The organism is Lentzea sp. NBRC 102530 (assembly GCF_030269365.1).
GTDB lineage: Bacteria > Actinomycetota > Actinomycetes > Mycobacteriales > Pseudonocardiaceae > Lentzea.
This window is the reverse complement of sequence record NZ_BSTF01000026.1, coordinates 1-97,095: the sequence shown is the minus strand read 5'-3', so window position 1 is coordinate 97,095 and position 97,095 is coordinate 1. Positions and strand designations below refer to the sequence as shown.

Genomic DNA, 97,095 nt, shown 5'->3' with positions numbered 1-97,095 from the left:
ACCCGGCCTCGAACAACGCGGCAGCGGTCTCCCGCTGCCGCTCAGACAACGAACTTCGTGGATGCACCCAACCGCTCCCCGGAAAGTCGGAACTGGATTCCCAGTCCAAGTTCCGGGGAGCGGTTCACGCCTGGGCAGCCCCCTTCTTCGCGTCTTCCCGGGTTTACAGGCCCGACTCCGAGGTGCGGACCAGGATCGCGCCGCACTCCTCACAGCGCACGACCTCGTCCGCGGCCGCGTCCTTGACCTTCGCCACGGCGCTGCGGTCCAGCTCGATCCGGCACGCGCCGCAGCGGCGGGACTGGATGAGGGCCGCGCCGATGCCGCGCTGCTCGCGCTGGCGGTCGTACGCCTTCAGCAGGTCGTCCGGGAAGCCCTTGGCCATGACCGCGCGGTCGGCGGTGCGGCGGGTCTCGACGGCCTCGAGGTCGGCCAGTGCCTCGTCGCGGCGGCTGGTGGCGGCCGCCAGGGTCTCCCCCGCCTTGTCGAGCTCGACGCGGGCGAACGAGACGTCGGCCTCGACGGCCTCACGGCGTTCCATCAGCTCCAGCAGGTCGTCCTCGAGGATGCCCTGACGGCGCTGCAGCGTCGCCAGTTCGTGCTCGAGGTCGGTGAGCTGCTTCGCGCCGACGGAACCCGACTGCATCAGCTTGCGGTCGCGCTCCCCGCGGGCGCGGACCTGGTCGATCTCGGTCTCCTGGCGCTTCACGTCGCGGTCGAGGTCACCCAGCGTCGTCTCGACGGCCACCAGCGCGTCCTGCTTGGTGCGCGTCAGCTGCTCGGCCTCGGCGATCTCGGCGATCTCCGGCAGCGTGCGGCGACGGTGGGTGACACGCGCCAGTTCGGCGTCGACCGCGGCGAGGTCGAGCAGCCTGCGCTGCACTGCTGGGTCGGCTTTCACGCATGTCCTCCTGCTGATGGGCTCGTGGCACCGACGGTCCACGGATCGGTCCGGCGAGTGGAGACGAGTACGTCGACCCTACCGCCGAACGCCTGCCGCAGGATCTCCGCCGCCTGCTCGCACCACGGCCACTCGCTGGCCCAGTGCGCGACGTCCACCAGAGCGGGGCCGCCGGACTCGAGGTGCTCCGACGCCGGGTGGTGCCTCAGGTCGGCCGTGACGTAGGCGTCGACGCCGAGGTCCCTGACGGCGCCGAGGTAGCCGTCGCCCGCGCCGCCGCACACCGCGACCCTGCTGACCAGGCGTTCCGGGTCGCCCGCCGCGCGCACGCCCTGGACCGTCGCGGGCAGGGCGTTCGCGACGCGCTGGGCGAAGACCCTCAGCGGCTCGGGCTCGGGCAGCACGCCGACGCGGCCGATGCCGGTGGCCGCTCCCGGTTCGGCGGGGTCGAGCGGGCCGGTGACGGTGAGGCCGATGGCCCGCGCGAGGGCGTCCGAGACGCCCGGCAGTGCCGAGTCGGCGTTGGTGTGCGCGCAGTACAGCGCTCCGCCGTTGCGGATCAGCTTGTGCACCAGCGAGCCCTTGGGGTCGTCGGCCGGCACGCCGTTGACGCCGCGCAGGAGCAGCGGGTGGTGGGCGAGGAGGAGCTGCGCGCCCGTCTCGACCGCCTCGTCCACAGTGGACGCCGTGGGGTCGACGCAGACCAGGATCCTGCTGACCTCCTCGCCGGGATCACCGCAGACCAGGCCCACCGCGTCCCACTTCTCCGCGGTCTTCGGCGGATACGCGGACTCCAGGACCGCGATCACGTCGGCGAGCTTCACGCCAGTTCCTCCATCACTACCCGCAGCGCGTCCACGAACACCGCGAACTCCTTCGGCGGCCGGATCGCGACGCGCACGTACGTGTCGTCCAGTCCGGGGAACGTGTCGCAGCGGCGGACCGCGATCCCCTTGTCCCGCAACGCCTGTCGTGTGCCTCTGGGCGCCCTGATCAGCAGGAACGGCCCGTTCGGGGCAACGACGACGAAGTCTTGGAGCTGCTCCAAGGCGTGCTCCGCGTACCGCTGCTGCTGCTTCGCGAACTCCGCCGACTGCGCGAGCGCCTCCGGTTCGCAGCACGCGGTGATCGCTTCGAGGGTGAGACTGCCCACCGGCCAGTGCGGCCTGCCGTGCGCGAGCCGGGCGAGGGTCTCCGGGTCGCCCAGGAGGTAGCCGGCGCGCAGGCCCGCGAGCCCCCAGGTCTTGGTGAGGCTGCGCAGCACCAGCACGTCCGGGTCGTGCGCGAGCGACTCGGGTTCGCCGGGGACGGCGTCCATGAACGCCTCGTCGACGACCAGCCGTCCGGGCAGCGCCTTGATCCGGCGCGCCTCGTGGAGCACGGACGTGGGGTTCGTGGGGTTGCCGATGACGGTCAGGTCGGCGTCGGACCGGACGCGCTCCGGCAGCGTGAAGTCGCCGTCGAGCAGCACGTGGTCCACCGGAATTCCGGCATCGCGGAACGCCACCTCCGGCTCGGTGAAGCCGGGGTGGACGATCGCGGCCCGGCGCGGCGCGAGCTTCGGCAGCAGCGCGAAGCCCTCGGCGGCACCGTTGAGGAGCAGGACCTCGTCCGGCGAGCGCCCGTGACGGCGTGCGACGGCCTCACGAGCGCGCAGTTCAGCCAGGTGCGAGGGGTAACGCCCGAGCTCGTCGAGCGCCGCGGCCAGCCGTTCGCGCAGCCAAGCGGGCGGGTGCGGCACCCGCACGTTGACGGCGAAGTCGGCCAGGCCGGGTGCGGCGTCGACGTCACCGTGGTGGCGCAGGTCTGGGCTGGTCATCGCCCGGAATGGTAGGCGATGGGCTCAGACCGGCGCGTCACTGCATGTAGCGGCGGAGCTCGGTGAGGTGGCTGATCAGCTCGTCCAGCTGGAAGGCGTCGAGCTGCGCGGACTCACCGGGCGGGGTGCGGAAGCAGACGCGACCCTTCTCGTTGAGGTACACCTCGAACGCACGACGGCGCCCGAGGGCGTCGGTGCACCCGATGATCTCCCGTTGCGGGGGCACGTCGGTACCTGTCTGCATGGGCGGCCTCCATGTCGTTTGTCCGTACATCTTGCGACAACGGTTGAGCGTTACCGTGCGGCGGTGCTCACTCGCCGATCTTCTCGGCCGGCGGCCAGGCTCTGCGCCGTCGTCTCCCAGTAGAGGCCGGCTTGCCTGCATCGTGATCCTGAGCCTACTGGTGCACCGCGCCCGCGACGTCGGGAACGGTGCAGCTCTTGGCCGCAGCAGTGGCGCCGTCGTCACTGTGGATGACGGCGCCTCGGAAGGTGCGGATGCTTTGGCCGGACTGGAACCCGTACCTGACAGCGGCCGCACGCGCCGATGGCGGACAACGCGAAGGCCGCTCTCACCGCGAGTGACCAGTTCTTCTTCTGTTTGTGCGGCATCACCTTCAGCACTTCATCGACCCGTGGCAGCGGTCCGGCCTTTCCTCCAAACCACGCTGTGCGCCTGTTACCCGCTGTGCGCAACCAAATCCCATAGGCTGCGCGACATGCACGTGTCGTTCGTCTGCACCGGCAACATCTGTCGGTCACCTGTCGCCGCCCTCGTCTTCCGGGAATGGCTGGCCCGCGAAGGCCTTTCCGACCACGTCGAGGTGTCGAGCGCCGGCACCGGCGGGTGGCACGTCGGCGACCCGGCCGATCCGCGCGCGCTGAAGACGTTGGCCGCCAACGGCTATTCGACCGACCACGTGGCCGCGCAGGTCGGCCCGGCCCACCTCGGTGCGGACCTGCTGGTGGCCCTGGACTCCGGGCACGCCCGCGCGTTGCGCCAGATGGTCGAGCCGGACCGCGTGCGACTGCTCCGTTCGTTCGACCCGGACGCCGACGGGGTGGACGTGCCGGACCCGTACTACGGCGACGCGGCCGGGTTCGACGAGGTGCTGAGGATGACCGAGGCGGCGATGCCGGGGTTGGTCGCGTGGGTGCGCGAGCGGCTCTGAGGACCAAGGTCCAGTCGCCTTCGGCCACCGCTGCCGAGGCGGCCGGGCTGCGGTGGCTGCGCGTCGACGGCGGACCGCCGGTGCCGGTCGTGCACAGCGCGGACGGCGGCCGGCTGGTGATGGACCAGATCCCGCACGGCCCGCCGAATCTTCAGGCGGCCGTGACCTTCGGGCGCCGTCTTGCCGTGATGCACCTCGCCGGGGCGGACGCTTTCGGGTCGCCGCCTCCCGGCGGGCGGCGGCAGGCGACCATCGGGATGGCGGCGATGGTGAACGAGCCTGCTGCTGAGTGGCCGTCGTGGTTCGCGTCACATCGCATCTCCCCGTACGCGCGCATGGCGGGTATCGACGTGAGCGAGGTGTGCGCGCACATCGACTCGTTGGCCGGGCCTGCGGAACCGCCTTCCCGGCTGCACGGCGACCTGTGGGGCGGCAACTTGGTGTGGGGTGCTGACGGGCAGGTGTGGCTGATCGACCCCGCGGCGCACGGCGGGCACCGGGAGACCGACCTCGCGATGCTCCAGCTCTTCGGGTGCCCGTTCCTCGACCACGTGCTGGGGGCGTACCGGGAGGTGGCACCGCTGGCCGACGGGTGGGAGGCGCGGGTGCCGTTGCACCAGCTGTTCCCGCTGCTCGTGCACGCCGTGCTGTTCGGTGGCGGGTACCGGGGGCAGGCTGAGGCCGCAGCTCGTGCGGCACTGCGGTCGTGACCCGGTTCCACGAAGTCCGGCTCACCCGATCGCGCGTTGCGTTTGTTTCGAATACTGCGGATACTTCGATTGGAGGGAAGGAGGAAGCCGATGAGTTCCGCAGCATTGCGAGCTGTGCAACCTGACGACGAAGACGTCGTCACCGCTCACGCCGCGTTGAACAGGGTCAAGGCGTACCTGCACGACCACCCCGACGAGGAGGGCGACGTCCGCGTCCGGGTCGAGGAGAACGACGACGTCCTGGTCCTGCCGCGCGCCGCCGTCGAGCTCTTCGCCCAGATCCTCGCCTACATGGCCGCTGGTCACGGTGTGTCCGTCGTACCCGCCGACGCCGAGTTGACCACCCAACAGGCGGCAGACCTGTTGAACGTGTCACGCCCGTACCTGATCGGCCTGCTGGAAGCCGGCGAGATCGAGTACCGCAAGGTCGGCAAGCACCGCCGCATCAAGGCCGCGTCGCTGGTGGAGTACATGCGCAACGACGACCAGCGCCGGCGCCGGGCCGCCGACGAGTTGTCCGCGCTCACGCAAGAGATGGGCATGGCCTGAGTGAGTTTCGTCGTCGTCTACGACGCCAACGTGCTGTACCCGAGCACTTTGCGGGACCTGCTGATCCGGATCGCCGCAGCAGGTCTCGTCCAGGCGAAGTGAACCGATCAGATCCTTGACGAGGTCTTCCGGAACATCCGGAAGAACCGGCCGGACCTCCCCGAGCAGCAACTCCAGCGCACCCGATCCCTGATGCTCACCTCGTTGAGGGATTGCCTGGTCACTGGCTATGAGCGACTGGTTCCCGCGCTGGAACTGCCGGATCCGGACGATCGCCACGTGCTGGCGGCGGCGATCAGGGCACGCGCGCAGGTGATCGTCACCGACAACCTGAAGGACTTTCCCGCGGAGTCGCTCGGCGAATGGGACGTCGAAGCCAAGGACTCGGACGACTTCGTCAGTGACCAGGTCGGACTCGACGCCAAAGTCGTGTGGAGTTGCGTTCAGCAGATCGCGAACTCGTGGCGCAATCCGCCCGGCACGGTCGAGGACGTGCTCGCCTCGCTCGAGCGCTGCGGACTGGTGCAGTCAGTGGCCGCACTCAGGGCGCTCTGACCGGTCAACTACCGTGAGGTCGTGCGGTTCAAGTTCCTCCTCAAGCCGGGCTGGCTGGCGCTGACCCTGGCCGTCTGGGTGTTCGCGGGTGCCTGCATCTACTTCCTGTCGCCGTGGCAGTTCGGCCGCAACGACGAACGGCAACAGCAGAACTCCGCCATCACCAAGTCGCTGAAGAGCGACCCCGCGCAGTTCGGCGCCCGGCACGACGAGTGGCAGAAGGTCGAGATCAAGGGCCGCTACCTGCCGGAACTGGAAGCGCTCGCCCGGCTGAGGACCGTCCAGGGCGAGGCGGCGTTCGAGGTCATCACGCCGTTCGAGACCACCACGGGCCACAAGGTCCTGATCGACCGCGGGTACGTGCGGCCGATCAACGGCATCAAGCCGCCGACCTTCGAAGCACCGCCGACGGACGAGGTCACGCTCATCGGGCTGGCGCGGCCCAACGAGTCGAACGACCAGCCCGCGTTCGAGCAGGACGGGCGCCGGCAGATCTACTCGATCAACAACAACGCGGTCGGCGCGGGCATCGAGCCCGGCTACTACCAGCTGATCGAGGGCCAGCCGGGTGCGCTCGACACCCTGCCGCTGCCGCGGCTCGAGTCCGGGCCATTCTTCTCCTACGCGCTGCAGTGGATCGCGTTCGGCGTGATGGCGGTCGGCGGGTGGCTGTACTTCACGATCCGCGAGGCACGGCCGGGTGGCGTGCTGTACGAGGGCCGGACGAAGAAGAAGTCGATCGCCGAGCTACTTGCGGAAGAGGGCGATGAAGGCGCTGACGAACCCCGCGCCGAAGCCGACGACGCGGGACAGCTCCACGGCTCGCGTCACGTGACCTGAGTCCGGGTTGCGGCCGTGGCCGAGCACCGGGCGTTCCTCGACGCCGTGCGCGTAGACCGTGCGGCCGCCGAGCCTGATCTCCAACGCTCCGGCGAACGCCGCCTCCACCTGGCCCGCGTTGGGCGACGGGTGGGCCGACGCGTCGCGGCGCCAGGTCTCCAGGGCCTGCGAGGCCGAGCCGCCGACGACCGGGGCGCCGCCCACGGTCAGCAGTGCCGCGAGTCGCGACGGCAGCAGGTTCAAAACATCGTCCAAGCGTGCTGACGCCCAGCCGAACCGCAGGTAGCGCGGCGACTTGTGGCCCACCATCGCGTCCAGCGTGTTGGCCGCGCGGTAGCCAAGGAGGCCGGGGACGCCCGCGACGGCTCCCCAGAACAGCGGCGCCACGACGGCGTCCGAGGTGTTCTCGGCGACGGACTCGACGGTCGCGCGGGCGAGGCCCAGCGTGTCGAGCCGTTCGGGGTCGCGGCCGCAGAGGGAAGGCAGTCGTGAGCGGGCCGCGTCGAGGTCGCCGTCGGCCAGTTCGCGGCCCATCGACGTGCCCTCGGTGGCGAGCGAGTTGCCGCCGAGCACGACCCAGGTGGCGAGGCCGGTCGTCAACGCCTGGGCGAGCCAGTGGCGGCGCGCGGCCCGTTCCACGGCCACGCCGAGCGCCACGGTGCCGCCCACGAGAACCGCGGAGTGCACGACGCCGGCGGCCTCCGAGTCGCCGTAGAGCTTCTTCTCCACCGCCGCGGCGGTGGACCCGAATGCCGCTACCGGGTGAAATCGGCGTGGATCACCGAAGACCGCGTCCGCCGCCACGCCCAGCAACAACCCCAACGCGCGACCCGCGCCCACGGCATCCTCCCCAGCTCGTCGAAGGCACGGTAGCGCCGCGTCACACCTGCGCGCGCATTAGGGTGGCCGGTCGTGGAGCACAAGCGGCTGAAGTTGTACGCCTACCTGGACGCGCGCGATCACCAGCGCACGTACCTGGCGATCATGCGGCTGTTCACCTCCACGCTGCTCGCCGACCTCTCAGCCGGAGAGGTCGCCGGAGCACTGGCCGGGCAGGAGCGCGAGGGCCGCGTCGAGCAGGGCGAAAGCCGCATCGAGAACGTCATCAACCGCCTCAAGCAGCTGGTCGAGTGGGGCAACCTCGTCCAGGGCCGGCGCGAGGTCGTCGCGGCCAGCATCGCCGAGTTCCAGCACGGCAGCGTCCGCTACCAGGTCTCCAAGCTCGCGGTCCGCGTCCAGCGCGACGTCGACGAGCTGCTGCGCGTCCCCGAGGGCGCCCGCGAGGTCTCCCGCGAACTCCTCCCCGCGATCGAACGCGGCCTCAACGAGCTGGGCGGAAGCCTGAGCGTCGCCCTGCTCAACGAGGGCGACAAGACCAAGGAGCTGCTGGCCGAACGCGTCACCACGCTGTTCCTCCAGCACGCCGAACTCGCGGCGACGGTCCGCGACTTCTACGCCTACCTCGGCCAGGTCGTCACGAGGAACCACCTGGCGCCCGAGGAGATCGCGGGCTTCCGCAACCTGCTGGTCGAGTACATCCAGCGGGTGGTCGAGGACGTCCTCAAGTACACGCCCCCGATCGCGGCGGCCCTGGCCGGACTCACCAGGGCGCGCTCCGAACTCGTCCGCCTGCTGGGCACCGACCTCGGCCACAACGTGGAACGCGCCCGCGGCCGCACCCCGGAGGACTGGCAGGAGCTGACGGACTGGTTCGTCGACCGCCCTGGCCGTCCGAGCCAGGTCACGGCGCTTCGGGAGGCGACGGCCCGTGCCATCGGCAGCCTGCTGGCCAGCGTGAAGCGCGCGACGTCCGGTGGTGGTCTGCTGCCGGGCCGCCGGGCCGAGCTGCTCAAGCTCGCGGGCTGGTTCCAGAACTCGACCCGCGAGGAAGCGCACGAGATCTACGCCTCGGCGTTCGGGCTTTACAGCGCGCGGCACCTCTCCCCCGCCCCCGAGCACGACTCGGACAACGAGCGCACGCCGTGGCGCGACGGCCCGGTCTGCGACGTGACGGTGTCGGTCAGGACCCGGGGTGACCGGGGCGGGCGCGGCAGGCCGTCCAGGATCCTCGACGACCCGATGACCGAGCAGTCGCTGCTGGCCGAGGCGCGGGAGGCCGACGAGATCCGCGCCCGGCACGTCGCCGAGCTCACGCAGGCCGCCGGGAACCTGGAGAACACCACGCTCACGCACGGCGCGCTGGAGGTGTTCTGCGAGCTGCTGACGCTCGCGATGGCCCAGCGCGACTCGCCGAACGACAGCGGGTCGGCCAGCGACCCGGTGCGCGGCCTCAGACTCGAGATCGCCCACGGCACCACGACGCAGATCCGCTCCGCCGCCGGGACGCTCACCCTCCACGACGCCACGGTGGCCCTGAAACGATGAACCACTTCGACAACCTCTCCGACATCGACGCCGCCAACGTCGTGCGCTGCGCCCGCACGTTGCTGCGCCGCCCGTTGCTGCGCAGCGACGGCCCCGACGGCGAACTGCTCAGCCTCGTCTACCGGCACCGCGCGGTGCTGCAGGACCTGTTCGCGGGCCTGCTCGGGTACCGGCTGGTCGTGGAACGCCGGTTCGCGCGCCTCTACAAGTCCGGGCCCGGCGACGACGACACGCGCGGCGTGCTCAGCATGTCCCCGCGCGGCTACGCCTACCTGGCGCTCACGCTCGCGGTGCTGACCGGCATCGGCCGGCAGACGCTGCTGTCCAGGCTCGTGGCCGACATCCGTTCCGCCGCAGCGGAAGCAGGCATCGACGCACCGGACGACGTCGGCGAACGCCGGGCGCTCACCGCCGCGCTGCGCCACCTCGTCTCGCTCGGCGTGCTGCACGAGACCGAGGGCTCGGTCGCGCAGGACCTGCTGCCGCAGGAAGCGCTGATCACGATCGACACCGACCTGCTGGGCCAGCTCGTCACCGGCCCGGTCGGCGAGGCGACGTCCCCGGCGCACCTGGTCGAACTCGCGGCACGCCCCGGCCCGCGCGGCGTCGAGCACGCCGTGCGGCGCAGGCTCGTCGAGACGCCGCTGGTGCTGTACGCGGACCTGCCGGACGAGCAGGCGGAGTGGTTGCGGCGCAACCAGCGCAAGGAGACGGCGTTGCTGGAGCAGGCTTTCGGCCTGCACACCGAGTGCCGCGTCGAGGGCGTGCTGGCCGCCGACCCCGAGGACTTCCTCACCGACCTGTCGTTCCCCGGCGTCTCGACGGTCGCGCGCATCACGCTGCTGGCGTTGCCCGACCTGGTCGACGGCGAGGACGAGGACGCGCCCGCCCGGTACGTCGTCACGGCCGAACGGCTGCGCGAGGTCTGCGCCGGGCTGGTCGAGGACTACCCCGCGGCGTGGTCGAAGCAGTTCACCGACGACCTCGACCGGCTGGTCGCCGAGGTGACGGAACTCCTTCGGCGCATGGGCTTGGCCGTGCGGCTGGACGACGGCTCGTGGTCGGTCAGCGCGGCGGCGCACCGCTGGCTGCCCTCGCCCGACGGCGACCCGGAACGCGAACGTGAACAACCCGAACCCGTTGTGGTGCGCGAAGTACCGAGCTGGTCCCTGTTCGACGAGGAGAACGTTTCATGAGCAGGTGGCGGCTGCACCGCGGCGGCGTGGTCAACATCTGGCAGTACACCGAGCAGACGTTCGACTTCTCCGGTGGCCGCGCGATCTTCCAGGGCACCAACGGTTCCGGCAAGTCCCGCACGCTGGAGCTGCTGCTCCCGCTGTGCCTCGACGGCGACCTGCGCCAGCTCGGCTCGAAGGGCTTCGACACCGTCAGCCTGCGCCGCCTGATGCTGGACGACTACGACGGCGGCCCGAACCGCATCGGCTACGCGTGGGTCGAGCTGATCCGCGAGGCCGCCGACCACAGCGGCAACGAGTACCTGACGTGTGGTCTGGGCGTGAAGGCGTCCAAGACCTCGCAGGCCATCACGGACTCGTGGCGGTTCGTCACGCCCATGCGCGTCGGCACGGAACTCCAGTTGGCAGGCCCGGAACGCGTCCCGCACGGCCCGGCGCAACTGCGTGATCTCATCGGCGCGGACTGCATGTTCGAGGAACCGGCGTTCCGCGCGAAGATCGCCGATGCCGTCTACGGCGTGCCGGCCGCGCGGTACGGCGACCTGCTGCACCTGCAGCGAACGCTGCGCAACCCGGACGTCGGCCTGAAGGTGCTGGAGGGCCAGCTCGAGCAGATCCTGTCCGACGCCCTGCCGCCGCTGGACCAGGCGATGGTCGAGCAGCTCGCGACGTCGTTCGACGACCTGGAGTCGATCCGCGAGAACATCGTGCGACTGTCCTCCGCGGACAGTGCGCTGACGACGTTCCTCAAGACCTACAGCGATTACGCGTTCGGCGGGTTGCGGTCGGCGTCGGAACGGCTGGAGGCCGCCGAGAAGTCGGTGACGAAGCTGCGGCGCGAGCAGGCGAAGCTCAGCCAGGAGCTCGACCTCACGCGGATGGAGCGCTCGGCGTCCGAGCAGGCGCTCACCGACATGGAGACCGGGGAGCAGCAGGCCGAGGAGACCATCGCGGCGCTGAAGGAGCTGCCCGCGTTCCGCGACCTCCAGGACCTCAAGACGCGCGAGAACCTGGTGGCGGAGAAGCGTTCTTCGGCCGTCGCCGCGCTGGAGACCGCGCACCGCCAGCGCGCGCAGGAGGACGCGGCCGTCGACAACGTGCTGCGGCTGCTGCGCCGCCTCGCCGAGGACCTCCAGGCAGCGGACGCGTTGAGCGAGCCGTTGCGGGAGAACCTGCGGCTGGCGGGCATGGACGCCGACCTCGCACCGCAGGTGCCGCAGGTGCCGGCCGCCGAGGCCACGGTGACCACGGACTCGGTGCGCGCCAAGCCCGATCCCGAGGCCGGGCCGCTGCCGATCGAACGCCGGGTGCCGCCCGCCGCCGCGACCGAGGACGTGCTGGCCTCGCTGTCGTCGGTGATCGACCAGACCTCCGGCATCGCTTCCCTGGCCCGCCAACGAGGTGCGCTGGCGCTGGCGTTGCACGAGCAGGCCCTCGCCCTGGACGCGCAGCACCGCGAGGTGGAGTCGTTGCGGCAGAAGGCCCGCGACGCCCAGCTCGGCGCGACCGAGGCGACGTCGTTGCGCAACCAGGAGATGCAGGAACTGGCCGAGGTCGTGCAGGCCTGGCTGGAGCAGGTCGAGGTGTGGACGACGAGCGGCCCGCTGCGGGACGACCGTCCCGCCGACGCCCTGGTGCTGCCGCAGACCGCCGATCCGGCCGCCGCCAAGGCGTTGAGCACCGCCGCCCGCGAGTGGGCCGGTCCGCTCGTGCAGGCGGCCCGCGACGCCGCGCACGCGTTCACCCAGCAGCGCGCGGAACTCCGCGCCCGCCTCGACACGCTGGACGAGGAACTCGTCGGCCTGCGCTCGGGCGACGAACGCGTGCCGGTGCCGGGCCAGTACACGTCCGCGGACCGCAACGCCGCCACGGGTGCTCCGTTCTACCGGCTGGTCGACTTCGTGCCGGCGCTGACCGACGACGAACGCGCCGGGCTCGAAGCGGCGTTGCAGGCGAGCGGCCTGCTGGACGCCTGGGTGAGCACGGCCGACGCCTCGCTGGAGGACGTGCTGGCCGTGCCGCGCCCGGCCGTGGACGGGCGCTCGCTCGCCGACTACCTGGTGCCCGCGGTGGAGGGCTCGCCGGTGCCGGAGGCGTTCGTCGCGGACCTGCTGCGCGCGGTGTCGCTGGACGACATGACGACGACCGGTGACTGGCGCACGGGAGTGCTGACCGGCCGCTGGACCAAGCCGGAGGCCGAGTTCATCGGCGCGGGTGCCCGGCAGGCCGCGCGCGACCGCCGCATCGTCGCCCTGGAGGAGGAACTGGCCGATCTGCGCGGCCAGCTCGGCACCGCCGAGGACGAACTCGCCCGCGCCCACGAGCACGTCGCCACCTGGGAGGCGCACCTCGCGGCGTTCCCCGCCGACGGCGAGCTGATCGCGAAGCACAGCCGCGTCCAGGCCGCCGACGAGTCGGCCGCGCGCTCGCAGCAGCGCACGTTCGAGCTGCGGGAAGCGTTGGAGGACGCCCAGTCCCGGCTCGAAGCCGCGCGGTCGGAGCTGACCCGGCAGGCCGGTGACGCCGACCTGTCGTCCGACACGGAGGCGTTGCGCGCCGCCCAGGCCGCGGCCGCCGAGGCCCAGCGGACCGCCGACCTGCTCGGTGACGCGGTCAAGAGGCGGTGCCAGGGCACGATCTCCGACCTCACCGACGCCTCGCACCGCTACCACGAGGCCGTCGCCGACCGGCAGACCGCCGAGGCCGACGCCGACAGCCGGTGCGTCGACCACTCGGCCCAGGCCGGGACGCTCGCCGAGCTGACCGACGCGGTCGGCGGCGAGGCCAGGGAGATCAGCGAGCAGCTGACGTCGTTGGAGAAGTCGCGCAAGAAGATGCGCGAGGACCTCAAGGGCGTGCGCGAGAGCATCACGACCGCGCGGGAGCAGGCGGCGAAGCTCGCGGCGTTGCTGGAGACCAACTCCACGCAGGTCGCCGAGTCGGAGGACGCGCTGAGCCGCGCGACCGCGAACTTCACGGCCACCGTGCGCGCGCCAGGCCTGGTGGCGGCGGCCTTCCCGCAGATGACCGACTCCACCGGCGACGGCGCGCAGCCCACCGGTACCACCCTCGAAGCCGTCGTCCGGCAGACCGTCGCCGACACCCCCGACCGGCGCGGCGGCACCGAGGCCACCGTCATCGCGAAGCTGCAGGCGTTGCAGACCTCACTGGCCGGCAGCCACGACATCGCCGCCGAACAGCACGCGGGCCTGCTCACCGTCACGGTGACCGGCGAGGAGGGCGCGAAGCCCGTCGCCGTCGCCGCCCGCCAGGTGACGACGAAGCTGACCGAGCAGCGCGGGTTCCTCGACGAGCAGTACCAGGGGATCTTCGCCGACTACCTGATCCGCGACCTGGCCGAGTGGCTGCGCGGCCAGATCACCGTCGCCGAGGACCTCACCAAGAGGATGAACGAGGTGCTCGGCCAGGCCCGCTCCAGCCAGGGCGTGCACGTGAAACTCGCCTGGAAGTCGTCGAGCGCCCTGGACGACGCGACCCGGCAAGCGCTTGCGCTGGTGCGGCTGCCGTTCGGCGAACGCACGCCCGAGCAGGACGCCACGCTGCGCCGTGTCTTCACCGAGCGGATCGAGAACGAACGCGACGCGCACTCCGGCGGCTACGCCGAGATCCTGTCGCGTGCCCTCGACTACCGGACGTGGCACCAGTTCACCGTCACCGTCGCCGACACCGGCCCCGACGGAGGCCCGCGCGAACGACGGCTCAAGCAGCTGTCGTCCGGCGAGACCCGCCTCATCTCGTACGTGACGCTGTTCGCGGCGGCGGCGAGCTTCTACGACGCGGTCAGCGACGAGTTCGACCCGTTGCGCCTGGTGCTGCTGGACGAGGCCTTCGAACGGCTCGACGACCCGACGATCGCGCGCATGCTGGGATTGCTGGTCGACCTCGACATGGACTGGGTGATCACCTGGCCGAGCGGCTGGGGAGTGTCGGACAAGATCCCGCGGATGCACATCTACGACGTGCTGCGGCCCAAGAACGGGCGGGGCGTCGCGTGCACGCAGACGACGTGGGACGGCGCGGCGCTGGACCGCATCGACCCGTAGTCGGGGTTCAGAACGGCACCTCGGTGCCGAACGGGGCGCTGCCGCGGCCACCGATGGCGCGGCAGAACTCGACGGCGTCGAACTCGAGCTCCGGCCCGTCGCCCCACCGGCCGCCCGCCGGCCCGGTCAGCGTCAGCGCGACCGGGCGGCCGTGCCGGGCGAGCCACTCGCGCACGACGTCGTCGACCAGCACCCCGTCGTGCCCGGCGGTGAGGTCGAGGGGCTTCCCGGTGGCGAGGGCGATGTCCGTGCGGTGCATCCACGGGTCGCGGGTCATGATCACGTCGGACAGGAACCCGAGCGTCCAGGCCTCGTCGGCGCCGTTGACGCGCTGGGTGCCGGGCATGCGGCGGCCGCGCAGCAACCACGGCATGCGGCGGCGGGCCCGTGCCGCCTTCGGGGCCACCTCGGTGAGCCTGGCGACGATCTCGGCCGGGGTGAGGTCCGCGCGTTCCTCGACCTGCAGCGCCGTCAGCTCGTCGATGAACACGCCGGCGCGGGCCTGGGCGGCCCTGACCTGGCGCAGGTTCTCGCGCATCGACGCCGACATCTCGGCCATGCCGAGCACGTGCGTGGCCATCGCGCGCACGTCCCAGCCGGGACAGCAGGTGGGTTTCGCCCAGTCGTCCGGCTCGAGGCCGGAGAGCAGCGCGATCGCCCGGTCGTACTCGGTCGCCGCGAGCCGCATCGCGGTGTCGCGCTCCAGCGCGGAGGTTCTGGGTCTGGCGGCCAGTGCGGTGGTCATCTCGAACTCCTGAGGGTGGGTCCCGGTAGGCCGATCTCGTCGGCGAACATGTCGATCACGCGCGGCAGCTGCCTGAGCCAGCGGTCGCCGCCCGGTTCGTTGGCGAGCTGGCGGTCGAGCAGGCCGCCGCAGAGCGCGAGGAACAGGTCGATGTCGGCGGGCTCGGTGACGCCGAGACCGCGCATGGTCTCGTGCAGCAGGCCGATGACCTCGACCGACGGGGCGTAGGCGGCCTCCGACGGGGTGAAGCCGGGGATCGCGTGCTGGTTCAGCAGCTGGTAGCGGGCGGGGTCGGCGAGGGAGAACGCGAAGAAGTGCTCGGCGATGGCGAGCACCGCCTCCCTCGGCCGCTCGGGCAACGGCCGTTCGCGCATCTCGGCGAGGTAGCGGGTCCAGCCCTGCCCGAACATGGCGTCGTAGATGGCGTTCTTCGAGTCGAAGTGCGAGTACAGCGACGGTGATCGCATCCCGATCATGGCCGCGACCTCGCGCAACGTGACGGCGGCCAGGCCGTCGCGGCGCGCGATCTCCCACGCGGCGTCGACGATCTCGCGCCTGGTCGCCTCACGCCGTTCGGCTTGCCTATCACGATTAGGCAGAACGCTCATGGTTAGGGAGAGTCCCCTCACCGGGGCCTTCTGTCAAGGCTTAGGTTGAGCGCGTGAACCTGGACTCCCCCGAACTCGCCGAGTTCTGGCGCCTCGCCCGCGAGACCGTGGAGGGCGGCGGCCGGTCGGCGTTCAGCTTCCGCGTGGAGGACGCCCGCACCGCCATCGTCCTCGGCGAACTGCTGCGCAAGCCCGTCGCGCACCCGGCTCGCCGGCAGATCTCGCTGGCACGCCTGGACGAACACGTCCGCGCGCACGGCAGCACGTTGCCCGAGGTCCTGGAATCCGTGCACGGCAGGCCGATCGCGCTGTCCAGCACCGAGGAATCGTCCACAGCGGACGCCGTGCTGAAGTTCGCGCTGCGGGAACACGGCCTGTTGCAGGAACCCTGGGCCGCCGCGTGGATCGAGCACGTCCGCCGCTACGGCAAGATCCCGCAGCCCGTGCTGCCGATGATCGCGAACCAGGCCGCGGCGATCCTGGCGAAGCTCCGGCCGCAGCCGCGCCGGTTCACGACCCGCTTCGCCCTGGCGGGCAACGACCTCGACGAGGGGCGCCCGCTCACCCGCGTGCTCACCAAGGCGTTGCAGCTGGCCGGCACCGACTGGGAACGTTCCGGCGTGCTGCCCGACGCCTACACGGACCCGGTGCTGACGTCACAGGGCTATCTGACGCTCGACGACACGCTCGAGACCGACGAGATCACCGTCGTGCGCAGCCCGCGCCTGCTGGAGTCGGGCGTGCCCGGCCCGTTGATGGTCCTCCCGCACGGCCTGACCCCGCAGGCCAAGCATCACCTCGACGGCAAGACCGTGTTGTGCCACAACGACTTCACGCCCGACGGACTGCGCGTCACCAACGAGGTCCTCGCCTGGACCGGCGGCACGGCGTGGCGCATGTCCGCGGCCGACTACCGCGAGGCCGTGGCGACGTCGATCGCGCGCGGCGTCGAACTGCCCACGCTGAACACGCATCCGGAACCCGCGAGCTGGGACCCGGACCTCGCGGGCACGATGGCGACGACGGGTCTCGTGGTCACCGAGGAACACCTGCTGCCGTCACTCCTCTGACGGCGCGAACCGCTGCACGTCCCAGCGGCCGTGACCCTCCAGCAGCTTGCGGCCGATCCGCCGCAGGTCGGCGAGGTCGCGGTCGTTCAGCAGCGCGGTGAACTCCTCGGCGAGCGACGCCCGGTACACCGGCGCCGTCGTCCCCAGGCACATCTCCTCGCCCTCGGGCGTGAGCACGGCGATGACCAGCCGCCGGTTGTCCGCGGGCTGCTCCCTCGCGACCCAGCCGCGCTCGACCAGCCGCTCGACGAGCCGGGTGACACCGGACGGGCTGACCTCCAGCAGCTCGGCCAGCTCGGACATCCGCAGCCGCCCGCCGCTGTGGTGCAGCCGGAAGAGCGCCGCGTGCTCCAGCAGCGAACACCCTGCTTCGGCTTCCATCCGCCGCCCGATCGCGGCCGTCACGGCGTCCACGCCCTGCTGCGCGTACAGCCACGAGTAGATCGGCTCCGTCACCGCCTCATCCTAAAACAGGTTTGACGGCGCGATATTTTCATCCTCAAATGTTGAGCATGAAACCTTTGACGATCGTCGTCACCGGCGCCACCGGCACGCAGGGCGGCGCGGTCGCCCGCCTGCTGACCGGACGCGGCCACGACGTCCGCCGCATGACCCGCAACCCGGCCGGCCCGGGGGACGTCCACGGCGACTTCGACGAGCCCGCCTCCCTGCACGCCGCCTTCGCCGACGCGGACGGCGTCTTCCTGATGACCCCGCTGAGCAGCCAGGACGAGGTGGCCAGGGGCGAAGCCGCGGTGGACGCGGCCAGGCACGTCCCCCACGTCGTCTTCACCTCGGCCACCAACGCCGACCGCGGCACCGGCATCCCGCACTTCGACACCAAGGCGGAGGTCGAACGGCACCTGACCGCCCGCCACCCGCACTGGACGATCCTCGGCCCCGCCGCGTTCATGGCCGCGGAGGGCCCTGTCACCCTGCCGATCCCACCGGAGCTGAAGCTGCACGTCGTGGCACCGGAGGACATCGCCGCGATGGCCGCCCTGTCGTTCGAGCAGCCGGCCCGCCTGCACCGCCGCCGCGTCGACCTGGCGAGCGACCTGGTGACCGGCCCGGAGATGGCCGCGTTGCGCGGCACCGAGTTCGTGCAGGTCGCCGACGACCAGGCGGAGCGGTACTCCCCCGACCTGGCCGCGATGTTCCGCTACTTCACCGGGACCGGCCTCGACCTGGACCTGCCGGCGCTGCACGCCGAGTTCCCCGAGGTCGGCTGGCACTCCTACGCGGGCTGGCTCACCCGCGTGCGGAACGAACGCTCGCGGCCGGCGCGGACGTGACGCCGGACGCGAGCGTTCGCCCAGGGCCCGACACCGGCCCTAAGCCCGGGACCAGCTCTGCAACATCCGGAACGCGATCGACGCGCCCCCGGCGAGCCCGAGCCCCGGCACGCTGCCCGGCTCGTCGATCGCCTTGCGCACGTCCGCGCGGGACACCCACTTGGCCTCGGCGATCTCGCCCTCGGCGAGCCGCAGCGGTTCGGCGGGGTCGGCCACGGCCTCGAACCCGATCATCAACGACCGGGGGAACGGCCACGGCTGCGAGCCGAGGTAGCGGATGTCGCGCACGGTGACCCCGACCTCCTCGCAGATCTCGCGGGCCACGCAGGCCTCCAGCGACTCGCCGGCCTCGACGAAGCCGGCCAGCACGGAGAACCTGCCCTCCGGCCACTCCGGGCCGCGCGCGACGAGCACCTGGTCGGCGCCGTCGTGCACGAGGCAGATCACGGCGGCGTCGGTGCGCGGGTACTCCTCGCGCCCGCACCCCGAGCAGACCGACGTCCAGCCCGACTTCTCCAGCACGGTGCGCGCACCGCACTTGGCGCAGTACTTGCCGAGGCGGTGCCACTGGAACAGCGCGGCGGCCGTCGTGAAGAGACCGGCCCACATGTCTTCCAGCGTCGCGCCGGCCTGCCGCAGGTCGAGCCACTGCGGTTCGTCGGTGAGCTCCACCGGCCCCCAGGCACGGCTCGGTGGCGTCGCTTCGCCGTCCTCGGCGGGCATCAGCACGGCGAAGTACGCCACGCCGTCCTGCTCACCCAGCAGGACGGCGTTCACCGGCGGCAGGTCGCCGAACTCGGTCGCGGGACGGTCCGCGAGCCGCGTGCCGCGGTCCGCGACCAGGGTGCGGCCGCGGGTGTCCACGACGATCATCCTGGCCTTGGGCCACAGCGCGGCGAGCTTCTCCTCGTCGCCGCGCAACGGCTCCGCCCGGTCGATCGCTGACCGCGAGAGCGCGGGCAGACCGATCAGTTCGAAACTCACTGGAACGAAACCCCGCCCAGGGCCGCGAGCTTCGGCTTGAGCTGCTCGGCGTCACCGACGAGCACGCCCGTGAAGTTGGCCGGGGCGAAGAAGTCCAGCGCCGCCTGCGCCACCTGCTCCACCGTGACGGCCTGCAGCCGCTGCGGGTGCTCCACCAGCCAGTCGAGGCCCAGACCCAGGCCGACGAGGTTCACCAGGAACGACGCCAGGCCGCCCTGCGACGACGTGCTGGTGAGCAGCGTGCCGACGGCGTAGCTGCGCGCGGTGTCCACTTCGGACTGCGACGGCGGCACGAGGCCGAGTCGGGCGAGTTCGTAGCGGGTCTCGAGCAGTGCGGCCGCCGTGACGTCCGACGCCGTGTCGGCGTCGATCAGCAGCGTCGCGCCGTGCACCGTGAACTCGGGGTGCGACCGGGCGCTGTAGGTGTAGCCCTTGTCCTCGCGGATGTTCTCGACCAGCCGCGAGGAGAAGAACCCTCCGTAGACCAGGTTCGCGAGCTGCAACGCCGGGTAGCGCTCGTCGGTGCGCGGGATCGACTGCGCGGCGAGGCGGATCTGCGACTGCACGGCACCGGCGCGGTGCACCAGCACCACGTCACCACCCTTGACCTCGGGCAGCGGCGGCAGCTGGACGGCCTCGCCGTCGCCCTGCCACGTGCCCAGGGCCGCGCCGACCTGCTCGACGGCCTGCGCCGGGTCGACGTCGCCGACGACCACGAACACCGAGCCGCGCGGCAGCAAAGCCTTGCCGTGCAACGCGGCGACGTCCTCGCGGGAGACGGCGGCGACCTCGTCGGCCTCCGGCATCTCCTTGGCGAACGGGTGGTCGCCGTACAGGACCTTCTGCAGCGCCTCGCGGGCGATGACGCTCGGCTGCGAGCGGGCGATCGTGATCCGCTCGACGAGCCTGCCGCGTTCGCGCTCGACCTCGTCGGCCGGGTACGACGCGTTCGTCAGCACGTCGCTCAGCACGTCGAGGACGGTGCCGAAGCCGGACGCGAGGGCGTTGCCGGTGAAGCTGAGGCGCTCCGGGTCGACCACGGAGTCGAGTTCACCGCCGACCAGCGCCAGCTCGGTGTCGATCTGCACGCGCGAGCGCGTCCCGGTGCCCGTGAGGACCGTGTTCGCGAGGATCTCGGCGATCGCGGAGTGCTGCGAGCCGACGCTCGTGCCGGACGGGTCGGCGAACGGCACGCGCAGCCGGACCTCGACCATCGGCACGTTCGGGCGGTGCACCGCGATGACGCGCAGGCCGTTCGGCAGCGTCGAGTCCACAGAGGACAGCTTGGCGGGCGGCTTCTGGCTGCCCAGCTCGGGAAGCGGGCGCGGGCCGATCTCGGTGCGTCCGATCTCCTCGGCGGACCGGTGGGTCTTGTTCCCCGGAGAGGAAATCGAGGCGGTCACTGGGCTCCTCCGGTGGGCTTGACGAAGAGAAGGGCGCGGGAGTCGGGACGCAGCGCCTTGGCCGCGGCGGACACCTCGTCGACGGTCACCGACGCGATCCGCTCGGGCAGTTCGTAGATCAGCTCGGCGCGGCCGAACAGCAGCTCCGCCGAGCCGAGGCCCAGCGTGCGGTTCGTGAGCCGGTCGTGCTCCTTGTGCATGGTCGAGGCCCAGCGGGCGGTGACCTTCGCGAGCTCCTCGGCCGACGGCGGCTCCTGCGCGAGCTTCTGCAGTTCCTCGTCGATGGCCGCGATGACCTGGTCCGGCGAGACCTCGTTGGTGTGGATCGCGGTGATGCTGAACGTGTCCGGGTCGCGCGCCTCGAGCGGGCCGAACAGGCCGCAGCCGGCGTTCAGGTCGATCACGATGCCCTCGCGGTGCACCAGGCGCTGCTGCAGGCGCGAGCTGTCGCCGTCGGTCAGCACGCCGGCGAGCACCAGGTACGCGAGGTAGCCGTCGATGTCGGTGACCGGGTCCGGCACGCGGTAGCCGATCGCGATCGCGGGCAGCGGGGCCAGCGCGTCGCCGTGCTCGTGGCGGACCTCGCCCTGCGGGGCGGGCTCGGCGAACGAGGGGCGCTCCGGGCGCGGCCGGGCGGGCACGTCGCCGAAGTGCTTCTCCACCAACGTCTTCGTGGCCTCGACGTCGAGGTCGCCCGCCACCGTCAGCACGGCGTTGGCCGGGCTGTAGTACGTGTCGAAGAACTCCGCGCAGTCGTCGACCGTGGCGCTCTCCAGGTCGACGAAGTCTCCGTAGCCGTTGTGGGCGTTGGCGAACGTCTTGAACAGCACCGCCGGCAGCAGGATCCAGGGGAACCCGCCGTACGGGCGGTTGAGCACGTTGAGCCGGATCTCCTCCTTCACCACGTCGATCTGGTTGCGGAGGTTCTCCTCGGTGATCTTCGGCGCGCGCATGCGGTCCGCTTCGAGGAACAGCGCGCGCTCCAGGGCCGCGCTCGGCAGCACCTGGTAGTAGTCGGTGTAGTCCGGGTGCGTGGACCCGTTGAACGTGCCGCCCGACGACTGCACGTGCCGGAAGTGGGCCAGCTTCTCCAGGCTCTCGCTGCCCTGGAACATGAGGTGCTCGAAGAGGTGCGCGAAACCCGTGCGCCCCTCCGGCTCGGAGCGGAAGCCGACGTCGTAGTGCACGCTGACGCCGACGACCGGTGCGCCGGCGTCGGGGGCGAGCACCACCCGCAGGCCGTTGGGCAACGTGAACCTGTGCAGTTCGGGTGAGGCCATGCGGCAAGCCTACGGGTTCGGCGCCCGGAGCGATCGCAGGTGGCCCGCCTGGGCGAGCACGCCGTCGAGCGCCCCGAGGAACGCGGGGAAGCTGCGGCGGAAGTCGGTCGCATTGCCGTACCAGTAGAGGTCCTGCTGGTTCTGGCCCTGCCCGAACGTCGTCAGCCAGCGCTCGGTCTCGCCGAGCACCACCGCGTACGGCAGCGAACGGGAGAAGACGAGCTCGCGGTCGGCCTCGGGCACGTCGTCCGGCGTCACGCCGTGGAGGTACCCGCGCAGGCCGCGGACGTGTTCGAGGAGTTCGCTGCCGCGTTTGGTGCGGGCGGGCATGGACCGCGCGCCGAGCGCGAGCGCCACCCCGCCGACGGCGACGGCGAGTCCGAAGAGGGCGTTGCCGACCGTGAGCGCGAGCACGACCGTGGCGACGACGCCCGTTGCGGCCAGCGCGATTCCGGCCCACCAGAACTTGGTGCGCTCGGCGTCCGGGCGGCGCACGAACCAGCGCTTCTCGACGACGTCCTCGTACAACTTGTCGCGCACGGCGGCGAGGTCGATCTGCCGGCCGCGCAGCTCCGCGACGCTGACCGCCTCCACGTGCGGCGGCAGCAACGCCTCGGCCACCGCCCGTTCGTAGCCGGACAGCGAGGCGTCGAGGGGATTGCGGCGCACGATCTGCCAGTCGTGGCCGTCGGTCTCGGTGATCCACAGGTAGTTGCGGACGGCGAGGTCGATCACCGTGGCGGTCACGTCGACGACGTCCACGTGCTCGTCGACGACCGTGCCGACCTGCCCGGGCAGCACGCCGTCCGGCGACGCGAAGGCGACCCGGTTCTGCTCGTCGCGAACGAGGACGCTCACCGCGCCGACCTCACCGGCGAGCGCGGCGGCGTCCCGGCCGCGCAGGTACCAGAGCAACGCCACGCCGCCGAGCAGGAGGACCAGCAGCGCGCCCAGTGCCACGGCGCTGATCGGTGTGAGCGCGAAGGCGGCGAGGAGCCCCGACTGCTCGACCACGACCGCGTTCGGCGGCACGACCCCGGCCGTCAGCCCGATCGCGATGTCGATGCGTTCCTGGGGCGCGAGCTTGATCTCCTGCGCGCGCACGCCCTTGCCGTCCGCGAGGTCCGCGCTCGTGCACGGCTGCGACGACCCGACGGGCCCGGCGAGGCAGTTGACCGAGGTCGGCGAGTCCGGCGCCGAGAACGACACGGCGACCCGGTCGAGTTCGGCGTCCCAGCCACCCGCGACCTGCCAGCGGACCTCCAGCGTGTCCCCGACCGGCGCGACCGCCCCGACGACCGTGTAGGTCAGCGTGGAGGTGCCTTCCAGCGTGACGCTGAACGTGTCGTCACCGGTGCCGGCACTGCCCTTGCCGTCGACCTTGGCGTCGGTGACCTGGTACTGGCGCTCGAGGTCGTTGCCGACGGCCAGTCGCAAGGGGACGGTCCTGCGCACCGTCCTGCCCTCGGGCACCTGGACCGTCTCGGTGACGGACAGCCGGGCGTCCCGCTCCAGCTTCATCCGCACCTCGGTGCTGACCGTCCCGGGAAGCGGCTGCGCGAGCGCGCCACCCGCCGTCACGACGGACCCGACGGACGTCAGCGCGGCGGCGACGAGGACCGCCGCACCCCAGTTCTTCAACACGGCTGCGGACAATAGCGGAGTCCTCATATGCTCCGGCGGACTTTCGAACAGACGCCATCTGGGGGATCTTCGGCGATGACGCAACCACCGCCGCCGGGCAACCGACCGCCACCACGCCCGGTGGGCCCGCCGCCCATGTCCTCGCCCAGGCCCGGCCACCCGTTGCCCTCTCGTCCAGCCCAGGGACCGACGCCGGGAGCGCGCCCGCCGATGGGGCCGCCTCCTCCTCATGGCACGCCATCTCCCGTGGGAGCGCCTCCTCCGTACGCCCCACCACCGGCCCTGGGCGCCCCACCTCCATACGGCACGCCAACCGGCGTGGGCGCGCCACCTGCCTACGCCCCACCACCGGCCGTTCCCAGGTACGCCCCACCTCCCGGCCGTGCCCCGCTTCCACCACCGCGCCCCGTCATGCCGCCACCCCGGGCGGCCGTCCCCCCGCACCACCAGAACTGGGGCCACCCCGGCGCGTTCGCCCCGCCGCCCTACCCGATGGCCCCACCGCGCCGCAGCGGCAGCGGCCCGATCATCGCCCTCGTCCTGGGCGGCGTGGTGGTCCTCGGCCTGGGCGCGATCGGCGTCTTCGCGGCCACCCTGAACAGCAAGGTCAAGGACACCGGCTACTCGAGCTACACGACCTACAGCCCCACCTACACGTCCGCGGCGGCCACGACCACCACCACGACGACCACCCGCCCCACCACTCCGACACGGCAGACGAGCACGCAGCAGACGCCGGTGGGACCGAAGGCCGTCTACAAGCTCGCCGACCACCCGATCTTCAGCACGAACATCGGCGCCAACGACTTCGACTCGTGTCCGTTGCCGCAGATGGAATACAGCCCCGCCGGGGAGAAGCGGTTCCTCGAAGCGGCCCTGCCGTGCATCGAGAAGGCGTGGCAGCCGGCGCTCAAGGCCGCGAACCTGCCGTACCAGCCGGCCGAGTTGCAGGTGTTCACCGGCACGACGCAGACGCCGTGCGGGTCGCGGCAGAACAACGCCACGGCCATGTTCTGCCGGGGCGTCATCTACTGGCCCGGCAACTACTACGCCAACGAGGGTGGCACCACGGTGCGGCATCCCGGCGTGTACCTCGGGCAGCTCAGCCACGAGTACGGGCACCACGTGCAGTGGCTGACGGGCATGATGCGGGCGGCCGACCAGGCGCAGTACGACGTCGGCGGGTTCGACACGCCCAAGGGGCTCGAGCTCAACCGGAGGCTGGAGCTGCAGGCGACGTGTCTCGGCGGGATGACGCTGGCGCCGTTCTCGCACAAGAACGTCGTGCCGATGGAGGTCGTGAACACCGGCCTGAGCGACGCGGGCAAGCGCGGCGACTACGACCGCAGGCCCGACCACGGCAGTGCACCCAACAACGACAGGTGGGTCATGCACGGCCACAAGCAGAACAACATCAAGGCGTGCAACACGTGGGCGGCGAGCGCGGGGGACGTCTCGTGAACCGAACCTCCGGCCCGCGCGTCTCATCGACGTGGGCGGGACGCGTTAGCCCGGTCGGGGGACACGCGATCTCCGTCCGCCTATGCTCGTACCCGACCCAGGACGATCAATGGGGGGACCTCAGGCGATGACGCAACCACCGCCGCCGGGCACTTGGCCGCCGCCGCGCCCGGTCGGCCCGCCACCGATGCCCGCACCGCTCGGGCAGCGTCCGCCACAAGGCCCGTACGGCGCGCCACCGCCGCAGGGACCGCCGCAGGGTCCTCCGCCGCAGGGCCCGCCACCCCCGTACAACGCGCCGCAGGGCCCGCCCACGCAGGGCATGCCGCAGGGTCCACCGCCGGGCTATTACGGCCCGCCTCCTCCCGGCCCCGTGATGCCCCCGCCGCACCCGCAGTGGGGTCCGCAGGGCTACGGCCAGTTCCCGCCGCCGCGCCGCAAGAGCAGCGGACCGATCGTCGCCCTCGTCCTGGGCGGTGTCGTGGTCCTCGGCCTCGGCGCCGTCGGCCTGTTCGCGGCGACGCTGAACAGCAAGGTCAAGGACACGGGCTACTCGAACTACACGACGTACAGCCCGACCTTCACGCTCCCCACGACCACCGAGCCGGCGCAACCGTCGACCAGCGCCCCGCGCGCCCCGTCGTCGCGGACGCCCTCCGCCCCGCAGACGCCCGCGGGACCGAAGGCCGTGTACGCGCTGGCCGACCACCCGTTCCTCAAGCCGGGTTTCGGCGCGAACACGATCTCGGGCTGCGCGCTGCCGCCGATGGACTACTCGCCCGCGGGCCAGGACAACTTCCTGCGCGCCGCGCTGCCGTGCATCGAGAACATGTGGAAGCCCGCGCTGCAGGCGGCGAACCTGCCGTACCAGCCCGTTGAGCTGCACATCATCACCGAGCAGGCGCAGTACCCGTGCGGCACGGTGCGCCCGGACCAGACGGCCCGGTACTGCCAGGGCGGCATCTACTGGACGGCCAACGCCTACGCCGCCGAGCGCAACCCGAACAACCCGAACCACCCCGGCAAGTACCTCGGACAGCTCGCCCACGAGTACGGCCACCACATCCAGTGGCTGACCGGGATGCTCAAAGCGTCGGACCGCGCGCAGTACGACGCGGGCGGGTGGGATACTCCGAAGGGCCTCGACCTGAACCGCCGGATGGAGCTGCAGGCGACCTGCTTCGGAGGCATGTCGCTGGCCCCGCTGTCGCACGGAGCGATCCCGCTCGACGTGATCAGGGTGGCGCTGACGGACGCGGGCAACCGCGGCGACTACGACATCTATCCGACGAAGGACCACGGCACGCCGCAGAACAACGCGGCGTGGGTGGACCGGGGCTACAAGTCGAACAAGGCGTCCGAGTGCAACACCTGGGCCGCCGACGCAGGAGCCGTCTCCTAGGAAGGGGAGAGCGTGACCCCACCGGCCAAGAACAACCCTGTCCTGCTCGCGGGAGTGTTCGTGCTGGTGGTCGCGTTCGTCCTCGGAATCGGTCAACTGAGTCGCCCGAGAGTGGTGACGGGGCACGCGCTGGCGGGGTCGAAGCCCGCGTCGACGCCGCCGACCGAGCCGTCGACGCCGATCCGCCCCCGTGCGGTCTACCGGCTGGCCGACCACCCGTTGCTGGTCAAGCCGGCGACGATCGCGCCGGCGACGTGCGCGCTGCCGCAGTTCGGCGTCGCGGACGAGCAGCTGGCGGCGTACTACGCGGCGGGCGTCGACTGCCTGGACGCGGCGTGGGGCCCGGTGCTGCAGGCCGCGAACCTGCCGTTCGACAAGCCCGTCCTGGACGCCTCGCCGACGCTGAAGGACGGCCCGTGCGGCGCCGCCCCGGAATCGGACCACGCGGTGGCGTACTACTGCGGCCGCAACCGCACGATCTACATGCCCACGGCCCGGCTGCGCGACAACGGCGGCGGTGAGGCCCCGGCGACCCACCTCGCCACGCTCGCGCACGAGTACGGCCACCACGTGCAGGCGCTCACCGGCCTGCTGCGGGCGGCGGACCTGAAGATCACCGACGCGGGCGAGAAGACCCCGGCGGGCCTCGAGATGTCCCGGCGGATCGAGCTGCAGGCGAACTGCTTCGCCGGCATGTTCCTCGCCGCGGCGGCCGGGCGCGGTTCGGTGACGGCGGGCCTCGCGCGCTCCGCCCAGGAGGACTTCCAGTACGCCATCGAGGAAGACCCCGAGAACAACGCGCACGGGTCGGCGAAGAACCAGGCGCAGTGGGCGGGCGCGGGCTTCAAGGCCAACTCGACGGACGCCTGCAACACCTTCGCGGCGACGCCCGCGGCGGTCGGCTGATCTAGCTGAGGTGGATCCGCTCGTCCACGCGCCGGGTGGGCGTGCCGAGGAAGACCTTCGCGTCCGTCGGCGTGCCGTACGCCAGGTTCAACGTGGTCAGCCGGTACGTCCACGCGCCGTCGTACATCCGCCCGAACCGGTGGTTGATCTGCCAGCGCACCCACTCACCGCGAGCCAGCCGGACCGGCGCCGGCCGGGTCCACCGCCGGGGCCTGTTCCACACGGTCTCCTGGAGCTGCACGGACAGCACGCCGTCGTCTTCACGCAGTTGCACCGTCCACCGGTCGAGCTCGTCGCTCTCATCCGACCACAACGGCTTGAAGTCGTACCGCTCGTACAGGCAGGCCTCGTGCACAGCGGGCGACACGTGCGGCAGCACGAACCCGACCGGCGCGGCGTTGCGCAGAGCCGCACCGGGCATGCCGCGAGACTTCTTGGTCCACTCGGTCTTCACCCACTGCGCCACCACGTCGACGTCCACGCTGACGATGCAACCAAAGAGCACTGCGGTGGAGCGACTGGATTAACGCAGGTGGGTCTGCTCGTCGACGTGCCGCGTCGGCGTGCCGAGGAACAGCTTCACGTCCGAGGGCGTGCCGTAGACCAGGTTCAGCGTGGTCAACAGGTAGTTCCAGCCGCCGTCGCGAGGCCTCGCCCACCGGTGGTTGAGCTGCCAGCGCACCCACTCGCCGCGCGCCAGCCGGACCGGTGACGGCCGGTTCCACCGCCGGGGCGTGGCGATCATGGTGTCCTGCAGCTGCACGGACAGCACGTCGTCCTCCTCACGCAGGGTGAGCGTGATCCGGTCGATCTGATCGCGCTCCTTCTCCCACACGGGCGTGAAGTCGGGCTCGCTCAACCGGATCTCGTGCACGGCGGGCCTCAGGTGCGGCAGCGCGAACCCGACCGGCGCGGCGGTGCGGCGGGTCGCCTCGGCGCCGCCCCGGGAGTCCTTCGTCCACTCCGTCTTGACCAGTTGCACCACCACGTCGACGTCCACGCCGTCGATGGAATCAGAGAACGACTGGTGTGGCGACCGGATTGACGGCAGGCAGCCGCACCCGGAAGACCGCGCCGGACGCCGACGGCTCGCAGGTCAGGTCACCACCGTGCGCCCGGACCACGCCCCGCGCGATGGCGAGCCCGAGCCCGGAGCCGCCCGAACGCCGGTCGCGGGCGTCGTCGAGCCGCACCAGCCGGTCGAAGATCCGCTCCCGCTCGGCGTCCGGCACGCCGGGGCCGTTGTCGGACACGGTGAACCCGGTCAGGTCGACCCTGATGCGGACCGTCCCGGTAGGACCGGTCGCCTGCCGCGCGTTGTCCACGAGGTTCGCCAGCACCTGCGCGAGGCGCTGCCCGTCCCCGACGACCGCGACCGGGACGCCCTCGGCGGCGATGTCGAAGTCCGGGGCCACGAACCGGGTCCGCGCCACCTCGGCCTCGGCCAGGCCGAGCAGGTCGACGGACTCGCGCTGCATCTCGTACCCGGCGTCGAGCTGCGCCAGCGCCAGCAGGTCGTCGACCAGCCGCCCGGCCCGGCGCGCCTCCCGCACCAGCAGGAACGACATCTGGTCGCGGTCCGGCGAGTCGACGGGAGCCTGCACCAACGCCTCGGCCACGGCCTGCACGCCGGTGATCGGTGTGCGCAGCTCGTGCGCGGCGTCGGCGACGAACCGCCGCGTCCGCTGCTCGGAGCCTTCCAGCGAGTCGAGCATCCCGTCGAACGCGGCCGCGGTCCTGCCCAGCTCGGTGTCGGTCCGCGACGGGTTCAGCCGCCCGCCGCGATGCCCGGCGGCGATCGACTGCGCCAGCGACGTCATGGCGTCCAGCGGCGCCAACGCCTTGCGCACCGCCACGACGATCAGCAGGCCGGTGACCCCGATCGCCACGAGGCCCAGGATCAGCAGCAGCTTGCGCAACCGGTGCTGCGCGTTCGAGATCGCCTCGGTGTCGGCGTAGAAGGTGATCTTGTTGCGGCCGACGACGCGGTTGCGGGCCTCGAACTGCCCGTCGGGTTTGACGCCGATCGTGGTGCCGTTGGGCTGCTCGATGGTGACGTGCACGTTCCGCTTGGTCAGCAGGCCGACGACCTCGGCCGGGCGGCGACCGTTCTTCAGCATCTCGACCGCGCGGTTCTCGGTGTTGACCAGCACCCCGTCGACGTCGCGGGAGGACTGCGTGGCGAACGTCCGGTCGACCGAGATGACCAGCGCCACCAGCACGAGGAACAGCACCAGCAGCACGGACACCACGACGCGGCGGCGCAACGAGACCGTGCGGAGGTTCATTCTTCGGCCCGCAGCACGTACCCAAGGCCGCGAACGGTGTGCACGAGCCGTGTGCCGTGTTCCTCGATCTTGCGACGCACGGCGCTGACGTGGACCTCGACCAGGTTCGGGTCGTAGTCCTCGTAGCCCCACACGGCCGTGAGGATCTGCGTCTTCGACACGACGCGCCCGCGCTGCGCGGCCAGGTAGACGAGCAGCCGCAGTTCGGTCGCGGTCAGTTCGATCGGCTGGTCTGCGCGCATCACGACCCCGGCGTCGGCGTCCACGACCAGGTCGCCGACCTGCACGGTCGACGGCGTGCGGCCGAGCCTGCGCAGCACCGCGGACACCCGCGCGACCAGTTCGGCGAGCACGAACGGCTTGCCCACGTAGTCGTCGGCACCACCCGCGAGCCCGCGCAACCGGTCCGGCACGCCGTCGCGCGCGGTCAGCATCACGACCCCCGCGCCGGAGGACCGGCGGATGACCTCGAGCAGCTGGAACCCGTCGCGGCCGGGCAGCATCACGTCGAGCACGACCAGGTCCGGGCGGAAGCGGCCGAGGTCGGTCTCCAGCTGGCGCCCGTCCAGGCGGTGCTGCACCTCGTACCCGGACTCGCGCAACGCGGACGACACCGCGGCGCCGATCGCCTCGGCGTCCTCGATCACCAACACCCTGGCGGACACCCCTCCATTCTGCTGATCATCCCGGCTTCGGGCGACTCGCCTTCAGCTGGCCCTCAGATTGCGCGCGCACCCTGGGGCGCATGTCGAAGAAATCAGCGTGGGCCGGCGCCATCGTCGCGGCCGTCGGACTCACCGTGGGCGGCATCGCCGTCGCGACTGCGGCCGAGGGTCACGACGGCCCGCCCGCGGCGTTCGCCGAACGCCACCCCGGCGGTCCCGGCAAGGGCGGCCCCGGCAAGGCCGAGCTCAAGGACAGCACGCTCGTCGTCGGCCGGGTGAACAGCGTCGAGACGGGCAAGCTCGTGATCACCAAGGACGACGGCGGCGAGGTGTCGTTGACCACTGACGGCGCCACGAAGCTGCGCGGCGGTGACCTCGCGGGCCTCAAGGCCGACCAGCGCGTGACCGTGCGCGTCAAGGACGGCAAGGCGCTCAACGTGGCGCTGGCGAAGGCGCAGGCCCGCGGCACGGTCAAGGACGTCAACGGCAACAACGCGACGTTGGTGCAGGTCGACGGCCTGCAGACGCCGCTCGACCTGTCTTCGGTGACCGAGAAGCCGCGCAACGGTGACCTCGTCGCGGTGACCGGCACGGTGTCCGACGGCAAGACCGTCAAGGTCGAGAAGCTCCGTCAGCTGCCGAAGTAAAACCTGGGCTCCACGCGGGCCGCCGCGTCTGCGAACATCGCAGTGTGGCGGTTCCGCGAAGCCCGGACAGATGGGTGTTCATCCTGCTGGTCGTCGGACTGGTCGGGATAGGTGTCGCGGTCGCGCTTCTGGTGCCCGCCAAGGTTCTCGGTGCCGAAGAACCCCCTCCGCCGGTCATGGCGACCGTCGTCGAGAGCGGGTCGTGCGGCTCCGGGATGGACACCGTCGAGTGGGACGCGAACGGCGAGAAGAAGAAGGCCAAACTGGACGGTTGTGGCCACTCCAAGGGCGAGACGGTCGAGATCGTCAACACCGGCGGTGAGATGGTGTCCTCCGCCGCGTCCGTCCCGGTCGGACTCCCGGTCGGCCGCCGCCTCACCGCGCTCCTGCTCTGCATGGCCGCTCTGGCAGGCGGTTTCTACGCGTTCCTCTTCCGCTACGCCCCCCTGCGCGCGCCGGCCGTGCTGCCCGCGCCGAAACAGGGCTGACCTGCGTCGGGATTGTCACAGCGGCTGATCCGGCCGGTCTCTTCCGCGCGGCGGCGCCTCCGCCTACCGTGGTGCCCGGATCTGAGCTGGGGGCTTCGCGATCCGTCGGCCTGACGCGGCGATGACCCCTGGCTCCCGACAGCCTGGGGGACACCTTGAAGCGTGTGACGAACAGACTCGCGGCCGCGCTCTTCGCCGCCGCGCTCGCCCTGACCGGCGCCGTGCAGACCGCGAACGCCGCCGACGCCGGCGTCCGGATCAAGAACCTGAACAGCGGCAGGTGCGCCCTGGCCCAGGGCGGGGCCGACAACCAGCCCGTCGTCCAGTACCAGTGCCTGGACTTCGTCGACCAGAAGTGGGTCATCGTCGACAAGGGCAACCGGCAGTTCCAGATCCGCAACGAGAACAGCGGCAAGTGCATGCTCGTCCGCGGCACCGACAACAACGCGCCCGTCGTCCAGTTCACCTGCCTGGACTTCGCGGACCAGTACTGGACGGCCGAGAGCTACCCGGACAGCCCCTCCGGGATCTACCTGCGCAACGTCAACAGCCAGAAGTGCCTGCTGGTGCGCGGGACCGCGGACCTGCAGCCGTTCGAGCAGTTCGAGTGCGCCCGGTTCCCGGACCAGGCCTGGATCCGCTCGACCTTCTGAGTCGTCCCGCGGGCCGGGTGCTCGTGCGAGCACCCGGCCCGTCCGGTCACTCCTCGCCGGGCGGCGTCACCTTCTTGACGTACAGCAGCCGGTCCCCCGGTTCGATCGCGTCGGCCTCCGGCGCGTCCACCCGGTACAGGGTCCCGCCGCGCACCACGCCCAGCACGATGTCGGGCAGGTGCCGCGGCGAACCACCGATCTCGCCCGGCTCGACGTCGCGTTCGGAGATCGCGAGCCCCTGGTCGGGCGTGAGCAGGTCCTCGACCATCGCCACGACCGACGGCGTCGCGGTGGCCATGCCCAGCAGCCGCCCCGCCGTCTCGGACGAGACCACCACCGAGTCGGCACCGGACTGGCGCAGCAGGTGTTCGTTCTCGCGTTCACGGACGGACGCGACGATCTGGGCCTTGGGCGCGAGTTCGCGGGCGGTCAGCGTCACCAGCACGGCCGTGTCGTCCCGGTTCGGGGCGACGACGATCGCGCGGGCCCGTGCCGCTCCGGCCACCCGCAGCACGTCGTTGCGCGTGCCCGAGCCGTGCACGACGACGAGGCCCTTGGCCGTGGCCGCGTCGAGCGACTCCTGCACGGTGTCGACCACGACGATGGAGCCCGGGTCGACGCCGTCGCCGAGCAGTGCGGCTACCGCGGACCGTCCCTTCGTGCCGTACCCGACGACCACCACGTGGTCCCGCACAACCCGCCTCCACTTTTGAATGCGCAACGCCTGACGGGAGCGCTCGGTGAGAACTTCTAGTGTCGTGCCGACCAGCACGATCAGGAACAGGACGCGCAACGGCGTGATGACCAGAACGTTGACCAGGCGTGCCGACGACGACGCGGGCGTGATGTCGCCGTAGCCGGTCGTCGAGAGGGAGACGGTCGCGTAGTAGAAGGCGTCGAGCAGCGAGACGCCGTCCTCGTTCACGTCGCGGTAGCCGTCGCGGTCCAGGTACACGATCATCACCGCGAGCAGCAGTGCCGCCATCGCGCCGACGACGCGTTTCAGGATCGCGCGGACAGGGCTCTCGACCTTGTCCGGCATCCTGATCACGCCGACGAGCGAGTGCGACGCTTCCTCGGACAGGCTCATCGGGACAACCTCTTCGCGATCTCCGCTCGGGCGAGCGTCCGCCACAGGTGGGCAGCCGCCTCCGCGCCTTTGAGGAGCAACGGCACCACTACGCGCTCGTTCGGCGCGTGGACGCGATCATCCGGCAACGTCGCGCCGAGGTACACGAGGGGCACCCCCAGGAACTGCTGGAGCACCGCCGCCGGGCCCGAGCCGCCTGCCCGCGCGAAGCGAACGGGCTGGTCGAAGGCCAGGTTCATGGCCTCGCGGACGGCCTCGTTGGCCGGGTCGTCCGGGCTGATGGCGTACGGCGGCACGCCCTCACCCCGGAAACTCACCTCGGCGCGGATGCCGGGCGGGGTGTGCCGCTCGACGAACGCGCTGAGCTGCTCGCGCACCCGGTCCGGGTGCTGGTCGGGCACGAGCCGGAAGCTGATCTTCGCGGTGGCGGAGGCCGGGATGATCGTCTTCAGGCCGGGGCCGGTGTAGCCGCTGCTGATGCCGTTGATCTCGGCGGTCGGCCGCACCCAGATCCGTTCCAGGGTGCTGTAACCGGTCTCGCCGTGCGTGGCCTGGGCGCCGCCGCCGTTGTACCGCAACCACTTCTGCTCGTCGAACGGCAGCGAGGCGTAGTCGGCGCGTTCCGCCGTGGACGGTTCGCGGACGTCGTCGTAGAAACCGTCGAGCTGGATCCGGTTGTCGTCGTCGTGCAGCGCGGCGATCAGTTTCGCGAGCGCCGTCGCCGGGTTCGGAACGGCACCGCCCGCGCGTCCGGAATGGACGTCGTCGGTACCGCCGGAGAAAGTGATCTCGCCGCCGAGAACACCGCGCTGTCCGGTGTTGACGGTCGGCGCGTCGCGATCGTGCAATGCGGTGTCGGTGAACACGACGAGATCGCACGCGAGCGATTCCCGGTGATCTTCGAGGAGCTTTCGCAGATGCGGCGAACCCGATTCTTCCTCGCCCTCGACGAAGAGCTTCAGCGTGACGCTCGGCGCTTTCTGCCCGGTGGCCGCCAGATGTGCCAGAACGCCGAGCAGGTGCATCGCGACCTGCCCCTTGTCGTCGCTCGCGCCCCGGCCGCGGATCTCGTCGCCGCTGATCACGGGCTCGAACGGAGGATGCTCCCAGCGCTGCACCGGATCGACGGGCTGCACGTCGTGGTGGCCGTAGACCAGCACGGTCGGGGCCTGCGGGTCCTCGGCGGGCCAGCACGCGAACACGGCCGGGAGCGCCGGCCCGTCACCCCAGACCGCGACCTCCGGCCAGCCGTCCGCGGTCAGCCGGTCCGCGAGCCAGTCGGCGGATCTCCGCACGTCGGCGTGGTGCGCGGGGTCGACGCCGATACCGGGAATCTTGATCCACTCGCACAGCCCGGCCACGAACGAGTCGGCCAGGGCGGCGACAGCCGCGCGTTCACGAGGTTCGGAATGACGAGAATCACCTGCCACGCCCGTGGACAATAGGCCAGCCCCACCTCGCCTACGCGGCGTAGGCATGACATGGTGACGCCATGGAACCAACCCGTTCCCGAACGAGGTCGGCGCTGGCCCTGGCCGCGCTGCTGAGCCTGGCAGGAGTCACCCACTTCGCCCGGCCGAAGTTCTACGACGCGATCGTTCCCCGCTCGCTGCCCGGCACCCCGCGGCAGTGGACCTACGTGTCCGGAGCAGCGGAACTCGCGGTCGCCGCGGCCGTCGCCACCCCGCGCACCCGCCGCCTGGGCGCGTTCGCCGCCGTCGCGTTGTTCGTCGCGGTCTTCCCGGCGAATGTGAAAATGGCTCTGGATTTCCGGGACAAATCCCCCAAAGCCCGCGCCATCGCCTACGGCCGTCTGCCTCTTCAGATCCCGCTCGTCGCATGGGCCTGGAAAGTCGCCAAAGCGTCTCCATGACCACCCTGGGTAATCCTTGACCAAGTCCCCCGCAAACGCTGTCATTTTCCGCGCGAGGAACCCTAGGATGCGCCCTGTGCACACGCTTCTCCAGCGCGCCGCCACCGCGCTCGACTGGGACGGAGTCGTCGTACCCGACGTCGCCGTCCTGGGTCAGCAGGTGTCCGCCGTCGTGCGCCTCCTCCCCGAAGTGCACGAGTGGAGAACCGCGAACGGCTGGCCGCCCAGATCGGACCCGTCGTGGTTCCGCTCCTGGTTCGAGCCGGAGGCCCACGACCGCCTCCCGGTGGCCGCCGTCGAACTCGTGGGCGTGCTGGTGAGCGAGTCCACGACGGACCGCGCGCTCCAGTCGTGCGGCACCCTGCTGACCCTGGCCCCGTGCGCGGTGATGCTCCCCCGCACCGACGAGTCCCAGGCCTGGTCGTTCATCGAACTCGACTACTACGGCATCGGCGTCGTGGTCGCCGACGACAGCTCGGCCGACCTGATGGTGCCGCCGGAGGACCGTTCACCGGAGTTCGGGCCGTCGCTCTTCGGGCGCTGGCTGCTCGAGGTCCTCTACGAACGCGTGCTGAAGGAAGCGCACGCGCCGGCGAACTCCAGCCCCCAGTCCTGACCCAGCCGGTCCTGACTCACCCCACGGACCGGATGAGGTCCTTCAGGCCCTGCTCGTCCAGCAGGTCGGCCGGTCGTTCCGTGTGGTCGTGCCGCACGTAGTGGAACGCCGCCCGCACCTGCTCCAGCGGCGCTCCCACCAGCGCCGCCCACGCCAGCCGGTACGCCGCGAGCTGCACCGACAGCGCCGGCAACGCCTCGGCGTCCGGCACCGCGCCGGTCTTCCAGTCGACGACCGTCCAGCCGTCCGGGTCGCGGTAGACGGCGTCCATCCGGCCGCGCACCGAGATGCCGTCGAACTCCGCCTCGAACGGCACCTCCACGTCGTGCGGGGTCCGCTCGGCCCAGTCGCTCGCGAGGAACGACTCCTTCAGGCGTTCGAGGTCGGCGTCCGGTGAGGCGTCGGCGTCGCCGGCTCCGGGCAGTTCGTCGAGGTCCAGCAGCCGGGTCGCGCCGAAGCGGTTCTCCAGCCAGGTGTGGAAGGCCGTGCCGCGGCGGGCCAGCGGGTTCGGCGGGAACGGCAGCGGGCGGCGCAGCCTGCGGGCCAGCAGGTCCGGATCCTTGGCCAGTTCCACGAGCTGCGACACCGACAGGTGCTCGGGCAGCAGCACCTGCTCGCGGCGGTTCTGCGACGCGGCGCGTTCGGCCAGCAGCACGTCCACGTCGGCCGCCCAGCCCTCCGGGTCCGCGTCCTCCGGCATCTCCGGGTCGTCGGGCACCACGTCGTCGGGCAGCGGTTCGGGCTCCGGCGGGAAGTCGTCGTCCGGGGGCTCGTCGGTGGGCGGCGGGTAGTCCTCGTCGACGACCTCCGCCTGCGGTTCCTCCTCGTCGAAGATCAACGCCAGCGGCTCCGGCGGGGCGTTGCGCAACCGGTCGAGGGCGGCCAGCACCATCTCGGCGCCCTCGACGACGGCGTCGCGGCGCTTGCCCAGCGGGTCGGCTGGCCAGACGGACGACTTCACGTCCTCGGCCAGCGGGTTCGGGGTGTCCGGCTCGGGTTCGTCGGCCCACGCGCTGATGTCGCCCGGTGGGTTCTCCCGCTGCAGCACCTCGTGCATCTCGCGCAGGAAGACCGACGGGCCCTTCGGCTTGTCGCCTGCCTCCGACCACCAGTGCCCCGACATCAGCAGGCTGTGCTCGGCCCTGGTCACGCCCACGTAGAACAGCCGCCGCTCCTCGACGAGCCGGCGTTCCTCGAACTCCTCCGTGTGGATCGCGAGGGCCTCGTCGACCTCCTTGCGGTTGTAGCCGGCGGACAGCTTCAGCACCGGGAGGTCGGCCGAGTCGCCACGCAGCGAGGCGGGCAGCTCCGTCACGTTCTTGAGCCAGCACGAGGACTTCTTGCGGCCCGGGAACACGTCGCGGACCAGGTGCGGCAACGCGACGATGTGCCACTCCAGGCCCTTCGCCGAGTGGACCGTGACGATCTGCACGCGGTCCTCGGAGACCTCGACCTCGCCGGGTTCCAGGCCGTCCTCGGCGTGCTCGGCGGTGTAGAGGTAGTCGAGCAGCGACGACAGCGTCGCCGACGGCGAGGCTGCGGCGAAGTCCGCGACGACGTCGGAGAACGCGTCGAGGTGGGCGCGGCCGACCATGCCCGGCCGCGACATCGACTCGATGTCCAGCAGCAACGTGCGTTCGACGTCCGCGACGAGTTCGGGCAGCGGCTGGTCGAGCCTGCGCCGCAACGCCGCGAGCTCACCGCCGAGCCGGCGGACGCGCCGGTACCCGTCGGGCGAGTACGCGTCCGGGTCGCCGGGGTCGTCCAGCGCGTCGGCCAGGCCCGCCTGCTCCGCGTGCTCACCGGGCAGGGCGTCGGCGAGCACCATGAGCGGATCGTCCACAACGGACTGTCGAGGTGCGACACCGGCGAGTTCGCGCGCCCGCTTCCACAGCGCGGCCAGGTCGACGGCCGCGAGGCGCCAGCGCGAGCCGGTCAGCAGCCGGGCGGCGGCCGTGCCGGCCAGCGGGTCGACCAGCACCCGCAGTGCCGACACCAGGTCGCGCACCTCGGGTTCGTCGAGCAGGCCGCCGAGACCGACGACCTCGACGGGCAGGCCGCGTTCGCGCAGCGCGGCGGCGATGGCGGCCATGTCCGAACGGCGGCGCACCAGCACGGCCGCGGTCGGCGGCTCTCCCTCGGCGTCGAGGTGCGCCTCCCACTGCGCGGCCAGGTTGTCCGCCATCCAGTCGAGCTCCTGGCGGATGTTCTCGTGCAGCGCGAGCCGGACGTCACCCGGACCGGCGCCCGGCCGCGCGCGCAGTTCCTCGACGTCCAGACCGGCCTCGCGCAACGGCAGCGAGACGGCGTTCGCGAGCTCGAGGACCTCCGGCGGGTTGCGGAAACTGGTCAGCAGCCCGAACTTCCTCGTCGGCGGGAAGTCGTCGGCGAAGCGCGGCAGGTTCGCCGCGGACGCGCCGCGCCAGCCGTAGATGGCCTGCGCCGGGTCGCCCACCGACGTCACCGGCATCGGCCTGCCGTCGCCGAACAACGACCGCAGCAGCACGCGTTGCGCGTGACCGGTGTCCTGGTACTCGTCCAGCAGCACCGCGCCGTACCGCTCGCGTTCGCCCGAGGCCACCTCCTCGAACTGGGCGAGCTGCGCGGCCAGCGACATCTGGTCGGCGAAGTCGAGCGCGGCTTCCTTGCGCTTGCGTTGCTGGTAGGCGTCGAGCAACGGCAGCAGCGCGACCCGCAACCGTTGCGCCGCAACCACTTCCTTGAGCTTCTCGGGCAGCGCCTCGCGTTGCCTCGGCGCGCGCGGGGCGTTCTCGATCAACGCCGTCAGCTCGGCGGCGTGCCGTTCCAGCTGCTCGGGCGTCACGAGGTGCTCGCCGAGTTCGCCCGCGAGCGACAGCAGGTAGCCCGTGATCGTCGCGGGCACCTTGTCCGTGTCGAGGTCCTTCGCCCACGTCGACACGACCCGGTGCGCGAGCTGCCAGGACGCCGTCTCGGTGAGCAGCCGCACGCCGGGTTCCACCGGCAGCCGGAGTCCGTGCTCGGTCACCAGACGGCCCGCGTAGGCGTGGTAGGTCAGCACGACGGGTTCGCCGGTCAGCACGGCCATCTTGCGTTCGCCGCTCGGGTCGAGTTCGTCCAGCAGGGACGATCCCGCGAGCCTGCGCAGCCTCGCCCGCACGCGGTCCGCCAGCTGGCGCGCGGCCTTGCGCGTGAACGTCAGGCCGAGCACGCGGTCGGGCTGCACGAGCCCGTTCGCCACCAGCCACACGACCCGCGCGGCCATGGTCTCGGTCTTGCCGGCGCCGGCGCCCGCCACGACCAGCGCGGGTTGCGCGGGTGCGGCGATCACCTCGGCCTGCTCGGGAGTCGGCTTGTTCAGCCCGAGCGCCTCAGCGATCTCAAACGGGCTGACGGTCACCGGTACATCTTCCTACCCGGCCCGTGCGCGTCCGCACCACCCGGGACGGTGTGTTCGCCGACCGTTCTGGTTCAGGAAACATGCAGGTCAACGACGCTTACTCACTCACCTGACGCCCGGAGGGGTGCACCGGGCACGTCGTGCGCGCCGGGCAGCGGTCGCAGTCCGCGTTCTCCCGCGCCGTGTACTCGGGCCCGAGCACGGACTCCGCCGCGCCCTGCACGACCTCGAGCCACGCCTGCACGCCCTGCTCGTCGAGCGGGGCCTGGGTGCGTTCGACGGCTCCTGTCTTCTTGTCCTCCTTCGCCACGTAGAGCAGGCGCGCGCCGCCCGGCTCCGTGCCGAGTCCGATGTGGGTGAAGCCGCCCAGCGACGACGCGAGCTGGTACACCGCGAGCTGCGGGTGTTCCTGCGACGCCTCCTTCGACACCGGGCTCTTGCCGGTCTTGAGGTCGATCACGACCGGGCGGCCGTTCTCGTCCTTTTCCAGCCGGTCGACGCGGCCCCTGACCTGCAACCACGGCCCGCCGTCGCGCTTGGGGACCTCGACGACCATCTCCTCCTCGACCGCGACCTGGGTGAGCTGGTTGCGGCTCATGGTCAGCCACGCGAGGAACGTGTCGAGCATCTTCTCCACGCGCAGGCGTTCGCGGCGGGAGAACCAGGGCGCGCCCGCGTCCACCGCGGCCCACGCCTCGTCGAGCTTCTCCCGCAGCTGCTTCGAGTCCGCGCCGCTGGAGGCGGCCTGCGCCAGGGCGTGCACCAGCGTGCCGGTGACCGAGGCGAGCTCGGCCGGGTCCTGGCCGCCGTGCCGTTCGACGACCCAGCGCAGCGGGCACTTCGTGATCACCTCGATGGTCGAGGGCGTCACGCTGACCTTCTGGTCTTCCGTCCACAGTGGAGCGTCGATGGACACCTCGGCCAGGCCGTACCAGGACTCCGGGTGCGCACCGGGCACGCCCGCCTCGGCCAGCCTGGCGAGCTGGGTGGCGGCCCGTTCGCGCCGCTCGGGCGGTTCGGTGTCCGAGCAGACCACCCTCCTGAGCTCGCCGACGAGTTCGCCGAGCACCAGACCTCGTTGCGGGCGGTGCAGCTTGCGTTCGTCCTCAGCGGACGACTCGATCTCGTCGAGGAACCGCGACGGCTGCTCGTCCTCGCCGCGGACCGCGCTGATCAGCAGCTTGGACCGCGCTCGCGACGCCGCGACCAGCAGCAGCCTCCGTTCCTCGGCGAGGATCGGGGCGACCGCGCTGACGGAGGGCTCCAGGCCCGCCAGCACGTCCACCATGCGTTCGACGCCCAGGACCGTGCCGCGCAGCCTCAGGTCGGGCCAGCTGCCCTCCTGAACCCCGGGCACCGCGACGACCTCCCACTCGCGTCCGGCCGCCGAGTGCGCCGTCAGCACCGTCACCGCCTCGCCGGTGGGCGCCGAGGCGGCCAGCGTGTCGCCGACGATCCGTTGCGACTCCAGGTAGTCCGCGAACCCGGCCACCCCGGACCCCGGCAACCGGTCGACGTACTTGGCCGCCGCCTCGAACAACGCCACGATCGCGTCCAGGTCGCGGTCGGCCTGCATGCCGGGCATCCCGCGCCGCGCCGACTGCGCCACCCACCGCTCCTGCAGCCCGGTCGCCGTCCACAGGTCCCACAGCACGACCTCGACGGACTTGCCTTCTTGAACAGCCTTGCGCGCCAACGAGAGCAGGTGCCCGATCCGGCGCGCGGGCATCGACTCGACGTCCTCCAGCGCCGCCAGCCGGTCCGCGGTCTCCACGACCTCGACCAGCAGCTCACCGCTGGGCCTGTCCCCGCCCGCCGCCATCTCGAGCCTGCGCAGGCCGCGCCGCAACCTGCGCAACGCCAACGGGTCCGCGCCGCCGTAGCTCGACGACAGCAGCATCGACGCCGTGTCCTCGTCCATCGACCCCGGCGCCGCCGCGGCCCTGATCAACGCGAGCAACGGCCGCACCGAGGGCTGTTGCGCCAGCGGCAGCTCGTCCGACGACACCGACACCGGCACGCCCGCCGCGAGCAACGCCCGTTGCAACACCGGCAACGACAACGTCGCCGACCGCACCACCACGGCCATCTGCGACCACGGCACCTCGTCCGCGAGGTGCGAGCGCCGCAGCTGGTCCGCCACCCACGCCGCCTCCTGCGCGGACGACGCGAGCAGCCGCACCTGCACCGACCCCTCACCGTCCACGGGGTCGACCACCCGCGCCGGCGAAGCACCCGGCAGCCGTGCCGCGAGCCGCGCCACCGCGTCCCTGACCTCGGGCATCATCCGGTGCGACTGCCTGAGCACCACCGTCTCGCCGTCCGCGTCCCGCAGGATCTCCGGATCGGCCCCGCGGAACGTGAAGATCGCCTGGTCCGGATCGCCCGCCAGCACGAACCGCGCGGCCTGCGACCCGAGCGACCGGATCAGCGAGTACTGCATGGGGTCGAGGTGTTGCGCGTCGTCCACCAGCAGGTACCTGATCCGCCGCCGCTCCGCGAACAACAGGTCCTCGTCGTTCACGAACGCCGCGTAGGCCGACGACACCAGTTCGGCCGCGTCGTAAGCGGGCGCGTACGCCGTGGCGGAGTCCATGCCGGACAACAGGTTCACGGCCTCGTACTGAGCCCCGAACCGCCCGGCCGCCACCCACACGTCCCGCCCGTGCTCCTCACCGAGCGCGATCAGGTCCTCGGGCCCCAGCCCGCGTTCCGCCGCCCTGAGCAACAGATCCCTGAGCTCGTGCGCGAACCCGGGCAACTCCAGCGCGGGCCGCAACCGCTCCGGCCACTGCAACGCCCCCAGCTCGACGTCACCGGCGAGCAGCTCCCGCACCATCGCGTCCTGGTCGGGCCCTGACAACAACCGCGGCGACGGCTCCCCCATGAGCACGGCCTGGTTCCGCAGCACCGCGAACGCGTACGAGTGCACCGTCCGCACCAACGGCTCCCGGATCGCCTGCAGCCGCCCCGTCAACAGCTGCGTGATCCGCGCCCGCAACGCGACCGAGGCACGCCGGTTCGCCGTGAGCACCAGCACGTTCTCGGGATCGGCCCCCTGCTCCAGCACGACGTGGGCGGCCAGCTCGGCGAGCAACGTCGTCTTGCCGGTGCCGGGCCCGCCGAGCACGCGGACGAAGCCCTCGGTGTCGAAGACCCGCTGGGCAGCGGCGTCCCACCGGGGACGCGGGCGCGTCTCCGGCTTCCGGCGGACCAGCTGGGGTGCGAGTGCCACACACCGATTGCACCACGCGCCACCGACAAGATCGTCGAGGCGGGGTCGGCGAGGCACGAAAGCCCCGGTGAGAGGTGGGGTCGGCGACCGAAGACGGGCAGGTGGGACGGGCTCGGCGGACGCGGCAACGCGGAGGCAGAGGCGGAGGCGTAGCGGAGCGGAGTGCGGGACCGGTGGCGGAGGCCGTGGCGGAGGCGGAGGCGGAGGCGATGGCGGAGGCGGAGGCGGTGGCGGAGGCGATGGCAGAGCAATGGGCGGGGCCGGTGGCGGCGGTCGTGGCGGTGGCGGTGGCGGTGCAGGCGTGCGCAGGCAGCGGATGCGGGCGCGGGCAGCAGCGGGCGCGGACAATCAGCGCGGGCTGCGGCGGCGGAGCGCGGACCGCAGGCGTGGGCAGGGCGAGTGAGGCCGCTGGTTGCTGGAGCCGGTGGCCGATGGCCGTGGTGGCATCACCTCCGACGGCACCCGCACCCGGGAACTGCGCAGTTCAGAGGGATGAAGCGCCCCTCAGCCCCCAGTTCGTCCAACCTCGACCCGGCCTGGAACCACCCGAGCCACCGATTTCGTCTACCTTCTTGACAGATAGCAACCCCGGCGTGAAGACCGTCATCACCATGCCGACGGACCGGACCGGCCCCAACTCGTGGGGCAAGCGGCTCGTCACGCGGTCGAAGGAGCTCAACGCCCCGGTCGACACGTGGGCCGTCATGCCCTTCGACTGGGGCAGCGGCGGCGACATGCTCGCCTACACCAAGTCCGCGGTCGACGGCCTCAAGAACCACGTCAAGTCGACGTTCGGGCTGACCGACGACGCGGCGTACCGGCGCAGCGGCCTGTCGTCCACGAACGGCAGGACCGACACCGGCGAGACCGTCACGCCGCAGAACTTCCGCGACATCGTCACCTGGGCGAACTCGAAGCACCTGGCGCGGGTGAGCTTCTGGGCCGTGAATCGGGACCGCGGTAACTGCGGGGCAATGAGCTCCTCATGCAGCGGCATCAGCCAGCAGACCTACGAATTCACCAAGGCGCTGGCGAAGTTCACTGGTTGAACAGACTCCTCCGGTGGCCGGACGTGACCCCGACCCCGTCCGGTCACCGGAGATCCAGCAGGAACTCGCCCGCCTCACGCGCCACCCCGAAGTGGTCGCCGGTCGCGAAGTCCGCGCCGGCGTCCCGCCACCACGCCGCCTGCTCCGCGTCCTCGATCCCCTCGACGGCGATCCGCACTCCGCGTTCGCGCAGCAACGGCAACAACGCCGCCACGTAAGGAGATCGCGACGCCACCAGGTCGCGCGCGATCCGCACGGCGCGCACCGGCACGTCGGACGCGAGCAGGCCGAAGTCCAGCGGTCCCATGCCGAAGTCGTCGATCGCGGTCAGCACGTTCATCCGGGTCAGCACCGCGAGGTTGTCGACCGCGTCGGGCAGCACCAGAACCCCGCCGGGCACGCTGACCATCAGCATCTCCGGCGGCACGCCGATCCCGTCGAGCACCTCGACGACCCGGGAGACCAGGTCCGCGTCGGACGCCTGGTGCGCGGTGAGCCGGACCGCCAGCGGCAGGTCGAACTGCTCGCGCTGCCGCCACCACGCCGCCTGGCCGCCGGCGACCTTCAGCAGCCAGCCGCCCAGCGGCAGGATCAGACCGGTCTGCTCGGCGAGGCCCGCGCACCGGTCGTGGTCCAGCTGACCGGAAGGCGCGTCCCAGAACAGCTCTGCCTCGACGCCCGCGACGGTTCCGGTGGCCAGCCGCACGACCGGCCGGTACCGCACGGTGATCTCGCCGTCCTCCCACGCGGCCGGCATCGCCACGGCCAGCGCGTCGTCGCGCCGTTCCTCGGCGTCCTGGCCGGCGTGGAACAGCTCCCACTGCCCGCGCCTGCCCTTCTTGGCGCGGCGCAACGAACGTTCCGCCGACCGCAGCACGTCGAGCGGTTCGGTGTCGCTCGACGGCCGGTGCACGACGCCCGCGCTCATCGACGCCGACAGGCCGTGGCCGTCGACGAACGTCGGCTCGGACATCAGGTCGGCGTTGATGCTCTTCATGATCGTGTCGATGCGGGGCGTCGAGGCCGTGTTCTCCAGCAGGATGCCGAACTCGTCGCCGCCGAACCGCGCGATCATGACCTTCTCGCCCGCCAGCAACGCCTTCAGCCGTCCGGACACGTGCTGGAGGTAGCGCTCGACGACGCGGCCGCCGAAGCTGTCGCGCAGCATGCCGAACGCGTCGAGGTCGAGGTGGAAGACCGTGATGCCGTGCTCGGGATCGGCCTTGCGCAGCGCCGTTTCCAGCTGCGTGGTGAAGAACTGGCGGTTCGGCAGGCCGGTCAGCGGGTCGTGCAACGACTGCCGCTTCAGCTCGCTCTGCAGCAGTTCGAGCTCCGTGCCGTCCTCGACCACCACGACGAAGTGGTTCGGCTTGCCGTCGGCGCCGCGCAGCATCGACGCCGTCAGCGTCACCCGCGCGGACTCGCCGTCCTCGCGCAGCAAGCGCTGCGACTGCTGGACGCGGTCGGTCACACCGGCGGCGAGGTCGGTCATCGCGTCGCGCAGCATCTCGGTGAACGCGGGCTCGATCAGGTCCAGCAACGGCGTGCCGACGAGCTCGTCCGGCGTGCGGCCGAGGATCTCGCCGATCGCCTCGTTCACGGTGTTCAGCCCGCCGTCGAGGTCGACGATCAGCACGCCGTTGGTGGACGACGTGACGACCTCGTTGAAGCGGGCCTCGCTCTCCTTGAGGTTCCAGTTGGCGTCGCGGACGGCCTTGAGCAACGACCGCTGCATGCTCTCCTGCTGCGCCAGCACGGATTCCGCGTTGGCCGCGGTGAAACCGGCGCCCAGCGCACCCATCGCGAGCGCGATCCGTTCCGCGTACTGCGAGACGGGCTGGAACTCGGGCAGCGCGAGCAGGCCCTTGCCGAGCACCTCGGCGGTGCAGCGCAGGCCGTGCTTGCCGAGGTGACCGAGCGTGGCCAGATCCGCGCCCGCACCCTCGATCGGGGTCGTGGCGAACGGCTCCGCGTGCAGCATCGAGCACAGCGCGTCCAGGCGGAGCGCCAGCTCCTGGTCGAGGTCGTCGCGTCCCAGCGGAATCGCGACGGAACCGAGCAGCTTGTACGACCATTTCCGGGCAAGCGTCATCCGCGCCCGCGCATTGTCCTGCGGCGAGGGCGTTACACGAGTTATTCGACTCGGGTTGGACATTGGGAGCTGCCTCGCAATGGGCTCTTGAGGTACGGCAGTTTACCCACGCACTGTCGATCCCACCTCAACCGGCAGCGTGAATCGACTTCACTCTATCGATATCTTCTATGGCTTGCGACCGACGCCAGCGAACGCGATCCGGTTCACCGCGGGGTCGTCGGAGATGTCGCCGGGGCCACCGGGTCGCCATTCGGCGAATTTGACCAGACCCGGTTCGACCAGCTCGAAATCACCGAAGAAGCCCTCGATCTCGGCACGATCTCGGTAGGTCACGTCACCGCCGCCCGACTTCGCCATCCGGTCCGTCACGGACCTGGCCTCGTCGTTCACGTGGTCACCGGCCATGTGCGAGATCGCGAGGTAGCTGCCGGGCGCCAGCGCCTCGCGGTACCGCTTGAGCAGTCCCTGCGGGTCCGCGTCGTTCGGCACCCAGTGCACCATGAACAGCATCAGCACCCCGATCGGCTGGTCGAAGTCGAGCAGCCGGTTCGCCTCCGCGCTCGTGAGGATGCTCTCGGGATCACGCATGTCGGCCTGCAGCACGGCGACCCTGTCGTTGCCGGCGACGATCAGCTCGCCGTGCGCCACCGCCACGGGATCGCGGTCCACGTACAGGACTCGGCACTCCGGGGCCTTTTCCTGCGCGACCTCGTGCACGTTGGCCACGGTCGGGATGCCCGAACCGATGTCGAGGAACTGCCGCACGCCCTGGTCGGTCATGAACCGCACCGCGCGGCGCAGGAAGGCCCGGTTCAGCCGGGCCGCGCTGCGCGAGTTCGGCATCATCTCCTCGGCCTTGTCGCCCATCAGGCGGTCGACCGCGAAGTTGTGCGCGCCTCCGAGGAGGTAGTCGTACACGCGTGCCGCACTCGGCACCGAAACGTCGACGCTCTGCGGAATCCAGTTCTGCCCGTCGGACACGACGACCCACCTCTTCAGGTTGCGGACGCACTAGCTTAGTCACGCACAAACCGGACACCGTTAGGCCGCTAGTGTGAACACAAGCCACCCGATCGGGCACTGTCTCTCTCCACCGAACGACTCATAGGGTGACTCGATCTCTTTCCGCCTCGCGTAGGAGCGATGATGTCCGTCCCGGTGGCACCCGGAAGGCTGCCGTTCCTCGGGCACACGTTGCCGATGCTCAGGAAAAGATTCGCCTTCACCGGGAATTTGCGTGACCAGGGAGAACTCGTCGAAGTCCACCTGGGACCGTTACGCGCGTTATTCGTGGCCAGTCCGCGGTTGACGCACCAGGTGCTGGTCACCGACGCGTCGAAGTTCCACAAAGGCCGGATGTACGACAAGTTCCGCCCGTTCGTCGGCAACGGCCTCGCGGTGTCGAACGGCTCGTTCCACCTGCGCCAGCGCCGCATGATGCAGCCGGCGTTCCACCGCGACCGGATCGCCGGGTACGCGGAGGTCATGCGCCGCGCGGCCACCGAGGTCGTGGACGGCTGGCAGCCCGGCGAGGTCCGGCAACTCGAGGCCGACATGCAGGGCCTCGCGGTCACCATCGTCGGCGAGGCGCTGTTCTCCACCGAGATCGGCGGGAAGGCCATCGACGAGGCCCGCCGCTCGGTCTTCGTGATCATCCGCAACGGCATCATGCGCGCGCTCTCACCGGGGTTCGTCGAGAAGCTGCCGATCCCGGCGAACCGCGAGTTCGACGAGGCCATCGCGAGGATGCGCGCGATCGTCTCCGAGGTGATCGACAGCCGCCGCGGCGACGACACCGACCACGGCGACCTGCTGTCCACGTTGCTGATGGCCCGTGACCCCGAGACCGGCGAACCGATGACCGACGACGAGGTCTTCGACGAGGTCATCACCCTGTTGACGGCGGGCATCGAGACCACCGCGCTCGCGCTCGCCTGGATCTTCCACGAGATCGCCGCCAACCCCGAGGTGGAGCGGCGGGTCCTCGCGGAACTCGAAGAAGTGCTGGGAGACCGCGAGATCACCATCGACGACGTGCCGAGGCTGACCTACGTCGGCCGCGTCGCCCAGGAAGTCCTGCGGAAGTACCCGCTGTGGCTCGTGATGCGCCGCACGGCCGTCGAGGTCGAACTCGGCGGCGCCGTGCTGCCGCCGGGCACCGAGGTGATCCTCAGCCCGCACACCATGCACCACGACCCCGTCCACTTCCCGGACCCCGAGCGGTTCGACCCCGAGCGCTGGACCCCCGAACGCGCCGGGGAACTGCCGAAGGGCGCGTTCGTGCCGTTCGGCGGCGGCATCCACCAGTGCATCGGCAACCACTTCGCCCTGACCGAGATCGCCATCGTGGTGGCGACGGTCTGCCGGCGCTTCCGGCTCGTCCCGGACCGGCCGGTGCGCACCAAGTTCACCAACGCGGCATACCCCAACGACCTGATGATGAGGGTCGTCCCCCGCTAGCTGGAAGGTTGTCCCCCCATGCGTTTCCGTCGGCTTTGTGCCGCCGTGCTGCTGGCTGCGTTCATACCGGTCTCCACGCCGGCGAACGCCGCCCAGACGACCTGTGAGGACGTCTACACACCCGTTCAGTTCGGACTCGTCAAGCAGACGATGTACGGCCGTCTGTGCGTGCCCCAGGGCGCGAAGACCCTGCAGGTGCTCGTTCCCGGCGGCACGTACACGAGCGGCTACTGGGACATCCCGGTCGACGGCGACAAGCGGTCGGTCGTGCGCGCGATGAACAGCGCGGGCGTCGCCACGATGGCCGTCGACCGCATCGGGTCCGGCAAGTCCACGAAGCCGTTGAGCATCCTGGTCGACGTGCCGAACCAGGCCCAGGCCGTGCACCAGGTCATCGAGAAGCTGCGGCCCCGGTTCACCAAGGTCCTCGTCGGCGGCCACTCCATCGGCTCGGCCATCGCGATGGCGGAGGCGGGCACCTACAAGGACGTCGACGGCGTCCTGATCACCGGCATGACGCACCAGTGGGACTACGTCCGCGCCGTTCCCGCGCTGACGAACCTCGTTCCCGCACTGCTCGACGCGAAGCTCTCGCTGCGCGGTCTCGACGTCGGCTACCTGACGACGGTCGCCGGTAGCCGGTACCGCATGTTCCACGCGCCCGGCCCGGAGAACACCGCCGTGAACGCCTGGGACGAGGCGAACAAGGACGTCGTGTCGGCCGGCGAGTTCGTCACCACCGCGCTGATGTCGAACCTGGTGCTGCCGGTCAGCGCGCTCATCGACGTGCCGGTCATGACCATGCAGACCTCTGACGACTACTTCTGCGGCACGCCGCCGCTCGGCGCCGACTGCTCGTCGGCCTCCGCGCTGGTGCGTTCGGAGAAGCCCTTCTACCCCAGGGCTCCGCGCGTCGACGGGTTCGTCGTCAGCGGGTACGGGCACGTCTTCAACTTCGACACGAAGGTCGCCGACGAGTACCACGCGGCGCTCGTCGCCTGGCAGCGCGGCATCTAGCGGGACGGCTGGGAACGTTGCGGCGCAACGTTCCCAGCTCCTAGTCCCGCAGCGTGCGCAGGAACTCGCCCGCGTCCTTGGGCGAGCCGAAGTGGGGGCCGATCGCGAGGTCGGCCCCTTCTGCCTGCCACCACTCGGCCTGCTCGGCGTTCTCGATGCCGTCGACGCACAGGTTCACGCCGACGTCGTGCACGGCCTGGATCAACGCCGTGGAGCGCGGGTCCTGGCGGCGCACCAGGTCCTTCGGCACGAGCACGGACACGATCGGCAGGTCCGTGAGCCACACCAGGTCGCGCGGCCCGAGCCCGAAGTCGTCGAGCGCGATCCGCACGCCCATGTCCGCGAGGGTGCCGAGGTTGTCTGCCGCGTCGGCCACGCCCAGCACGCCGACGGGCATGGTGAGCGTGAGGCGTTCGCCGGGCATCCCGGTCTCCTCCAGCACCTTCGCCACCCGTGACACCAGGTCGGCGTCGGTGGCCTGGTGGTGCGTGAGCCGCACGCCGAACTGCTGGTCGAGTTCGCCGCGCTGACGCCACCACTGGGCCTGGCCCGCGGCGATGCGGATCAGCCACTCGCCCATCGGCAGGATGAGGCCGCTCTCGTCGGCGAGCGCCGCGCACCGGTCGCTGAGATCCCAGTGCAGCAACGCTTCCACACCGGCCAGCGCGCCCGTCGCCAGTTCGCGGACGGGCTGGTAGACGACGCCGATGTCGCCCTGCTCCCAGGCGCCCGGCATGACGACGGCCAGGGCGGCGTCCCGGCGTCCGGCCGAGTCCTCGTTGGTGTGGAACAACTCCCACTGGCCGCGCCGGTCTCGCTTGGCCTGCCGCAGCGCCAGGTCGGCGGTGCGCAGCAGTTCGACCGGGTCGACCTCGGGTGACGGCTTGTGCACGACGCCCGCGCTCACCGACACCGCCAGGCCGTGGTCGTCCACATAGGTCGGTTCGCCGAGGTCGGCGTTGATGGCGGCCATCGTGGTCGCGATGTCCGGCGTCTGCGGGGTGTTCTCCACGAGGATGCCGAACTCGTCGCCGTCGAACCGCGCGACCATGGACTTCTCGGTGGACATCACCGCGCGCAGCCGGCGGGCGACGTGCTGGAGCAGGTGTTCGCCGACCCGTGCGCCGAGGCTGTTGCACACCAGGCCGAACGCGTCGAGGTCGAGGTGGAAGATCGTCACGCCGAGCGCGGGGTCGGCGCGGCGCAGCGCGGTTTCCAGGTGGGTCGTGAAGAACTGCCTGTTCGGCAGGCCCGTCAGCACGTCGTGCAGCGACTGCCGGCGCAGTTCCCCTTGCAGCAGCGCGAGTTCCGTGTCGTCGTCGGCCATGACGAGGACGTGGCTGGGCTTGCCCTCGTCGTCGCGCAGCAACGACGCCGTGAGCGTGACCTTGGCGAATTCGCCGTCGCCGCGCACGAGTTGCATCGGTTCGCGTTCGAACTCGCCGCGCTCGCCGAGGACGCGTTCCATCATCTCGCGGAACACGACGATGGAGGTCGGCGCGATGAGTTCGACGAGACGGGTGCCCGGTTCGGGCTGACGTCCGATGATCACGCCGAAGGACTCGTTGCCCCAGGCCAGCCTGCCGTCGAGGCCGACGATCAGGACTCCGTTGGTGGACGAGGACGCGATGCCCTCGAACTTCGCCTCGCTCTGGCGCCGGTCCCGTTGCGCGTCGTGGGCGGCCTTGAGCAGCGAGCGTTGCATGCTCTCCTGCTGGTCCAGGATCGACCGTGCCCTCGCCGCGGTGAACCCGCACGTCAGCGCTCCGACGCCGCCGACGACGCGGACCGTGTGCTGGTCGCTCGCCTGGAACTCCGGCAACGCCAGCAATCCCTTGCCGAGCACGTCGACCGTGCGTTTCAGCCCGGGCTCGTTGACGTAGCCGAGAGCGACGAGCCGCTCGCCCACCTCCTCGAACGGAGCAGGGTCGAACGGTTCGCGGTGCAGCGCCGCGCACAGTGCATCGAGCTGAGCGCCCAGTGCGGCGTCCAGCTCATCTCTGCTCAGCGCGACCACAACGACGCTGCTGAGCAGGTAGCTCCACTTGCGCGACAAGGCTTCTCGCGCGCGGACGGCGGCGGTGTCCGTGGGTGGAGCGGCATCGGGTCTTCGGCTTGGTTTCGTCATTCCCGTTGCCCTGTATGGGTTGGAGAGTGTCCGGGAGTTTACCTACCGGCAGTCGGCGCCCATTGCGCCAACCGTGTGATCCTCCGACACTACAGCGTGGTTTCAGTCCTTACGACCGACCCCAGCGTACAAGAACATGTTCATCGACGCCTCGTCAGCGAAGTCGCCAGGCCCGTCGGGACGCCACTCGCCGCAGCCGACGAGACCGGGCTCCACCAGGGAAAACCCGTCGAACAACATGCTGACCTGCGCGTGCGTCCGCATGTGCATCCGGTCGGCCGACCTGCTCTGGTTCACGACCGCGGCGGCCTGGTCGACGTTCTCGTCGATCTGGTCCTTGGCGACGTGCGTCATCACGACGAAGCTGCCGGCGGGCAGGGCGTCGCGGTAGTGGGCGACGAGCTTCTCGGGGCCGTCCTCGTCGGGCACCCAGTGCAGCATGAGCAGCAGCAACAGCCCGACCGGTTCGTCGAGGCGGAGCAGCCTGCCCACCTCGGGACTGCCCAGCACGGCCTCCGGATCGCGCATGTCGGCCTGCACGACTGCAGCGTTTTCGTTGTCAGCCAACAACAACTGGCTGTGCGCGTAGGCGACCGGGTCCTTGTCGACGTAGACGACGCGCGCGTCCGGGTCCCGGTTCTGCGCGACCTCGTGCACGTTCGCGACGGTCGGGATGCCCGAGCCGATGTCGAGGAACTGCCGAATCCCTTGGTCCATCAGGAAGTTCACCGCCCGGCCGAGGAACCGGCGGTTGAGCCTGGCGACGTTCTGCAGTCCGGGGACCAGCTTCTCGATCTGGGACCCGACCTGCCGGTCGGCGGCGAAGTTGTGGGCGCCGCCGAGGATGTAGTCGTAGACGCGGGCCATGCTCGGGACGGTCGTGTCGATGCCTTGCGGAACCCAGTTCTGGGCCTCTGCCACGGGGAACACCTCTTCGGTTTCGTGGCTGTCCGGGGAAGACGCACGACTGTAGCCACCCGCGCGGCCCGTGCACTGAACCATCCGAGTGATGGTGGAACCACCCGATCAGGCACTGTCGTCCTCGTCCAAACGGCTCCTAGGGTGGTCCGTCCCCATTCGGCCCAACTCCGCAGGAGTCCGGATGCCAGTCCCGGTGGCTCCCCACCGCTGGCCGTTGCTCGGACACACCCCGGCGATGCTCGCCCGGCGCGCCAAGTTCACCGACGCGCTGCACGAACACGGTGACGTGGTGCGTCTCGACCTCGGCCCACTGCGCGCGCACTTCGTGACCAGCCCTGCGCTGACCCACGAAGTGCTTGTGTCGCAAGGATCGAAGTTTCGAAAAGGCGCCATGTTCGACAAGTTCCAGCCGTACCTGGGAACGGGTCTGCTGCTGTCGAACGGCGAACACCACCTGCGCCAGCGCCGGATGATGCAGCCGGCGTTCCATCGCGAACGGATTGAAGCGTATGCCTCGACAATGGCTCGTGCTGCTACTTCGCTGGCTGCGCGGTGGGAACCGGGCGAGATCCGCGTCATCGAGGACGACATGCAGGAGCTCGCGGTCACCGTCGTCGGCGAAACCCTCTTCTCCTCGGCGATCGGGCGCCACGCCGTCGAGGAGGTCCGCCGGTCCGTCTTCACGATCATCCAGCAGGGCATGATCAGGGCGCTGACCCCGACGTTCGTCGAGAAGCTCCCGCTCCCGGGCAACCGCGAGTTCGACGCGGCCATCGCCCGGATGAGATCCGTTGTGCTGCAGGTGATCGAGAGCTGGCGCGCCGACGCGACCGACCACGGCGACGTCCTCTCGATGATCCTGCTCGCCGAGGACGACGGCGCCCGCATGACGGACGACCAGGCCTACGACGAGGTCCTGACCCTGTTGACCGCGGGCATCGAGACCACGGCGATAGCCCTGGCCTGGGCGCTCTACGAGGTGTCGGTCAACCCGGACGTGGAACGCCGCCTGCACGCCGAACTCGACGAGGTGCTGGGCACCCGCCAGCCGACGTACGCAGACCTGACCTCCTTGCCCTACACCACTTCGGTGGTCCACGAAACGCTGCGCAAGTACCCGATCTGGTTCGTCATGCGCCGCACCCTCACCGAGGTGCGGCTGGGTGACGTCACCCTCCCCGAGGGCGCCGAGGTGATCATCAGCCCGCACGCCCTGCACCACGACGAGCGCTACTTCCCGCGCCCGGCCCTCTTCGACCCGGACCGCTGGACCCCGGCCTTCACCTCGTCGCTCCCCCGAGGCGCCTACGTCCCGTTCGGCGGCGGCACCCGCCAGTGCCTGGGCAACACCTTCGCCCGGACAGAACTGATCATCACCCTGGCCACCATCGCCTCGAGGTGGCGCCTGCTCCCCACCCGCCAGGCGAAGGTCAGGTTCACCTCGGCCCCGTACCCCACCGGCCTCCTGATGAAGGTCGTCCCCCGCACCAGACCGGCCTCGTGACGAAGGCCGTCCCCTCCGCACCAGACCGGCTTCTCGACGAGGCCGTTCCTCCACCCCAGTCTGGAAGGTCCCCCATGCGTTTCCGCAGGCTCTGCGCCACCGCGCTGCTCGCCGCCGGAACTCTGTTAGCCCCCACCACCCCGGCCACGGCCGCCACCACGTGCCAGGAGGTCACCTACCCGGTCCGGGTGGGCCTGACCCCGCTGATCACCAGCCAGGAAACCATCGCGGGCACCCTCTGCACCCCCGCGGGCGCGACCACGGTCCAGGTCCTGATCCCCGGCGGCACCTACGACCGCACCTACTGGAACGTGGGCTTCGAGCCCCAGACCCACTCCTACACCCAGTCTCAGAACAGGGCGGGCTTCGCCACCCTCGCACTGGACCGCCTGGGCACCGGCAAGAGCTCGAAGCCCCTCAGCGCCCTGGTCACCGCCTCCACCCAGGCGAGCGCGGCCCATCAGGTGATCTCCACCCTGAAGCCCCGCTTCTCCAAGGTCATCATCGCGGGCCACTCCATCGGCTCGGCGATGGCGATGATCGAGGCAGGCACCCACCAGGACGTGGACGGCGTCCTCGTCACAGGCTTCACGCACAAGATGAACTACATCACCGTCGTCCCAGTGCTGGCCGGCATGATCCCGGCGGGCCTGGACCTCGGCTACCTCACCACGGCCCCCAACACCCGCTACGGCGCGTTCCACAAACCGGGCCCGCTGATCGAGGGCGCGATCAACTTCGACGAGAGCACCAAAACCGTCTTCGCCGCAACGGAAGCCGTCGACACGATCCTCCTCAACACGGTGATCATCCCGATCAGCCGTCGGATCACCGTCCCGGTCTTCCTGGTGGTGGGCGACGACACCCACTTCTGCAGCGCGGGGGTCCCCCTGATGGGCAGCGACTGCTCCTCCGCCGCAGCCCTCGAAGCAGACGAGGCACCGTTCTTCCCCGCCGCCCCACGCCTCGACACGTTCGTCCTCAACGGCTACGGCCACTCCATCAACTACGCCCCGAACGCCCCCGACTACCACCAGGCAGTAGCCGACTGGGCGAGGACCATCTAGCTAGACTCACGGCATGGACGAAGAGATCCACGAGCGAGTCCGCGACCTGATCAAAGCCATTCCCCGCGGACGCGTGGCCACCTACGGTGACATCTCAGATCTCGCGAAGGCCCCGTCCCCCCGCCTGGTGGGCCGCATCCTGAACGAGGACGGCCACGACCTCCCGTGGCAACGAGTCCTGAAGGCCGACGGCACCTGCGCCCCGCACCTGCGCGAGACGCAACTCCAGCTCCTGCACGAGGAGGGCGTGCCGAACCTGGACGGCAAGGTCAACCTCCGCGAGTACCGCTGGGAGAAGGCCCGCAAGGAAGACGCAGAGCCCACCGGCCTCTGGTAGCAGGCTGACGCAGGGGTCCCCTTGACGCAGGGATCCCCCGCGACCCAACGTACTCGCGGGGTCTGACACTCCAGGACGATCGCCGGCACGAGCCAGGGTTGTCAGACCACTCGTGCCAGACGGGACGCGACCGCCGACCGGTACCTCCGCACCAACGCCGCGACCACCAGAGGATGGTCTCCGACGGGCGCCGAGACCACGTCCGCCCCGCTCGCGACCAGCGCCGAGTGGAACACCCCTGGCGCCAGCAACCACGATGCGACGACCACCCGTCCACGCAGCCCCGCCACCACGTCGGCGATCCGGGGCGAAGCGGTGGACACGTACCCCACCGCGCTGGCCCCGACCGCCTCCGCCGCCACCCGCACGGTCTCCAAGGCCCACGCGTCCGAGGAACCGGCCGCCCCCAGCACCACCGCGTCCCCTGGCCGAACCCCGGCCTCCACCAACCGATCCCGCACGGCCGGCACCGCGTCGAGCCCCAGCGGCGGAGTCACCAGCACGCCCGGTCGTCCACCGATCTGCTCCGGGATGTCCACCCGAACGTGATACCCGGCCGCCAGGAACACCGGCACCACAACGCAAGGTGAGTCCACAACGGACCGGACGGACGGCTCGAGCACATCCGCATAAGCAACGACCACGGGCACATCAACGGACGCCTGAACCCGATCAGCGATGGCAGCACAAACCGCAAGCCCACGAGCATCCCGAGTGCCGTGGAACGCCAGCACCAGTTTCATACGGGCTCCATGGCGAGTCGATACCCCCGCTTGACCACCGTGCACACCATCTGCGGCGCCCCCAGGGCAGTCCGCAGCCGCCCCACAGCGGTCTCCACCGCGTGCTCCTCCCCACCGGACGGCAGGGCAGCCAGCAACTCCTGCCGGGAAACCACCCGCCCCCGAGCAGCCACCAACGTCCGCAACACGGCCATGGGCGCAGGAGCAACGGGCCGCAGCTCCCCGTCGACCACCACGGCCTGCGCCCGCATCTCCATGTCCCGCGAGGCGATCCGCAACCGCAACGCCCGGGAAGGCAGCTCCACGGCCAACTCCCGCACCATCGACCCGATCCGGGACCGGGCGGGCTGCACGACAGGAATCCCGGCAGCGACCAACGGCCCCGCGGTGATCGCACCCACCCCCACCACCAGGACATCCCGCCGCAACCGCGAAACCAACGCCGGAACATCAGGCGCGGAACGCAACACCGATGCAGCAGCGGGCGCCGAGGTGAACGTCAGAGCATCCACCGACCCGGCCACCACAGCGTCGATCAACCGCAACAGGGGCCCGGTGTCAGCCGGCGGCTCCCACCGGTAAACGGGAATCTCGACCACATCGGCCCCGGCGGCGACCAACGACCCGACGAAGTCCGGCAACGGCTCCCCGTGCAGCTGAACGGCGATCCGCTTCCCGGCGACCCCGAGACGCAACAGGTACTGCAACAACTCGGCGTTGGACTCGGACGTCGGCGACCACGTCTCGACCAGCCCAGCCGCTCGCACGGCCCCTTTCGCCTTGGGCCCGCGAGGCAGCACCACGGCCCCTTCCAACGCCCGGTGCAAGCGAGCCGCGAGCCCCCACCCCTCCGCGGCCTCGAACCAGCCGCGGAACCCGATGGCGGTGGTGGCCACCACGACGTCGACGGGCGACGACACGAGTTCCAAAGTCGCCGCATGAAGTGTCGCGTCATCCGGCAGAGGCACGATCCGCAACGCGGGCCCGTGCATCACCGAGGCACCCTTGCGCTCCAGCAAAGCGATCAGCTCGTCGGCACGGCGAGCCGCGGTGACGCCGATCGTGAACCCCGCCAACGGCAGCGGCGCGGTCACGTCAGCTCCACGACACCGTCACGCACGCGCACCCCGTGCACGGCAACGGAAACCGAGGGAGAGTCCAGGCACTTGCCGGTGGCCAGCGAGAAGGCCTGCTTGTAGACCGGTGACACCACGACGGGTTCGCCGCCCCGGTCGCCGACGATCCCGCGCGACAGGACGGCCGCCCCGCTGAACGGGTCGATGTTGTCCAGGGCGTGCACCGAGCCGTCCGCGGTCAGGAACACCGCCACCTGCGATCCGTCCGGCAGCAGGGCGGCGACCCCCTGCTCCGGACGCAGAGCCTCAACGCCACAGACGATCACCTGACGACCTCCGGAATCCCCAGGGACACGGGGACGCGCTGTCCCCGCTCCGCGCGGAACGAGATGGTGGGGTCGGGAACGCCGGGGGCGTTCACGAACGACGTGAACCTGGCCAGCTTCTCCGGGTCCTCCAGCACACCGCGCCACTCGTCGGCGTAGTCGTCGACGTGCGAGGCCATCGCGGCCTCCAACTCGGCGCAGATGCCGAGCTTGTCGTCGACGACCACCTCACGCAGGTGGTCGAGGCCTCCGTCGAGGCCTTCCAGCCACACCGAGGTGCGCTGCAGCCGGTCGGCCGTGCGGATGTAGAACATCAGGAACCGGTCGATGATCTGGATCAGCGACGCCGTGTCCACATCGGACACCAGCAGGTCGGCGTGCCGGGGCGTGAAGCCGCCGTTGCCGCCCACGTAGAGGTTCCAGCCGTTCTCGGTGGCGATCACGCCGAAGTCCTTGGACCGCGCCTCGGCGCACTCACGCGCACAGCCCGACACCGCGGACTTGAGCTTGTGCGGCGACCGCAACCCGCGGTAGCGCAGTTCCAGCTCGATCGCGAGCCCGACGGAGTCCTGCACCCCGTAACGGCACCAGGTCGTCCCGACGCAGGACTTCACCGTGCGCAACGACTTGCCGTAGGCGTGCCCGGACTCGAAGCCCGCGTCCACCAACCGGCGCCAGATCAACGGCAACTGGTCCACGGTCGCCCCGAACAGGTCGATCCGCTGCCCGCCGGTGATCTTCGTGTAGAGCCCGAAGTCGCGGGCCACCTCGCCGATGACGATCAGCTTCTCCGGCGTGATCTCCCCGCCGGGGATCCGCGGCACGACCGAGTACGTCCCGTTGCGCTGCATGTTCGCCAGGAACCGGTCGTTGGTGTCCTGCAACGAGACCTGCGAGGCACCGAGGATGTGCCCGTTCCCCAGAGAGGCCAGGATCGACGCCACGGCGGGCTTGCAGATGTCGCACCCGCGCCCGGTGCCGTGCCGCGCGACGAGTTCGGAGAACGTGGAGATCCGGGTGGCCCGCACGATCTCGAACAGTTCGGCCCGCGAGTGCGTGAAGTGCTCGCACAACGCCTTGGACTGCTCGACACCGCACTCGGTCAGCAGCTTCTTCAGCATCGGCACGCACGAACCGCACCCGGTACCGGCCTTGGTGCACGCCTTCAGCTCGGCCACGTCACAGGCCACGCCGGACACGATCGCGTCCGTGATCGTCTGCTTGGTCACCGCCAGGCACGAGCAGACCTGCGCGTCAGCGGGCATCTCGACGTCGACGGCTCCCCCCGGCTGCAACAGCGCGGCAGGAACCTCCTTGCCCACCAACGGTCGCAGCGACAGGTAGGAGGAGGCGTCGCCGACGAGCACGCCACCCAGCAACGTCCGGGCGTCGTCGGACACCACGAGCTTGCTGTAGGTGCCGGCCACGGCGTTGTTCACGACGACCTCGAGCGCGCCCTCGGTGGCGGCGTGCGCGTCGCCGAACGAAGCCACGTCCACGCCGAGCAGCTTCAGCTTCGTGGAGACGTCCGCGCCCGGGAACGTCCGCGCACCACCGGAAAGCTGGTCCGCGACGACCTCGGCCATCGAGTAGCCGGGCGCCACGAGCCCGTACGTCACACCTTCGACGGCGGCGCACTCGCCGATGGCGAACACGGAGGGATCGGCCGTCCGGCAGGCCGCGTCGACCAGGTACCCACCGCGCGGCCCCAGTTCCAGCCCCAGGTCGAGGTCGGTCCGCGGCCGGATGCCGGCGCTGAACACCACGACGTCGAGGTCCAGCTCCAGCCCGGAGGCGAGCTTCGCGATCAACCGCGACCCGTCCCGTTCGATCGAGGAGGCCGAGGTCCCGGTGTGCACGGTCAGGTCGAGCTTCTCGACCAGCCGCTTCAGCAACGACGCACCGCCGTCGTCGACCTGGATCGGCATCAGCCGCGGCGCCAGCTCCACGACGTGCGGCGACACCCCCATGCCCCGCAACGCGTTGGCGGCCTCCAGCCCGAGCAACCCGCCACCCAGCACCATCCCGGACTTCCGGCCGGGCCGGGACGCGGCCTCGACGGTCGCGCGGATCGCGTCCAGGTCGTCGATGGTCCGGTAGACGTGGCAGCCGGGCAGGTCGCGGCCGGGCACCGGCGGCACAAATGGCACCGAACCCGTGGCCAGCACCAGAGCGTCGTACGAAACCTCGACACCGGAGGCTCCGACGACCACGCGCCGTTCCCGGTCCACCGACACGACCTTCTCGCCGAGCCGCAGCTCGCAGCCGGTCAGCGCGGGCAGTTCCAGCCCCGTCGAGCTCCAGCTGTCCACATAGGACGACAGCGCCACCCGGTCGTACGCGGGGCGGGATTCCTCGCCGAACACGACGATCCGCCACGCGGAGTCGCGCAGGAGGTCGACGAGCCGGTGGCCCACCATGCCGTGGCCGATCACGACCAGCGTTCGAGTCATCGCAAGTCCCTCCTCCCGCCCCGGCATCGTCACCGGGCCGTGTGTCATCCCCAGGTCTGCTGTGTGTCGGCCCGGTAAAGCGGCCGCGGTCACACGCCCGCGTGGGCGAGCGACGGACGCGCCGCGAAGACGGTGCGGCGCAGGTAGAACCACCAGGTCGTGGCGAGGCAGAGGCCGTAGAAGACGAGGATCGCGGTGAGCGCGGGCGTCAGCGTCTTCGAGCCCTCCAGCGAGAACTTGAAGACGAGGTTCACCAGCACACCGCCGGCCGCGCCGATCGCACCCGCGATGCCGACCACCGCGGCGGCCTGGCGCTTCGCGGACTTGTCGCAGTCCGACTGGGTGCGGAAGATCGCCGGGATCATCCGGTACGTCGACCCGTTGCCGACGCCCGCCAGCACGAACAACGCGATGAACGAGCCGAAGAACAGCGCGAAGTTCTTCGTGTCGACGCTCAGGATCACGCCGACGGTGCCCAGCGCGAGGCCGACGAACGTCCCCAGCGTCACCTTGGCACCGCCGATCCGGTCCGCGAGCCACCCGCCCAGCGGCCGGGCCACCGACCCGATCAACGCCCCGAGGAACGCGAGCGCCACCCAGCCCTTGTGGTCGGCGAACGACAGCTTGATCAGCGACGGGAACGCGAACGAGAACCCGATGAACGACCCGAACGTGCCGATGTACAGGAACGACATCACCCACGTGTGCTGGTTCGACAGCGCGAGCTTGTACGACTGCCCGTCCGGCTTGGCCTGCGTCAGGCTGTCCATGAAGAACCACGCGCAGGCCGTCGCCACGACGATGAACGGCATCCAGATCAACGCCGCGTAGGCGAGGTTGACGCCGGTGCCGATGGTGATCACGATCGGCACGAGCAGCTGCGTGATCGCGACGCCGAGGTTGCCGCCGGCCGCGTTCAAGCCGAGCGCCAGCCCCTTCTTGCCCTCGGGGTAGAAGAACGAGATGTTCGCCATCGACGACGAGAAGTTGCCGCCGCCGAGCCCCATCGCGGCCGACGTGAGCAGGAAGAACCAGTAGGGCGTGCCCGGCGTGCTGACCGCGTGGGCGAGCATCGCGCACGGGATGAGCAGCAGCCCGGCGCTGATCGTCGTCCACGCCCTCCCGCCGAACCTCGGCACCGCGAACGTGTACGGCACCCGCAGCGCCGCACCGACCAGGTTCGGCACGATCAGCAACCAGAACTGCTGGCCCACGCTGAAGTCGAAGCCGACGGAGCCGAGGCTCACCACCACGATGCTCATCAGCACCCACACGCTGAACCCGAGGTTCTCCGCGAGGATCGAGAACGCCAGGTTCTTGCGGGCGATCCGCTTGCCCCTGCTCTCCCAGAACTCGGGCTTCTCCGGCTCCCAGTGGTCGATCCAGCTCATTGAAGTCCTCCGCGGGTCGGCGTTGCCGGGAAACCTAAGAACCGCGCGTTACCAGGGCGTTCTGGCCGATGACGGCGACGGCAACTCCGCCGCACATCACGCCGGGGCCGGCTGTGAGGCGCCGAGCCAGTCGAGCAGCCCGCACACCGCGTCCTTGCAGCCACCGCACCCCGTCGTGGCCCGCGTGGCCTCCGCGAGCTGCGGCAACGTCTCCGCCCCCGCCCGCCAGGCCGACACGATCTGTCCTTTGGAGACGGTGTTGCAGCGGCAGATCACCGCGCTGGACGGCAGGTCGGCGGGAGACGCGGCCTCGGCCGGCAACGCCCGTCCGAGCAGCAACGCGAGCCGGTCCGTCGGCGCCGGGATGCCCCGGTCGTAGAGCTGCGTGATCGTGGCGGCCGCGTCCGGCGCGCCGAGCACGATCGCGCCCGTCACCCGGTCGTCGCGCAGCACGAGCTTGGCGTACCGGCCGCGCGAGGGTTCCTGGAAGCACAGGACTTCCGAGTCGGGGCAGTCGACGTCGGTGTGCACGTCCCCCAACGCCGCGAGGTCCACGTCGCGTGCCTTGAGTCTGGTGACGACGGAGGTGCCGCTGTATCGGGCGGCCGGGTTCGCGCCGGTCAGGCGGTCGGCGAGCACCGCGGCCTGGTCCCACGCGGGCTGCACCAGCCCCGACACGGTGCCGGGGTGCTGGGCGCAGTCGCCGATCGCGTGGATGCGCGGGTCGCTGGTCCTGAGTGCGTCGTCGACGACGATGCCGCGGTCGACGGTCAGACCTGCCTGCACCGCCAGGGACGTCTCGGCGCGCACGCCCGCGGACACCACGACGAGCTCGGCGGGGACGTGGGTGCCGTCGTCGAGGACGAGGCCGTCGCCGGGGAGGTACTTGGCGGCGAAGGCGTTCAGGCGGAACTCGATGCCGAGCTTGCCCAGCGTGCGGGCGAGGACGCCGCCGGCGCCGGGGTCGAGCTGGCGTTCCATGAGGTGGCCGACGGGGTGCACGACGGTGACGAGGCAGCCGCGGCCGGCCAGGCCCCGAGCGGCCTCGATGCCGAGCAGCCCGCCGCCGAGGACGACGACGGGTGCGCCCTTGGCGGCGGCGTTCGCGATCTGGGCGCAGTCGTCGAGGGTGCGGAAGGCGACGACTCCGGGGGCGAGCTTGCCGTCCTCGAGGAGGCCCTCGGCCGGTGGGACCCAGGGGACGCTGCCGGTCGCGAGGACGAGGGCGTCGTAAGGGATGGTCTCGACGGACTCGGCCCCACCGGGCTCGGCGGAGGCTGGGGCCGGGGAAGCGGCTGGGGCAGGGGCAGGGGATGAGCCGGTGGCGGAAGCCGGGCCGGAGGCGGTGGCGGAAGCCGGAGCTGAGGCGGTGGCGGAAGCCGGAGCTGAGGCGGTGGCGGAAGCCGGAGTGATGGTCACCGTGCGCGAGGTGCGGTCTATCCCCACCACCTCGGTGCCCAGCCGCAGGTCGATGCCGTGCTCGGCCGCCCACCCCTCGTCGTGCAGCCGCGTCGACTCCGGCGTCATCGCCCCCGCGACCACCGTCGACAACAGCACCCGGTTGTAGGCGGCGTGCGGCTCCGCACCCACCACGGTCACCGACACGTCCGGGTCCCGGCGGCGCAGTTCGTCCGCCAACCGGGCGCCCGCCATGCCGTACCCGACGATCACGACTCGCCTCATGCCCGCTCCAATCGCACCGCGCACACCTTGAACTCGGGCATCCGGCTCGTGGGATCGAGCGCGGGGTTGGTGAGCAGGTTCGCCCGCCCGTCACCGGGGAAGTGGAACGGCAGGAACACCGCGTCGGCCCGCATGCTCGGCACGCAGCGCACGACCGCCGTCACCGTTCCCCGCCTGGACACGACGCGTGCCAGACCGTCCGGACTCAGCCCCGCGCGCGAGGCCGTGTCCGGGTGCATCTCCACGTACATCTCGGGAACGGCCTTCAGCAGCTCGTCGATCCGCCGCGTCTGCGCCCCCGACTGGTAGTGCTGCAACACGCGACCGGTGGTGGCCTGCAACGGGAAGTCGGCGTCCGGCGGTTCGGCCGGGCCGCGGTGGTCGACCGGGACGAACCGCGCCAGCCCGTCCTGATGTGCGAACCGGTCGAGGAACAGCCTCGGGGTGCCGGGGTGGTCGACCGAGGGCACCGGCCAGTGCAGCTGCTCGGTCTCCAGCCGCTCGTACGTCACGCCCGAGTAGTCGGAGAGGCCACCCGCCGACGCGCGCCGCAGTTCCTCGAAGACCTCCTGCGGCGCAACGGGAAACCCGTCCGGCACGCCGAGCCGGGACGCGAGCCCGTGCAGCAGCTCCAGGTCGCTGCGCACCCCGGGCGGCGGGTCGAGTGCCTTGCGGCGCCTGATGATCCGGCCCTCGAGGTTGGTCATCGTGCCGTCCTCCTCGGCCCACTGCGTCACCGGGAACACGACGTCGGCCATCGCCGCCGTCTCCGACAACACGAAGTCCGCCACCACCAACAGGTCCAGCGAACGCAACCGGTCGGCCACGCCGGACGCGCGCGGCGCCGACACCACCGGGTTGCTGCCGAACACCAGCATCGCCTTGATGTCCTCGGCGACCAGCAGTTCGTACGCGCTGCGGCCGGGGCCGGGCAGCCAGTCGACACCCCAGACGTCCATGACGTGCCGCCGCGCCACGGGATCGTCGATCTTGCGGTAGCCGGGCAGCTGGTCGGCCTTCTGCCCGTGCTCGCGGCCGCCCTGGCCGTTGCCCTGCCCGGTCAGGCAGCCGTAGCCGGAACCCACGCGGCCGGGAAGTCCCAGCGCCAGCGCCAGGTTGATCCACGCCGACACGGTGTCGGTGCCGGACGCGTGCTGCTCGGTGCCGCGCCCCGACAGGATGTAGGACCGCCCGGCCAGCATGTGCACGGCGGCGCGCTGGTCAGCGGCGGAGACACCGGTGACGCGTTCGGTCTGCTCCGGCCACCACGACGCCGCCACCCGCCACGCGTCGTCGAAACCCGTGGTGCGCGCGGAGATGTACTCCTTGTCGATCACGCCCTCGATGACGGCGGTGTGCAGCAGCCCCAGCGCCAGCGCCAGATCGGTGCCGGGCGCGGGCTGCAGGTGCAACGTCGCGCGCTCGGCCGTCGCGGTCCGGCGCGGGTCGATGACGATCAGCCGCGCGCCTTCGAGGTGCCGCAGGAACGGCGGCATCGTCTCGGCCGGGTTCGAGCCCGCGAGCAGCACGGTGTCCGCGGTGCGCAGGTCCGTCAACGGAAACGGCATCCCGCGGTCGAGCCCGAACGCCTTGTTGCCCGCGGCAGCGGCGGACGACATGCAGAACCGGCCGTTGTAGTCGATCTGCGAGGTCTTCAGCGCCACCCGAGCGAACTTGCCGAGCGCGTAAGCCTTTTCGTTCGTCAGCCCACCGCCGCCGAACACCGCGACCTCGTCGGGCTCGTAGAACCCGATCCGCGCCGCCACGTGGTCCAGCGCCTCGTCCCACGACACCGGCGCACCGTGCAGCAGCGGGGTGGTGAGCCGGCCGGGGTGGCGCAGCAGTTCCCCCGCCGTCCAGCCCTTCTGGCACAGCCCACCGGGACCAGGGGCCACCTGGCCGTCGATGACGCTCATGGAGCACTGCAGCGCGCAGTAAGGGCAATGGGTCACGCCTTCGAACGCTAAGAAGCGCTCGTTAACCCAAAGCGACGCAATGTTTCGTCAGTGGAAAATGGCCCGCTCACAGCAGTGCGGTGACGAAGTGAGCAGCTCGTTCCAAGCCCGCAAAGGACTGCGGCGTTGACAACGGGTGCAGCGCGTGCACGGCGAGCCGGAACATCGTCGCCCGCACCAGCACCTGTTCCCACTCGGCCTGGTGGCTCCACCGGTGGAACAGGCCGGTGTCCGCGCCACCCCAGGCCACGGCGTCCACGGCGATCACGGCCGCGGCCCACTCTGCGGGACGCCAGTACGCGGTGAAGTCGATGACGGCGGGCGGGGCGTTGCCCGCGAACAGCACGTTGCCGAACAGGTCCCCGTGCACGACCTGCGACTTGAGGTTGAGCGGCTTGCGCAGCTCCTTCAGCAGGTCGAACGTCCGCCCGCCGAGGTCGGCGTCGAGCGGCACGTCCTCCTCGCCCCACGCCTTGCGGTCGGCGACGGCGAACACGTCCGTGCGCGTGTCGAGGAACCGGGGCTTGGGCAGCTCCGCGGTGGCCTGGTGCAGGCGCTGGGCGACGGCGATGACCTCGTCGTGGCGTGGTTCGGCCCGCCCGGCCAGGAACTTGGTGGCGGACCAGCCGCCGACGACGTACCGGCCGTCGGTCGATCTCAGCGGGCGGCCGATGCGCAGGTGGTGGACGTCGAGACCGTCGAGGGTCTTCGCGATCCAGGTGGCCTCGGCGGGCTTGGGCGCGGGCCTGATGGTCGCGTCACCGCACCGCCAGGCCGGGCCGCCGTCGATGAGCTCGGGTTCGGCGTCACGTGCCCCGAACGCCGCACGCACGTGCGCTGGGGGCGGTTCGGGGGAGCGGGTCACGGTCGGGCACGCTACCTGCTTAGACCGTCCGGGTGGTGGAAGGCAGCACACCGTGAGTCGTGCCGCCACTCGAAAAGCCGAACGGCTGATGGGTGCGTTCGGGTGGCAAAGCACCCGAACGCACCCACGTGCCTTAGTACGTCGGCAGGCTCGGGTCGACCTCACGGGCCCACGCGAGCACGCCGCCACCGACGTGCACGGCGTCGGAGAAGCCCGCCTTGTGCAACGCCGCCAGGGCCTCCGCCGAGCGCGCACCGGACTTGCAGTGCAGCACCAGCGGCTTGTCCTGCGGGAGTTCCGAGAACGCCTCGCCGGACAGGATCTTGTCCTTGGGGATCAGCACGGAACCGGGGATCCGGACGATCTCGAACTCGTGCGGCTCGCGCACGTCCACCAGCAGGAAGTCCTCACCGGACTCCTGCTTGTGCTTGAGCTCGAGCGGCGTGATCGTGTTGCCCGCGGCCGCCTGCTGCGCGTCCGTGGACACGACCCCGCAGAACGCCTCGTAGTCGATCAGCTCGGTGATCTTCGGGGACTCCGGGTCCTTGCGGATCTTGATGGTCCGGTACGACATCTCCAGCGCGTCGTAGACCATCAGACGGCCCAGCAGCGGGTCGCCGATGCCGGTGAGCAGCTTGATCGCCTCGGTCACCATGATCGAACCGATCGACGCGCACAGCACGCCCAATACGCCGCCCTCGGCGCACGACGGGACCATGCCGGGAGGCGGCGGCTCCGGGTAGAGGTCGCGGTAGTTGAGGCCCTGGCCGTTCGGCGCGTCCTCCCAGAAGACGCTGACCTGGCCCTCGAACCGGAAGATCGAACCCCACACGTACGGCTTGCCCAGCAGCACCGCGGCGTCGTTCACCAGGTACCTGGTGGCGAAGTTGTCGGTGCCGTCGAGGATCAGGTCGTAGTCGCGGAAGATCTCCAGCGCGTTCTCGGAGTTGAGGTGCGTCTGGTGCAGGATCACCTTGACGAACGGGTTGATCTCGGCGACCGAGTCGCGCGCCGACTCCGCCTTCGGGCGGCCGACGTCGGACTGGCCGTGGATCACCTGGCGTTGCAGGTTCGACTCGTCCACGACGTCGAAGTCCACGACGCCGAGCGTGCCGACCCCGGCCGCGGCCAGGTACAGCAGTGCCGGGCTGCCCAGGCCGCCCGCGCCGACGACGAGCACCTTCGCGTTCTTCAGCCGCTTCTGCCCGTCCACCCCGACGTCCGGGATGATCAGGTGCCGGCTGTAGCGCGCGACTTCTTCCTTGGTCAGCTCCGCGGCTGGCTCAACGAGCGGCGGAAGCGCCATGCTGGTCCTCCTCGACGAATGTCTCCGTGTCCGAGACAACGTCTACCCTGCCTCGACTCTTCCCCGTTGGAAAGCTGTCTCAGCCTGCGGGAAAGGCGTTCGTCTTGCACACCTTGCCGTCGGCGGGCACGACGTCCTGGCCCGCGTTGAGCTGCGAGACGAAGTCGTTCGAGACGCCGAACGTCTGCTGCATCATCACGGGGGCCGGCGCGTCGTTCTCCTGGCAGGCCGCGTGGCCGTTGCCCAGGGCGTGCCCGACCTCGTGGTTGATCACGTACGTGCGGTATCCGGCCAGGTCGGGGCCGTAGACCATGGCGCCGCGGACCCAGCGGGCAACGTTGATGACCACGCGCTTCTGACCGGGGTTGTAGCAGGAGGTCTCGAACGGGATCTCCTTGCCGCACAGCGTGTGGGTGGTCTTCGTGGTGGTGAGCGTCACGGTGAAGTCGGGGTTCTGGTTCCCCTCGACCCGCTGCAACGCGACCTGCTTGGTGCCGATCCAGCTGCGCGGGTCGGACAGGATGCCGTCGATCGTGCGCGCGAACGCGGCCGCGTCGTCGTTGTAGTCCGCCGCGTTGACGCCGTCCTCGATGGCGATCGCGTACTTGCGGAACTTCTGCGCGCCCGCGTCACCGATCCGCTGGCCCGCGCCGGCGATGGCCTTGAACGTGCCGACGCCGTTCTCCGAGAACGCCGGACCGCCGGGGAGCTCGGCGGTCGGGATGTTGAGCACGGGCTTCTGTTTCTGCACCTCGGAGGCGGGGGCCTCGGGCGTGCTGACAGGCGTCTCGGCGGCGTTCGTGCCGCCGGTCTCACCGCCCGCACCCGTCTTGGGCTGGACGGTGTCGAGCACCACGAGCGCCGTCAGCACCAGCAGCACCGGGATCGCGTAGATCCGCCAGCCGTAGTTGGAGACGAGCTTCTTCATCCCGCTCTTCTTGCGGGGGCGTCGCATGGCCTGGGTCGCGTCCGGTTCCCAGGCGGCCGCGAGTGGTTCCGCGCTGGTCCGCCGCTCGCCGCGGCGGTAGCGGTCGGAGGGCGGCACAGGACGTCCTCGCTCGGGGGCGCGATTCACGTCGTCCAGGGTCCCACATCCCCCGTATGGCCGTCGTTCATCACCATGTGTGTCGGTCGACCGCCTCCCACATGCCCAGCACGGCCCTCGCCACGGTGGCGGGCCGCTCCATCTGGGCGACATGGCCGGTCTTGGGGAGCACGAGCAGTCGCCCCCTGGGCAGCAGCCGCGCGGTCCGCGGCCCCTTCTGCACGCTGACGAGCCGGTCGTTCTCCCCCCACAGCACCAGCGTCGGCGCCTTGACCAGCGGCAGCAGCCGCCACAGCGACTTCGGGCCGGGCGTGAGCCAGCTCTGCATCAGCCCGAACGTGCTGCGGTTGAGCGCCTGCCCCGCCCACCTCTGCCGGGCGCGCTCCTCGTTCTCCTTGATCGACTCCTCGATGCGGTGGTCCGGCACCACGCTCGGGTCGGCGAAGCACAGGGTCAGCATCTGCTTGGTGCGCTCGTGCGCGGTGAGCTTGGCGAGCTCCCGGCGGACCCTCGCCCCGACGACCGGCAGCACCGCGAGGGCCATCCGCGGGTCGGACATGCGGTCGAGCCGCGGCCTCAGGTCGGGCACCGCCGGCGAGACGAGCGTGAGCGTCCTCACCAGGTCGGGCCTGCTCGCGGCCACGATGACCGAGATCGCGCCGCCCATGGAGTTGCCGAACAGGTGCACCGGCTCGTCGAACGTCTCCAGGTACTTGACGACCGTCCGGGCGTGCGTGGCGAGGCTGAAGTCGTAGCCGGGGATCGGCTCGGACCTGCCGAACCCTGGCAGGTCGATCGAGTAGCCGCTGACGTGCTCCCGGAGCTGGGCCGCCAGGTCCGTCCAGTTCGTCGCCGACCCACCGAGCCCGTGGACGTAGACCGCTTTCGGCCCGTCTCCCGGTGTGACCCTGACGTGCACCTCGTGCCCGTCCACCTGGTGCAACTCACCAGGCCACGGCGTTTGCGACGTGTCCAGCGGAGGCAGCTCGACCGTGGACAACGGGGCAGGAATCAACGTGCTCACCAGACCAGGATGCGGGAAATCGGGCGCAGATGGTTCCCGCATGTGGGCTACCAGCGAGTAAGGTTGCGCTAGCCCCGGACAGGCAACCCCTCTCCGACGGCGCATCACTCGTGCTGGAGGCACCATGACGGAGACGGCGCAGAGCGCACCCGCAGGCAGGGGCGTTCGACTGCCGCGCACCGCCCGCCGCGCGCAACTGCTCGCGGCCGCGCAGGACGTGTTCGTCGCCAACGGCTACCACGCCGCGGCGATGGACGAGATCGCCGAGCGAGCAGGCGTGTCGAAGCCGGTGCTGTACCAACACTTCCCGGGCAAGCTCGAGCTCTACATGGCACTGCTCGAGTCCCATGTGGACGAGCTGGTCGGCCGGGTCCGCACCGCCATCGCCTCGTCGTCGGACAACAAGCTCCGCGTCCGCGCCGCCGTGGCCGCCTTCTACGACTTCGTCGACGGCGAGGGCCAGGCGTTCCGCATGGTGTTCGAGTCGGACCTGCGCTCCGAGCCGTCCGTGCAGTCGGCCGTGGAGCGCGCGACCACCGACTCCGTCGACGCGATCACCGAGACCATCACGGCCGACGCCGGGCTGGACGAGGAGCGCGCCCGGCTGCTGGCCGTCGGCCTGGTCGGGTTGTCGCAGGTCACCGCCCGGTCGTGGCTCGCGGACAACCGCCGGGTGCCCAAGGAGGACGCGGTGGCGTTGATCTCGAACCTGGCGTGGCGCGGCATCGGCGGCGGGTTCCCGCTCCAGCACTGACCGCACGAAAAAGGGCCCGCGAGTGCGGGCCCTTTCTCACATCAGCGCGGCTATTCGTCTCGCGACGTCCTCCGAGCGTTCCAGCGGCAGCATGTGCCCGGTCTTCGGGTAGATCACGAACTCGGCCGACGGCAACGCCTCCGCCAGCACCCGTGAGTGCCGGATCGGCGTCAGCACGTCCCACGACCCGGCCATGACCACCGTCGGGATGTCGGAGAGCACCTCCAAAGCCTCCCGCCGCTGGTGCAGCGTGAGCTCCTCCCGGATCCCGACGAACGCCTCCCCGGAGGTGTTCCCGGCCATCGCCGCGGCCGCCCGGACGTCCCGCCACGAGGGCCGCCGCCCGAACGTCACGCGCAACCCCGGCGCGATCAGCCGCCCGAACCCCACCTTCGGCCGGCCGGCCAGCCACCTCCCGGCCAGCTTCTCCACCGCGAGCTGCCGGGGCAGGTTCCCGCACGAGGTGGCGATCAACGCCACCCCGGACACCCGCGCGAACAGCTCGGGCCGCTGCTCGGCCAAGGCCATGATCGTCATGCCGCCGAGCGAGTGCCCGGCGAGCACGACCCGTCCGGTGGGAGCGCACTCCTCGATCACCGCGGCCAGGTCGTCGGCCAGGTCGGAGATGGTCCCGGAACCGGAGGACCCGCCGTGCCCGCGCACGTCGTAGCGCACCACCCGGCCAGGCAGTGCGGCGGCGACGCGGTCCCACGTGGTCAGGTCCATCGTCCAGCCGTGCAGCAGCACGGCGGTCACGTCGGAGGACGAAGGCCCCGACGTGACGACCTTCAGACGATCAAGAACGAGCGACGCCATGCGCGCATCCCCGGCTTCCCGACCAGTCCCGCCTCGTCCAGGAACGACATGATCCGCTCCCCCGACCACCGGATGGTCTCCTGGAAGCGGGGGTTGCCGAGCGCCTGCCGGTGCGCCTCGCGCACGTCCAGGCCGACGGCCGCGTACACGGCCGGGTTGATCAGCGTGCGCGTGATCATCATCGACACCGTCGCGATCAGCCACTTCTGGTACGGCTTCTCGAAGCCGCGCAACGACTCCATCCCGCGCGTGAGCTCCTCGCGGGCGAAGCGCACGTGGCGGGCCTCCTCGAGCACGTGGATGCGGTTGACCATGCGCACCAGGGGCTGCACGGTCTCGTCGTTCATGGCCTCGCGCTGCAGGCGGTCGAGGATCTCCTCGGCGACCAGGATCGAGCCGTACATGGCGGGCCCGTAGCCGATCGCGGGCAGCAGCTTGCCCAGCGTGTGCGTGCGCTTGACCGGACCGTACGGCGGGCAGCCGATGCGTTCGACCAGGCGCGCGAACATCGTCGAGTGCCGGCACTCGTCGGCCACCTCGGTGAGCGCGTACTGGGCGTGCCGCGAGGTCGGGTCGGTGTTGTAGACGACCTTCACCAGCATCTGCATGAGCAGCAGCTCGAACCACAGGCCGACGGACGCGATCGACGCCAGCTCGTGCTTGGACAGCTCGATGCGCTGCTCCTGCGAGAGCGTGTCGTAGAGAGGCGTGCCGTAGAGCGAGATGCGCTGTTCAGGGATGTAGAAGAGGCCGTCCACCAGAGGTGCGGACCAGTCGATGTCCACCTCGGGGTCGTAGAACTTCTCGGCGGACGACTTGAGCAGCCGTTCCGCGGTCTTCTCCCGATCGGCGACCCTCATCGATTGCCCTCCTCGGTAAGTGTTACTTGAGGTAACGGTTACTTCTGGTAGCGTGCGTCACATGGCACGCACTGTCAAGGGGCCGGACGCGCGACGTGAGCGGTGGAAGGGTCATCGCGAGCAGCGCAGGGCGGAGTTCGTGGAGGCCACGATCGCCGTCGTGGCCAAGAAGGGGCCGGACGTCGGCATGGAGGACGTGGCCGCGGAGGCCGGCGTCAGCAAACCCGTGCTGTACCGGCACTTCACCGACAAGTCCGACCTGTACCTGGCAGTGGGCCAGAAGGCCACCGAGGTCCTGATGGAACGGATGGGACCCGCGCTCGCCGCGGAGGGCTCGATCCGCGACCGCATCACCGGCATCGTCGACGCCTACCTGTCGGTCATCGAGGAGAACCCGAACCTCTACCGGTTCGTCGTGAAGGGCTCGTTCGCGGACCGCCCGGTCGAGAAGGACGTGGTGGCGGAGGACAAGAACCTCATCGCCGCGACGCTGGCCCGCATCCTCGGCGACTACCTGCGCGCGTTCGACATGGACTCCGGCGGCGCCGAGCCGTGGGCGCACGCGCTCGTCGGCATGGTGCAGAACGCCGGTGACTGGTGGCTCGAGCGCCAGACCATGTCCCGCGCGAACCTGAGCGACTACCTCGCCACGATCATCTGGCACGCCCTCGACGGACTGCTGCGGTCCGCAGGGGTCGAGATCGATCCCGCAACGCCACTCACCCCTCTGCGATTGGTGGACTGACGGCTGCTAGTCGATCTCCGATTGGTGGACTGTTGGCTTCCCCCCGCACGACGACGGAGACGTGTCGGGCTCACACCCGACGATTCCTGCTTCTTCACCCCGGGTAGGGAGGTTCCGACAGATGCCTCACCAGCTCACGCCGGTTCGGTCTCACACCGTCTCCACAGGCAGCAACCGCCAGCCCGGCGGCCAGGATGTTCTTCGCCGCGTTCACGTCACGGTCGTGGACGGCTCCGCACGGACACCGCCACTGCCGCACGTTCAACGAGAGCGTGTCTGCCAGATGTCCGCATTTCGAGCATGTCTTGCTCGAAGGCAGCCATCGGTCGACCACGATCAATTGGCGGCCGTACCAGGAGGATTTGTACTCCAGCATGCGACGCATCTGCGACCACGAAGCGTCGGCGATGGCACGCGCAAGCCAGCGGTTGCGCAGCATGCCTTTGACGTGCAGATCCTCGATCACGATCGTTTGATTCTCACGAACGAGCCGAGTCGTCAGCTTGTGCAGGTGGTCGCTGCGTCTGTCGGCGACGCGAGCGTGCACACGCGCGATCCTGCGTCGCACCTTTTCCCGATTGGCCGAGCCCTTCTGCTTCCTCGCCAGGAGACGTTGCGCCTTGGCGAGGCGCACCCGCTCTTTCGCTTCGTGCCGCGGGTTCGCGATTCTTTCGCCGGTCGAAAGCGTCATCAACGCCGTCACCCCAGCATCGACACCCACTGCGGACGAGACGGGGGCATGGTGATCCACGAAGGCGTCGACGCGCATCGACACGAACCAACGACCCGCATGGTCCCTGCTCACCGTGACCGTCGAGGGCGTCACACCAGCCGGCAGAGGACGGGACCACACGATCGCCAACGGCTCCGACATCTTGGCGAGGGTCAACCGACCGTCGCACCAGCGGAAGGCCGACCGCGTGTATTCCGCCGCCGCACGGGACTTCTTCTTCGACTTGAAGCGCGGATATCGTGCGCGCTTTGCGAAGAAGCTTGCGAACGCTCCGTGCAAGTTCCGCAAGGACTGTTGCAACGGGACGCTGGACACCTCACGCAGGAAGGCGAGGTCCTCCGACTTCTTCCAGGAACTCAGCATCGCCGACGTGTCGCCGTACGAGACGTTGCGTCGCTCGCCGCTCCACGCGGCAGCCCGAACCGCCAATGCCTTGTTGTAAACCAGACGCACGCACCCGAACGTGCGCGCGAGCTCCGCAGCCTGCGCATCCGTTGGGTAGAAGCGGTACTTGAACGCCCGTTTCGTCGACGACCTCCCCACAAGCCCATCCTTGCAGCGAACACCAGCTCAAGAACCGCAGGGTCGATCGAATCCTCACCTACTCGAAGAAAACCGCCGAATTGGAGTGGACTGATGAGCGAGCACGAGCACGACGAAGAGGGCTACACCGGCGCCGCCACGCTCGTGTTCGGCTCCGAGGAAGTGGCCGTCGAGGTCGAACTGCGGGGCTACTTCCAGCCCATCGACGGCCGCTACCACTGGTACGGCCGCGTGAAGAAGAACGACGACGTCACCAGCCGCGTCGAAGGGGGCGCGCGGTCCGCGTTGCTGCGCACCCCCACCGGGCAGGCGGAGGGGACGCTCACCGACCAGGACCCGTGGGGCCGCTACCGGGTCGGTGGCATCTCCACTCCGCCTTACAAGATCGAGGAACCCGCCGAGCACTAGGCGCGGCGCCTCAGCAGCACACCACCCAGGACCAGGATCAGACCGAACGCCGCCAACGGCAACGCCGGGAAACCGGTCCAGGCGATCGGTGAGTCCTCCCGCACCTTCACGGTCGCGGAGCAGCGGGGATCGGACCCGCCGGGCTTGCAGTTCGAGCCCGGCACGTCCGAGGTGACGACGTTGCGCAGGTCACCGGCACCCGACGCGGTCACCCAGTAGGTGACCGTCGCCGAACCACCGACCGCCAGCTCGCCGGACCAGGTCAGCACGGGCGAGGTGAACGTGCCCGCGTCCGTGCCGCCCCAGCGCGCGTGCTTCAGCACGTCGGCCAGGGAGTCGGTGAACGATGCGGAAACCGGTGTCTGGCCGGTGTTCCGCACGGTCACGGTGTAGGTGATCCGGTCACCTGGCCCGGCCTGCGCCCGATCCGCCTTCTTCACGATCTCCAGCCCGGACACCGGGGTCTCCGTGCCACACCGCTCAGGGCAGTTCGACGGCGTGTCCGACGTGACCACGTTGCGCAGCTTGAAGTCGCCGGTCGGCGGGTCGTTCACGCGCACCCGGTACGTCACCGACTTCGTGGCACCGATCGCGAGTTCACCGGACCAGGTCAGCTTGGGCGACTGGAACGTCCCGGCGGTCGTGTCCACGAAGGACGCGTCGTCCAGCACGCCGCTCAGGTCGTCCACGAACGTGGCGGGCGCCAGCACCGTCTGGCCGGTGTTGGTCACCGTGACGGTGTAGCTGACGAGGTCGCCGGGCTTCGCGGAGGTCGTGTCGGCCTTCTTCACGATCTCCAGCCGCGGCACCAGCACCTCGACCGCGCAGCCCTCGCGGCAGTTCGAGCCGGGGGTGTCGGAGGTGACGACGTTCTTCAGCCGCAGGTCGCCCTCGCTCGTGACGGTCACCGAGTACCGGACCGTCGCGGACGCGCCCTGAGCGAGGTCGCCCCTCCAGGTCAACCGCGGCGCGGCGTACACGGCGAGCCCCGAAGTCGAAGCCGCGTCACCGTTGTAGGTCGCGTCGTCGAGCACCTCGGTCATGTCGTCCACGAACTCGGCGTCGCGCAGCAGCGTGGCGCCGGTGTTGGTGACGACGATCGTGTACGTGACCTTCTCGCCCGGCTTGGCCTCGGCCCGGTCCGCCTTCTTCACGATCTGGAAGCCGGCGATCGGGGTGTCCGTGGTGCAGCCGTCCGCGCAGTCGGTGTCGGGAACGTCCGACGTCACCACGTTCTTGAGCCGCTTGTCGCCGTCGCCGGTGACCCTCACCGAGTAAGTGATCGTCACCGACTCACCCACGGCCAAGTCGCCGGTCCACGTCAGCTTCGGTGACGTGAACGTGCCCGCGCTCGTGCCGATCCAGGTCGCGTCGTCCAGCACACCGCTCAGGTCGTCGGTGACGGTGATTCCACTGTGGACCGTCTGGCCGGTGTTGGTGATCACGACTGTGTACTCGACGACGTCACCGGGCTTGGCGGACGCCGAGGAAGAAGTCTTCACCAGCTTCAACCCGGCGATCGGCGTGGACGTCGCGCAGTCGACGCACTTCCCACCCGGCGTAGTGGTCGTCACCACGTTGTCGAGGCTGAAGTCCCCGGTCACCGCGTTCTTCACGACGACGGTGTACTTCACCTCGGCCACGGCACCGATCGCCAGATCGCCCGTCCAGGTCAGGACGGGTGAGGTGAACGTGCCCGCGCTCGCGCCACCCCAGTTCGCGTCGTCCAGTACCTTCGTGAGGTCGTCGGAGAACGACGCGCCCTTCAGCTCGGTCTGACCGGTGTTCCGCACGGTCACGGTGTACGTGACGGTGTCGCCCGGCTTGGCCGACTTCACGTCGACGGACTTGCTGACCTCCATGCCCGGCAACGGCGTCGACGTCGAGCACTTCGGGTCCGTCGAACCCGGAGGGCAGTTGCCACCGGGGTCGTCGGAGGTGACGACGTTGTTCAGGCGGTGGTCGCCGGCCGCGGTCACCTCGACCGAGTACGTGATCACGGCCTGCGACCCGATCGGCAGCGCACCGTTCCACGTCAGCGCCGGTGCCGCGAACGCCACCTCGCCCACGGTCGCCGCCGCGTCGCCGTTCCAGGTCGCGTCGTCGAGCACGCCGGTCAGGTCGTCGCGGAACGAGGCGTTCTGCGCGGTCTGGCCGGTGTTCTTCACGGTCACCGTGTAGGTCACGGTGTCACCGGGCAGCGGGTTCGCCGGCGAGGCCTTCTTCACGATCTCCAGTCCTGCCACGGGGGTGTCGGTCGTGCAGCCCTCGGAGCAGTCGGTGCCGGGGGTCTCCGACGACACGACGTTCTTGAGCCGCTTGTCCCCCGCACCCGTCACCTTCACCGAGTACGTGACCGTCACCGCCGCACCCACGGCGAGGTCGCCGGTCCAGGTCAGGCGAGGTGCCGCGAACGACACCGACCCAGCCGACGCCGCCTGGTCACCGTTCCACGAAGCGTCGTCCAGCACACCGCTCAGGTCGTCGGACACCGAAATTCCACTGTGGACGGTCTGGCCGGTGTTCGTGATCGTCACCGTGTACGTGACGGCGTCGCCGGGTTTCGTCGTGGCCGGATCGGCCTTCTTCACGAGCTTCAGCGACGCGACCGGCGTGTCCGTCGTGCAGCCGTCGGCGCAGTTGTTGCCGGGCGTCTCGGACGTCACGACGTTCTTGAGCCGCTTGTCGCCGGCCCCGGTCACCTTGACCGTGTACGTGACGGTCGCCGTAGCGCCCACCGCCAACTGCCCGGACCAGGTCAGCACCGGAGCGACGAACACACCCGCGCTCGTGCCGACCCACGTGGCGTCGTCCAGCACGCCGGTCAGGTCGTCGCGGAACGACGCGTCGAGCACCGTCTTGCCGGTGTTCCGCACGGTGACGGTGTAGGTCACGACATCGCCCGGCTTGGTCGACGCGGGCTCCGCGGTCTTCTTGATCTCCACGCCGGAGACCGGGGTCGTGGTCGTGCAGTTCGGCACGCAGTTGTTGCCGGGCGTGTCGGACGTGACGACGTTCGTCAGCTCGTGATCACCCTTGCCGGTCACGACGACCGTGTACGTGATCGTCGCCGACCCGCCGATCGGCAGCACGCCGTTCCAGGTCAGCACGGGCGAGGTGAACGTGCCCGCGCTCGTGCCGCCCCACGTCGCGTCGTCCAGCACCTCGGTCAGGTCGTCGCGGAACGAGGCGTTCAGCTCGGTCTGGCCGGTGTTCCGCACGGTCACGGTGTAGGTGACGGTGTCGCCGGGGTTCGCCGACTTCCGGTCGACCGTCTTCACGATCTCCATGCCGGGCAACGGGGTCGTGGTCGAGCACTTCGGATCGGTGGAGCCCGGCGGGCAGTTGCCCGGCACCTCGGTGCTGACCCGGTTGACGAGCTTGTGATCGCCCTTGATCGGGTCGTCGACGCGCACGACGTACGTGACGGTCGCCGTGGCTCCGATCGCCAGGTCACCGGTCCACGTCAGCGTCGGCGCGACCAGCGCGACGGTGCCCGGCGTGGCCTGCCCGGACACCCAGGTGGCGTCGTCGAGCACGCCGGACAGGTCGTCGGTCACCTTCTCCCCGGCCAGCGGCACCTGACCGGTGTTGGTGATCGTCAGCGTGTAGGTCACGGTGTCGCCGGGGTTGGCGGCCTGCCGATCGGTCTTCTTCTCGATCGTCAGTTCACGACCGGGCGTCTCGGTGCTGCACGACGGGTCCTTGGAGCCCGGCGGGCAGTTGTTGCCCGGCGTGTCCGAGGTGATCTTGTTGTTGAGCTTCTTGTCGCCGGGGTTCGGGTTCTTCACCGTCACCGTGTAGGTGATCGTGGCGGTGCCGCCGATCGGCAGGTCGCCCTTCCACTCCAGGCGCGGCCACACCAGCGTCACGGCACCGACCGTGGCCTGCGCGTCGTCGTTGTAGCGCGCGTCGTCCAGCACCTGCGTCAGGTCGTCGGTGAACGACGCTCCCGTTTGGACGGTCTGGCCGGAGTTGGTGACCTTGATCGTGTACGTCACGGTGTCGCCCGGCACGACCTGGTCGCGGTCGTCGGACTTCTCGATCCGCAGGCCGGCGATCGGCGTGCTGGTCGAGCACCTGTCCCCGCCGGGGCAGTTGGCGCCGGGCGTGGTGGACGTGATCACGTTGTCCAGCTTGAAGTCCTGCGGGTCGCCGACCTTCACGGTGTAGGTGACGGTGGCGGTGCCGCCGACCGCGAGGTCACCGGTCCAGGTCAGCCTCGGCGACGCGAACGTGGCGGAACCCGTTGAGGCGTCGGCGGAAACCCACTCGGCGTCGTCCAGCACCTTCGACAGGTCGTCGGTGAAGGTCGCGCCCGCCACCGGGGTCCTGCCGGTGTTCCGGACGGTCACGGTGTACTTGACGACGTCGCCGGGCTTGGCCGACTCGCGGTCCACCGCCTTCTCGAACTCCACGCCGGACACCGGGGTGGTCGTCGTGCAGTTCGGCACGCAGTTGTTGCCAGGAGTCTCGGACGTCACGACGTTCGTCAGCTGCTTGTCGCCCTTGCCGGTCACGACGACGGTGTAGGTGACCGTCGCGGACTCGCCGACCGCCAGAGCGCCGTTCCAGGTCAGCGTCGGCGCGGCGAAGTTCGCGGTGCCGGCGGAAGCCGTCGCGCTGCCCCAGGTCGCGTCGTCCAGGACCTGGGTGAGGTCGTCGGCGAACGAGGCGTCGAGCGGCGTCTTGCCGGTGTTGCGGACGGTGACCGTGTACTTCACGGTGTCGCCGGGGTTCGCTGACCGCCGGTCGACCTCCTTCGTGATCTCCACCCCGGAGACCGGCGTCGAGGTGCGGCAGTCCGCGTCCGTCGAGCCCGCCGGGCAGTTGTTGCCGGGCGTGGACGACGTGATCACGTTGTCCAGCTGGTGATCGCCCTTGCCGGTGACCTTGACCGTGTACGTGACGGTCGCCGAGCCGCCGACCGCGAGCGAACCGGTCCAGGTCAGCACGGGCGAGGTGAACGTGCCCGCGCTGGTGCCGATCCAGTCGGCGTCGTCGAGCACCTTCGAGAGGTCGTCGGAGAACGTGGCGTTCAGGGTCGTCTTGCCGGTGTTGGTGACCTTGACCGTGTAGGTGACGGTGTCGCCGGGGTTCGCGGACTGCCGGTCGACGGCCTTCTCGATCTTCAGGCCCGCGACCGGCGTGGTCGTGCCGCACTTCGGATCCGTCGAGCCCGGCGGGCAGTTGCCGCCGGGCGTCGTGGACGTGATCGCGTTGTCCAGCTGGAAGTCGCCCTTGACCGGGTTGGTGACGCGCAGCATGTAGGTGACCGTCGCGGAGCCGCCGATCGGCAGGTTGCCGGTCCAGGTCAGCTTCGGCGACACGAACTCGGCGGTGCCGGACGAGGCCTGCGCCGACACCCACTCGGCGTCGTCGAGCACGCGCGCCAGGTCGTCGGTGAAGGTGGCGCCCTGCCAAGGGGTTTTGCCGGTGTTCGTGACGGTGACGGTGTAGGTCACGGTCTCGCCGGGGTTCACCGACTGCCTGTCGGCCTTCTTCTCGAAGCTGATGCCGGACACCGGGGTGTCGGTCGTGCAGCTCGGCACGCAGTTGTTGCCGGGCGTCTCGGACGTGACGACGTTGGTGAGCTGCTTGTCGCCGTTGCCGGTGACGACGACGGTGTAGGTGATGGTCGCGGACGCACCGACGGCCAGCGCGCCGTTCCACGTCAGCTTCGGGGAGGCGAAGTTCGCCGTGCCGCTCGAAGCCGTGGCGCTGCCCCAGGTGGCGTCGTCGAGCACCTTGGTCAGGTCGTCGACGAACATCGCGTCGAGCTGCGTCTTGCCGGTGTTGGTGACCTTGACCGTGTACCGCACGGTGTCGCCGGGGTTGGCCGCCTGGCGGTCGACCGACTTCTCGATCTTCAAGCCTGGCGTGTTCACCGTGGTCGAGCAGTCGGGGTCGGTCGAGCCGGCGAGGCAGTTGCCGGCGCTGCTGACCACGACGTTGCGCAGCTGGTGGTCGCCGGTGATCGGGTTCTGGACCGTCACGGAGTAGGTGAGCGTGACGGTCTGGCCCTTGCCGATGTCACCCGACCACGTCAGTTTCGGGGCGGTGTAGGAGATCGAGCCCGAGGTCGCGGCCTGGTCGCCGTTGAACGTGGCGTCGTCGAGCACCTGGGTGAGGTCGTCGGACACGCTCAGCCCGGTGACGTCGGTGGCGCCGGAGTTGGTGATGGTGACCGTGTACGGCACCTGCTCGCCGGGGTTCGCCGTCGTCTTGGTCGTGGACTTCTTGATGTCGAGGCACTCGACCGGCAGGCGGTAGTCCTCGACCTCGCCGCTGTCCGCGAGGCCCTTCTCGTTGCGCACCTGGTCGAGGTTGTAGCTCGCCCGGAACCGCGCGTAGGTGGTGCCGCACTTGATGCTTCCCGGGATCTTCCAGGTGATCGTGACCGAGGTGGCGCCCGCGCCGAAGTCCGTGCAGGCGCGTTCGTTGCCGCTGGCGTCGAACGTGCCGTTGCCGTTGAAGTCGATCCACGCGCAGACGCGGCCCGGTTGCGAGGCCCCGGACAGCCTCACCGCGACCGAGTAGTCCTCGCCGGCGTTCGACCTGGCCAGGCGCGGGAACGCCGCCACGCCGTCGTCGAGGTCGTCGCCGTTGGGCAGGTTGTTGTCCGCGCCCGCCGCCACGGCCTTCGGGCTCGGCGCGACGGTGCCGGTGTTGATCGTCGCCGGGTTGTCCGCCGACACGCCCGAGCCCAGGACGAGATCGCTGATCGTGTGGCTCGCCGCTCCGCCGGTGTCGTAGCTCGCCGGGGCGTCGCCGAAGTCCTCGTCCACGGACACGCCGGCGACGTAGAAGTCGTCGGTCGCCGTGCTGCTGTTGGTGAGCATGTCGACCTGGAAGCTCACGGAGCTGATGGTGCCGTTGAGCTTCACGCTGCCGCACGACGCGGAGGCCTGCCTCGCGCCGTTGAGGTTGCACTGGACGTTGAGGTTGCGGTTGGGCGCCTCGATGCGGGTGCCGTTCTGCCCGATCGTCATGTTCACCGCGCCGTCGAGCGGCCCGCTCAGCGTGACCCCGCCCGAGGTCAGGGTGTGCGCGACGTGGGTGCTGCCGGTGTTGCCGACGGTCGCGCCGCTGCCCGCGATGTGCAGCACGGGGTCGCGCACCGGCCGGTTGAACGAGAACGTCAGCGTGCCGCGGTTGAAGCAGTCGACGAACGCGGCGCACCCGGCGGCCGCCGCCGTCAGGCCGATCAGGGCCGTCGAGGCGGGGATCTGCGGCCGGAAGTTGCCGGGCACCGCGTTCCGGTCGCCCGGAGGCGAGTTCAACGTCGTCAGCCGCAGGTTCGCGCCGGACACCGACGCCGTGACCTGCGTACCCGACGACAGCGTCGACCGCGCGGAGGCGTTGGTCGCGGGCAGCCCCGACGACGAGGACCACGACCCGGCCGCGTGCGACTGGTACGCCTGCGCGGGCAGCGAGAAGGTCGTTGCCGAAACCACGAGCAACAAGGCCAGCAGGGCGGCGCGCATAGCACTCCTCAGCAGCGTGACGACTCCGTCACGCTAGGTGCGCAAACCTACCTCTACCAGCGCATTCACCGCTTCAGGCGACGCTCTTGGGGAACCGGGATGCGAGCTCGCCGACCTTGTCCGATACTGCGCCGTTCTCAAAAAGGAAGGGCCCCGGTCGCGATGACCGGGGCCCTCCTCGTTGCTAGCCGTCTCAGGCGCCGAACCCGACCTTGCGCGAGTCCTGCGGGCCGATCTCCACGTACGCGACGCGGCCAGCGGGCACGACGAACCGCGCACCCTTGGCGTCCACCAGCGACAGCACGCTGGACTTGCCGGACACCGCGTCCGCGACCAGGGCCTCGACCTCGGACGGGTTGAGCTCACTGGTCACGACGAGTTCCCGCCCGCTGTCGGCGACGCCGATCCTGACCTCCACGCTGACCTCCGTGCTCAAGAGAAAAATCTAGGCCCGAGCCTACCTAGCCGAGACCCAGCTGCGTCATGCGCCGCGCGTGCGACTGCTGAAGCCGGCGGAACAGCTGACCGATCCCGGCGAGGTCCCCGGACCCCCTGATGATCAGTTCCGAGAGGCCGTCCCGCTCCGCCACCACGTACTGGGCCTGCGTCAACGCCTCTCCGAGCAGCCGCCGGCCCCACAGCGCGAGCCGGTCGCGCACCCGCGGATCGGCCTCGACGGCGGCCTGGACTTCGCGTTCAGCGAACGCCGAATGACCCGTGTCGGCGAGCACGTGGAGCACGAGCTCCTGCGTCGGCTCGTCGAGCCACGTCGCCACCTCGCGGTAGAAGTCGGCCGCGAGCCCGTCCCCCACGTACGCCTTCACCAGCGACTCGAGCCACGACTTGGGGCTCGTCGACTCGTGGAACGCGTCGAAGCCCTTCACGAACGGCGCCATCGCGTCCTCGATGGCGATGCCCTCGGTGGCGAGGTGCTTCTGCAACAGCGTGAAGTGACCGATCTCGGCGGCGGCCATCTGCGCGAGCGCGGCACGCCCGGCCAGCGTCGGCGCCGAGCGCGAGTCCTCCGTCATCCGGTCGAAGGCCGAGAGCTCGCCATACGCGACCGCTCCCAGAAGATCGACAACACCCTCCGCAACACCCATGAGACCGAACTCTAGTGGTCAAATGAGTCTGGGCAGGTAGAATGGCCTCAGCGCCCGGCGTGACGAGTGTGACGAACCGCCGCGAGGCGCACGAAATGGTGCGCGTACACCTTTCCCGCAGCTGCTTCCCAAGCGCGGTCGAGAGGCCCGGCCAGGGCTCGTACGCGCTTGGTACGAGAGAGGCTGATCACCCTGACCGCTGAAGTAGAAGCACATCTGGACCCGGTCCTCCTGGAGCACAGCGAGGCCGGAGTCGTCGAAGAAGACATGTCGCACCCGTTGCTGGCAGACGCCCCGGTGCAACCCACCTCCCCCACGTTCGCCGAGCTCGGAGTGCGCGACGAGATCGTCAAGGCGCTCAGCGAAGCCGGCATCGAACGCACCTTCGCCATCCAGGAGCTGACGCTCCCCATCGCGCTCGCGGGTGACGACGTCATCGGCCAGGCGCGCACCGGCACCGGCAAGACCCTCGGGTTCGGCGTGCCGCTGCTGCACCGCGTCGAGACGCCCGGTGACGGCACCCCGCAGGCCCTGGTGGTCGTGCCCACCCGTGAGCTGTGTCTCCAGGTCGCGCACGACCTCACCGACGCCGGCAAGCACCTCGACCTGAAGGTCGCCGCGATCTACGGCGGCATCCCCTACGAGCGGCAGATCGCCCAGCTGCGCAAGGGCGTGGACGTCGTCATCGGCACGCCCGGCCGCCTGCTCGACCTCGCTGAGCAGCGCCACCTGGTGCTCGGCAAGGTCCGCATGCTGGTGCTGGACGAGGCCGACGAGATGCTCGACCTGGGCTTCCTGCCCGACATCGAGCGCATCCTGACCATGGTCCCCGACGAGCGGCAGACGATGCTGTTCAGCGCGACCATGCCGGGCCCGATCATCACGCTGGCGCGGACGTTCCTGCACCAGCCGACGCACATCCGGGCCGAGGAGAACGACGCCGGCCAGACGCACGAGAACACCTCGCAGTTCGTCTACCGCGCGCACTCGATGGACAAGCCGGAGATGCTGGCCCGCGCGCTGCAGGCCCGCGGCCGGGGTCTGACGATGGTGTTCGCGCGGACCAAGCGGACCGCGCAGAAGGTCGCCGACGACCTGACCGAACGCGGGTTCGCCGCGGCCGCCGTGCACGGCGACCTGGGCCAGGGCGCTCGCGAGAAGGCGCTGCGGGCGTTCCGCAACGGCAAGGTCGACGTGCTGGTCGCCACCGACGTCGCCGCGCGCGGCATCGACATCGACGACGTGACGCACGTCATCAACTACCAGTGCCCCGAGGACGAGAAGACCTACGTCCACCGCATCGGCCGCACGGGCCGTGCCGGGCGCACGGGCGTCGCGGTCACGTTCGTCGACTGGGACGAGACGCACCGCTGGGCATCGGTCAACGACCTGCTCGGCCTCGGCGCGCCGCTGCCGGTGGAGACGTACTCCACGTCCGACCACCTGTTCTACGACCTGGACATCCCGTCCGGCTCGACGGGCAGGCTGCCGCTCAGCCACCGCACCCGCGCGGGCCTCGACGCCGAAGAGGAGGAGCAGCTCGACACCGGCAAGCGCAAGCGCCGCCGTCGCACCGGCTCCACCCGCTCCGGCGAGGGCCAGGCGCCGGAGGCGGCGGAGGAGACCCGCCCGAAGCGGACCCGGTCGCGCACGCGCAGCCGGGCAGGCGTGACGCAGGAGGGTGACGAGCAGACCCAGGTCAGCGCGCCCGAAGGGGCCGAGAAGGCCGCCTCCGACAAGCCCCGCAGGCGCCGGCGTCGCCGAACCTCTGCCGAACAGGCCGCTCCTTCGGCAGACTGATCACCATGTCGTCCCCCGGTTCCGACGTCACCGAGGTCGAGGACGTCCTCGACGAGCCCGCGCACGAGAGCGCGGCGCCCGTCGGGGACCGCCCGCCCGCCCGGTCCTGGCGCACGCGCGCCGACTTCATCGCCGTCGCGCTGATCGCCGTGGTGTCGATCACCGCGTCCGTGCTGACCTGGGCGTTCAGCGATGCTCGCGCCACGACGTCGGTCACCGGGCCGTCATCGTTCGAGCAGTTGCCCGACGTGGCGAACCTGCCGCCGTCGCTCGCCGAGGTCTGGCGGGCGCCGAGCGGTGCGACGCTCTCCCCCGTGGTCGTGCAGACCGCGTCGAAGGAGACCGGCGAGGAGAAGCCGTCGACCGTCGTCACCGGCACCGGTGGCGAGGTCCACGGTCGCGACCCGCTGACCGGGGACGTGCGGTGGACGTATTCGCGCGACCTGCCGTTGTGCACGGTCAGCACGGCGTGGGGCCGGGCGATGGCGCTCTACTCCAAGGGCACGAACTGCTCGGAGCTCACCTCGCTCGACGGCGTGACCGGCGAGCGGCGGGCCCAGCGCAACGGGGACGCCGAGACCGGCACGGCGCTGCTCAACGAGGGTTCGCACCTGATCACGACCGGGTCGAAGTTCGTCGAGGTCTACCGGCGCGACGACCTGGTGCGGTCGCTCGAGTACGGCGGCCTGCGCGCGATCGTGAACCCGAACAAGCAGCCGCGGGTCGGCTGCACCTACGGTTCGGTGGCCGTGACGACCGGCAAGTTCGCGATGATCGAGCGCTGCCCGGAGGACGCGTCCGACCGCGTGACGATCCTCAAGCCGAACCCCGACAAGTCCGACGAGCCCAAGGTGTTCGGCAGCTCGGTCACCGGCGCGAAGAACGCCCAGGTCGTGGCCATCACCGAGAAGCTCGTCGCGGTGGCCGTGCCGAACCCGAGCCGGGTCGTGGTCTACGACGCCGAGACCGGCAACCAGATCAACGAGGCCCCGATCGACGTGCCGGAGTCGGACTTCACCGACCCGCCGAACCACGTGTCGCGCGTGTTCACGACGAAGACGAACGCCTTCTGGTTCACGGGATCGCGCACGGTCTCGCTGTCGCTGGAGACGCTCACTCCACTGTGGACCGCCAACGACACGCTGGGAGCGGGCACCACGCTCGCGGGCCGCGCGCTCATCCCGGTCAAGGACGGGCTGCGGGTGTTCGAACAGGCCACGGGCGCCGTCGTCGGCACGTTCCGGGTGAACCGCGAGGGCCACACCGGCCCTGTGCAACTCGCCACAGCGGGTCCCGTCGTGCTCGAGCAGCGTGGCGAAACCCTGGTCGCGCTGCGATAGTTCAGCTCGTGTACTCGCAGATCAGCCCGCACCGGGCGCAACGCGTCGACTTCCCGGGCCGTTACGGCACGATCGCGGCGCTGCGCGCGCCCGCGATGGGCGACGACGCGATGCGCACGACCGCGCTGCTCGTGCCGGGGTACACGGGGTCCAAAGAGGACTTCGCGCCGATGGTCGACCCGATCGCGGACGCGGGGTTCGAGGTCGTCGCGATCGACCTGCCGGGCCAGCAGGACTCCGACGGCCCCGACGACGAGGCGCTCTACCGCCCCGCGCCGCTCGGTTCGGTGCTCGCCGAGCTGATCGGGAAGATCGCGGCGGACGGCCGGAAAGTGCTGCTGCTGGGCCATTCCTACGGCGGCCTGGTGGTGCGGGCGGCGGTGTTCGCCGGCGCGCCGATCGCGGGTCTGACGCTGATGTCGTCCGGCCCGTCCGAACTGCCCGCGGGCGATCGCCGCACGGTGCTGGAGGTCGGCGAGCACGTGCTGGCCGAGCAGGGCGTGGCGGGCACGCAGAAGCTGAACGAACTGCGCTCGCACCAGGACCCGGCCTACGCGGCACTGCCGCAGGAGCTGAAGGACTTCTACCGCAACCGGTTCCTGGCCTCGCCCGCCGCGGCGTTGCTCGGCATGGCCAACGGCCTGCGCTACGAGCCGGACCAGGTGGCGAAGCTCGCCCGCACGTTGCGCTCGTCCGGCATCCCCTGCCTGGTGGTGTGCGGTGACGCCGACGACGCGTGGACACCCGCCGCCCAGCGCGACATGGCCGAACGCCTCGACGCGGACTTCGCCGTGCTGCCGGGCGTCATGCACTCGCCGAACACCGAGGCGCCGCTGGAACTCATCGCCACGCTGCTGCCGACGTGGCGGGCCTGGCTGACGTCCTAGAACGCCGGCCACGCCGTTCCGAGCGGCCCGCAGGCCGACCCGCATCTCCCGCTCGTGCCGCACGGGTCGTGGCGACGTGCCGCGCACGACTTCTTCGCGCTGTCGCGGTCCACTCGCCCACTCCGTCCCTTGTGGACGGAGCACCCAGCCCGGCGCGGAGACCCTCGGCGATCAGCACCACGGGCAGGTGCCCACTCTTCAGGCGACTGGCAGCACCCTAGGCCCACCAGAACGTCCACAACGTGGCCGCACCGACCACGAAGACCCCGAGCGAAGCCACCGGAGCCCGCCAATCGGCGTACCGATCGGCGGCGATCTGCGCGCCGACGACCAGCACGGCGGCCACCACGTGCGCCACCACGGACACCGTGCCGGGCCCGGGCAGGTCACGGGTGTTGGCGTAGAACTGGACGCCGATGTTCCCCAGGGCGAGCAGCACCAGGCCCACCGCGAGCACCCCGCTCACAGCGCGCAGAAACCCGAAGACCCGCGAGGGCCGCTCAGCCACGTCCACTTCCACCTCCGCCACCCTACGGGTCCGCCCGGATCCAGCCAGTCAGGGCCCGAGCTCCCCGAGCCAGGACCCACAGCCGCCACAGTAGGCAGACGCACGACCGCGGCGCTGGTTCCCGCCGAGGTGGGAGGCGCTGGACTCAGAGGGGCCTGCGAGCGGAGGGACAGCACGGCGAGGTGAGGTGAGCGCTCGGCAGCCGAGGCGTCCGTACCTCTTGGCCGAAGACAACGCCCACTGCACGCGATGCCGCAGGCGAGCCGACCGTCTTGGCTACACCGTCCAGCCGGTATCGGTGACGTGCCAGCACAAACCCAGCCACGTACGCGTGGGAGTGGGGCTTGACTTCGGGTGCGAGGTGCTACCCCTCGCGGATCGGCCGGGCGCTTTTCAGCCCGGCCTTTTCCGGACGACCAACGCCTCGCAAGGGCCCCGAAGTCAAGCCCCAATCCCCATCGTCGCGAAGCGGCGATGACGAAACCGAAGCTCGTCAAGGTCTTGGCTCGAAACCGCTTACGGTGCCAACAGATCCCAAGGCTCCAACGGAGGAACAGCAGCCTGCCCCTCAGCACAACTACGCCGAAAATCGCACCACTGGCACTGCCGCCCCACCACCGGCGGAAACAGGACCTCCTGGTCCCCACCGGCCTTCAAGGTCTCCGTAGCCAGGTCGATCTCATCGGCAGCTTCCTCAGCCCGCCGAACATGCCGCCCCAACGACTCCTCGGTGTGCTCCCAAACGGCAACCGACCCGGACGGCAGGTGATGCAACTCCACCCTCCGGCACGGCTTCCGCAACGTCCGCCGAGCTGCCAACGCGTACAAGGCCAAGGCCTGCGACCCGCGAGCATCATCGGAGGTCAGCACGTGCCGACCGGTTTTGTAGTCGACGATGACCAACTCGCCGTCGCGGTAATCGATCCGGTCGACGCGCCCCTCGGCCACGATCCGCTCGGTGGGAGACGACACCCACCGCTCGACCCCCAGCGGCTCGAAGTCGACGTCCAGCGAAGAGACGTAGTCGTGCACCCACGACTGAGCCCGCCCCCGATACTCGGCGGCCTGGTCCACGTCCCGGAACCCGTCCGACTTCCACTGCCGCCCCACCAACGCCACCGCCTGGTCAGGCGTACGACGGTCAGCAGGCAGGTCGAAGAGGGCCTTCAGCGCGTTGTGCACCACCGCGCCCAGGGTGTTGTGCGCCCAGGCCCCACCCCGGGGCGGCGACGGACGGTCCAGGTACGTCATCCGGTAGCGGCGCGGGCAGTCCGTCCACGTCGAGAGCTTCGCGGGCGTGACGCGCACCAGCCGGCGCGGTGCGGCGGTGCCGAAGTCGAAGCCGAGTTGTTCCACCCCAACCAAGTTACTCACCACCCCTGACAGAAAATGAGGGGCATGGAGATCTGGCACAACCCGCGCTGCTCGAAGAGCCGTGCGGCCAAGCAGCGCCTCGACGAGACGAACGCCGACTACACCGAACGGCGCTACCTCGAGGACCCGCCCACCGCGGAGGAGCTCGACCACGTCCTCGAGCTCCTCGGCAAGGAGCCCTGGGAGATCGCGCGCACCAAGGAGGCCGCGTACCCCAGGACGCTCGAACACGACCGCGCCAAGTGGATCGCGCACATGGTCGCCAACCCGAGCCTCATCGAACGCCCGATCGTCATCGACGGGGACGAAGCGCGCATCGAGCGTTAGACGCCCGACGCGATGAAGCCCTGCACGGACGACGCGACCAGCTGCACGGCGATCGCGGCCAGCAGGAGGCCGGCGATCTTGGCCATCAGCAGGATGCCGCTCTCCTTGAACACCTTGATCAGCAGGCCGGCGGACCGCAGGGTTCCCAGCAGCACGAGGTGCACGGCCACGATCGCCGCGGCCAGGGCGAAGTACGAGCCCCAGGCACCGTCGGCCTGGCGCACGAACACGATGGTCGCGGCGATCGCGCCCGGTCCGGCCAGCAGCGGTGTCCCCAGCGGCACGAGGGCGATGTTCACGTCCTCCACCTCGGGGTGGTTGGTCGCGCCCTTGCCCGTCAGCAGGTCCAGGGCGATCAGCAACAGCAGCAACCCGCCTGCACCCTGCAGAGCGGGGATGCCGATGTGCATGTAGGCGAGGATCGAGTTGCCTGCGACCGCGAACAGCGTGATGACCAGGAACGACACCAGCACGCCCTGCCGCGCGGCCCGCTTGCGCGCCTCGCGGGACTTGCGGCCCACCAGTCCCAGGAACACCGGCACGGTGCCCGGCGGGTCCATGATCACCAGCAACGTGATCGAGGCCTCGATGAACAGCCGCACGTTGAACACCGCACCACCGCCCTACCCGACGAGGATCTTGGCTCCGGTCGCCTTCTCCGCCAGAGCATCCAGCATCTCCGGTGCCGTCGTCTCCGCGCCGAGCCGCACCGTCTTGTTCGTCCCGTGGTAGTCACTCGACCCGGTGACGATCAACCCCAGCTGATCGGCCAGCAAGCGCAACGACCGCCGCGTCTCGGCGTCATGGTCCGGGTGGTCCACCTCCACACCGGCCAGACCGGCGGCAGCCAGCGAGGCGACCACCTCAGGCGCCACCACGGGGCCGCGGGACCGGGCGAACGGGTGCGCCAGCACGGTCACCCCACCCGCCTCGGTGATCATCTCGATCGCGCGCTCGACGGGGGTGTCCGTGCGCCCGACGTAGTACTGGCCGCCGGTCAGGAACGTCGCGAAGGCCTCGTCCACCGACGACACCACCCCGGCGCGGATCAGGGCCTGGGCGAGGTGGGGACGGCCGGCGGGCGCGTCGAACGGCAGGCGCGCCATCAGGTCGACCGGGTCGATCGGGAAGCCGTCGGCCTGCATCATCTCGGCCATCTTCTGCAGTCGCGAGCGCCGTTCCTCACGCAGGCGTGACTGCTCCTTCATCAACATGGCGTGCGTGGGGTCGTACAGGTACGCCAGCAGATGAACGGTGATGGTGTGGCCGTAGCCGTCCGGCGACGAGCACGAGAGCTCGGCCCCGCGGACCAGCCGCAGACCAGGGGGCAGGGCGGCGACCGCCTCGGCCCAGCCGGCCGCCGTGTCGTGGTCGGTGATCGCCACCGCGTCGAGCCCGGCTTGCGCCGCAGCCCTCACCAGCTCGGCAGGGCTGTCGGTGCCGTCGGACTCGGACGAATGGGTGTGCAGATCGATGACCACGTCGTCCAGTGTGGACGACGTGGTGAACGACCCGTGTTACGGGACCATCTTCTTGCCGCGCGCGGCGCGCTGGGCCTTGATCATCGAGAAGCGCTCGGCCTGGGCCTTCTTGTCGCCGAAGGTCAGCTCCGAGATGGCGTCGTAGACCTCTTCGGGGTCCGGCAGGAACTCCAGGCGGTTCAGCGCCTGGATCTGACCTGCGGACTCCACGATGAGCGTGCCGTAACCGAGCATGCGCCCGCCCACCGTGCGCTCGTAGGTGAGGTCGGTGACCTTGCTGATGGGCATCATCGCGACCTTGGTCTCGAAGACGCCCGAGGTCAGCATGAAGCGCTTGTCGGTGACGACGATGCGCTCCACCCACCACTCGATGATGAAGTACGAGAGGCGCAGCAACACGAGCAGCGCCCCGTACCACAGCACGTTCTGGATCACGCCAGCGTCAGCCGGGAGCAGGTACGAGATCATCATGAAGCCGGCGAGCAGCGCCGCCGCCTCCAGGACGTCCCAGATCAGGTAGGACCAGTGCCTGCGCACCCGGATGACCCGACGCTCGCTCGACAGCAGGTAGTCGTCCGGATCACGAGGTGCGAACATGCGCTACCAGCCCTTCCTGGTACCAAGACCTGCTCCAGGCCACCGCGCGGGTGGCTGGTACCAGACTAGAAGACGGAACGCACAAACGTGATCAGAGCCTCGGCCGCGGTGCGCAGCGAGTTGAGGATGTTCTGCACGAGTTGGGCCGCCTGCTGGGGCTCCGCGATCAAGAAGAACAGCAGCAAGGCGATTCCAGCGAAAGTGAGAATCTTCTTCAAGTTCACGGTGTCCACCCCGTCCGCGTCGCACCCGTTTGGCGCCGTTCGTGACCGTTGTACAGCACGATTCAGCACCTTGGGAGATTTGTACCGCAGCCGGGGTAGCGGACAGCACCGCCATTCCAGTGTGACTACGCTTCGTGATCGTGAACGCCAGCAGCAAGCGCACGATCCGTTGCGTCGGAGCCATCGTTCATGACTCTTTTGGGCGACTCCTGCTCGTGCGACGCGCCAACCCGCCTGGTGAGGGCATGTGGTCGATACCAGGCGGGCGCGTGGAGCCTGATGAGACGGATGAGGCGGCCGTGACTAGGGAACTGCTGGAGGAGACGGGACTCTCCGTCACCGTCAGTCGCCTGGTCGGCTCCGTTGAGCGACCGGCCCCGAACGGGGTTTACGCGATCTTCGACTACGAATGCCAGGTCACGTCGGGTGTGCTCCGAGCGGGCGACGACGCATCGGATGTCGCTTGGGTCGACAGTGCGACCTTGGACACACTTCCGACCACCGAAGGGCTCGTGGAAGCGCTCTCCGAGTGGAACTGCCTGCCCAGGGCCTGATCAGGGTTCACGCGATCGGGGAAACGTTCAACGCCAAACGAGACGTTGCCCGTGGGCCTCGGTGGTGGCCAGAGTGGTCACTTGCACGCCTGACTCACCGACGCGGATGAGGCGCAGCTCACCGTCCTCGTGCGCGGCCCACCAGACATCCTTCCCCAATGCGGACAAAGCGGGTGTGAGGTCCAGTCCCGAGCCGCTGGAGAGGAAGACCAGCGGAACGTCGATCGGCTCGACGGCCTTCGCGAGGTCCGCGACCGGGTCGCCGGCCACGAGGCGCGGCGGGTTCTTGCGCAGCACCCCGGCCGCCACCCCGAACAGCCGCAGCCGCTCCGGCTGGTCGGCCCACACGCACGCCTCCAGCCACGCGTAGGCGTCCTCGTCGGCCAGGTCGGCCGGTGCCACCCCGATGCCCGCCTTCGCGGCCACCTTCACCGTCTTGGGCAGTTTCGGCAGCGCCGCGCCCGGTGCGAGCTCCAGCGCGCAGTGCAGGCCCAGCGCGGCCTTGGCGGGGCCGGCGACGACCTGGCCCGCCTCCGCGGTCTGGTAGCGGTACGAGTACTGGTCGAGCCCGAGCAGCAGGCCCGCGGTCGTCGCGACCTCCACGAGCCCGATCGGCCCGCCGGCCTGCTTCGCCGCCGCCGCGACGGCCGGGTAGAGCAGGGCCGCGCGCCGCACCTCGTTCGACTGCACGACCTGGGTGCTCACGAGCGCGCGGACGCGTTCGGCACGTTCCAGCAGGAAGTCCCGGAACAACGGCCAGGTGCTCTCGTCCGCGCCATAGGTGCCGCCGAGCGACGGGTAGTAGTTCGAGAGCTGGTGGAACGGCTCGGCCTGCACGAGCCGGTGCGCCGCCGCCAGCAGGAGTTCGCCCGAGGCGTTCTCCTCACCGGCGGCGGTCAGCAGGCCGGCGACCTCCGGATCGGCGGCAGCACGCGACGCCAGGTGCTCGTAGAGCGGCGAGGTGGCCGAAGCCTCCTCCGCGAACGCTCTGAGTCGCTGCTGTGCCAGGTCCAGAGAAGTCACTTCACTCCTTGGGTTCAGGGCGTCCAGGCTGCTCGCCACCGCGGGCCTCGCCGTAGGACTGCTTCGGCACCATGACCTTGCGCCTGAAGATGCACACGACCGTGCCGTCCTGCTTGTAGCCGCGAGTCTCCACGTAGACGACGCCCCTGTCGTCCTTCGACTTGGACGGCGTCTTGTCGAGCACCTCGGTCTCACCGTAGATCGTGTCACCGTGGAACGTGGGCTTCACGTGCCGCAGCGACTCGATCTCCAGGTTGGCGATCGCCTTGCCGGAGACGTCGGGCACGGACATGCCCAGCAGCAACGAGTAGATGTAGTTGCCGACGACGACGTTCTTGCCGAAGTCCGTCGTGTTCTCCGCGTAGTTCACGTCCATGTGGAGCGGGTGGTGATTCATCGTGAGCAGGCAGAACAGGTGATCGTCGTACTCCGTCACCGTCTTGCCGGGCCAGTGCTTGTAGACCGCTCCGACCTCGAACTCCTCGTAGTACCGACCGAACTGCACCGCGCCTCCAACTACGTGTGATCGAGATCTGCCACAGGTGGGGAGACAGTCTTTACGCGGAGGGAGTACCCTCGGCAACCGGTGTGTGAGGATTTCCACCACCAGTGACTTCGCCCCGAGGAGGTGAGGACCCCTAAATGAGCAAGGACCCCCACCCTGCCAGTACCAGGCGCGTCCTCTCCGAGGTGGCTCTCTAGATCCCTTTCTGGATCGTTCCGCCGTTCCACCCGGTCAGGACGCCCGTCGTGCTTTCGCACTTCACGTCGGCGTGTGTACCTGGAGGAACTCACCATGCCCAGCCTGCCCTCGATCCGCGGACGCGGGAACCAGCGCGGCCCTGTGGGACAAGTCCCGCACGTGCCCGTGCCGTTGTCGGCGTACGTGGTCGACTGCGCGGTGTACGTGGACGGCAAGCGTTTGCCCGGCCGCTGGACGCACACCGACGCCGTCAAAGAGGTGCGCAAGCGCAAGGACGGGTTCGTCTGGATCGGCCTGCACGAGCCGGACGCGGAGCAGATCGAGGGCATCGCCGAGACGTTCGGGCTGCACGAGCTCGCGGTCGAGGACGCGGTGCACGCGCACCAGCGCCCGAAGCTGGAGCGCTACGACAACACGCTCTTCATGGTGTTCAAGACCGTGCGCTACGTGACGAACGAACACCCCGACACCGCCAACGAGATCGTCGAGTCCGGCGAGATCATGGTGTTCCTGGGCAAGGACTTCGTCATCACCGTGCGGCACGGCAACCACTCCGGGCTCTCCAAGCTGCGGCACGTGCTGGAGGCCGACGAGGAGCGCCTGGAGATCGGCCCGGCCGCGGTGATGCACGCGATCGCCGACCAGGTCGTCGACAACTACCTCGAGGTCACCGACCACATCGAGGACGACATCGACCGCATGGAGGAACGGGTCTTCGCGCCGCGCACCGAGGTGAGCGCCGAGCAGATCTACATGTTCAAGCGTGAGGTCGTGGAACTGCGCCGCGCGGTCATGCCGCTCGCGAACCCGTTGCGCCGCTTGGCCGAGGGCTACACGCCGCTCATCCCCGAGCAGGTGCGCGCGTTCTTCCGCGACGTCGACGACCACCTCACCGAGGTCTCCGAGCGCGTCACCGCGTTCGACGAACTGCTGACGACGCTGGTCGACGCGACGCTCGCGAAGATCACGCTCCAGCAGAACACCGACATGCGCAAGATCACCTCGTGGGTCGCGATCATCTCCGTGCCCACCATGGTCGTCGGCGTGTACGGCATGAACTTCGAGTTCATGCCGGAGCTCAAGTGGAGGTTCGGCTACCCGCTGATCCTCAGTCTGATCCTGGTCGCCTGCCTCACGCTCTACCGAATACTGCGCCGAAATCGCTGGCTTTAGTCCCGGTTTCGCCCGCTTTGCTCGTTGTAGAAGAGGTTTGTCATGACCAGAATCCTCACCAACATCCGCTTCTGGATCCTCGCGTTCCTGCTCTGCTGGATCACCACCGTGTTCGTGCTGATCAGCGGAACCCCCTGACGTGCTCGCGCGGCTGAGGAACATCAGGTTCTGGTTGCTGGCGCTGCCCGTCGCCTGGATCGCGATGGTGTTCGTCTCCATCGCGGTCTGGCCGGAACCGGGCTCCGCGTCACCGGACGAGCTCGCCTCCGAGGTGACGAACGCGTTGCGGGCACACGACTTCCACAAGTTGCAGCCGTTGCTCGCGATCGGCGGCGAGGACGTGGCGCAGTCGACCACCGACCAGTTCCAGTCCGCTCAGGTGGAGCGCGGCTCGTACCGTGACGGTGCCGTCGTCGTCGAGTACACGCACGACGGCACGCGCGCGGAGTTCCGGTTGCCCGTGGAGTTCCAGGACGGCCGGTACGTGATCAACCCGGTGGTCACTCCCAGGGGGTGACGTCCCAGGTGAACGGCGTGCCGTGGCCTGCCCCGCGGCCGAGGTTGAGCGAGATCCCCGCGGGCCAGAGGCGCAGCAGCAGTTCGAACCGGTAGTCGTCGTCCGCCGCCCGGCGCGGCTCGAAGACCAGCAGTGCCAACGGTGTCGTGGGGGTCGCCTTCGCGGCGGCGTCCGCGAGCACGGCCCTGCCCATCGCGCGGTCCGCGGGCGAGACGTACTGCCACACCACGGAGTGCCACACGACGGTGAGCACGTCGCGTTCGGCGCGGGCCAGCTGTTTCGCGAGCCACTCGGGTCCCGCCGACCGTTCGACCTTCACGGGGTCGGTGGCGGCGAGGTCGAGAGCGTCCCTGAGGCGGTTCCACCGATCGAGCTGGTCCGCCCAGACGAACGAGCTGAGGTGCAGCCGTCCGTCCTCTGTGGACACATCGACCGGGGTGAGGTCGCAGCCCGCCCGTCCGACGACGCGCAGCGTGTGGTCCAGGTCGGCCGGCGGCGTGCCCGTCCACTCCGGGTTCAGCACCAGCAGGCTGTCCGGGTCGCCGAGCACCCGGTCCGGAAGCTGGTAGCCGACGTGGTGCGGACGCAGGTTGAGGCCACCGCTCGCGCCGACCTCCAGCAACCGCACGCAGAACGGCACCTGCCGTCCGGCGGCCTTCGCGGCCTCCTGGGCGGCGACCAGCAACCCGCCGTAGAGCGGCGCGCTGCGGCCGGGTTCGTTGGTCTGCACGACCGTGGCCTGGACGCGGTGCCGCAGCAGGTCGGCGTGCTGGGTGAGCGCGGGCAGCGCGTCCTCCCAGAGCGTCGGCAGGTGCGGGCTGCCCCCGACCGACGGGTAGTGCTTCGCGAGGGCCGGCGCGCGGCCTTCGAGCACGAGCCGGTGGACGGCGCCCGCGAACCGCAGCCCGGGCACGGTGCCTTCCCGGTCGCGTTCGGAGCCCGCCATGATCCTGGCCGTGACGCCACCTCTGCCGAGGTCGTAGGCCGCGTCGGTGAGGAGTCGCTGGGTCAGCGGACTGCGGTCGCGGCAGCCGCGGGCGGCTGCGGCGAACAGCTCGGCAAGCACGCTGCTCACGCTAACGGCAGCGCTCGTTCCCGTCATGTGGTGAAGGACCTGATTAGGCTGGCTTGATGGTGCGAGTGCTGGTGGTCGCGGACGAGGTCGTCGAGACGCTGTGGACCGACCAGGTGCACGGCTACGACGTGGACCTGGTCCTCGCGGCGGGCGACCTGCCGTTCGAGTACCTGGAACACCTGGCCAACGCGCTCGACAAGCCGCTGGTGTTCGTCCCCGGCAACCACGACGCCGACCTCTCCGGCTACGCGAACGTGCGCGGCCTCTGGACCAAGGCGGGCGTGCCGGTCCGCTGGCCAGGTCCAACCGGTGCGGTGAACGCGGACGAACGCGTGATCGACGTGGCCGGGCTGCGCATAGCGGGCCTCGGTGGTTCGATCCGCTACAACAAGGGCCCGAACCAGTGGACGGAACGGCAGCAGGCCCGCCGAGCGCGCCGGGTGACCCGCCTGGCGGCGTGGCGCAAGCTGCGGGACGGACGTGGCGTGGACGTGCTGCTGACCCACTCGCCGCCGCTCGACTGCGGCGACGAACCCGACGCGCCGCACCGGGGCTTCGCGTGCTTCCACCCCCTGGTCGAGCGCTTGGCACCGTCACTCATGCTGCACGGCCACATCCACCCGCACGGCCACGCGCGCCCGGACCGTCTCGTGGGCTCGACACGCGTGGTGAACGTGGTCCCCCTGAAGGTGCTGGAGGTAGGGCGATGAGACGCGACACGGGCTTCCCCGCCGCCGACGCCGAGAGCGACTTCCTGCGAGCCCGCCGCAGCCAGGTGATGTCCCGCCTGGCGACCTGGCTGCGGCGCGAACCGGACGACGTCAACATCATGCTGCCGTTCCACGAGGTGGTGGAGGCCCTCGGCATGGCCTCCGAGAAGCGCCTGGGCCTGCAGTCCATCCGCCTCGACTCCATCGTCGGCAGCGTGGACCGCACCAGGGACTTCGACCGCCGCTTCCGCCCGACCTCGGGCAGAGTCCGCGAACGCTGGCAACGCCTGGCCCAAGCCGCCCGCCGAGGCGAGCCGGTCCCCCCGATCGAGGTCTACCGCGTCGGCGAACTCCACTTCATCATCGACGGCCACCACCGCGTCTCGGTCGCCCACGCCCTCGGCCTGGAGGTGATCGACGCCTACGTCACCCAGGTCATCACCCGCCTCAACTCCTCCGGCATCCGCTACCGGGGCGACCTGATCGTGAAGGACTACCGCCGCCTGTTCCTGGACCGAGTCCCGCTGACCGGCGAAGCCAGGGCAGCCGTGGTCCTGTCCGACCCGTGGCACTACGCCCAGCTCGGCGAGCACGTGGAAGCGTGGGGCTTCCGCCTGATGCAGGACACCGGCGCGTTCCTGGACCGCGCCGAGGTGGCACGCCGCTGGTACGCCGACGAGTACCAGCCGGTGGTCGCGATGCTCCGGCAGGCGGACATGATCGGCGACCGCACCGAGACCGAGGCCTACATGTGGGTGGCGGCGGAGCGGTACCGGCTGATCCGCACGCACCGGTGGGACGCGGAGGTCATCAACGCCGTCCGGGAGGAGACCCGGTCGCAGGGACGGGGGCCTCGCGCCTAGACGAGTAAGTCCTAACTGATCAGTGGTCGTAGGCGATCAGTGATCGGGTGATGGGCTGGCCGGTGGCGCGGTTGTGCCAGATGGCTGCGGTTAGGGCGAGCAGGCGTTGGGCGATGCGGGCG

86 protein-coding genes and 1 pseudogene are annotated in these 97,095 nt (G+C 70.2%); 36 read left to right on the top strand and 51 right to left on the bottom strand.

Going from position 1 to position 97,095, the window contains the following annotated elements; translation table 11 throughout:
- Window positions 1-163 precede the first annotated feature (163 nt).
- Genes QSK25_RS41845 through QSK25_RS41830 form a run of 4 tightly spaced genes read right to left on the bottom strand, consistent with a single transcriptional unit; the run spans window position 164 to window position 2,964 of the window.
- Entirely contained in the window at window positions 164-901 is a 738-nt protein-coding gene (locus QSK25_RS41845; RefSeq protein WP_285646891.1) for a zinc ribbon domain-containing protein, read from the bottom strand.
- Window positions 898-1,725 carry a Nif3-like dinuclear metal center hexameric protein gene (locus QSK25_RS41840; protein WP_285646890.1) on the bottom strand — a complete coding sequence of 276 codons (828 nt, stop codon included), beginning with the start codon at window positions 1,723-1,725 and terminating at the stop codon, window positions 898-900. The genes QSK25_RS41845 and QSK25_RS41840 overlap by 4 nt, the downstream gene beginning before the upstream one ends.
- Window positions 1,722-2,720 (bottom strand): Rv2231c family histidinol phosphate aminotransferase CobC, encoded by a 999-nt coding sequence (gene cobC, locus QSK25_RS41835; protein ID WP_285646889.1) that lies wholly within the window; start codon window positions 2,718-2,720, stop codon window positions 1,722-1,724. The genes QSK25_RS41840 and cobC overlap by 4 nt, the downstream gene beginning before the upstream one ends.
- Window positions 2,721-2,757: 37 nt before the next feature.
- Window positions 2,758-2,964, bottom strand: a complete 207-nt coding sequence (locus QSK25_RS41830) for a hypothetical protein (RefSeq protein WP_030472678.1) — start codon at window positions 2,962-2,964, stop codon at window positions 2,758-2,760.
- A gap of 475 nt (window positions 2,965-3,439) precedes the next feature.
- Between QSK25_RS41830 and QSK25_RS41825 the strand changes: the two genes are divergently transcribed.
- From QSK25_RS41825 to QSK25_RS41805, 5 genes are all read left to right on the top strand, one after another.
- Window positions 3,440-3,892 (top strand): low molecular weight protein-tyrosine-phosphatase, encoded by a 453-nt coding sequence (locus QSK25_RS41825; RefSeq protein ID WP_285646886.1) that lies wholly within the window; start codon window positions 3,440-3,442, stop codon window positions 3,890-3,892.
- Window positions 3,871-4,602: a fructosamine kinase family protein gene (locus QSK25_RS41820; protein WP_285646884.1), complete on the top strand. Its 732-nt coding sequence runs from the start codon at window positions 3,871-3,873 to the stop codon at window positions 4,600-4,602. Before QSK25_RS41825 ends, QSK25_RS41820 begins: the two co-directional genes overlap by 22 nt.
- A gap of 90 nt (window positions 4,603-4,692) precedes the next feature.
- Complete coding sequence (locus tag QSK25_RS41815) at window positions 4,693-5,151, top strand: excisionase family DNA-binding protein (protein ID WP_285646883.1); 459 nt, start codon at window positions 4,693-4,695, stop codon at window positions 5,149-5,151.
- 111 nt (window positions 5,152-5,262) lie between these two features.
- Window positions 5,263-5,706 (top strand): PIN domain-containing protein, encoded by a 444-nt coding sequence (locus QSK25_RS41810; RefSeq protein ID WP_285646897.1) that lies wholly within the window; start codon window positions 5,263-5,265, stop codon window positions 5,704-5,706.
- Window positions 5,707-5,727: 21 nt separating this feature from the next.
- The gene (locus QSK25_RS41805; RefSeq protein WP_285646882.1) at window positions 5,728-6,546 is read left to right on the top strand and encodes an SURF1 family cytochrome oxidase biogenesis protein; all 819 of its coding nucleotides are present in this window, start codon (window positions 5,728-5,730) and stop codon (window positions 6,544-6,546) included.
- Here the strand turns inward: QSK25_RS41805 and QSK25_RS41800 are convergent.
- Entirely contained in the window at window positions 6,454-7,386 is a 933-nt protein-coding gene (locus QSK25_RS41800; RefSeq protein ID WP_285646880.1) for a cobalamin biosynthesis protein, read from the bottom strand. The genes QSK25_RS41805 and QSK25_RS41800 overlap by 93 nt on opposite strands.
- A gap of 72 nt (window positions 7,387-7,458) precedes the next feature.
- Between QSK25_RS41800 and QSK25_RS41795 the strand changes: the two genes are divergently transcribed.
- The 3 genes from QSK25_RS41795 to QSK25_RS41785 are packed head-to-tail and all read left to right on the top strand — an operon-like array spanning window position 7,459 to window position 14,191.
- Window positions 7,459-8,931 carry a DUF2397 domain-containing protein gene (locus tag QSK25_RS41795; RefSeq protein WP_285646879.1) on the top strand — a complete coding sequence of 491 codons (1,473 nt, stop codon included), beginning with the start codon at window positions 7,459-7,461 and terminating at the stop codon, window positions 8,929-8,931.
- Window positions 8,928-10,127 (top strand): TIGR02678 family protein, encoded by a 1,200-nt coding sequence (locus QSK25_RS41790; RefSeq protein ID WP_285646878.1) that lies wholly within the window; start codon window positions 8,928-8,930, stop codon window positions 10,125-10,127. The genes QSK25_RS41795 and QSK25_RS41790 overlap by 4 nt, the downstream gene beginning before the upstream one ends.
- Complete coding sequence (locus tag QSK25_RS41785; protein ID WP_285646877.1) at window positions 10,124-14,191, top strand: TIGR02680 family protein; 4,068 nt, start codon at window positions 10,124-10,126, stop codon at window positions 14,189-14,191. The genes QSK25_RS41790 and QSK25_RS41785 overlap by 4 nt, the downstream gene beginning before the upstream one ends.
- A gap of 7 nt (window positions 14,192-14,198) precedes the next feature.
- On the opposite strand, the gene QSK25_RS41780 is transcribed toward QSK25_RS41785, so the two are convergent.
- Both QSK25_RS41780 and QSK25_RS41775 read right to left on the bottom strand, forming a co-directional pair.
- On the bottom strand, window positions 14,199-14,936 hold the full coding sequence (locus QSK25_RS41780) for a maleylpyruvate isomerase family mycothiol-dependent enzyme (protein WP_285646876.1): 738 nt from the start codon (window positions 14,934-14,936) through the stop codon (window positions 14,199-14,201).
- On the bottom strand, window positions 14,933-15,544 hold the full coding sequence (locus QSK25_RS41775; protein ID WP_285646875.1) for a TetR/AcrR family transcriptional regulator: 612 nt from the start codon (window positions 15,542-15,544) through the stop codon (window positions 14,933-14,935). Before QSK25_RS41775 ends, QSK25_RS41780 begins: the two co-directional genes overlap by 4 nt.
- Window positions 15,545-15,597: 53 nt before the next feature.
- Here QSK25_RS41775 and QSK25_RS41770 point away from each other — a divergent pair, with 53 nt between their 5' ends.
- Window positions 15,598-16,614, top strand: coding sequence for a DUF2399 domain-containing protein (locus QSK25_RS41770; RefSeq protein WP_285646874.1), 1,017 nt, complete (start codon window positions 15,598-15,600; stop codon window positions 16,612-16,614).
- Here the strand turns inward: QSK25_RS41770 and QSK25_RS41765 are convergent.
- Window positions 16,603-17,070, bottom strand: a complete 468-nt coding sequence (locus QSK25_RS41765; protein WP_285646873.1) for a MarR family winged helix-turn-helix transcriptional regulator — start codon at window positions 17,068-17,070, stop codon at window positions 16,603-16,605. The two genes, QSK25_RS41770 and QSK25_RS41765, sit on opposite strands and share 12 nt — an antisense overlap.
- Window positions 17,071-17,126: 56 nt before the next feature.
- On the opposite strand from QSK25_RS41765, the gene QSK25_RS41760 reads away from it, so the two are divergent.
- Window positions 17,127-17,909: an NmrA family NAD(P)-binding protein gene (locus QSK25_RS41760; RefSeq protein WP_285646872.1), complete on the top strand. Its 783-nt coding sequence runs from the start codon at window positions 17,127-17,129 to the stop codon at window positions 17,907-17,909.
- 39 nt (window positions 17,910-17,948) lie between these two features.
- Here the strand turns inward: QSK25_RS41760 and nudC are convergent, their stop codons facing one another.
- From nudC to QSK25_RS41740, 4 genes are read right to left on the bottom strand one after another with little or no spacing between them, the layout of a single operon-like run.
- A complete protein-coding gene (gene nudC / locus QSK25_RS41755) occupies window positions 17,949-18,893 on the bottom strand; it encodes an NAD(+) diphosphatase (protein WP_285646871.1) in 945 nt (314 codons plus the stop codon).
- A complete protein-coding gene (locus QSK25_RS41750) occupies window positions 18,890-20,296 on the bottom strand; it encodes a M16 family metallopeptidase (protein WP_502881951.1) in 1,407 nt (468 codons plus the stop codon). The genes nudC and QSK25_RS41750 overlap by 4 nt, the downstream gene beginning before the upstream one ends.
- On the bottom strand, window positions 20,293-21,576 hold the full coding sequence (locus tag QSK25_RS41745) for a M16 family metallopeptidase (protein WP_285646870.1): 1,284 nt from the start codon (window positions 21,574-21,576) through the stop codon (window positions 20,293-20,295). The genes QSK25_RS41750 and QSK25_RS41745 overlap by 4 nt, the downstream gene beginning before the upstream one ends.
- Window positions 21,577-21,585: 9 nt before the next feature.
- Window positions 21,586-23,220 carry a DUF2207 domain-containing protein gene (locus QSK25_RS41740; RefSeq protein ID WP_285646869.1) on the bottom strand — a complete coding sequence of 545 codons (1,635 nt, stop codon included), beginning with the start codon at window positions 23,218-23,220 and terminating at the stop codon, window positions 21,586-21,588.
- A 411-nt stretch (window positions 23,221-23,631) separates the two neighbouring features.
- Between QSK25_RS41740 and QSK25_RS41735 the strand changes: the two genes are divergently transcribed.
- From QSK25_RS41735 to QSK25_RS41725, 3 genes are all read left to right on the top strand, one after another.
- Window positions 23,632-24,681: a neutral zinc metallopeptidase gene (locus tag QSK25_RS41735; RefSeq protein WP_285646868.1), complete on the top strand. Its 1,050-nt coding sequence runs from the start codon at window positions 23,632-23,634 to the stop codon at window positions 24,679-24,681.
- Window positions 24,682-24,808: 127 nt separating this feature from the next.
- Window positions 24,809-26,083 carry a neutral zinc metallopeptidase gene (locus QSK25_RS41730; RefSeq protein WP_285646867.1) on the top strand — a complete coding sequence of 425 codons (1,275 nt, stop codon included), beginning with the start codon at window positions 24,809-24,811 and terminating at the stop codon, window positions 26,081-26,083.
- A gap of 12 nt (window positions 26,084-26,095) precedes the next feature.
- Entirely contained in the window at window positions 26,096-26,989 is an 894-nt protein-coding gene (locus QSK25_RS41725) for a neutral zinc metallopeptidase (RefSeq protein WP_285646866.1), read from the top strand.
- Between the two features lies 1 nt (window position 26,990).
- Here the strand turns inward: QSK25_RS41725 and QSK25_RS41720 are convergent, their stop codons facing one another.
- Genes QSK25_RS41720 through QSK25_RS41705 form a run of 4 tightly spaced genes read right to left on the bottom strand, consistent with a single transcriptional unit; the run spans window position 26,991 to window position 29,942 of the window.
- Window positions 26,991-27,470, bottom strand: coding sequence for a hypothetical protein (locus QSK25_RS41720; protein ID WP_285646865.1), 480 nt, complete (start codon window positions 27,468-27,470; stop codon window positions 26,991-26,993).
- 42 nt (window positions 27,471-27,512) lie between these two features.
- Window positions 27,513-27,989 carry a hypothetical protein gene (locus QSK25_RS41715; protein WP_285646863.1) on the bottom strand — a complete coding sequence of 159 codons (477 nt, stop codon included), beginning with the start codon at window positions 27,987-27,989 and terminating at the stop codon, window positions 27,513-27,515.
- Between the two features lie 13 nt (window positions 27,990-28,002).
- Window positions 28,003-29,277, bottom strand: a complete 1,275-nt coding sequence (locus tag QSK25_RS41710) for a sensor histidine kinase (protein WP_285646862.1) — start codon at window positions 29,275-29,277, stop codon at window positions 28,003-28,005.
- Entirely contained in the window at window positions 29,274-29,942 is a 669-nt protein-coding gene (locus QSK25_RS41705; RefSeq protein ID WP_285646861.1) for a response regulator transcription factor, read from the bottom strand. Before QSK25_RS41705 ends, QSK25_RS41710 begins: the two co-directional genes overlap by 4 nt.
- 80 nt (window positions 29,943-30,022) lie before the next feature.
- On the opposite strand from QSK25_RS41705, the gene QSK25_RS41700 reads away from it, so the two are divergent.
- From QSK25_RS41700 to QSK25_RS41690, 3 genes are all read left to right on the top strand, one after another.
- Window positions 30,023-30,589 carry a single stranded DNA-binding domain-containing protein gene (locus QSK25_RS41700; protein ID WP_285646859.1) on the top strand — a complete coding sequence of 189 codons (567 nt, stop codon included), beginning with the start codon at window positions 30,023-30,025 and terminating at the stop codon, window positions 30,587-30,589.
- Window positions 30,590-30,633: 44 nt separating this feature from the next.
- Entirely contained in the window at window positions 30,634-31,077 is a 444-nt protein-coding gene (locus QSK25_RS41695; protein ID WP_285646858.1) for a hypothetical protein, read from the top strand.
- Window positions 31,078-31,241: 164 nt separating this feature from the next.
- Window positions 31,242-31,730: an RICIN domain-containing protein gene (locus QSK25_RS41690; protein ID WP_285646856.1), complete on the top strand. Its 489-nt coding sequence runs from the start codon at window positions 31,242-31,244 to the stop codon at window positions 31,728-31,730.
- A 46-nt stretch (window positions 31,731-31,776) separates the two neighbouring features.
- Here QSK25_RS41690 and QSK25_RS41685 read toward each other — a convergent pair whose 3' ends face one another.
- Both QSK25_RS41685 and QSK25_RS41680 read right to left on the bottom strand, forming a co-directional pair.
- Window positions 31,777-32,820 (bottom strand): potassium channel family protein, encoded by a 1,044-nt coding sequence (locus tag QSK25_RS41685; protein WP_285646854.1) that lies wholly within the window; start codon window positions 32,818-32,820, stop codon window positions 31,777-31,779.
- Window positions 32,817-34,250, bottom strand: a complete 1,434-nt coding sequence (locus tag QSK25_RS41680) for a M20/M25/M40 family metallo-hydrolase (protein WP_285646853.1) — start codon at window positions 34,248-34,250, stop codon at window positions 32,817-32,819. Before QSK25_RS41680 ends, QSK25_RS41685 begins: the two co-directional genes overlap by 4 nt.
- Before the next feature lie 62 nt (window positions 34,251-34,312).
- Between QSK25_RS41680 and QSK25_RS41675 the strand changes: the two genes are divergently transcribed.
- Window positions 34,313-34,693, top strand: coding sequence for a DoxX family protein (locus tag QSK25_RS41675; RefSeq protein ID WP_285646852.1), 381 nt, complete (start codon window positions 34,313-34,315; stop codon window positions 34,691-34,693).
- Between the two features lie 76 nt (window positions 34,694-34,769).
- On the top strand, window positions 34,770-35,309 hold the full coding sequence (locus QSK25_RS41670; protein WP_285646850.1) for a hypothetical protein: 540 nt from the start codon (window positions 34,770-34,772) through the stop codon (window positions 35,307-35,309).
- 16 nt (window positions 35,310-35,325) lie between these two features.
- Here QSK25_RS41670 and QSK25_RS41665 read toward each other — a convergent pair whose 3' ends face one another.
- Together QSK25_RS41665 and QSK25_RS41660 are read right to left on the bottom strand one after the other, a co-directional pair.
- Complete coding sequence (locus QSK25_RS41665; RefSeq protein ID WP_285646849.1) at window positions 35,326-38,688, bottom strand: ATP-dependent helicase; 3,363 nt, start codon at window positions 38,686-38,688, stop codon at window positions 35,326-35,328.
- A 97-nt stretch (window positions 38,689-38,785) separates the two neighbouring features.
- Window positions 38,786-41,923: an ATP-dependent helicase gene (locus QSK25_RS41660; RefSeq protein ID WP_285646848.1), complete on the bottom strand. Its 3,138-nt coding sequence runs from the start codon at window positions 41,921-41,923 to the stop codon at window positions 38,786-38,788.
- Between the two features lie 593 nt (window positions 41,924-42,516).
- Between QSK25_RS41660 and QSK25_RS41655 the strand changes: the two genes are divergently transcribed.
- Window positions 42,517-42,972 carry a glycoside hydrolase family 18 protein gene (locus tag QSK25_RS41655; protein ID WP_285646847.1) on the top strand — a complete coding sequence of 152 codons (456 nt, stop codon included), beginning with the start codon at window positions 42,517-42,519 and terminating at the stop codon, window positions 42,970-42,972.
- A 43-nt stretch (window positions 42,973-43,015) separates the two neighbouring features.
- On the opposite strand, the gene QSK25_RS41650 is transcribed toward QSK25_RS41655, so the two are convergent.
- Both QSK25_RS41650 and QSK25_RS41645 read right to left on the bottom strand, forming a co-directional pair.
- A complete protein-coding gene (locus QSK25_RS41650; RefSeq protein WP_285646846.1) occupies window positions 43,016-45,064 on the bottom strand; it encodes a putative bifunctional diguanylate cyclase/phosphodiesterase in 2,049 nt (682 codons plus the stop codon).
- Window positions 45,065-45,232: 168 nt separating this feature from the next.
- Window positions 45,233-46,048 (bottom strand): SAM-dependent methyltransferase, encoded by an 816-nt coding sequence (locus QSK25_RS41645; protein WP_285646845.1) that lies wholly within the window; start codon window positions 46,046-46,048, stop codon window positions 45,233-45,235.
- 165 nt (window positions 46,049-46,213) lie between these two features.
- On the opposite strand from QSK25_RS41645, the gene QSK25_RS41640 reads away from it, so the two are divergent.
- A complete protein-coding gene (locus QSK25_RS41640; protein ID WP_285646843.1) occupies window positions 46,214-47,527 on the top strand; it encodes a cytochrome P450 in 1,314 nt (437 codons plus the stop codon).
- Window positions 47,528-47,545: 18 nt separating this feature from the next.
- A complete protein-coding gene (locus tag QSK25_RS41635; RefSeq protein ID WP_285646842.1) occupies window positions 47,546-48,544 on the top strand; it encodes an alpha/beta hydrolase in 999 nt (332 codons plus the stop codon).
- 40 nt (window positions 48,545-48,584) lie between these two features.
- On the opposite strand, the gene QSK25_RS41630 is transcribed toward QSK25_RS41635, so the two are convergent.
- The gene (locus QSK25_RS41630) at window positions 48,585-50,600 is read right to left on the bottom strand and encodes a putative bifunctional diguanylate cyclase/phosphodiesterase (protein WP_285646840.1); all 2,016 of its coding nucleotides are present in this window, start codon (window positions 50,598-50,600) and stop codon (window positions 48,585-48,587) included.
- A 174-nt stretch (window positions 50,601-50,774) separates the two neighbouring features.
- Window positions 50,775-51,602, bottom strand: a complete 828-nt coding sequence (locus QSK25_RS41625; RefSeq protein ID WP_502881952.1) for an SAM-dependent methyltransferase — start codon at window positions 51,600-51,602, stop codon at window positions 50,775-50,777.
- Window positions 51,603-51,774: 172 nt separating this feature from the next.
- On the opposite strand from QSK25_RS41625, the gene QSK25_RS41620 reads away from it, so the two are divergent.
- From QSK25_RS41620 to QSK25_RS41610, 3 genes are all read left to right on the top strand, one after another.
- Window positions 51,775-53,097, top strand: a complete 1,323-nt coding sequence (locus QSK25_RS41620) for a cytochrome P450 (protein ID WP_285646838.1) — start codon at window positions 51,775-51,777, stop codon at window positions 53,095-53,097.
- Between the two features lie 74 nt (window positions 53,098-53,171).
- Window positions 53,172-54,164 (top strand): alpha/beta hydrolase, encoded by a 993-nt coding sequence (locus QSK25_RS41615; RefSeq protein WP_285646836.1) that lies wholly within the window; start codon window positions 53,172-53,174, stop codon window positions 54,162-54,164.
- A 13-nt stretch (window positions 54,165-54,177) separates the two neighbouring features.
- Complete coding sequence (locus tag QSK25_RS41610) at window positions 54,178-54,501, top strand: MGMT family protein (RefSeq protein WP_285646835.1); 324 nt, start codon at window positions 54,178-54,180, stop codon at window positions 54,499-54,501.
- A gap of 101 nt (window positions 54,502-54,602) precedes the next feature.
- On the opposite strand, the gene QSK25_RS41605 is transcribed toward QSK25_RS41610, so the two are convergent.
- The 11 genes from QSK25_RS41605 to QSK25_RS41555 all read right to left on the bottom strand — a co-directional run bounded on the left by QSK25_RS41605 (window position 54,603) and on the right by QSK25_RS41555 (window position 68,410).
- Window positions 54,603-55,244, bottom strand: a complete 642-nt coding sequence (locus tag QSK25_RS41605; RefSeq protein ID WP_285646833.1) for a sirohydrochlorin chelatase — start codon at window positions 55,242-55,244, stop codon at window positions 54,603-54,605.
- Window positions 55,241-56,338: a uroporphyrinogen-III synthase gene (locus QSK25_RS41600; protein WP_285646831.1), complete on the bottom strand. Its 1,098-nt coding sequence runs from the start codon at window positions 56,336-56,338 to the stop codon at window positions 55,241-55,243. Before QSK25_RS41600 ends, QSK25_RS41605 begins: the two co-directional genes overlap by 4 nt.
- A complete protein-coding gene (gene nirD / locus QSK25_RS41595; RefSeq protein WP_285646830.1) occupies window positions 56,335-56,646 on the bottom strand; it encodes a nitrite reductase small subunit NirD in 312 nt (103 codons plus the stop codon). Before nirD ends, QSK25_RS41600 begins: the two co-directional genes overlap by 4 nt.
- Complete coding sequence (gene nirB, locus QSK25_RS41590; RefSeq protein ID WP_285646829.1) at window positions 56,643-59,099, bottom strand: nitrite reductase large subunit NirB; 2,457 nt, start codon at window positions 59,097-59,099, stop codon at window positions 56,643-56,645. Before nirB ends, nirD begins: the two co-directional genes overlap by 4 nt.
- An 89-nt stretch (window positions 59,100-59,188) precedes the next feature.
- Window positions 59,189-60,490: an MFS transporter gene (locus QSK25_RS41585; RefSeq protein ID WP_285646828.1), complete on the bottom strand. Its 1,302-nt coding sequence runs from the start codon at window positions 60,488-60,490 to the stop codon at window positions 59,189-59,191.
- A 96-nt stretch (window positions 60,491-60,586) separates the two neighbouring features.
- Entirely contained in the window at window positions 60,587-62,173 is a 1,587-nt protein-coding gene (locus tag QSK25_RS41580) for an FAD-dependent oxidoreductase (RefSeq protein ID WP_285646826.1), read from the bottom strand.
- The gene (locus QSK25_RS41575) at window positions 62,170-64,089 is read right to left on the bottom strand and encodes a molybdopterin oxidoreductase family protein (protein WP_285646825.1); all 1,920 of its coding nucleotides are present in this window, start codon (window positions 64,087-64,089) and stop codon (window positions 62,170-62,172) included. The genes QSK25_RS41580 and QSK25_RS41575 overlap by 4 nt, the downstream gene beginning before the upstream one ends.
- A gap of 106 nt (window positions 64,090-64,195) precedes the next feature.
- Window positions 64,196-64,993 (bottom strand): TIGR02569 family protein, encoded by a 798-nt coding sequence (locus QSK25_RS41570; RefSeq protein WP_285646824.1) that lies wholly within the window; start codon window positions 64,991-64,993, stop codon window positions 64,196-64,198.
- Between the two features lie 133 nt (window positions 64,994-65,126).
- Window positions 65,127-66,299 carry an adenylyltransferase/sulfurtransferase MoeZ gene (gene moeZ / locus QSK25_RS41565; RefSeq protein ID WP_285646822.1) on the bottom strand — a complete coding sequence of 391 codons (1,173 nt, stop codon included), beginning with the start codon at window positions 66,297-66,299 and terminating at the stop codon, window positions 65,127-65,129.
- Between the two features lie 79 nt (window positions 66,300-66,378).
- A complete protein-coding gene (locus tag QSK25_RS41560; protein WP_285646820.1) occupies window positions 66,379-67,344 on the bottom strand; it encodes a DUF3152 domain-containing protein in 966 nt (321 codons plus the stop codon).
- A gap of 70 nt (window positions 67,345-67,414) precedes the next feature.
- Entirely contained in the window at window positions 67,415-68,410 is a 996-nt protein-coding gene (locus QSK25_RS41555) for an alpha/beta fold hydrolase (protein WP_502881950.1), read from the bottom strand.
- 82 nt (window positions 68,411-68,492) lie between these two features.
- On the opposite strand from QSK25_RS41555, the gene QSK25_RS41550 reads away from it, so the two are divergent.
- Window positions 68,493-69,122, top strand: a complete 630-nt coding sequence (locus QSK25_RS41550) for a TetR/AcrR family transcriptional regulator (RefSeq protein WP_285646816.1) — start codon at window positions 68,493-68,495, stop codon at window positions 69,120-69,122.
- A 36-nt stretch (window positions 69,123-69,158) separates the two neighbouring features.
- Here the strand turns inward: QSK25_RS41550 and QSK25_RS41545 are convergent, their stop codons facing one another.
- Window positions 69,159-69,938, bottom strand: a complete 780-nt coding sequence (locus QSK25_RS41545) for an alpha/beta fold hydrolase (protein ID WP_285646815.1) — start codon at window positions 69,936-69,938, stop codon at window positions 69,159-69,161.
- Entirely contained in the window at window positions 69,911-70,798 is an 888-nt protein-coding gene (locus QSK25_RS41540; RefSeq protein ID WP_285646813.1) for an AurF N-oxygenase family protein, read from the bottom strand. The genes QSK25_RS41545 and QSK25_RS41540 overlap by 28 nt, the downstream gene beginning before the upstream one ends.
- Window positions 70,799-70,859: 61 nt before the next feature.
- Between QSK25_RS41540 and QSK25_RS41535 the strand changes: the two genes are divergently transcribed.
- Window positions 70,860-71,543, top strand: coding sequence for a TetR/AcrR family transcriptional regulator (locus QSK25_RS41535; protein WP_285646811.1), 684 nt, complete (start codon window positions 70,860-70,862; stop codon window positions 71,541-71,543).
- Between the two features lie 94 nt (window positions 71,544-71,637).
- Here the strand turns inward: QSK25_RS41535 and QSK25_RS41530 are convergent, their stop codons facing one another.
- On the bottom strand, window positions 71,638-72,819 hold the full coding sequence (locus QSK25_RS41530) for an RNA-guided endonuclease InsQ/TnpB family protein (RefSeq protein WP_285646809.1): 1,182 nt from the start codon (window positions 72,817-72,819) through the stop codon (window positions 71,638-71,640).
- A gap of 93 nt (window positions 72,820-72,912) precedes the next feature.
- Between QSK25_RS41530 and QSK25_RS41525 the strand changes: the two genes are divergently transcribed.
- Window positions 72,913-73,227 (top strand): DUF4873 domain-containing protein, encoded by a 315-nt coding sequence (locus QSK25_RS41525; protein ID WP_285646807.1) that lies wholly within the window; start codon window positions 72,913-72,915, stop codon window positions 73,225-73,227.
- Here the strand turns inward: QSK25_RS41525 and QSK25_RS41520 are convergent.
- The 3 genes from QSK25_RS41520 to QSK25_RS41510 all read right to left on the bottom strand — a co-directional run bounded on the left by QSK25_RS41520 (window position 73,224) and on the right by QSK25_RS41510 (window position 81,817).
- Entirely contained in the window at window positions 73,224-80,714 is a 7,491-nt protein-coding gene (locus QSK25_RS41520) for a DUF7927 domain-containing protein (RefSeq protein ID WP_285646806.1), read from the bottom strand. The two genes, QSK25_RS41525 and QSK25_RS41520, sit on opposite strands and share 4 nt — an antisense overlap.
- 193 nt (window positions 80,715-80,907) lie before the next feature.
- Complete coding sequence (locus QSK25_RS41515) at window positions 80,908-81,132, bottom strand: DUF3107 domain-containing protein (protein WP_285646894.1); 225 nt, start codon at window positions 81,130-81,132, stop codon at window positions 80,908-80,910.
- A gap of 43 nt (window positions 81,133-81,175) precedes the next feature.
- Window positions 81,176-81,817 (bottom strand): ferritin-like fold-containing protein, encoded by a 642-nt coding sequence (locus QSK25_RS41510; protein WP_285646805.1) that lies wholly within the window; start codon window positions 81,815-81,817, stop codon window positions 81,176-81,178.
- Between the two features lie 267 nt (window positions 81,818-82,084).
- Here QSK25_RS41510 and QSK25_RS41505 point away from each other — a divergent pair, with 267 nt between their 5' ends.
- The 3 genes from QSK25_RS41505 to QSK25_RS41495 are packed head-to-tail and all read left to right on the top strand — an operon-like array spanning window position 82,085 to window position 85,844.
- Window positions 82,085-83,617 carry a DEAD/DEAH box helicase gene (locus QSK25_RS41505; RefSeq protein ID WP_285646804.1) on the top strand — a complete coding sequence of 511 codons (1,533 nt, stop codon included), beginning with the start codon at window positions 82,085-82,087 and terminating at the stop codon, window positions 83,615-83,617.
- 5 nt (window positions 83,618-83,622) lie between these two features.
- On the top strand, window positions 83,623-84,957 hold the full coding sequence (locus QSK25_RS41500; RefSeq protein WP_285646803.1) for an Rv3212 family protein: 1,335 nt from the start codon (window positions 83,623-83,625) through the stop codon (window positions 84,955-84,957).
- An 8-nt stretch (window positions 84,958-84,965) separates the two neighbouring features.
- A complete protein-coding gene (locus QSK25_RS41495; RefSeq protein WP_285646801.1) occupies window positions 84,966-85,844 on the top strand; it encodes an alpha/beta fold hydrolase in 879 nt (292 codons plus the stop codon).
- Window positions 85,845-86,061: 217 nt separating this feature from the next.
- Here QSK25_RS41495 and QSK25_RS41490 read toward each other — a convergent pair whose 3' ends face one another.
- Window positions 86,062-86,364, bottom strand: coding sequence for a hypothetical protein (locus QSK25_RS41490; RefSeq protein ID WP_285646800.1), 303 nt, complete (start codon window positions 86,362-86,364; stop codon window positions 86,062-86,064).
- Window positions 86,365-86,868: 504 nt separating this feature from the next.
- Window positions 86,869-87,708 carry a RecB family exonuclease gene (locus tag QSK25_RS41485; RefSeq protein ID WP_285646799.1) on the bottom strand — a complete coding sequence of 280 codons (840 nt, stop codon included), beginning with the start codon at window positions 87,706-87,708 and terminating at the stop codon, window positions 86,869-86,871.
- A gap of 42 nt (window positions 87,709-87,750) precedes the next feature.
- On the opposite strand from QSK25_RS41485, the gene QSK25_RS41480 reads away from it, so the two are divergent.
- Window positions 87,751-88,053 (top strand): ArsC/Spx/MgsR family protein, encoded by a 303-nt coding sequence (locus tag QSK25_RS41480; RefSeq protein ID WP_285646798.1) that lies wholly within the window; start codon window positions 87,751-87,753, stop codon window positions 88,051-88,053.
- Here QSK25_RS41480 and QSK25_RS41475 read toward each other — a convergent pair.
- The 4 genes from QSK25_RS41475 to QSK25_RS41460 all read right to left on the bottom strand — a co-directional run bounded on the left by QSK25_RS41475 (window position 88,050) and on the right by QSK25_RS41460 (window position 90,355).
- Entirely contained in the window at window positions 88,050-88,664 is a 615-nt protein-coding gene (locus QSK25_RS41475) for a MarC family protein (protein WP_285646796.1), read from the bottom strand. The two genes, QSK25_RS41480 and QSK25_RS41475, sit on opposite strands and share 4 nt — an antisense overlap.
- 12 nt (window positions 88,665-88,676) lie before the next feature.
- Window positions 88,677-89,534, bottom strand: coding sequence for a PHP domain-containing protein (locus tag QSK25_RS41470; RefSeq protein WP_502881949.1), 858 nt, complete (start codon window positions 89,532-89,534; stop codon window positions 88,677-88,679).
- A 36-nt stretch (window positions 89,535-89,570) separates the two neighbouring features.
- Window positions 89,571-90,131, bottom strand: a complete 561-nt coding sequence (locus tag QSK25_RS41465) for a PH domain-containing protein (RefSeq protein WP_285646795.1) — start codon at window positions 90,129-90,131, stop codon at window positions 89,571-89,573.
- A 65-nt stretch (window positions 90,132-90,196) separates the two neighbouring features.
- Window positions 90,197-90,355: a hypothetical protein gene (locus QSK25_RS41460; RefSeq protein WP_169746024.1), complete on the bottom strand. Its 159-nt coding sequence runs from the start codon at window positions 90,353-90,355 to the stop codon at window positions 90,197-90,199.
- Window positions 90,356-90,495: 140 nt separating this feature from the next.
- On the opposite strand from QSK25_RS41460, the gene QSK25_RS41455 reads away from it, so the two are divergent.
- Window positions 90,496-90,909 (top strand): NUDIX hydrolase, encoded by a 414-nt coding sequence (locus QSK25_RS41455; protein ID WP_285646794.1) that lies wholly within the window; start codon window positions 90,496-90,498, stop codon window positions 90,907-90,909.
- A gap of 27 nt (window positions 90,910-90,936) precedes the next feature.
- On the opposite strand, the gene QSK25_RS41450 is transcribed toward QSK25_RS41455, so the two are convergent.
- Complete coding sequence (locus QSK25_RS41450; protein ID WP_285646793.1) at window positions 90,937-91,932, bottom strand: DUF2332 domain-containing protein; 996 nt, start codon at window positions 91,930-91,932, stop codon at window positions 90,937-90,939.
- Window position 91,933: 1 nt separating this feature from the next.
- Window positions 91,934-92,437, bottom strand: coding sequence for a MaoC family dehydratase (locus QSK25_RS41445; protein ID WP_090099673.1), 504 nt, complete (start codon window positions 92,435-92,437; stop codon window positions 91,934-91,936).
- Window positions 92,438-92,728: 291 nt separating this feature from the next.
- Between QSK25_RS41445 and corA the strand changes: the two genes are divergently transcribed.
- Entirely contained in the window at window positions 92,729-93,808 is a 1,080-nt protein-coding gene (gene corA / locus QSK25_RS41440) for a magnesium/cobalt transporter CorA (RefSeq protein ID WP_285646790.1), read from the top strand.
- Between the two features lie 139 nt (window positions 93,809-93,947).
- Complete coding sequence (locus tag QSK25_RS41435) at window positions 93,948-94,325, top strand: hypothetical protein (RefSeq protein WP_285646788.1); 378 nt, start codon at window positions 93,948-93,950, stop codon at window positions 94,323-94,325.
- On the opposite strand, the gene QSK25_RS41430 is transcribed toward QSK25_RS41435, so the two are convergent.
- Window positions 94,309-95,400: a DUF2332 domain-containing protein gene (locus tag QSK25_RS41430; RefSeq protein WP_285646787.1), complete on the bottom strand. Its 1,092-nt coding sequence runs from the start codon at window positions 95,398-95,400 to the stop codon at window positions 94,309-94,311. The genes QSK25_RS41435 and QSK25_RS41430 overlap by 17 nt on opposite strands.
- Before the next feature lie 56 nt (window positions 95,401-95,456).
- Between QSK25_RS41430 and QSK25_RS41425 the strand changes: the two genes are divergently transcribed.
- On the top strand, window positions 95,457-96,110 hold the full coding sequence (locus tag QSK25_RS41425) for a metallophosphoesterase family protein (protein WP_285646786.1): 654 nt from the start codon (window positions 95,457-95,459) through the stop codon (window positions 96,108-96,110).
- Window positions 96,107-96,973, top strand: coding sequence for a ParB N-terminal domain-containing protein (locus QSK25_RS41420; protein ID WP_285646784.1), 867 nt, complete (start codon window positions 96,107-96,109; stop codon window positions 96,971-96,973). Before QSK25_RS41425 ends, QSK25_RS41420 begins: the two co-directional genes overlap by 4 nt.
- Window positions 96,974-96,992: 19 nt before the next feature.
- Here the strand turns inward: QSK25_RS41420 and QSK25_RS41415 are convergent.
- A pseudogene (locus QSK25_RS41415) lies at window positions 96,993-97,095 on the bottom strand (IS982 family transposase); the annotation flags it as partial.

Coding starts and splice junctions, on each gene's coding strand:
- QSK25_RS41555 (WP_502881950.1), bottom strand. CDS start 68,410: ATGCGGGAACCATCTGCGCCCGATTTCCCGCATCCTGGTCTGGTGAGC.
- moeZ (WP_285646822.1), bottom strand. CDS start 66,299: ATGGCGCTTCCGCCGCTCGTTGAGCCAGCCGCGGAGCTGACCAAGGAA.
- QSK25_RS41675 (WP_285646852.1), top strand. CDS start 34,313: ATGGAACCAACCCGTTCCCGAACGAGGTCGGCGCTGGCCCTGGCCGCG.
- QSK25_RS41425 (WP_285646786.1), top strand. CDS start 95,457: ATGGTGCGAGTGCTGGTGGTCGCGGACGAGGTCGTCGAGACGCTGTGG.
- QSK25_RS41785 (WP_285646877.1), top strand. CDS start 10,124: ATGAGCAGGTGGCGGCTGCACCGCGGCGGCGTGGTCAACATCTGGCAG.
- QSK25_RS41605 (WP_285646833.1), bottom strand. CDS start 55,244: ATGAAACTGGTGCTGGCGTTCCACGGCACTCGGGATGCTCGTGGGCTT.
- QSK25_RS41830 (WP_030472678.1), bottom strand. CDS start 2,964: ATGCAGACAGGTACCGACGTGCCCCCGCAACGGGAGATCATCGGGTGC.
- cobC (WP_285646889.1), bottom strand. CDS start 2,720: ATGACCAGCCCAGACCTGCGCCACCACGGTGACGTCGACGCCGCACCC.
- QSK25_RS41700 (WP_285646859.1), top strand. CDS start 30,023: ATGTCGAAGAAATCAGCGTGGGCCGGCGCCATCGTCGCGGCCGTCGGA.
- QSK25_RS41760 (WP_285646872.1), top strand. CDS start 17,127: ATGAAACCTTTGACGATCGTCGTCACCGGCGCCACCGGCACGCAGGGC.
- QSK25_RS41790 (WP_285646878.1), top strand. CDS start 8,928: ATGAACCACTTCGACAACCTCTCCGACATCGACGCCGCCAACGTCGTG.
- QSK25_RS41745 (WP_285646870.1), bottom strand. CDS start 21,576: ATGGCCTCACCCGAACTGCACAGGTTCACGTTGCCCAACGGCCTGCGG.
- QSK25_RS41585 (WP_285646828.1), bottom strand. CDS start 60,490: ATGAGCTGGATCGACCACTGGGAGCCGGAGAAGCCCGAGTTCTGGGAG.
- QSK25_RS41480 (WP_285646798.1), top strand. CDS start 87,751: ATGGAGATCTGGCACAACCCGCGCTGCTCGAAGAGCCGTGCGGCCAAG.
- QSK25_RS41465 (WP_285646795.1), bottom strand. CDS start 90,131: ATGTTCGCACCTCGTGATCCGGACGACTACCTGCTGTCGAGCGAGCGT.
- QSK25_RS41780 (WP_285646876.1), bottom strand. CDS start 14,936: ATGACCACCGCACTGGCCGCCAGACCCAGAACCTCCGCGCTGGAGCGC.
- QSK25_RS41735 (WP_285646868.1), top strand. CDS start 23,632: ATGCCGCCACCCCGGGCGGCCGTCCCCCCGCACCACCAGAACTGGGGC.
- QSK25_RS41550 (WP_285646816.1), top strand. CDS start 68,493: ATGACGGAGACGGCGCAGAGCGCACCCGCAGGCAGGGGCGTTCGACTG.
- QSK25_RS41535 (WP_285646811.1), top strand. CDS start 70,860: ATGGCACGCACTGTCAAGGGGCCGGACGCGCGACGTGAGCGGTGGAAG.
- QSK25_RS41545 (WP_285646815.1), bottom strand. CDS start 69,938: ATGGCGTCGCTCGTTCTTGATCGTCTGAAGGTCGTCACGTCGGGGCCT.
- QSK25_RS41615 (WP_285646836.1), top strand. CDS start 53,172: ATGCGTTTCCGCAGGCTCTGCGCCACCGCGCTGCTCGCCGCCGGAACT.
- QSK25_RS41620 (WP_285646838.1), top strand. CDS start 51,775: ATGCCAGTCCCGGTGGCTCCCCACCGCTGGCCGTTGCTCGGACACACC.
- corA (WP_285646790.1), top strand. CDS start 92,729: ATGCCCAGCCTGCCCTCGATCCGCGGACGCGGGAACCAGCGCGGCCCT.
- QSK25_RS41815 (WP_285646883.1), top strand. CDS start 4,693: ATGAGTTCCGCAGCATTGCGAGCTGTGCAACCTGACGACGAAGACGTC.
- QSK25_RS41580 (WP_285646826.1), bottom strand. CDS start 62,173: ATGAGGCGAGTCGTGATCGTCGGGTACGGCATGGCGGGCGCCCGGTTG.
- nirB (WP_285646829.1), bottom strand. CDS start 59,099: ATGACTCGAACGCTGGTCGTGATCGGCCACGGCATGGTGGGCCACCGG.
- QSK25_RS41505 (WP_285646804.1), top strand. CDS start 82,085: ATGTCGCACCCGTTGCTGGCAGACGCCCCGGTGCAACCCACCTCCCCC.
- QSK25_RS41610 (WP_285646835.1), top strand. CDS start 54,178: ATGGACGAAGAGATCCACGAGCGAGTCCGCGACCTGATCAAAGCCATT.
- QSK25_RS41510 (WP_285646805.1), bottom strand. CDS start 81,817: ATGGGTGTTGCGGAGGGTGTTGTCGATCTTCTGGGAGCGGTCGCGTAT.
- QSK25_RS41710 (WP_285646862.1), bottom strand. CDS start 29,277: ATGAACCTCCGCACGGTCTCGTTGCGCCGCCGCGTCGTGGTGTCCGTG.
- QSK25_RS41500 (WP_285646803.1), top strand. CDS start 83,623: ATGTCGTCCCCCGGTTCCGACGTCACCGAGGTCGAGGACGTCCTCGAC.
- QSK25_RS41540 (WP_285646813.1), bottom strand. CDS start 70,798: ATGAGGGTCGCCGATCGGGAGAAGACCGCGGAACGGCTGCTCAAGTCG.
- QSK25_RS41825 (WP_285646886.1), top strand. CDS start 3,440: ATGCACGTGTCGTTCGTCTGCACCGGCAACATCTGTCGGTCACCTGTC.
- QSK25_RS41575 (WP_285646825.1), bottom strand. CDS start 64,089: ATGAGCGTCATCGACGGCCAGGTGGCCCCTGGTCCCGGTGGGCTGTGC.
- QSK25_RS41420 (WP_285646784.1), top strand. CDS start 96,107: ATGAGACGCGACACGGGCTTCCCCGCCGCCGACGCCGAGAGCGACTTC.
- QSK25_RS41730 (WP_285646867.1), top strand. CDS start 24,809: ATGACGCAACCACCGCCGCCGGGCACTTGGCCGCCGCCGCGCCCGGTC.
- QSK25_RS41520 (WP_285646806.1), bottom strand. CDS start 80,714: ATGCGCGCCGCCCTGCTGGCCTTGTTGCTCGTGGTTTCGGCAACGACC.
- QSK25_RS41650 (WP_285646846.1), bottom strand. CDS start 45,064: ATGACGCTTGCCCGGAAATGGTCGTACAAGCTGCTCGGTTCCGTCGCG.
- QSK25_RS41635 (WP_285646842.1), top strand. CDS start 47,546: ATGCGTTTCCGTCGGCTTTGTGCCGCCGTGCTGCTGGCTGCGTTCATA.
- QSK25_RS41525 (WP_285646807.1), top strand. CDS start 72,913: ATGAGCGAGCACGAGCACGACGAAGAGGGCTACACCGGCGCCGCCACG.
- QSK25_RS41685 (WP_285646854.1), bottom strand. CDS start 32,820: ATGAGCCTGTCCGAGGAAGCGTCGCACTCGCTCGTCGGCGTGATCAGG.
- QSK25_RS41640 (WP_285646843.1), top strand. CDS start 46,214: ATGTCCGTCCCGGTGGCACCCGGAAGGCTGCCGTTCCTCGGGCACACG.
- QSK25_RS41775 (WP_285646875.1), bottom strand. CDS start 15,544: ATGAGCGTTCTGCCTAATCGTGATAGGCAAGCCGAACGGCGTGAGGCG.